Consider the following 115,343-nt stretch of genomic DNA (forward strand, 5'->3'; position numbering starts at 1 on the left):
GTGAACGTACAGTTGAGGTTTTAAAACAAGACCAAAACAATCCATTACGTGTTGAATATCAAGTTTTAATCATCTTCGCTTTAACTAAAGGTTATCTAGATGATATTCCTGTTCAAGATATTAATCGTTTTGAGGAAGAATTAAACCACTGGGCAGATACAAATGCGACTGAATTATTAAATGAAATCAGAGAAACTGGTGCATTACCAGATGCTGATAAATTTGATTCTGCTATCACTGAATTCAAAAAAGGATTTAATAAATCAGAAGAATAAATTTGATACATTGTAACTGCAAGATAGAGGGTACATTCTAAATCTTATATTAAAAATTATAATAAGATTAATACTCCAGAAGGTGGTGAGATAATGGCCTCTCTTAAAGAGATAGATAAGCGTATAAAATCTACTAAAAATATGAATCAAATCACTAAGGCGATGAACATGGTTTCAAGTTCTAAATTACGTAGAGCTGAAAAAAATACGAAACAATTCAGACCTTATATGGAAAAAATGCAAGATGCTATTACAGCTGTAGCCGGTTCAAATAGTACTTCTAATCATCCTATGTTAAAAGCAAGAGACATCAAAGGTAGCGGTTATTTAGTTATTACTAGTGATAAAGGTTTAGCCGGTGCATATAGCACTAATGTCTTAAAACGTCTAGTTAATGACATTAAAGCAAAGCATAATGATAGTAGTGAATACAGTATAATTGTTTTGGGTCAACAAGGTGTGGATTTCTTCAAAAATAGAGGTTATGAAATTGAAAGTTCTCTAGTTGAGATTCCAGATCAACCTTCATTTAAATCAGTGCAGTCAATTGCTAAACATGCTATTGATTTATTTAGTGAAGAACATGTTGATGAATTAACAATTTATTATAGTCACTACGTAAGTGTATTAGAAAATAAACCAACAACTAAACAAGTTTTACCATTATCTCAAGAAGATTCTGGTCAAGGTCATGGTCAAATGTCGTCATATGAATTTGAGCCTGACAAGGAATCTATTTTAAGTGTTATTTTACCGCAATATGTAGAAAGCTTAATCTATGGTACAATCTTAGATGCCAAAGCTAGTGAACATGCTTCACGTATGACTGCGATGAAAAATGCTTCTGATAATGCGACTGAACTTATCGACGATTTATCATTAGAATACAATAGAGCGAGACAAGCAGCAATCACTCAACAAATTACTGAAATTGTTGGTGGTTCAGCAGCTCTTGAATAACATTAAAAGGAGGAAATCAACATGGGAATTGGCCGTGTAACTCAAGTTATGGGTCCAGTAATCGATGTTCGTTTTGAACATAATGAAGTACCTGAGATTAATAATGCATTACACATTGAAGTTCCTAAAGAAGACGACACACTTCATTTAACTTTGGAAGTTGCACTTCAATTGGGTGACGATGTCGTACGTACAATTGCAATGGACTCAACTGACGGCGTCCAAAGAGGTATGGAAGTTAAAGATACAGGGAAAGATATTAGTGTACCTGTAGGTGATGTAACTTTAGGAAGAGTATTTAATGTATTAGGAGAAACAATTGATTTAGAAGAAAAAATTGATGACTCAGTACGTCGTGACCCAATCCATAGACAAGCACCAGGTTTCGATGAGTTATCTACAAATGTAGAAATTTTAGAAACTGGGATTAAAGTTGTAGATTTATTAGCACCTTATATTAAAGGTGGTAAAATCGGATTATTCGGTGGTGCCGGTGTAGGTAAAACTGTATTAATTCAAGAATTAATTAACAACATCGCTCAGGAACACGGTGGTATTTCAGTATTCGCTGGTGTAGGTGAACGTACACGTGAAGGTAATGACCTTTACTATGAAATGAGCGATAGTGGTGTAATTAAGAAAACTGCAATGGTATTTGGTCAAATGAATGAGCCACCTGGTGCGCGTATGCGTGTTGCTTTATCAGGTTTAACTATGGCTGAGTACTTCCGTGATGAAGAGGGACAAGATGTGTTATTATTCATTGACAACATCTTCAGATTCACTCAAGCAGGTTCAGAAGTTTCAGCATTATTAGGTCGTATGCCATCAGCTGTTGGTTATCAACCTACACTTGCTACTGAAATGGGACAATTACAAGAACGTATTAGTTCTACTAATAAAGGTTCAGTAACATCTATCCAAGCTGTATTCGTTCCAGCTGATGACTATACTGACCCTGCGCCAGCAACTACGTTCGCGCACTTAGACTCAACAACTAACTTAGAACGTAAATTAACAGAAATGGGTATTTATCCAGCTGTGGATCCACTCGCTTCTACTTCAAGAGCTTTAGAACCATCAATTGTTGGTCAAGAGCATTATGATGTAGCTCGTGAGGTGCAATCTACTTTACAAAAATATAGAGAATTACAAGATATCATTGCAATTCTTGGTATGGATGAATTGTCTGATGAAGATAAACAAACTGTAGAGCGTGCACGTCGAATTCAATTCTTCTTATCACAAAACTTCCATGTTGCTGAACAGTTTACTGGTCAAAAAGGTTCGTATGTACCTGTTAAAACAACTGTTGCAGACTTCAGAGATATTTTAGATGGTAAATATGATCATATTCCTGAAGATGCTTTCCGTTTAGTAGGTAGTATGCAAGATGTAATTGAAAAAGCAAAAGATATGGGTGTTGAAGTCTAATAATTAGGAGGTATGGATAATGAATACACTTAACCTAAATATTGTCACTCCTAATGGTTCTGTCTATGAACGTGAAGACGTACAGCTAGCTGTATTACAAACTACAGCTGGTGAAATGGGTATCATGAGCGGACACATTCCAACAGTTGCTGCACTGAAAACAGGTCATGTTAAAATAAATTATCATAATGGCAATGAATATGTAGCAGTTAGTGATGGATTTGTTGAAGCAAGACAACATCAATTATCAATTATTGTCCAAACAGCAGAAACTGCTAGAGAAATCGATGTTGAGCGAGCTAAATTAGCGAAGTCGAGAGCAGAATCACATTTAGAAGATGATGATGTTAACATTGACATAAATAGAGCTAAAAGAGCACTTGAACGAGCAAATAATCGTTTACGTGTGGCAAAATTAAAATAACTATTAAAAGGTTTGATGGTGTTTATTAACGCTATCGAACCTTTTTTATTTTAAAAAATTACTTATTCATGAATAAATTTTTGTAAGTATCTTTATAGCGTTATTTCATGTACAATGTTATACAGTAATCTTAAAAAGGAGTTAAATATGGATTATCTTGGTCAATTTGCAATTGTTCATTTAATCTTACATGTAATATGTATATGTATAGTTTATTTGGCTTTAAATTCAGTTAGGTTAGATCAATTTTTTAAAAAAGGATACGCCTTACAAGTACAAATATGTATGATATTTCTAGCAATTTTATTAGGAACTTCAGTAAGCAATTTTATTGTTGATTTATTACAATATTCAACTCAAGTAAAATATATATTTAAATAATTTAAAAACTGTTATTTAACTCAAAAACTGGATATAATGACGTAATGAATATTAACTTATAGAGTTGGGAAATGAAGAAGTAATAGGAGTTATAAATGGAGGATTTAAGATGGATAAAATAGTAATTAATGGTGGAAATCGATTAACAGGTGAAGTAAAAGTAGAAGGTGCTAAGAATGCAGTATTACCAGTACTAACAGCATCGCTACTTGCTTCTGAAGGGAAGAGTAAACTTGTTAACGTCCCCGAATTGAGTGATGTAGACACAATCAATAACGTGCTATCTACGTTGAATGCTGAAGTTTCATATGATAAAGAGAATAATGCAGTCATAGTTGACGCAACTCAAACTTTAAATGAAGAGGCACCATATGAATATGTGAGTAAGATGCGAGCAAGTATTTTAGTTATGGGTCCACTTTTAGCTAGACTAGGACATGCTATTGTGGCACTACCGGGAGGATGTGCAATTGGTACAAGACCGATTGAACAACATATTAAAGGATTTGAAGCTTTAGGTGCTGAAATTCATCTAGAAAACGGTAATATTTATGCGAATGCTAAAGATGGCTTAAAAGGTACGCATATACATTTAGACTTTCCTAGTGTTGGTGCAACTCAAAATATAATTATGGCCGCTTCGCTTGCTTCAGGTAAGTCAATCATTGAAAATGCTGCTAAAGAACCAGAAATTGTAGATTTAGCAAATTATATTAATGAAATGGGGGGTAAAATTACTGGTGCTGGTACTGACACAATTACAATACATGGTGTAAAAAAATTAACTGGTGTTGTGCACTCAATCATTCCTGATAGAATTGAAGCAGGTACGCTATTGATTGCAGGTGCGATTACGCGCGGTGATGTGTTTGTTCGTGGTGCAATTAAAGAACATATGGCTAGTTTAGTATATAAGCTTGAAGAAATGGGTGTTAATATAGAATACAATGAAGATGGTATTCGAGTTTCAGCTGAAGGAGATTTGAACCCTGTGGATGTCAAAACTCTACCTCACCCCGGATTCCCAACTGACATGCAATCACAAATAATGGCTTTATTGCTGACAGCCAAGGGACATAAAGTTATAACGGAAACAGTGTTTGAAAATAGATTTATGCATGTAGCTGAATTTAGAAGAATGAATGCTAACATAAGTGTAGAGGGAAGAAGTGCTAAAATAGAAGGTAAGAGTCAATTACAAGGTGCTCAAGTTAAAGCTACAGATTTAAGAGCTGCAGCAGCTTTAATTTTAGCAGGTTTAGTTGCAGATGGTATAACCCAAGTGACTGAATTAAAACATCTTGATAGAGGATATGTTAATTTGCACGGAAAATTAAAACATCTTGGTGCAGATATTCAACGTGTAAATGATTAAATTTTAATCATTATAGCTTTAAATATTGGAGGTTTAACAAGAATGGAAACAATTTTTGACTACAATCAGATTAAACAAATTATCCCTCATAGACAACCTTTTTTATTGATTGATAAAATAGTGGAATACGAAGAAGGAAAGCGCTGTGTTGGATTAAAACAAGTTTCAGGTAATGAACCATTCTTTCAAGGTCATTTTCCTGATTATGCAGTTATGCCAGGTGTCTTAATTACAGAAGCCTTAGCTCAAACTGGCGCTGTGGCAATGTTAAATAATGAAGAGAATAAAGATAAAATTGCATTGTTTGCTGGGATTGACAAATGTCGTTTTAAAAAACAAGTCACACCTGGAGACACTTTAATGCTTGAGGTCGAAATCACTAAGATAAAAGGACCAATTGGTAAAGGAACAGCCAAAGCAACCATTGATGGTCAAATAGCTTGTAGTTGTGAGCTTACTTTTGCAATTCAAGATGCGTAGTTTTAGATATTTAAAATAAAGAGCCTGGGACATCAACCATTGTCCTAGGTATTTTTACATATTGACAGTCTATGATTGAATTAAAAATGCGCTTATATCAAGCTTTATCCAACTATAGTCCGGTACTCCAACATAGAGAATTTCATACAGAAATCCTACAGACAAAGCAAGTTGGGGTTACATTATGGGGGACAACGAAGTCAATACGAATTCTGTTCCGCTCTCTCATTATTGTTATCTTTCAAATTGTTCATCTTTCAAATTGTTCATCTTTCAATTTTGGTTTCGATTGCATCATTCGATTAAACGTTTTTTTAAGTTCATCTCCAGTTAATCCATCATCTACTAACTCTTCTAATAAGATTTCCGCATAAACTTGTCTAAGGGTATAAATATGGCATTCAAAGACGACTGACATAGTATATTTAAATGTATTAACGTTTTTAACAGTTGCATCAAATAAAGCAGGATCATTTGCAGTTCTTGTAATAACTACTCTAATATCTAAAAGCTTTTCTTGGTCCATATAATTTTTAAATGTTTCATAATGTTCATTTGAAATGACTATTTCCAACAGCCAGCCAGTGCCACTGCTTTCTTTATTTATGATAACACCATCCTCGATTGCATATTCAGACACACCACCATGGTCATTTACAATCTGAAATCGTACCGCTTTGAACGTTTTCATCTTTTCACATCCCAAATGTTTTTTTATATACAATAAATCAAATGATTAGCACATATTAGTTCAGTAATTAACTTTTTTCTTTAAATATATCAAAAATTAACTATAAATAGCTATCTATTTTAAAACAATTGTCACTTTGACCAAACTATATATGCTTGCTTATGATGTATTACAAGAAGGAGGTGACATATGCTAAATAAAATCGTAATAGTTGGTAGACTAACTAAAGATGCACAAATTTATGAGAAGGAGGAAAGTAAAGTAGCGACATTTTGCGTCGCCACTGAAAGAAATTATAAAGATGAAAATAATGAAATATCAAGTGATTATTTAATATGTAAAGCTTTTGGTAAAACTGCCACTAACATTGAAAAGTACACATCTCAAGGCACACTCGTAGGTATAACTGGTCAAATGCGTTCTAGAAAATATGAAAAAGAAGGACAGACGCATTTTGTAACTGAATTATACGTGGAAACTATAAAATTTATGTCCCCTAAAATGAAAAACAACGACAACCCCCTTGATAATCAATTTAACGAAAACGCTTATCAGTCAGTCGAATTAGAAATTATGAATATTTAAATGAATTAACTCTTCCTTAAACTCCATCCTATTTTTAATAAATTAATTTATCCTTTTCTTTCAATTATACTCATGCGACCAGCTTTAATAAGTATTTATTAAAGAAATGGTCGCTTAAATTTTAAAAAAGCTAATGTCTGTATAATTATCTGACAAATTTCATTTACATTACAATTGTGTTTAATAATTAAGACAGAAAAAAACTATTATGACAGTTTTGAGGTTGGTTTTATACTAATTTTATACAATTTTTTAATGTAATTCGAGTGTAAAAAAGTGATGGTTTTTTTTATTTCTCTGTAACCTACACTGATTTTTCAGATGTTACAGTAGTATTTGTAAATTAGTTAAGAAAACAAATCACTTTTAGGAGGATTTTTAATAATGAAAAAGACAATTATTGCATCATCACTAGCAGTAGGATTAGGCGTTGTAGCAGGAAACGCTGGTCACGACGCACACGCAAGTGAAGCAACAAATGTAGATAAAGCAGAATTAGCTCAAAAAGCACAAACAAATGATCAATCATTAAATGAAAGCCCTATTCAACAAGGTGCTTATAATATCAATTTTGACTATAACGGTTACACATACCACTTTGAATCAGATGGTTCAAACTGGAGTTGGAGTTATGAAGGTTCTGGTCAATCAACTCCAGCACATGAAGATGTAAGTGAACAACCAACACCTTCAAATAATCAAGCATCAGTGCAAGAAGTTAGTTCACAACAACCATCAACTCAAGTATCTGCTCCACAAACTGAGCAAACTCAACAACCCCAAACTCAATCAACTACTGCATCAAGCAAAGCTTCAAGTGGTTCATCTGTAAATGTTAACTCACATTTACAACAAATTGCTCAACGTGAATCAGGTGGCGACATTCATGCAATTAATCCATCTTCAGGTGCAGCAGGTAAATATCAATTCTTACAATCTACATGGGATTCAGTAGCTCCAAGTGAATATAAAGGTCAATCACCAGCTAACGCTCCAGAAAGCGTTCAAGATGCTGCTGCAGTTAAGTTATATAACTCAGCGGGTGCTAACCAATGGGTTACTGCTTAATTTAGAATCTTAATTTTAACCATCTTCTCAATAGAGGAAGATGGTTTTTTATTGCTTAGTTTTACTATACGTTTCATTTGATTGATTTATATGTAATCGTTTGCTATTGTGGTAAGTGAAATAAATAATCCATATAACTACTAGGGGAGCCATATGGCTGAGATGTTGATATTCAGACCCTTATAAACCTGATTTGGTTAGTACCAACGTAGGAAAGTAGTCATAATCAAATATGCATCTTTATGCCTTGATCGCGCTACTTTTCATTGTTGGAAAGTAGTTTTTTTATTATCCAAGGAGGCTTTTTATGACATTTTCAAAAGAATTAAGGGATGCAGCACAACCAATTATTGAAGATATTTATAATGATGGATTTATCCAGGATTTGTTAGTTGGGAAGCTATCTAAGCAGGCTGTTAGACAATACCTAAGAGCAGATGCGTCTTATTTAAAAGAGTTTACAAACTTATATGCATTACTTATACCTAAAGTTCATACTATGAAAGATGTAAAATTCTTAGTTGAACAAATTGAATTTATGTTAGAAGGTGAAGTTGAAGCGCATGAATTTTTAGCTGATTACATTAAAGAGTCATATAATGAAATTGTTAAGAAAAAAGTTTGGCCACCAAGTGGAGATCATTATATTAAACATATGTATTATAATGCCTTTGTTCATGAAAATGCTGCATATACTATTGCAGCAATGGCTTCATGTCCATATGTTTATGCGGTAATTGGTAAACGTGCGATTAAGGACTCTAGACTTAATAAAGAATCGGTGACTTCAAACTGGTTTAAATTTTACAGCACTGAGATGGATGAGTTAGTAGAGGTTTTCAATCAGTTAATGGACAGATTAACTGTAAATTGTACTGAAAAACAAAAAGCTGAAATTAAAGAAAACTTTTTACAAAGTACAATTCATGAACGTCATTTCTTTAATATGGCTTATATAGATGAAAAGTGGCAATATGAAGGCGATAAAAATGAATAAACCTAAAATTGCTTTAACTATAGCAGGTACTGATCCAACTGGTGGAGCTGGTGTAACGGCAGATTTAAAATCATTTCACTCTTGTGGAGTATATGGAATGGCAACGATAACGAGTATTGTAGCTCAAAATACGTTAGGTGTACAACATATTCATAATTTAGAGACATCTTGGGTTAAAGAACAGCTGGATAGTATATTTAGTGATGAATTGCCACAAGCAATTAAAACAGGAATGATTGCTACAAAAGAAACGATGGAACTTATCCGAGATTACTTATCCACTCATGCAGATATTCCATATGTGTTAGATCCCGTGATGCTAGCTAAAAGTGGAGATTCACTTATGGATGATGACACTAAAGATCATTTACAATCTACATTATTACCATTAGCAGATGTTGTTACACCAAATATTCCTGAAGCTGAAGAAATAACTGGTTTAACGATTAATGATGAAGACAGTATGCGTCAGGTTGGTTCTATTTTTATAAATGAAATCGGCAGCAAAGGTGTTGTGATCAAAGGTGGACATTCAGCTGATTTAAATAAAGCAAAAGATTTCTTATTTACTGCAGATGATGTTTTTATATTTGAAAATAAACGCTTTGATACAAGACATACACATGGTACTGGTTGTACATTTTCTGCAGTTATAGCGGCAGAGCTTGCTAAAGGACGTTCAATATACCAAGCGGTTAAAAAAGCCAAAGAATTCATTTCACTTAGTATCGAATATACACCAGAAATTGGTAATGGTAGAGGTCCAGTAAATCATTTTGCATATATGAAAAAGGAAGGGTTAGATGATGAATAAATTAGAACAAATACGTATAGACAATCCACTTATTATTTGTTACACCAATGACGTGGTAAAGAACTTTACAGCAAATGGCTTGCTAAGTTTGGGGGCTAGTCCAGCAATGAGTGAGGCTCCTGAAGAAGCTGAAGAGTTTACAAAAGTTGCTAACGCGTTATTAATTAATATAGGCACTCTTACTCATGAAAATGAAGAGGATATTTTAAAAATTGTTAAAATAGCCAATCAACAAAGGACGCCTATTGTTTTTGATCCGGTAGCAGTTGGTGCTTCAACATATCGTAAAAAGTTTTGCCAAAAATTTTTAGCCGAAGTAGATGTTACAGTAATTAAGGGTAACGCTTCTGAGATACTAACATTAGTGGATTCGCAAACAACTATGAAAGGAACGGATAGTGATAATTCTTTAGATTCAGTTGAAATTGCCAAAAAGGCTTCAGACATTCTAAATACAGCAGTCGTTATTACTGGCAAAGATGATGTCATAGCTCAAAATCATCAAATGATTAAATTATCAAATGGCTCTCCACTTTTGGCTAAGATAACTGGTGCAGGATGTTTATTAGGAGGTATCGTTGCAAGTTTTCTATTTAAAAATACGAATCCTTCGATAGATGATTTAATTGAAGCTGTAAGTGTATATAATATCGCAGCAGAACTGGCTGAAAAGGCATCGTATGTACATGGCCCAGGTTCATTTTTACCAGAATTATTAGATCAACTTTACCAATTAGAAGACGTAACTTATGAAAAATATTTAAAAAAAGAAGAGGTTTAATTAATGGCTTTTAATCCTGAACAATTAGCGGTGTATTTTATTTGTGGAACACAAGATATTCCGGAAAACAAGTGTATAGAACAAGTCTTAAAAGAAGCATTAGAAGCTGGCATCACATTGTATCAATTTCGAGAGAAGGGACCATCTTCATTAAAAGGTAAAGCGAAAAAAGAACTTGCGTTAAAATTAAAGCAACTATGTAAAGGTTATCATGTCCCTATGATTGTTAATGATGATGTTGCATTGGCTAAAGAGATTAATGCAGATGGCATACATGTTGGCCAAGATGATGAAGAAGTGAAGCAATTTGCAAGTCAGTTTGAAAATAAAATTATTGGCTTAAGTGTAAGTAACATAGAAGAATATTTAAATTCAGATTTATCACAAGTTACTTATATAGGTGTGGGACCAATGTATGTTACAGCTTCAAAAGAGGACGCAAGTGCACCTGTAGGTCTGTCAATGATTACCCAATTAAGAGAGCGGGTTAAAGACTTTCCGATTGTAGCAATAGGAGGTATTAATGAATCTAATGTTGCTACTATAGCTAAAGCAAATACAGATGGAGTTGCAATCATTTCAGCAATTACACGAAGTAGTAATATTGACAAGACTGTTAAGCTTTTTCTTAGTTATTTTAATTAAATTATTATTTTTTCCGCTTTTTGTTTTCTACTAGAGTATGAGTATGATAAAATGAAAACTATGTGAATATTACAATAGAGGTGGAAAAATGAAGAAAAAAGCGTTACTACCTTTGTTTTTGGGGATAATGGTTTTTCTAGCAGGGTGTGACTACTCTAAACCTGAAAAGCAGGACGGATTCTTCTTTAATACATTCGTTCAGCCAATGAAACATCTCTTACAATGGTTAGGAAATGATGTCTTTCATAAAGACTATGGACTAGCAATTATTGTCTTAGTTATAGTTATTCGTTTAATTTTATTACCATTTATGTTATCTAACTATAAAAATAGTCATATGATGCGAGAAAAAATGAAAGTCGCTAAACCAGAAGTAGATGGTATTCAAGAAAAAGTTAAACGTGCGCGTACACAAGAAGAAAAAATGGCAGCAAACCAAGAGTTAATGGAAGTTTATAAAAAATATGATATGAATCCTATGAAGAGTATGTTAGGATGTTTACCAATACTTATCCAAATGCCAATCATCATGGGACTTTACTTCGTATTAAAGGATAAACTTGTTCACGGACTTTCTGCACATCCTCACTTTTTATGGTTTAATTTAACTAAACCAGACATTTGGATTACTATTATTGCAGGTGTTCTTTACTTTATTCAAGCTTTTGTATCTAGTAAAACAATGCCTCAAGAACAGCGCCAAATGGGTTATATGATGATGGTTGTCTCACCAATTATGATTATTTGGATTTCATTACAAGCGTCATCAGCACTAGGTTTATATTGGTCTGTCAGTGCTTTATTCTTAGTAATTCAAACGCATTTTGCAAATATGTATTACTCTAAACTTGCTGAAAAAGAAGTTCAACCTTTTATTGAAAAATATGAAAGAGAACATAACTCATCTTCAAAGAAAAAAGGTAAAAATACTCAAGTAGTATCAAAAAAGAATAAAAAATAGTCAATAAAAACCAGCAAATCTATTATAAATTGATTTGCTGGTTTTTTTAATGTTTGATTGCTTAAAATTCCATTCCTTTAAAAACTGTTTTAAAAATAATAGCATAAATTGATGTCTTTCCTCTGCAAGTTTTCTTCCTGTAGGGGTATGCATCAAGTCTTTTAATTTAAGTAACTTTTCATAAAAATGTTTGATTACTGAATTATCGAAATGCTCTATTTGTTCTATTTTGAGATCTTTAAATGAAATCTCATGTTCTGTCCACATTGGTTCGCCATAGTGACTAGCAAACTGAAAAGTTCTAGCTATGCCAATTGCACCAATAGCATCTAAACGATCAGCATCTCTCACTATTTGTCCCTCTGCAGATAGCTTTATGCTATTATTCTTACCACCACGATAATTCATATTTTCGATAATATATAATATTTGTTTAAGTTCTTCATCGCTTAATTTTAAAGTAGTGAAAAATGTTTAAATTTTTTTAAAACTAATTGAGAATCAGTTAATTTATAATCAACAGTATCATGGAGCAATGCAACAAGTTCGATAACTAAAGTATTATCAATTCCTTCTTGTTGGGCAATGTATAAGGCACAGTTATATACGCGTTCAATGTGTGCAACATCATGACCTGTAGGTTCGTTTTGATGTACATTTAACATATACTCATAAGCACGTTTAATTTTTAATTCATTATCCATTTTGAATCTCTCCTTAGTATAAAAAGGCCTAGGTAATCCTAGACATATCTGCCAATCTTTTAAAACCCTTAATTCATTAACATCCAAAATGAATTATAAAATTGGAGAAAGTAATTGAGATATACCTTCTTTAAACTTGACCCAGTTACTACGTTTAGCATAACTTTCAGGGGTTAATTTAGTTGAAAGTTTCATATCATTTATAAATGCTTGTTTTAAAGAGAGTGCGACACCTTCATCATATATAAATGCATTTACTTCAAAGTTTAATGTAAAGCTACGATTATCCATATTAGCTGTACCTACACTTGCAAGTTCATCATCGATAACTAATGTCTTTGAATGAAGAAAACCGTTATCATAGTGATAAACGTTAACTCCAGCTTCAAGTAAAGAAGCAACATTCTTTAAGGTAGCCCAATAAACAAATGGATGATCAGGTAAATTTGGTACCATCACATTCACTTCTACACCACCTAGAGCAGCAATTTTGATTGAATCAAGAAATGCTTGGTCAGGAATAAAGTAGGGTGATTGAATATAGATAGACTCCTTAGCGGAGGAAATCATTTTTAAGTAGCCATATTTAATTTGTTCCCAGTCTTCATCAGGACCGCTTGATGCAATTTGAATACCTATTGTTCCACCTGAATTGACATCAGGGAAATAACGTTCATCATAAGATAAGTTATCACGTGTAGATTGTGAATTCCAATCAAGTATAAATCTTAATTGTAAAGCATTGACAGCGTCACCTTCAATACGTAAATGAGTATCACGCCAATAACCAAATTTCTTTGATTTTCCTATATACTCGTCTCCAACATTAAAACCACCTACATAGCCAATCGTACCATCAATAATGACAATCTTTCTATGGTTTCTATTATTCATTCTTAAATTAATAAGTGGTAACTTTGATGGAAAGAATGATTCAGCATGTCCGCCGCTTGCACGAAATTGCTTTAAATCCTTCTTTCTCAAATCTCTTGACCCCATGTCGTCATATAGCATTTTCACTTCAATACCTGCTTCAGCTTTCTTCTCCAATTCTGTTAGTAGCTGCTTACCAAGATCATCACTATGAAAAATATAATATTGAATATGTATGTAGTCTTTAGCATTATGTATATCTTGAATTAAATCATCAAATTTTTGTTGACCATCTGTATAAATGGTTAACTCATTATCGGTAGTTAAGAAAGCAGCATTGTTATAAAGTAACATCTGAACCATCTCTTTAAATTTGACAATTTGATGATTACCTTTTGAGAAATCTTGTTTTTTTAAAGCCTCTAATTGTTCATCAACAATCATTTCAAGACCTACTTTATCTTCTCGATCTAATTTAAAGATATGCTCTCTTTGTATTTGACGTCCTAACAATAAATACAAAATAAATCCTACTAAGGGTAGAAACACAAGTACTAATAGCCATGCCCATATGGAATTTGCTGTTCGTCTTTCCATGAAAATAATAATAAATGCAAAAACTAAATTAAGTAAAAACGCACCAATTAATATCAAATTAATAATAATATTTGAATGATGGAGCGCCATAGTAAAGACTTCTAGCATAGGGAACCCTCCTTTGTAGTTGTTCAATTTCATATTATTCTCATTTAAATCAATTTTAAATAATATTATAGCATGAAGAATGTTGAATATCATTGTCGGATTTTATTTTCTAATAAGGAATTAATTCGTTGACTTCATGGTTCGGGGATAATACGATGATGAGGAACAAAGAATAGAGGTGATTTGATGACTGAAAATGATACAGCACATCATTCAGAGCAAACTAAGGCAAATCTAAAATCACGTTTAAATCGAATTGAAGGACAAGTTCGTGCGATTAATAGAATGATTGAAGATGATGTGTATTGTGATGACGTTTTAACTCAAATAAAAGCGACACGTTCGGCTTTAAATAGCGTGGCTACAAAGTTATTAGATCATCATATGAAAAGTTGTATTATGGATAAAGTGAATAATGGAGCACAAGAAGAAGCAATGGAAGAATTATTAGTAACTTTCCAGAAATTAATCAAAGATTAAAGAAGGGGAAATAATTAAAAAAAGAAATTATTCATGTTTCAGGTATAGAAACAGGTGAACAAGAAGCACAATTGACAAAATTATTGTCTAAAATGATTGGAGTTCAATCGGTAACTGCCAATCGTAAAAGTGGAATTCGAAACTCCAACAAATTTAAATAGTATTGAAAAAGAAATTTATGATTTCGGGTATCATGTTGTTAATTAAAAAGATTAATCACAATTTATTCGGGGTATGTTTATTTGTACTTTATAAAATGTCACAGAAAAATTTACAATATTATGTAGTAAAGTAGTGCTATTTAGGGTATGATAATTTTGAAGCTACTCCAAACGAGGTGATTATAGTGAAGAGTCCGGATAAGATTCAAAACGTAGTCAAATTATTATCATCATTAGGTGTGAATATTAAAAAAACTAAATCTCGTTTAGATATTATTCAAACATTACCAACATCTAATCAAGTAAGTCACGAATTAAAATAATTTGCTAAAAAGAGAATGAGACAGAATTCGTTTCCCATCATAGTAACGAACGCTAGAATTGAAAAAGCTTGATATAATCGCATTTTCAATTCAGTCATCGTCTGCCAATATGTAAAAATACCTGAGACATTGATTGATGTCCCAGGTATTTTTTTATGTCTTAATGTCATTACTAGTTTATGTGACCATTTAATTATTTTACGATATTTTAGTTGCTTCAAGAGTTACAGGCTCTCTGTACCTCTTAGGTTCATGATAATAAATCGAAAGAATAACACCAATACCAGTCATTAAACTCCATAAAGAACTTCCTCCATAACTAATAAATGGGAGTGGAATACCAGTGATTGGTAGTAATTGAACTGTCATACCTATATTTTGTAAAACATGAAAAACTATCAACGATACATAACCGATAATAAAGACTTTGTTATATTGGCTTTCAATGATACTCGCTAAACGAATCAAATGGAAGATTAAAAATAAAAAGATGAGTATTAACACAACTGAGCCTATAAAGCCCATTTCTTCGCCAATTACAGAAAAGATAAAATCTGTATGATTCTCAGGAATATATACTTCACCATGATTATAACCTTTGCCAATTAATTGACCTGAGCCAATTGCCTTGAGTGACTCTGTAAGGTGATAACCATCACCGCTACTATATGAATAAGGATCTAACCAAGAATTAATACGTCCCATTTGATACATTTTAATGTTAAGTAAACTTTCTATAAGTGTTGGTTTGAAAATAATAGCTAGAATCACACTTGCTCCACCCACCATTGCAGCAATAAATATTGGTGCAAGAATTCGCCAAGTAATACCACTTACCAACATGATACCAGCTATAATAGCACAAATAACCAGTGTTGTACCTAAGTCATTTTGAAGTAGTATTAATGCCATTGGGATAATAGACACACCAATTATTTTGAAAAACAGCGTTAAATCAGAATGAAAAGACTTATTAAAAGTAAATTGGTTATGCTTTGATATTGTTTTTGCTAGGGCTAAAATGAGAATAATTTTCATGAATTCAGAAGGTTGAATACTAATTGAGCCGAAACTATACCAACTTTTAGCACCATTGATTACCGGTGTGATTGTTGTCTCAGGTAAAATTAGTAATCCGATAAGCAACACACAAAAGATGACATATAGCAAATATGTATTATTTTTAATCTTTTTTGGAGAAATTAACATAATTACAAATGCCACAATTGCTCCAAAAATATAATAAACAATCTGTCTGATACCAAAGTTTGCACTGTATTGTCCGCCACCCATTGCAGAACTAATCAATATCACACTGATAACTGCTAAAAGTGTAATAACCAGTACGAGTATCCAGTCGATCTTACGAAACCAATTTTTTTTTGGTTGTTGACGAGAAGAATAATTCATTCCTTACTCCTTTATATATTTTACGTAATTTTAGTTATTTTTTTAATTCATTCATAATCGCTACATTTAACGAATTAAACTTACACGAAATATCTAAGTCAATTCTACATGACTTTTTTAAAATTTGCTAGAATATCAAAATAGGATTCACTGAGTGTTATCAATTACAATTGACATTGTTATTCTGCAAATCATTATTACTAAAGTAAAAATGTCATTAAAATTTAGTTTTATACATGGATTATCGAATGCAATTGATTTTGAAAATATGATAACATTAAGTTTCAGAAGTCGTTATGTACAATTAATGGATACATAAATAGATTAATCAAACAATTATAATAAAGATAAATGGTTATAAGCCTAGTAATTGTAATGGAGGAAAACGAAATGACAAAAGAAAATATTTGTATCGTTTTTGGAGGAAAAAGTGCTGAACATGATGTGTCAATTCTTACTGCACAGAATGTCTTAAATGCAATTAATAAAGATCAATATCAAGTTGATATAATTTACATTACCAACGATGGAGATTGGAAGAAAAAAGATAATATTACCCATGAAATTACAACAACAGATGAACTGGTATTAAATGATGTAGAAGCGGGAGAAATTTCTCAATTACTAAATAAGGGTAGTTCTGGTCAACCTTATGATGCTGTATTTCCACTATTACATGGACCTAATGGTGAAGATGGTACAATCCAAGGTTTATTTGAAGTATTGGATATTCCTTATGTAGGAAATGGTGTGTTAGCTGCTTCAAGTTCAATGGATAAATTAGTAATGAAACAATTATTTGAACATAGAGGTTTACCTCAATTACCATACATTAGTTTCTTGAGAAGTGAATATGAAAAATATGAAAATAATATCATTAAACTAGTGAATGATAAATTAACTTATCCTGTATTTGTTAAGCCAGCTAATTTAGGCTCCAGTGTAGGAATTAGTAAATGTAATAATGAAGAGGAGCTTAAATCAGGAATTAAAGAGGCATTTCAATTTGATCGTAAATTAGTTATTGAGCAAGGTATCAGTGCAAGAGAAATTGAAGTAGCCGTTTTAGGTAATGATTATCCTGAAACCACTTGGCCTGGGGAAGTTGTTAAAGATATTGCGTTTTATGATTATAAGTCTAAATATAAAGACGGTAAAGTACAGTTACAAATTCCAGCTGAATTAGATCAAGATGTTCAAATGACACTAAGAAATATGGCTTTAGAAGCATTCAAGGCAACAGATTGTTCTGGGTTAGTGCGTGCAGACTTTTTTGTAACTGAAGATAATCAAATTTTTATTAACGAAACAAATGCCATGCCTGGATTTACTGCATATAGCATGTATCCAAATTTATGGGAAAATATGGGATTATCATATGCAGACCTTATCTCAAAACTGATCGAATTAGCTAAAGAGCGTCATGAAGATAAAAAGAAAAATAAATATAAAATTGATTAATAGAGGGTTTTAAATATGATAAATGTTACATTGCAACAAATTAAAAATTGGATATCATGTGAAATTGACAATCAATATTTAAATCAGAGTATTAAAGGAGTCACAATTAATTCTCGTAAAATAACCAAAGATATGCTATTTATTCCATTCAGAGGTGAGAATGTAGATGGCCATCGTTTTATTGCTCAAGCATTCAAAGAGGGTGCTGGTGCGTCATTAGCTAAAAAAGGAACGCAATTAAACCCAGACATTCAAGGACCAATTATTTGGGTTGAAGATACATTAAAGGCATTACAGAATTTAGCCAAAGCTTATCTACAACACGTGAATCCAAAAGTAATTGCTGTAACAGGTTCAAATGGTAAAACAACAACTAAGGATATGATTGAAAGTGTTTTATCAACTGAATTTAAAGTTAAAAAAACTCAAGGTAACTACAATAATGAAATTGGTATGCCACTTACTTTATTAGAACTTGATAAAGATACTGAAATTTCAATATTAGAAATGGGGATGTCTGGTTTCCATCAAATTGAACTTTTATCTAATATTGCCGAGCCCGATATTGCAGTAATTACAAATATTGGGGAATCTCACATGCAAGACTTGGGTTCACGTGAAGGAATTGCTCAAGCAAAATCTGAAATAACTATTGGTTTAAAAGATCAGGGTATTTTTATCTATGACGGTGATGAGCCATTATTGATGCCTCATGTGAAAAAAGTTCATGATGCTAAATTAATAAGTATTGGTCTAGGTAAAGATAATACTTACGTGTGCCATATTGATGATGTTGAAACAGATGGCATTGCTTTTACACTCAATAATAATGAAAGTTATATTTTACCTATTTTAGGTACGCATAATATGAAAAATGCAGCTACTGCAATAGCAATCGGTCATGAATTAGGTTTATCTTATAATACAATTAAAAATAATATAAGAAACGTTCAGTTAACTGGTATGCGTATGGAGAGACATTTAACTACTGATAATATTACTGTGATAAATGATGCCTATAATGCAAGCCCTACAAGCATGAAAGCAGCTATTGATACACTAGATAGTATGGATGGACGCAAAATACTCATTTTAGCTGATGTTTTAGAATTAGGACAAAATAGTCAAACCATGCATGAACAAGTGGGTGAGTATCTAAAAGATAAATCCATTGATATTTTATTTACTTTTGGAGATGAAGCAGAATATATTTATAATAAGGGAAAAGCATTTGTTAAATACGCTAATCATTTTCAGGATAAATCAAATCTAATTAAAGAATTAAAATCTTTAGTAAAAGACAATGATAAGGTCTTAGCTAAAGGTTCACGTGGTATGAAACTTGAAGATATCGTTGAAGCATTAATTTAATATATAGAAATCGATTGTTTGAAGCATGTATCTTATTGAGATTATTTCCTTAAAAAGATGTCAATAAGATAACGTGCTTTTTTGCGTTATCTTTTTTCAAAGGTGTTAAACGCTTACATTAGGTGTTGTGCTATCTTTTGTGAGTGTTAATATTTTTATATTTTGACTAAAAACCATATTAAGTCCAAAATTGCTTTATTGCTATAATATTTTTAAGGTGGTACTATATAGAAGTTGATGAAACAAAAGTGAACATATATGCAAAAAAGTATATTAAGAAATAAACACGTAAAAAGGAGAATTATTTTGCAAAATTTTAAAGAACTAGGGATTTCGGATAAAACGGTTCAAACATTAGAAGCAATGGGATTTAAAGAACCAACACCTATCCAGAAAGATAGTATCCCTTATGCGTTAGAAGGAGAAGACATCCTTGGCCAAGCCCAAACAGGTACGGGGAAAACTGGGGCATTTGGCATTCCTTTAATTGAAAAAGTTGTAGGTCAACAAGGAGTGCAATCATTGATTCTAGCGCCAACAAGAGAACTTGCAATGCAAGTAGCTGAACAATTAAGAGAGTTTAGTAAAGGGCAAAAAGTGCAGGTCGTTACCGTATTTGGTGGTATGCCAATAGAACGACAAATAAAAGCACTTAAAAGAGGCCCGCAAATTGTCGTAGGTACGCCTGGTCGAGTGATAGACCATTTAAATCGTCGTACACTTAAAACACAAGGTATTCATATGTTAATTTTGGATGAAGCAGATGAAATGATGAATATGGGATTCATCGATGATATGAGATTTATAATGGATAAACTTCCAGCTGAGCAACGTCAGACAATGTTGTTTTCTGCAACAATGCCTAAAGCAATTCAAGAATTAGTACAACAGTTTATGAAATCCCCTAAAATTATCAAAACGATGAACAACGAGATGTCAGATCCACAAATTGATGAATTTTATACCATTGTCAAAGAATTAGAGAAATTTGATACGTTTACAAACTTTTTAGATGTGCATCAACCAGAATTAGCCATTGTCTTTGGCCGTACAAAACGTCGAGTTGATGAATTAACAAGTGCGCTTTTATCAAAAGGATATAAAGCAGAAGGTTTACATGGTGATATCACTCAAGCGAAACGTTTAGAGGTATTGAAAAAATTTAAAAATGATCAAATTGATATATTAGTAGCAACAGATGTAGCAGCTCGTGGTCTTGATATTTCTGGCGTTAGTCATGTTTATAACTTTGATATTCCACAAGATACTGAAAGTTATACTCACCGTATTGGTCGTACAGGTCGTGCTGGTAAAGAGGGGATTGCTGTTACTTTTGTTAATCCAATTGAAATGGATTATATAAGACAAATTGAAGATGTTAATGGTCGTCGTATGAATGCATTAAGACCTCCACATCGTAAAGAAGTGCTAAAAGCACGTGAAGATGATATTAAATATAAAGTTCAAAATTGGATGTCTAGAAGTAGCGAACCTCGTCTTCAAAGAATTTCTAGTGAACTTTTAAATGAATATGATAGTACTGAATTAGTTGCATCATTATTACAAGAGTTAGTAGAAGCGAATGATGAAGTAGAAGTTCAATTAACATTTGAAAAACCTCTTGCTCGCAAGAATCGTGGTAACAAAGGTGGTTTTAGAAGAGGCAATCATAAACGCAGTAATAGTAAATTTGATAATAAAAATAGACGTTCAAAAGGGTCTAAAGGGAATTCAAATAAAAAGAAAAACTCAAAAAAATACGATCGACGAGATAAACAAAATAAAGGATCAAAACAAACGATGAAAGGCCGTACATTTGCTGACCTTCAAAAATAATACATCAAAAGCCAGTTAAGTAGTGATGCTTAACTGGCTTTTAAAATGTAAGTATATATTAAAACATCATACAAATTTAATAACACTTAATGTCCTTCAATAAACAGTTATCTGGATTTAGACCTTAGTTGCTCTATGCTATAATGTGAGTAAATACGTCAAAGGAGTGCATATATGAATATTGATAGTACGTTTCATAAAAGTCCTAGAAATGCCCTAGAAATGCCCTAGAAATGCCCTAGAAATGCCCTGAAGTACTATTACATAACGAACAGTATTAGTTTTATTATATTATTAGCTATATTAAGTACACAATACTATTGTTGGTATACCTTTAAATGGTGGGATTGTATACCATATATTTTAATTGCACTCACAATAATAGCTTTTATTCATTGTTGTTTAGCACCTTTGGTTAGGTATAAGTTTCACTATTATAAACTAAAGGGGAATTTTATAATTTTAAAGCAAACTTTTTTCTTTAAGAAAGAAGAGCTTAGTAAAATTGAAAAATTACAATATGTAATAATTGGAACGAATCCTCTAGCTAAACTATTACGTCTAAAATCAGTTGAGTTCGTAACAGCAGGTCATGAAATGGCATTGCCTATGGTCTCTGAAAAAGAGGGTGAAATGCTTCAAAAATTAGCGTTAGAGCGATTGAGAGGTGTTACAGAAGATGTATAATCCACAAAAACTACACCCTGTTTCATATATTACTGGCTTAATTGATGTCATTAAATCTAATTTTATCGTTATCATTATATTTTTATTTAATATTAGAAATTTTAAGTTTGATGACCGTTCTTCTTATATTTGTCCTGGTGCTATGACAATAATATTTTTATTTTCATTTATTCATAATATTATTAAAGTGTATAACACACGTTACTGGATAGAAGATAATCATTTTATCCTCACAACAGGAGTATTTAACAAAGAGCGTAAAGAATTAAATATTAGCAGAATTCAATCTATTGATACGTCTGAAAATTTAGTGAATCAAATCGTGGGCGGAGTTGAACTTATTATTAAAACGCCGAGTGATGGTATAGAACTTGGTATAATTTCTAAGCAACAAAGTGAAGAGATGGAAAAAGAACTTAAAATGATACAACATCATTTAAATCTACATAGTGAAGATGAACCTATTAATGAGAAAGACATAGTTTCACCACAGTCTCAACATGATGTGCCTAAGCGTTCCATTTTCAAAATGACTTTTAAACAATTGCTTTTAATGGCAATGACAAGTGGTGCGATAGGAATAGCATTTGTCACACTTTCACCCATCATTGGCAGTTTCTCAAGTATGATTTCTTGGGAAAAATTTGGAAGAGAATTATCCTACATTTTCCAAACAGTTTATCTCATCGTCTTATTTATCATTGTTTTGATGTTGCCATTAAGTTATATAGTAGGAACGTTCTTAGTACTTATTAAATATTATGGTTATCAAATGACTCAACAAGGTCACCAACTAAAGATTCAATATGGACTTTTCACTAAAAAGAATGTCACAGTACCTACTGATAGATTGCAAGGTGTATTGGAACATCAATCGTATTTAAGAAGGTTATTTGGATATACATCAATCCATTTTTATATTACTAGTGATATAGATTCAACATCAAGTGAACCAAGTGATAAAAGAATGGTAGAATTGTGATTTTACCTTTTATCAAGCATACAGAGGCTTATAATGTCATTCAATTATTGGTTCCAGAAATGCAATTTATTTCTGTCCAACCAGGCATGCTATTAAAAGGGTTTCATCGTCATTTCTTGATACCTTCTATCATCTTAATGATTGCTGGTTTAATCGGGTGGTATTTCTGGTCAATCTGGTCATTTGTGATTGTGGGAGCAATTATAACATTATTAATTATTGCAGCTGTCCTTTATACTCGAGTCGGTGGCTATAGTGTTAATAATGAAGAGCTAGTTGTTCAGAAAGCTTCATTACTTAATATTAAAAGATATTATTTTAGAAACAACAAAGATTTAGGTATAAAAATAACTCAACATCCCTTACTAGAGAAAAATCATTTAGCAAATTTTAAATTTATCATTACTAAGGGTAATGATAATAAAGTAATTGGATTAAAATATAAACAAGCATCAAATGTTCAACAACTTAAAAAGTGGTACATGAGGAGTAATACTCTTGAAATATTATAGCTACATGAATAAAGATGGCCTAAAAGTATTGAGAATTGCAGCATTGTCTTGGATTGTGTTACTAATCGTTGCGTTGTTGATATGCATAATTTTAAACATGTTTAAATTACAATTTGTAGATAACTATTCAATAATCATTGCTAGTATTTTTATTATAGTTGTTTTATCAGTGCTACTTATATCGGTGGTTCCATTTTTTAGATTTAAACATTTTAGGTACTTTTTAGATGATAAAGAAGTGCACGTTAGAAAAGGTATTATTTTTATTAATACTCAAATTATTCCTTATTTTCGAATTCAAAATATTGATATTAACGAAGGATTCATTATGAGAAAATATCAATTGGCAGCCTTAACACTATCTACTGCTGGAGGTAATTCAGAAATTATATTAGTTAATAAAAAAGAGGCACATAAGTTGAAAACAATAATTAAGTAACGTAAAGATGTAGATATTGATGAAGGCTAAATCCGTTAGTCATATATAATTAAATTTCAGCAATCAAGCCGTTATATAGTAAAGATGAATAGATTGAAAAGGTGATTTAAGTGATATATGGAATTGGCATAGATATAATTGAGATAAAAAGAATTGAAAAAGTAAGGCATCAAACTAAATTGATTGAACGTGTACTTACTAAAGAAGAAAAGGCAACATATAATCATTTCACACACGATAAACGCAAATTAGAATTTTTAGCAGGTCGATTTACTGTCAAAGAAGCATTTAGTAAGGCTTTAGGAACTGGTCTAGGTCAATTCGTTTCATTTCATGACATTAACTGCTATAACGATAAGTTAGGAAAACCTTGTATTGATTATCCTGGGTTTAAAACTCATGTGAGTATCACTCACACTGAAAATTATGCGATGAGTCAAGTGGTTTTAGAAAAAGAAGATTTTTGTAAGTAAATGAGAAACGAAAGTTTTATACTTGAGTTAAAACATGTTGTTTCAAGGAGGACATTAATATGTCAGAGAAATTTTATAGATCAACGTATTTAAATGTGAATTTAGATGCAATTTTAGCTAATTATCAGATTTTTGATAAGTTACATCAAAATAAAACAGTAATTTCAGTTATTAAAGCTAATAGTTATGGTTTGGGGAGTATCAAAGTTGCACAACATTTAATGAAACATGGCGCAACATTTTTTGCGGTCGCAACACTTGATGAAGCAATAGAATTACGAATGCATGGGATTGATGCAAAAATTTTAATTCTAGGAGTTATTCCAACTGAAGATATTACTAAAGCTATTCAACATCGAGTGGCATTAACAGTATCTTCGAAAGCTTGGCTAAAAGAGGCAGTTAAAAGAATACCTGATGATAATGATAAAAAGCTATGGTTACATGTCAAATTAGACACAGGTATGGGCCGAATAGGTATGAAAGATGTAAAAGAATATGAAGAAGTAGTTGATATTATTCAAAAACGAAAGGATCTCGTATTTGAAGGTGTATTTACTCATTTTGCTAGTGCTGATGAACCAGGAGATTCGATGAATGAGCAATATCGTTTATTTAAAGAAATAGTTAATCAAGTTGATAAGCCTACATATATTCATGCTCAAAATTCTGCTGCATCACTACTTATGGATGGTCAATTTTGTAATGCTATAAGATTAGGCATTTCATTATATGGTTACTATCCATCTCAATTTGTAAGAGAGAATGTAAAAGTTCATTTGCGACCTAGTGCTCAACTTGTATCACAAACTGTGCAAGTTAAGACGCTGCAACCAGGAGAAACTGTGAGCTATGGGCGTACATATACTGCTAAAGATGAAATGAATATTGCTATATTACCTATAGGTTACGCAGATGGCTATCTTAGAGCTATGCAAGGTGCATATGTTAATGTTAATGGTAAACAATGTGAGGTAATTGGACGCATATGCATGGATCAAATGATTGTAAAGGTACCTAGTGATGTAATGACGGGTGAAAAGGTAATTCTTATGGATAATCATGTTGATTCACCTCAAGCTGTAGAAGCTTTAGCTGATAAACAAGATACTATTAGTTATGAGGTATTATGCAATTTATCACGACGTCTTCCAAGAATATATTATTATGATAATAATCAAGAAGTTACTAATGAATTATTAAAATAGTGTAGTCACTGTGCGCAAAATTTGTTATTATTAACTTGAATTAATGGTTAAATAACAACTTTTTGGAATCATTGGAGGTTCTTTTTATGTTATCTTTTAATCAAACTAGAACTAACAGTCTTGAACAATCGTTGAAAGAGGGCTATTCACAAATGGCCGATTTAAACCTCTCCCTAGCAACGGAAGCTTTTCCTATTGAATGTGAAGCTTGCGATTGTAATGAAACATATTTGACTTCTAATTCACAAAGTGAATGATTAGAAGAGGAGATGTTTATTTAGCGGATTTATCACCAGTCCAAGGGTCTGAACAAGGGGGAGTAAGACCTGTTGTTATCATTCAAAATGATACTGGTAATAAATATAGTCCAACAGTAATTGTTGCTGCAATTACAGGCAGGATTAATAAAGCGAAAATACCAACCCACGTAGAAATTGAAAAGAAAAAATACAAATTAGACAAGGACTCCGTTATATTGCTTGAACAGATTAGAACATTAGATAAGAAGCGTTTAAAAGAAAAGCTGACTTATTTATCTGAAAGCAAGATGAAAGAAGTTGATAACGCGCTAGACATTAGTCTAGGTCTACATAACTTTGATCACCAAAAATCATAGTGTTTTATATGTAGTAAACATAAATAAAATAATGAATTAAAAGACAATAACTTTATAATAATTATAATTCGAAATTAAATGGGGAATATTTGTTTATTTTTACATTGTAAATGTTGTGCCATTACACTTTAAGTAGGATGCATTTCAAAATAGTTATTATGTAATTGTATTTATTATAAAAGAATGTCTTGAGTTTTTTGGGCTTTAGGTATTCCATTCCTAAAGTCTTTTTTAGCTATTTACGAAGTGTAATAAGTCGTTTATTTGCTATTCATTTTAATAAATATAGAGGATTTCATGGATGTAATATTTTATATGAAGTCATGGATTGGAAGTAAGGAGGCGCCACTCGTGGAAGAATTTAAGAAAAGTTATAAAGCATTAGTTAAAGAGAGTTTAACAACTAGCAATCGAACGCAGTTAATAAAAAAATGTGAAGAATTTACTGATGAAGTTATAAAAAAAGATTTGTTACCCGAAGATATTGTTGAGATACATAAAGATTATATTAATACTTTAGACTTACAAGAAAATGACATGTTAGGAACTTTGGATGTACTTCAAGAAGTTGTCAAAGGTTTCGGTTATAGTTATAGAGATTATCAAAGATTAGTGAATAAGCTTCAAGTCCACGATAAAGAAATTGATTTAGCTTCTCGCCTTCAACAAACGATGCTTAAAACAGATATTCCTCAATTCGACAGTATTCAAATAGGCGTTATATCAGTAGCGGCTCAAAAAGTAAGTGGGGATTACTTTAACCTTATTGATCATAAAGATGGGACTATGAGCTTTGCGGTGGCAGATGTTATTGGAAAAGGTATACCTGCAGCATTAGCCATGAGTATGATTAAGTTTGGCATGGACTCATATGGTCATTCTCAGCTACCTAGTGATGGATTGAAAAGACTGAACCGTGTTGTTGAAAAAAATGTTAATCAAAATATGTTTGTCACGATGTTCTATGGTTTATACGAAGAAATGAATCATCTTCTGTATTGTAGTTCTGCAGGACATGAACCTGGATACGTTTATCGCGCAGAAACAGAAGAATTTGAAGAAATAGATGTCCGTGGTAGAGTTCTTGGTGTGAGTCAAAAAACACGTTATAATCAACAAGAAATTCCTATTTATCTTGAAGATTTAGTTATAATTTTTACAGATGGGGTTACGGAAGCACGTGATAAAAAAGGTAATTTTATTGACAAAAATAGATTGTTAAACTTAATTAGAAAATATAAACATATGCATCCTCAAGATATTGTTCAAATTATTTATGAAGCAATTTTAAAAATACAAAATCCAGCTAGAAAAGATGACATGACTATTTTAATCATCAAAAGAGTCAATTAATTTTAAAACTTAAGATTAAAGTTAATTAATATAGGGTATAGTTAATCCTGAGCGTGTATGTAGAAATTAACCAGATTTGACAAAGATTAGGAGTGTATGAAATGAATCTTGATATAGAAACAATCACTCATGATGATTTTTATGAGATAAAAGTTGGTGGAGAATTAGATGTATATACAGTACCTGAGTTAGAAGAAGTATTGATGCCAATGAGACAAGAGGGTACGCATGATATTCATGTTAATTTAGCAAATGTAAGTTACATGGATTCAACAGGTTTAGGCTTATTTGTAGGTACTTTAAAGGCTTTAAATCAAAATGGCAAAAATTTGCACATCTTAGGTGTTTCAGATCGCATTAGTAGACTATTCGATATTACCGGTTTGAAAGATTTAATGCATGTTAACGAAGGAACGGAGGTTGAATAACATGCAATCAAGACAGGATTACATAGAAATGCGGTTACCAGCTTCTGCAGAATATGTGAGTTTAATTCGTTTAACTCTTTCCGGAGTGTTTTCCAGAGCTGGTGCTTCTTATGATGATATCGAAGATGCCAAAATTGCAGTAAGTGAAGCAGTAACTAATGCTGTCAAACATGCTTACAAACAAAATGTCGAAACCGGTATGATTAATTTATGTTTTGAAATCTTTGACGATAAAATTAAAATAGTTATTTCAGATCAAGGTGAAAGCTTTGATTATGAATCAACAAAATCCAAATTAGGCCCTTATAATGATAATGAAAATATCGATTTTCTGCGGGAAGGAGGACTAGGGTTATTCTTAATTGAGTCATTAATGGACGAAGTCACTGTTTACAAAGAATCTGGTGTTACAATCAGTATGATTAAGTATATAAAAAAAGAGCAGGTGCGAAATAATGGCGAAAGAGTCGAAATCAGCTAATGAAGTATCACCTGAACAAATCAACCAATGGATTAAACAGCACCAAGAAAATGAAAATAGTCAAGCTCAAGATAAGTTAGTCAAGCATTATCGTAAACTTATAGAATCTTTAGCTTATAAATATTCTAAAGGACAATCACATCATGAAGATTTAGTCCAAGTTGGTATGATTGGTTTAATAGGTGCCATCAATAGATTTGATTTGTCATTCGATCGAAAATTTGAAGCATTTTTAGTGCCAACCGTTATTGGTGAAATTAAAAGGTATTTAAGAGATAAAACGTGGAGTGTACATGTGCCAAGGCGTATTAAAGAAATTGGCCCAAGAATTAAGAAAGTAAGTGATGAACTTACTAATGAGCTTGAACGCTCACCTTCTATCAGTGAAATTGCACAACGTTTAGAAGTGACGGATGAAGAGGTTTTAGAAGCGATGGAAATGGGTCAAAGTTATAATGCGCTTAGTGTTGACCATTCAATTGAAGCAGACAAAGATGGTTCAACTGTTACTTTATTAGATGTTATGGGTCAACAGGATGATAATTATGATCTTACAGAAAAACGTATGATTTTAGAACGCATATTACCTATTTTATCTGATAGAGAAAGACAAATTATACAGTGTACGTTTATTGAAGGTCTAAGCCAGAAGGAAACTGGAGAAAGAATAGGTCTAAGCCAAATGCATGTCTCACGTTTGCAACGTACAGCGATTAAGAAATTGCAGGAAGCTGCGAAACAGTAATTTAATTACAGGAGTTCATTTTGTAAGATGGACTTCTGTTTTTTTGTTTTTATAAGATTTAACTAATCCTATTTAAATAAGTTTATAGTTTTATATATCATGCTGTTTCAAATCGATTTAGACTATTTACCTATGTTAGAATAAAAAAGTAATTTTAAAGAAAAGCGTGGTAGAAAAACAAATGGACAATACTTTAATTCAAACAATTGTAGATAAGTATCAATTTTCAGAAAAACAAATTAAATCAGTGCTTGAATTACTAGAAAATAATAACACTGTCCCGTTTATAGCAAGATATCGTAAGGAAGCTACGGGTGGAATAGACGAAGTTGAAATAAAACAAATTGATGATGAATACCGTTATATGGAAAATCTTCAAAAGCGTAAAGAAGAGATTATTCACAGTATTAAACAACAAGGTTTATTAACGGATGAACTAAAAATGGATATTTTTAAGCAAACGAAGCTTCAAAGAGTGGAAGATATGTATCGGCCGTTCAAACAAAAAAAGAAAACGCGTGCAACAAAGGCTAAAAGAAAAGGTTTAGAATCATTAGCACAATGGTTTCTTCAGCCTAAACTTAATATGAGGGTTGAAGAAAAGGCTAAAACTTTTTTAAATGAAGAAGTAACAACAATTAATGATGCTATTAAAGGAGCAGAGGATATTATAGCTGAACAAATATCAGATAATCCTAAATACCGATCTAGAATATTAAAAGATATGTATTGTCAAGGACAGATTGTATCATCAAAAAAGAAAAAAGCTGAAGATGAGAAAAAAATATATTCAATGTATTATGATTACAGTGAGCCTATTAGATGTGTAGCTAATCATAGAATATTAGCCATGAATCGTGGTGAAAAGGAAAAAGTATTATCTGTTAAAATTGAGTTTGATACCACACGTGTACAGCAAGATATTGAAAAATATGAAATAAAAACAAAAAACGAAGCTTCAGAGTATATTAAAGAAGCTATTACTGATAGTCTTAAAAGATTGATTATGCCTTCGATTGAAAGGGAAATTCGTGGTGATTTAACTGATAAAGCTGAAACACATGCAATTGAGGTATTTAGTGAAAATCTTAGAAACATACTATTACAACCTCCAATGAAAGGTAAACAAATATTAGGAGTCGATCCTGCATTTAGAACAGGATGTAAACTTGCAGTCATTAATCCGTTTGGTACGTTTATAGCAAAAAGTGTTATCTATCCTCATCCCCCTAAAGCTAAAACTATAGAAGCTGAAAAAGAACTAGTCAATTTAATTCGTGATTATAATATTCAACTTTTAGCAATAGGAAACGGAACAGCTAGTAGAGAAACAGAACAATTTGTAGCTACCGTTATAAAGAAATATAGTTTAGATGTACAATTTATTATTGTCAATGAGGCTGGGGCATCTGTATATTCAGCATCAGAGATTGCAAGAGATGAGTTTCCTGAATTTCAAGTTGAAGAGCGTAGTGCAGTATCAATAGGAAGAAGAGTACAAGATCCATTAAGTGAGTTAGTAAAAATTGATCCTAAATCTATAGGAGTTGGTCAGTACCAACACGATGTTAATCAAAAAGATTTAAGTAATGCGTTAACTTTTGTTGTTGAAACGGCTGTTAACCAAGTGGGCGTGGATGTGAATACTGCCTCAAAATCATTATTACAATATGTATCTGGACTTTCTTCTACGATTGCGCAAAATATTATAAATTATAGAGAAGACAATGGCCCTATTAAACATAATAAAGAAATTAGTAAAATTAAAAGATTAGGTTCTAAAACGTTTGAACAAAGTATAGGATTTTTGCGTATTGTAGATGGTACTGAGCCTTTAGATAATACAGCTATTCATCCAGAAAGTTATAATGTGACATACGATATACTTAATCAATTAGGATTAAGCGACAAAGATATCGGTACTCCCAAACTTAAAGACATTTTAAATAAAGTGAATATAGATTCACTAGCATCACAAGTGGGAATAGGAGAGCCGACCTTAAAGGATATTATCCAATCATTGATTGCATCTAATAGAGACCCAAGGGATGAATTTGAAACACCGATATTGAAATCTGATGTTTTATCTATTGAAGATTTAAATAAAGGTATGAAATTAAGTGGTACAGTAAGAAATGTGGTTGACTTTGGAGCCTTTATAGATATAGGTGTTAAACAAGATGGTCTTGTACATGTGTCTCAACTTTCCAAGAAATTTGTTAAAAATCCAATGAATATTGTTAGTGTGGGGGATATAGTAGACGTTTGGATTTTAGATATTGATGAAGATAAAGGCAAAATTTCATTAACGATGATTGATCCAAATGAATAATGATGAATTGCAACAATTAACTGAGATGATAGCAATGAATTTTTTTGGAAAACATTTTAAACATCAAATATATTTTAATTCTAGATTAAGATCAACAGGTGGCAGATATCTATTAGAAACTCATAACCTTGAAATTAATCCTAAGCAATTAGAAAGTTTTGGAGAACAAGCAATTACTGATATTATTAAACATGAATTATGTCATTATTTTCTTCATCTTGAAGGTAAAGGCTATCAACATCGAAATAAAGATTTTAAAGTATTAAGTGCTAAAGTGGGGGCACCTCGATTTTGTAAGTCTACTGAAACATACCAATGTAGAGCAAATTATAAATATATATGCGCGAAGTGTAAGCAATGCTATTTAAGAATTAGAAGAGTAAATATCAAAATAATGAGATGTGGACATTGTGGTGGTAGGTTAAAACTTTTAGTAACTTATAATCACTAAAAAAATTGATAATTGAAGATTTAAAGGTTATTATGAATACATTATTTCTTTATAATAACCTTTTTAGATATTACTTGTTGATACTTGATGAACATAAGACGATATCCTTCTTCCTAGTGAAAATGGCTATTTAATAGAGAAGGTTTTTGTTTAAGTAAGAGAAAAAACAACGATTTAAGTTTTTATCTTCAAAGTTATTGACAATCATCTTCTTGTAATATATTATAGTTACCGTTGTTTTAACAAAGTAGAATATACAAATATTAAGTACAAGTTAATTTTGTTAATTTTAGATTGAATTATTGTTGACAAAACGTTACTGACGATTTACAATAATTAATGTTCTCGAAAATTAATTTGAATTTTAATTATGCGTTTTTCCAGCGGTCGTGGCGGAATGGTAGACGCGCTAGGATGAGGGTCTAGTGGGAGGTAATCCCGTGGAGGTTCAAGTCCTCTCGGCCGCACCAAATCATAAAAAATATATGCGGGTGTAGTTTAATGGCAAAACCTCAGCCTTCCAAGCTGATGTTGTGGGTTCGATTCCCATCACCCGCTCCATTTAAACAATGAACATTGAAAACTGAATGACGATATGTCAACGTTAATTCCAATAAACAGTAACGAAACGTTACAAACTATTAGTATTTATGAGCTAATCAAACATCATAATTTTTTATGGAGAGTTTGATCCTGGCTCAGGATGAACGCTGGCGGCGTGCCTAATACATGCAAGTCGAGCGAACAGACGAGGAGCTTGCTCCTCTGACGTTAGCGGCGGACGGGTGAGTAACACGTGGATAACCTACCTATAAGACTGGGATAACTTCGGGAAACCGGAGCTAATACCAGATAACATGTTGAACCGCATGGTTCAACAGTGAAAGACGGTCTTGCTGTCACTTATAGATGGATCCGCGCCGCATTAGCTAGTTGGTAAGGTAACGGCTTACCAAGGCAACGATGCGTAGCCGACCTGAGAGGGTGATCGGCCACACTGGAACTGAGACACGGTCCAGACTCCTACGGGAGGCAGCAGTAGGGAATCTTCCGCAATGGGCGAAAGCCTGACGGAGCAACGCCGCGTGAGTGATGAAGGTCTTCGGATCGTAAAACTCTGTTATTAGGGAAGAACAAATGTGTAAGTAACTATGCACGTCTTGACGGTACCTAATCAGAAAGCCACGGCTAACTACGTGCCAGCAGCCGCGGTAATACGTAGGTGGCAAGCGTTATCCGGAATTATTGGGCGTAAAGCGCGCGTAGGCGGTTTTTTAAGTCTGATGTGAAAGCCCACGGCTCAACCGTGGAGGGTCATTGGAAACTGGAAAACTTGAGTGCAGAAGAGGAAAGTGGAATTCCATGTGTAGCGGTGAAATGCGCAGAGATATGGAGGAACACCAGTGGCGAAGGCGACTTTCTGGTCTGTAACTGACGCTGATGTGCGAAAGCGTGGGGATCAAACAGGATTAGATACCCTGGTAGTCCACGCCGTAAACGATGAGTGCTAAGTGTTAGGGGGTTTCCGCCCCTTAGTGCTGCAGCTAACGCATTAAGCACTCCGCCTGGGGAGTACGACCGCAAGGTTGAAACTCAAAGGAATTGACGGGGACCCGCACAAGCGGTGGAGCATGTGGTTTAATTCGAAGCAACGCGAAGAACCTTACCAAATCTTGACATCCTCTGACCCCTCTAGAGATAGAGTTTTCCCCTTCGGGGGACAGAGTGACAGGTGGTGCATGGTTGTCGTCAGCTCGTGTCGTGAGATGTTGGGTTAAGTCCCGCAACGAGCGCAACCCTTAAGCTTAGTTGCCATCATTAAGTTGGGCACTCTAAGTTGACTGCCGGTGACAAACCGGAGGAAGGTGGGGATGACGTCAAATCATCATGCCCCTTATGATTTGGGCTACACACGTGCTACAATGGACAATACAAAGGGCAGCGAAACCGCGAGGTCAAGCAAACCCCATAAAGTTGTTCTCAGTTCGGATTGTAGTCTGCAACTCGACTATATGAAGCTGGAATCGCTAGTAATCGTAGATCAGCATGCTACGGTGAATACGTTCCCGGGTCTTGTACACACCGCCCGTCACACCACGAGAGTTTGTAACACCCGAAGCCGGTGGAGTAACCTTTTGGAGCTAGCCGTCGAAGGTGGGACAAATGATTGGGGTGAAGTCGTAACAAGGTAGCCGTATCGGAAGGTGCGGCTGGATCACCTCCTTTCTAAGGATATATTCGGAATATCTTCGTAGAAGATGAGGAATAACGTGACATATTGTATTCAGTTTTGAATGTTTATTATCATTCAAGTGAAAATAATTTCAAAATTAGGCTAATGAAAACGACAACGTTACAAATGCTTGACTTGAAATTAGACATTGTACATTGAAAACTAGATAAGTAAGTAAAGATTTTACCAAGCAAAACCGAGTGAATAGAGTTTTAAATAAGCTTGAATTCATAAATAATCGCTAGTGTTCGAAAGAACACTCACAAGATTAATAACGTGTTTTTGTTTTAAACTTTAAAAGAAATCGTTTTTCAGGTAACGAATGGAAACGAAGCCATATGAAAGCGATTGACTTAAAGTTGAGCGAAAACAGAGATTAAGTTATTAAGGGCGCACGGTGGATGCCTTGGCACTAGAAGCCGATGAAGGACGTTACTAACGACGATATGCTTTGGGTAGCTGTAAGTAAGCGTTGATCCAGAGATTTCCGAATGGGGGAACCCAACATGAGTGATGTCATGTTATTGACATGTGAATTCATAGCATGTCAGAAGGCAGACCCGGAGAACTGAAACATCTTAGTACCCGGAGGAAAAGAAAGAAAAATCGATTCCCTGAGTAGCGGCGAGCGAAACGGGAAGAGCCCAAACCAACAAGCTTGCTTGTTGGGGTTGTAGGACACTCTATACGGAGTTACAAAAGAACATGTTAGACGAATCATCTGGAAAGATGAATCAAAGAAGGTAATAATCCTGTAGTCGAAAACGTATTCTCTCTTGAGTGGATCCTGAGTACGACGGAGCACGTGAAATTCCGTCGGAATCTGGGAGGACCATCTCCTAAGGCTAAATACTCTCTAGTGACCGATAGTGAACCAGTACCGTGAGGGAAAGGTGAAAAGTACCCCGAAAGGGGAGTGAAAGAGAACTTGAAACCGTGTGCTTACAAGTAGTCAGAGCCCGTTAATGGGTGATGGCGTGCCTTTTGTAGAATGAACCGGCGAGTTACGATCTGATGCAAGGTTAAGCAGCGAATGTGGAGCCGTAGCGAAAGCGAGTCTGAATAGAGCGTTGAGTATTTGGTCGTAGACCCGAAACCAGGTGATCTACCCTTGGTCAGGTTGAAGTTCAGGTAACACTGAATGGAGGACCGAACCGACTTACGTTGAAAAGTGAGCGGATGAACTGAGGGTAGCGGAGAAATTCCAATCGAACTTGGAGATAGCTGGTTCTCTCCGAAATAGCTTTAGGGCTAGCCTCAAGTGATGATTATTGGAGGTAGAGCACTGTTTGGACGAGGGGCCTCTCTCGGGTTACCGAATTCAGACAAACTCCGAATGCCAATTAATTTAACTTGGGAGTCAGAACATGGGTGATAAGGTCCGTGTTCGAAAGGGAAACAGCCCAGACCACCAGCTAAGGTCCCCAAATATATGTTAAGTGGAAAAGGATGTGGCGTTGCCCAGACAACTAGGATGTTGGCTTAGAAGCAGCCATCATTTAAAGAGTGCGTAATAGCTCACTAGTCGAGTGACACTGCGCCGAAAATGTACCGGGGCTAAACATATTACCGAAGCTGTGGATTGTCCTTCGGACAATGGTAGGAGAGCGTTCTAAGGGCGTTGAAGCATGATCGCAAGGACATGTGGAGCGTTTAGAAGTGAGAATGCCGGTGTGAGTAGCGAAAGACGGGTGAGAATCCCGTCCACCGATTGACTAAGGTTTCCAGAGGAAGGCTCGTCCGCTCTGGGTTAGTCGGGTCCTAAGCTGAGGCCGACAGGCGTAGGCGATGGATAACAGGTTGATATTCCTGTACCACTTAGTATCGTTTTAATCGATGGGGGGACGCAGTAGGATAGGCGAAGCGTGCTGTTGGAGTGCACGTCTAAGCAGTAAGGCTGAGTGTTAGGCAAATCCGGCACTCATCAGGCTAAGCTGTGATGGGGAGAGGAAATTGTTTCCTCGAGTCGTTGATTTCACACTGCCGAGAAAAGCCTCTAGATAGATAACAGGTGCCCGTACCGCAAACCGACACAGGTAGTCAAGATGAGAATTCTAAGGTGAGCGAGCGAACTCTCGTTAAGGAACTCGGCAAAATGACCCCGTAACTTCGGGAGAAGGGGTGCTCTTTAGGGTTTACGCCCAGAAGAGCCGCAGTGAATAGGCCCAAGCGACTGTTTATCAAAAACACAGGTCTCTGCTAAACCGTAAGGTGATGTATAGGGGCTGACGCCTGCCCGGTGCTGGAAGGTTAAGAGGAGTGGTTAGCTTCTGCGAAGCCACGAATCGAAGCCCCAGTAAACGGCGGCCGTAACTATAACGGTCCTAAGGTAGCGAAATTCCTTGTCGGGTAAGTTCCGACCCGCACGAAAGGCGTAACGATTTGGGCACTGTCTCAACGAGAGACTCGGTGAAATCATAGTACCTGTGAAGATGCAGGTTACCCGCGACAGGACGGAAAGACCCCGTGGAGCTTTACTGTAGCCTGATATTGAAATTCGGCACAGCTTGTACAGGATAGGTAGGAGCCATTGAAACGTGAGCGCTAGCTTATGTGGAGGCGTTGGTGGGATACTACCCTAGCTGTGTTGGCTTTCTAACCCGCACCACTTATCGTGGTGGGAGACAGTGTCAGGTGGGCAGTTTGACTGGGGCGGTCGCCTCCTAAAAGGTAACGGAGGCGCTCAAAGGTTCCCTCAGAATGGTTGGAAATCATTCACAGAGTGTAAAGGCATAAGGGAGCTTGACTGCGAGACTTACAAGTCGAGCAGGGTCGAAAGACGGACTTAGTGATCCGGTGGTTCCATATGGAAGGGCCATCGCTCAACGGATAAAAGCTACCCCGGGGATAACAGGCTTATCTCCCCCAAGAGTTCACATCGACGGGGAGGTTTGGCACCTCGATGTCGGCTCATCGCATCCTGGGGCTGTAGTCGGTCCCAAGGGTTGGGCTGTTCGCCCATTAAAGCGGTACGCGAGCTGGGTTCAGAACGTCGTGAGACAGTTCGGTCCCTATCCGTCGTGGGCGTAGGAAATTTGAGAGGAGCTGTCCTTAGTACGAGAGGACCGGGATGGACATACCTCTGGTGTACCAGTTGTCGTGCCAACGGCATAGCTGGGTAGCTATGTATGGACGGGATAAGTGCTGAAAGCATCTAAGCATGAAGCCCTCCTCAAGATGAGATTTCCCAACTTCGGTTATAAGATCCCTCGAAGATGACGAGGTTAATAGGTTCGAGGTGGAAGCGTGGTGACACGTGGAGCTGACGAATACTAATCGATCGAAGACTTAATCAAATAAAAATGTTTTGCGACACAAAACCTTACTTACTATCTAGTTTTGAATGTATAAACATTCACTTGTCTGGTGACAATGGCAAGGAGGTCACACCTGTTCCCATGCCGAACACAGAAGTTAAGCTCCTTAGCGCCGATGGTAGTCGGACTGACGTTCCGCTAGAGTAGGACGTTGCCAGGCAATATACAAATCGTATGGATGCGATGAGCTGAATCGGGACCGTAAGGTCTCTTTTTTTATGTTTAAAAATAGAGAGTATTTGATATAGAAAAAGTAAAATTCTCAACGAAGAGAAAGTGTTTGGAGCTAATGAATTAAGAAGCGAGAGCAACGAATTTAGTCGAGCTAAATGAGTTAACAAGAGACGTAAATGAAGAAAGATACGAGCGCTTGTTTCGAGCAGAGTAAGTTTTTTAGCGCCTATGATAAAAACGAACGTCTTAAATAAGTAATGAATATAACATCTTATTTTCATTTATATAAATATTTGATGGATCAAAATTATGAACATGTTCTTTTAATTGTACTAGGTCATTATGATGCTTTAGTTGAATGCTTATAATGACGGTGCCAGTATTTTGTGATGTTTTCTTTAGGTATTCAAATTTTGTAATGTCATCTTGAGGTTCTAATACTTCGTTTACAAATTCCCTTAAAGCTCCTGGCCTTTGCGGAAAGTTTAAAATGAAATAATGTTTCATTTCTTCAAAAAGGAGAGAACGTTTTTCAATTTCTTTCATACGATTGATATCATTGTTTCCACCACTAACTATACAAACTACAGTTTTATCTTGAATTTGAGTTTTATAATTCTCCAAAGCTGCAACACTTAGCGCTCCAGCAGGTTCAGCTATGATTGCTTGTTTAGAGTACGTACATGTCTAAAATAGTTGAACATACTGCTCCTTCGTCAACTTGGATATAATCATCGACTTTATCTTTAGCAATATTAAAAGTAATATCTCCAACTCTTGCAACTGAAGTACCGTCTACAAATTTGTCAATATTATCTAAAGTGACCACTTGTTTATTTATTACAGATTGATACATGCTACTTGCTCCAGTAGGTTCAACACCAATGATTTTTGTCTTAGGTGAAAATTCTTTAAAATAGGTAATCAAATTCAACATTATCTATTTTAGCTTGATTGATCATTTCTTTAGCAAGTGTCCTTTGTCCGGAAATGGTAAAAATATTATTGAAGGGATCAATAAAGTTCATTTCATGTCGTTGAGTATAATTTAAAGCTTCTGTTAAGCAATGATCAAATGTATCCCCTATTAGCACAATTTCGACATTATCCTCTCCCAAAAAATTCACTTGATTAATTTTTTGACGTGGCGTAGTAACCGGCATAAAGATAACAGCTTTTAAATTTAATTTTTTAGCGGTATATGCTACGCCTTGTGCATGATTTACCTGCACTAGCACATGTTATACCTTTGTTTTTTTCATTATCAGACAACACTGAGATAGCATTATATACACCTCTTAATTTAAAAGAACGCACCCATTGTAAGTCTTCTCTTTTAAGATAGACAGTACAATCATATTTTTGAGATAAATTAAGGGTGTTTCTTTGACTATATCTTTGAGACGTAAAAATGCCTCATCTATATCTTTTGTTGAAACTGAATATTTTACTGTCATAGTATTCCGCACCTTTAACAAGTTTTTTCGTATTTCTCTATTAAATCTTCATATTTTAATGTAATCTCTATATTATCTAATCCATTTATGAGTTTATTTTTCCAAGTTTCATCAATATTGAAGGTAAATGATTTTTCTGGAGATGAAACAGTTTGGTTAGGTAAATCAATCGTAATTTGTTCAAATTTCGCTAAATGTTCTCTTTGCTCTTTATTTAGACAAATGGGCAACATAGCATTTTTTGTACAATTAATATAAAAAATATCGCTAAAGCTTCCAGTTATGATGATATTTAAGCCAAAGTCTTTAAGCGCCCATGCAGCATGTTCACGACTTGATCCACAATCAAAATTGTCTCCAGTAATAAGTATTGAAGCACCTTGGTATTTTGGTATGTTAGGATTAAAATCTGGATTGTCGGAGCCATCTGGTAAATATCGCCATTCATCAAAAGCAAAAGGACCAAAACCAGTTTTAGATATTCTCTTAAGATGAACTTTAGGAATAATTTGATCGGTATCTATATTGTCGTTAAAAAGTGGAACTATTTTACCTGTATAAGTTTTAATGGGTTGAATTTCCATTTAAATGACCACCTTTCTTACATCTACAAATCTACCATTTATTGCTGCAGCTGCTGCCATAGCTGGAGAAACAAGATGGGGACGGGCACCTTTACCTTTGTCGACCTTTGAAATTACGATTGCTTGTTGACGCACAATGTACACCTTCAGGAACTTGATCAGGATTCATACCTAAGCACATCGAACACCCAGGTTCTCTCCATTCAAATCCTGCTTTTTTAAATATTTTATCTAGTCCTAATGCTTCAGCTTCTTTTTTAACAGTTCTTGAACCGGGTACTACTATAGCTGTAATATTAGGGTGAACTTTTTTATCTTTAACGATGTGACTTGCTTCTAATAAATCCGAGAGTCTTGCATTAGTACAAGAACCTAAGAATACATAACCAAGATTAATATCTTCAGCTCTTCGTCCAGGTTTAAGTCCCATATATCTATAAGCACGTTCATCATTTGAATCTTTAATTTCAGGGAATGGACTACTAAAATTAACACCCATTTCAGGATTTGTTCCCCATGTTACTTGAGGTTCCAAGCTCGATACATCGAATTGAATGATTTTATCAAAATGTGCATCCTCATCAGAATATAATTGTTTCCACCAATTGATTGACTTATTAAAATTCTTTGCATATGAACGGCCTTTGACATAATTATAAGTTGTTTCATCAGGGTGCATTATGCCATACTTTGCACCAGCTTCAATAGCCATATTACAAATTGTCATTCGTGCTTCCATAGAAAGATTTTTAATTGCCTCTCCAGTAAATTCAAGAGCGTACCCAGTACCAAAATCGACACCATATCGATTAATTAAATAAAGGATGATATCTTTTGCATAAACACCTTTGGGTAACTTACCGTTGATATCAATTTTTAAATTTTTAGGTTTGGTCTGCCACAAAGTTTGTGTTGCAAATACATGTTCGATTTCACTTGTACCTATACCGAATGCAATTGCTCCAAAAGCACCATGTGTTGCAGTATGAGAATCTCCACAAACAATGGTTTTACCAGATTGAGTTAATCCCGTTTCAGGACCAACCATATGGATGATCCCTTGTTCATCAGACCCCCATATCAAAAATGTGAACACCGAAATCTTTAGCATTCTGTTGTAACGTAGTAATTTGTCTGTGAGCGATCTCATCTTTAATATTAAAAATATCTATAGTTGGCACATAATGATCTAGCGTTACAAAAGTAAGATCTGGTCTCCGAAGATGATGATGTTTAAGTCTTAATCCTTCAAAAGCTTGAGGAGAGGTAACTTCATGGATAAGATGTAAATCGATGTATAATAACTGTGGTTCACCTTTATTTCCATGTAGAACAATGTTTATGCCATACTTTATTGAATAGAGTTTGTCCCATATTCATTCTCTCCTTTAAACGTATTTCTCTTTTAATATGTCAAAAATTTCAGAAGTACTCATTTGTCCACCCAAATCCGCAGTTGTTTGTCCGTATTTAATAAGTTCATAAATATTATGTTCTAATTCGCTAGCTGCTTTTTCTTGATTTAAACTTTCTCTTAGACACAATGCGAGTGAAGGAACCATACCAAATGGATTAGTTATATTTTTATTAGCGATATCTGGTGCTGAACCATGAATAGGTCATATAAACGAGCACCTTGATTTCCAAAGCTTGCGGAAGGAGATAAACCAAGTGAACCAGGAATGACTGAAGCTTCATCGCTTAAAATATCATCAAATAAATTTTCGGTTACTATCACATCAAATTGAGTAGGTCGTGTTATTAAATGCATACTACAAGCATCCACAAGTAGGTGATTGACTTCAACATCAGGATAATTTTGTTTTAAATCTTCCACTGTCTGATGCCATAGTTTACTGGAAGATAGTATATTTTCCTTATCTACAGAAGTTAATTTTTTCTTTCTTTGTTGGGCTAATTGAAAAGCAGCTCTCACAATTTTTTCTATTTCTTTACGCGAATACATTAAGGAATCTAAAGCATTTTCTATAGTATAATGGCTAGGTTCTCTAAAATAGATACCACTCGTTAATTCTCTAACTACAACTAGGTCTGTACCTTCCACGTTATTCTGCTTTAAGGGTGATAAGTGACTCGTACCTTCAGTAACAATAGTAGGGCGTATATTAGCGTATAAGTTTAAATCTTTCCTTAGTTTTAATAAACCATGTTCAGGACGATTAAGAGGGTCTGTCCATTTAGGTCCACCAATGGTTCCTAATAAAATGGCGTCAGTACTTTTACACGATTCAAGTGTGTCATTAGTTAAAGGTGTGCCATAATGATCAATGGCGACACCTCCAAAATGATGTTTTTCAAGTTCATATTTAAATTGATATTTTCGTCTGATTAAGTCAAGAATATCTAATGTTCCACTTAATATTTCTGGGCCAATACTATCTCCAGGAAGGGCGACAATTTTATAACTTATGCTTGAATACCTTCTTTCGAATTATTTTCAGAAACATACTTAGCATGAGCTTCAATATATGCCTGACATGATGCTTGTAAGATATCGTGATCAATACCAATACCATTTATTTCTTTTCCTTCAATAATGAGCTGAACATGTACTTCTGCCTTCTGTAACAGATTCTATTCGATAATCAATGAGTTCTGTATGCTTTTTGAAAATACGGTCTACAGCGTTATAGATAGCTACAATAGAACCAGTCCCTATACTAGAGTCTTGATAGATTTGGCCTTCATTATCTTTTACAACTACAACAGCACTTTGCACGTCTTTAGACACATATTGAAGTTGCAAGTTCTCAACTTGATATATTGCACTTTGTTCATGTTCAGTACCGTGAATAATTGCGTGAATGTCTCGATCAGAAACGTCTTTTTTTTTATCTGCAACTTCTTTAAATTGTTTAAATAAAGCGACTTGGTCTTTAGTACTAATATCATAACCTAATGCTTTAAGCTTTTCTGAAAATGCATGTTTACCTGATAATTTACCAAGAGGTAATTCAGTAGTACCCACGCCTACTAATTGTGGCGTCATAATTACATATGTTTCCCGGTGTTTTAATATACTATCTTGGTGTATACCAGACTCATGGCTAAATGCATTTTGACCAACAATTGCTTTATTTCTTGGGACTCTAATTCCAGCATATCTAGATATTAAATCAGAAATTTTTTTAGTTTGTTTAAGATTTATTTTTGATTCAATGCAATAATGATCCTTTCTTACATAAAGTGCTAAAGCTACTTCTTGAAGTGCAGCATTACCAGCTCTTTCTCCAATGCCATTAACGGTACCTTCAATTCTTCTTGCACCACCTTCAATAGCAGCAAGGCTATTTGAAACTGCCATACCTAAGTCATCGTGACAGTGAGCACTAAATATAATTTGATTATCAGAATGAATAGATTCTTTAAGCTTTTTGAAAATAAGTCCATATTCTGTAGGGTAACTAAAACCTACTGTATCAGGGATGTTTATAATTGTGGCACTAGCATCGACAGCAGTCTGAACACATTTAATTAAAAAAGGAATTTCAGTTCTAGTTGCATCTTCTGGAGAGAATTGCACAACTTCAAATAACTCTTTAGCATAAGAAACATGTTCATTTATTGAAGCGATCACTTCTTCTTGAGTCATTTTTAATTTGTGTTCTAAATGAATAGGAGATGTAGCTATAAATACATGAACTTGTGGTTTAGTAGCATCTTTAGTTGCTTCATAAACAGTGTCAATATCTGTCTTCTTACATCTTGCTAAACCGCAGACTGCAGTTGTAGTCAACGCTTTTGCTATGGCTTTTACAGATTTAAAACTTCCTAAACTTGAAGCAGGAAAACCTGCTTCAATTACATCTACTCCCCAATTTTCTAATGGCTTTGCAATTTTGAGTCTTTCATCAAAAGTAAAGTTGACTCCTGGAGTTTGTTCACCATCTCTAAGTGTTGTATCGAATATTTTAATATGTTCTTCCATATTAAAACACCCCTTATTAATTATTATTTTTCAATGCTTTTAGATTTAATGAATGGCATCATTTCACGTAGTTCACGCCCAACTTTTTCAATTTGATGACCGTGTTGTTCTTTACGTAATTGATAGAATTCTTTGAAACCATTTTTATTATCTTCAACAAATTTGCGACTAAAGTTACCATTTTGAATGTCTTTAAGTACTTCTTTCATATTTTCTTTAACATCTGGAGTGATAATTCTTGGTCCAGAAACATAATCGCCAAACTCTGCTGTATTTGAAATGGAGTAACGGACATTTTCCATACCGCCTTCATACAATAAGATCGACAATTAATTTCATTTCGTGTAAAACTTTAAAATAAGCAAGTTCAGGTTGGTAACCTGCTTCAACAAGCGTTTCAAAACCACTTTGAATCAATTTTGAAACGCCACCACAAAGCACCGCTTGTTCACCAAATAAATCAGTTTCAGTTTCTTCTTTAAAAGTCGTTTCAATGACTCCTGCGCGCGAGCACCGATTCCTTTAGCGTAACTTAAAGCAATATCTCTTGCTGCCCCTGTAGCATCTTGTTGAACACCAAATAATGAAGGAGAACAGCACTACCCTTCAACAAATGTACGTCTAACTAAGTTTTAGGGTGCAACTAAAAATACATCTACATCAACAGGGGGTTCAATAACACTAAAATGGATATTAAAGCCATGCGCAAAAGCCAATGCGTTTCCTTTTTCTAAATGAGATTCAATTTCATTTTTATACACATCGCCTTGGATTTCATCAGGTAATAAAATCATTACTACATTAGCTTGTTGAGTAGCTTCACTTGCTGTATAAACATCGAATCCATCTTCTTTAGCCTTTTTAAAAGATCGTCCGTGATGCAGACCGATAACGACATCATAACCATTGTTTTTTAAATTTTGAGCATGTGCATGACCTTGAGAACCATAACCAATGATTGCAATTTTTTTACCTTGTAATGCATCTTTAGTTACTGAATTGTCATAATATACTTTTGTCATAATAAATTCCTCCAATTACCTTTATAAAAGTTCTGAATTTTCGAAATATTTAAAGTGTAAAAATTTAAAGATGTTAGTTATGTTTCAATGTTAAATTATCTAATAACTAGCGCATCAATGGTTATTTAGTTACTTCTAATACTTAAAACATTTACTTGTTGTTCTAATTTTTTTAAGACAATATTGAAAACGTCTTCATCTTTAATATTAACTTTAAGTTCCATATTAGAAATGCCTTCTTGTGCTGAATGTTGAACATGTAGTTCATCAATATTACATTGCAATCTAACGAAAGCACTTGTAATACGATTAAGAGTACTTACTTGATCTGCTACTATAAACTGAATTGTACGTTCCATTAATATCCCTCCATCTCATGGTTTGATTTACCACTAGGTACCATAGGATTTACAGCTTCGACAGGGGAGATACGTACTTCTATTAGTGCTGGCCCTTTATAGTTAAATGCAGCCTTTAATGTGGATTCTAAAAGACTTGGGGAATCAATCAAAAATCCTTTAACACCATATGCCTCTGCCATTTTCATGAAATCAGGTTGGTCATTAAAGACAGAATGAGAGAAACGTTTGTTAAAGAATTTATCTTGCCATTGTTTAACCATACCTAATGTGCCATTGTTAATAAGCACTATTTTGATGTTTAAGCCATATTCTGGTAATAAAGCTATTTCCTGATTGGTCATTTGGAAACTTCCATCTCCAACAAAGCAGACTGCTGTTTTACCAGGGGCAGCGAGTTGCGCTTCTATTGCTGCAGGTATGCCAAATCCCATAGTTCCTAAGCCACCGCTTGTGACCCATTGTCCGTAATTTATGAAAGGATAAAATTGTGCTGCCCACATTTGATGTTGACCTACATCAGTAGTAACAATAGCATTACCGTGAGTAATTTTACCTATATATTCAATGACTTTTTGTGGTTTACAAAATGTATTATCGTCATTTTCATATTTAAATGGATAACGAGCTTTATTGTTCTTACAATAATTAATCCACTTGTCATGCTCGGCTGTTATCATATTTTTTCTGATAACTGTTCTAAAACGATTTTACAATCAGCTACAATACCTAAATCTGTTTGAATCACCTTATTAATTTCTGAGGGATCGATATCAACATGTATAATTTTAGCGTTTGGTACAAATGCATCCGGATTACTTGCAAGACGATCATCGAAGCGACTGCCTAAATTAATAAGTAAATCACATTCTGTGAGTGCCATATTACTGGCATAGGGACCATGCATTCCTCCCATTCCTAGGAATAAAGGATGATTATAAGGAATTGCACCCAAGCCGAGTAATGTAGTTACTATTGGAATTTGATGATGTGTAATAAATGATTTGATTTCGAATGGTTAATTCCTGTCCCTGCTAGAACAAGTGGTTTTTTAATCATGGAAATTAATGTCTCAATGTCTTGTTTTTTAGGTTGAGTTTGAACATTGTAACCTGGTAAATGAGTGCCATTGGATAAACCAACATGAGTTGTTAAAACACCCATATCTTTAGGAAAATCTATGACTACCGGACCTTTTCTACCTGAGTTTGCCACGTGAAAGGCTTCATGCACTATCCTTGGTATATCTTCAACATTTTTAACTTGGTAATTTTGTTTAGTAATAGGTGTGGTCATTGATAATAAATCAGCTTCTTGAAAGGCATCTTTACCAATGCCTGACGTAGCAACTTGACCAGTGAATACAACTTAATGGTAGTGAGTCGCTATGTGCATCCTGTAATACCTGTAATTGCATTTGTAGCTCCTGGTCCACTAGTAACGACCACTACACCTGTTTTACCAGATACACGTATATAACCTTCAGCTGCATGTGTCGCACCTTGTTCATGTCGTGCAAGTATATGTTTAATCTTTCCATCATAAAATGTATCGTATAAGGGTAACACTACCCCACCTGGGTATCCAAAAATAAAATCTACACCTTCTGTAGTAATGCTTCTACTAGTAGTTGTGAACCAGTATGATTTTGAGTAATAGTTTCAGATTGTAGCGTTTTAGTTTGGTCATTTTGAACTTTTTTATAATGATTTGAGTTATCATGGGAAGGTTCGTTAAATGAAGTACTTTTTTGCTTAGACATTGTTATCATCTCCTAATTAAATGAGGTTTTCTGGAACTTGCATAATACCACCAGTATTTGCGCTAGTAACTAAACTTGTATATCTAGCGAGATAACCTGTTTTGACTTTTGCTTTGAATGGTTTTAATGTTTTACGTCGGTGCCCAAGTTCATCTTGGGTTAGAGCAACATCTATCTTTCTATTCATTAAATTTATAATAATTTCATCACCGTCTCTAACTAACCCAATTGGTCTTCCAGAAGCAGCTTCTGGAGAAATATGTCCAACAGCGATTCCTCGTGTTGCACCAGAGAACCTTCCATCAGTAATTAAGGCAACATCTTTACCTAATCCACGCCCCACAATTGAAGAAGTAGGTGCAAGCATTTCTGGCATCCCCGGGCCACCTTTTGGACCTTCATAACGAGTAATGACTACGTGTCCTTCACGTACGGTATGGTTATCAATAACCTCAACAGCTTCATCATGTGAATTAAAACAGATAGATTTACCTCTAAACACTTTTATAGAAGGATCAACACCACCAACTTTGATAACTGCTCCTTTTGGTGCTAAATTACCAAAGAGAACTGATAATCCACCTTCGTGGTCATATGGTTTTTCAAGGGAATGAATCACTTCATAGTTTTGAATGTTGTTCCCTTGATTGTTTTCTCTTAAAGTTTTACCAGTGACTGTCAGTCTATCTGAGTGAAGAGTACCTTCTTTTTTCATCAGTTCATTAATAATTGCTGGGACTCCACCATCTTCATGAACATCATGCATTGAATATGAAGAACTTGGTGCAATATTAGATAAATAGGGTGTTCGTTTAGCAATTTTATTAATTCGTTCTAAGCCATAGTCAATACCAGTTTCATTAGCGATAGCCAATGTATGTAAAACAGTATTTGTAGATCCACCCATTGCCATATCTAGAGCAAATGCATCATCAATAGCTTCCCTTGTGATAAATATCCCTAGGTTTTATATCATTCTTAATATTATCAATTAATTGAAAGGCTGCTTGGCGAATCATTTCTCGACGTTGATCACTTGCTGCTAAAGCGGTGCCGTTGAATGGAAGTGCAAGACCTAAAACTTCGATTAAGCAGTTCATAGAATTTGCAGTGAACATGCCGGCACATGATCCACAAGTAGGACAAGCATTTTGTTCCATATCTAAAAATTCTTCTTTGGATATAGCTCCTTCTTTAAATGCCCCCACTGCTTCAAACATAGAAGATAAAGTAAGTGCTTTACCTTGAGCTGATAACCCAGCTTTCATTGGACCACCTGAACAAAAAATAGCTGGGACATTTGTACGTACGGCTGCAAGTAACATTCCTGGGTGATTTTGTCGCAGTTAGGGATATAAAATACCCCATCGAACCAATGCGCATTAATAACAGTTTCAGCAGCATCAGCAATGATTTTTCTGGAAGGTAAAGAATATCGCATACCAATATGTCCCATAGCAATTCCGTTATCTACACCAATAGTATTAAATTTAAATGGAATTGCTCCTGCTTCTCGAATTGCGTCTTTAGCAATGTCGGCAAGTTCTCTTAAATGAACATGTCCTGGAACAATATCAATATATGAGTTACAAATCGCTACAAAAGGTTTATTCATATCTGTTGGTTTGTGAAGAGCGCCTGTTGCATGCAAAAGACTTCTTGCTGGAGCTTGTTGAGCTCCTTTTTTAATCATGTCGCTTCGCATATAATAATATTTTAGAAAATAAAAAAACGTCCCATTCAACTAGAAATAGGACTTAAACATTTAACAGTGAAACCTTACTAATGTTCGAGTCCTTACGAGTATAATAAAATGATAATAACGTTTTGAGTTGTTGGTAGGTATTGTGTCGTATGATATGTCATTTTATTATACTCCTTTCGATGAATGGTTAATTATTCTTAATAGTTCGAATTATTTTAAAATTGATAAGCTCAATTTACTACATGTATCGAAACGTGCCAATATTAAATTTAGAATTTTCTAAAAATTTAACCAAACATGTTGAATGAATTTTCACAAAGAAATTTATCATAAAATTTGTTACAATGATTAAGTTAATAGTGAACGGAATAACTGATAAATCTATAAATAAATGGATATAATAAATATAATATAAATCTTCATCATTAGGAGAATGAACAGTGCTAACTATCAATAATTTAGAAGATATGAAAAAATTTGCAAATGTACTTGTTAAAAATTTAAATGTGGGAAGTTTAATTTTACTAAATGGTGACTTAGGTGCTGGCAAGACTACTTTAACTCAATTTATAGGGAAGTCACTAGGAGTTAAAAGGACAATTAATTCACCAACGTTTAATATTATAAAATCTTATAGAGGCTCTGAATTAAAATTACATCATATGGATTGTTATCGTTTAGAAGATCAAGAAGATGATTTAGGTTTTGATGAATATTTTGAGGATAAAGCAATTATCGTGATTGAGTGGAGTGAATTTATTAAAGATTTACTTCCTAATGATTATCTATCGATTACTATCAATGTCAAAGATGAAAATAAACGTCTTATAACTATCGATGCCCATGGAGACGAATATAAAAAAATTAAGGGGGCTGTATTACATGAACTATCTTCTAATTGATACATCTAACCAACCTCTTTCAGTAGCTATAATGAAAGACGATAAAGTACTTGTAGAGAAAACTACAGATATTAAACAAAATCATTCTGTACAATTAATGCCAGAAATAAAAAGTTTATTTGAGAAGTCCTATATAGATAAATGTGATATAACGGATATTGCTGTAGCTGAAGGACCAGGATCTTACACTGGACTTAGAATAGGTGTCACAGTAGCAAAAACCTTAGCCTACGCTTTAAATTCAAATTTATATGGTGTATCTTCACTTAAGGCACTGGCAGCAACGGTTAAGGATGATACTAGGTTACTAGTTCCAATTTTTGATGCCAGAAGAGAAGCGGTGTATACAGGAGTGTATCAATACCAAAAGGGGACATTAATTACTATCATTGAAGATACGTATATACTTATAAATGAATTGCTTCATAAATTGCACCATATGAAACAGCCATACGTTTTTATAGGTCATCACACTGACAAGATTAATCATTTATTAGATAGTGAGGTTATCAAACAATTACCTAGGGCGGCAATTATGAAGCAGTTGATTCAGAACCCAGTAAATATTCACGCATTTACTCCTAAATATCATAAATTATCAGAGGCGGAAAGAAATTGGATAGACCGACAACAGAACAGTTAAATATTAGAAAGATGAGTGTTAAAGATGTACCTCAAGTTTTCGATATCGAAAGAGAGAGCTTCAATGATAGTTCATGGACAATTGATGCGTTTTATCATGAAATTGAACAAAATGAATTTGCAACGTATTTTGTGATTGAATATGATGATAAAATTATTGGTTATCTTGGATTATGGATTGTCATCGATCAAGCGCAAATTACTACTGTAGCAATTACTCATCAATTTAGGGGCTTTGGTCTCGGACAATTGTTACTTGAATATGTAAAAAATTATGCTAGTCATACTTGTGAAGTGATGAGTTTGGAAGCACGTATCGGGAATGAAATTGCACAACATGTATATAAAAATTTAGGATTTCAATATGGTGGTAAAAGAAAAAATTATTACGGTGAAGGAGAGGATGCAATAGTGATGTGGGTGAATTTGAAATGACAACAGATACTTTAATTCTAGCTATAGAAACGAGTTGTGATGAGACAAGCGTAAGTGTTATAAAAAATGGAACTAAAATTCTTTCTAATACGGTCCTTAGTCAAATTGATAGTCATAAAAGATTTGGCGGAGTAGTGCCTGAAGTGGCTAGTCGCCACCATGTAGAAGGAATAACAGCTACAATACAAGAATCTCTTGAAACCGCCAATGTGAGTATGAATGATGTCAATGCTATCGCTGTCACACAAGGTCCAGGTTTAATTGGTGCATTACTTATAGGTATTAATGCGGCTAAAGCACTAGCATTTGCCTATGATAAAACCATTATTCCAGTACACCATATTGCTGGACATATCTATGCAAATCATTTAGAACAACCTTTAACGTTTCCTCTTATGGCTCTCATAGTTTCAGGGGGGCATACTGAATTGGTTTACATGAAAGACCATCTAAATTTCGAAGTGATTGGTGAGACTAGAGATGACGCAGTAGGAGAAGCATATGATAAGGTGGCACGCACGATAAACTTACCATATCCTGGTGGTCCTCACATAGATCGTCTTGCATCTCAAGGCAAAGATACTTATGAGTTTCCTCGAGTTTGGCTTGAAAAAGATAGCTATGATTTTAGTTTTAGTGGTCTCAAAAGTGCAGTCATTAATAAATTGCATAATTTACGTCAAAAAAATGAAAATATAATTGCAGAGGATGTCGCAACAAGTTTCCAAAACAGCGTTGTTGAAGTATTAACATATAAAGCGATTCACGCTTGTCATGATTATCAGGTGAATCGTCTTATTGTTGCAGGTGGTGTAGCTAGCAATAAAGGTTTAAGAACATCTTTAACCAATTCTTGTAAGTATGAAGACATTCAGCTAACGATTCCAAGTCCAAAGTTGTGTACTGATAACGCAGCGATGATTGGTGCAGCAGGGCATTATCTGTATCAAGCAGGATTACGCGGAAATTTAGCACTTAATGGTGAAAATAATATTGATATCGAAGATTTTTCAATGTAAGAAATATATAACAAGCTCTTTTAGATGATAGACTAACATTGTACTGAATCCTAAAAATTGGATTAAACCTCTAACTTTTGGGTGACACACTAATTAGTTGATTCATCTAAAGGAGCTTTTCTTATATATAAATATTAGTCACTAACATTTTCTTTGGCACGTTTATAAATTTGATCAGGAAAGTGCGTAATTCGTAATAATTCAATTGCATTACGTGTATTAGCTTTACCGAGTTTTATTTTGTAATCAAAGAAAATTTGATTATTTTGAATAGATTCATTGAAGTAATAATTAAGATATTTCTTTTTCAAAATTGTAGATAGTTCTATATCATGTGTTGCAGCAATCACTTTATAGTTAGGGGTATGATATAGAAAACTTAACACAGATTCAGAAGCAGCAATACGTTCAGTTGTATTCGTACCTTTAAATATTTCATCGATAAAACAGTATATCATTTCTTTACTATGAATGTTAAATAGTCGCCTAATAGATTTAAGTTCGGCCATAAAATAGCTATTCCCACTTAGCACATCATCTGCATTTGCCATAGATGTTATCACATAGACACTGTGACATTTGAACGATGATGCAGTAGTAGTATGAAGGTTTTGTGACATGATTAAATTTAATGCTACAGCTTTCATAAATGTAGATTTACCTGAAGCATTGGATCCTGTAAGTAATATATTTTTTGATATATCTAGGTCATTTGCTATTGCAATATCTTCATCGATTAAAGGATGCTTTAAGTTTTGGAAATAAACGCCTTTCTTGCAATTACTTATTTCAGGCTCACAATAGGTGTCTAAAGTACTTCTATATAAGGCAAGTGAATAATGATTATCCAATGTACTGATATAGTCATAGCAAGACATTATTTCTTCTTGATATTTAAAATAGTTACGTTGAATTAAATGAAATAGTACATAGTCTACCATGAATATAAGCTTGAGTAACATAATAGTACTACTTAGCATATCTTGTGATTCTACCCGGGATAATAATCTACTAAAATGACGAGATGTCTTAAAATGATTAAAGTTTACATTTAAGTTAGGTGTACCTTCCATTTTACTTAGAGAAAGGCACTGTTTAATAACATTAGCAGTATAGAATATAGACTTTAAATCTTGATCGTATGATTTTTTAAGTTTTAAGGAAAGCACTACATTTAAAAGTATGATTCCTAGAAATATTAATAAACCGTTAGCAGGTATCGTAAAGATAAATATTAACGAAAGAAAAGGTAACAAAGGGCAGAACATTAATGAATGATTATGTTTAATCGGTTCGAGTTGATCAGGAAATAATGGATATACTGACTTACAAACTTTTGAAAGTATGTAAGATACATTTAAACGAAAATGTTGATTATTGGTAAACATTTGGATAAGTGAAGTGTTACCAATTTTAAACATACCACGCAGTGTAGCATATAGTTTTATTTCACCTATTACAGTAAAATTAAAGTTAATCTTGTAAAAAAATGTTTCTAAGTTTAAATCAGACCATGTTTTATCATCAATTAATGTATGTTCTTCATATGCTTCTTTATAAGTGCGATATTGTGCATCAAATTTCGAATTAGGTCGAATAAAATTTTCGATTTTAGACTTGCTATGCCAAAGCGTATTAATTTTAGCAACAATTTTTCGTCTTTCAACTACTGAAACTATGATATTTATAAGCGTAATCATTAGAATGAAGGTTAATGTGATTAATCCTAAGATTTAATAATGTGACATGAGTGACTCCTTAATCTATTTATTTAATTAAATTATTTCATAAATAAATTACTGATTCAAATTCACTAATAAAGTTAAATTGTCAATAGGGAACGTGCGTACTTATCAACAAAATGTGTGTAAGCTGTGGATAAACGTTGTTGAAAACTGTGAATAAAGTGGTAAATAAGTTGAATAATTTTAAAGAAAAATGTGATATTACTTGTGGACAACTAGGATAACTCTGTGGATAGCTATCATAATAACATCAATGGCTGTTAATAATAATTGTGTAATAACATACTAAAAGACACCAAAAAGTAAGAAATTCTACTTTAAGATGTCTAAGTGTATTGTAGTGAATTATAATTTTTCTTGTAATTCTTCCCATTCTTTCATGGTTTGTTCTAACTTGTGTTCGGTTTGAGTTTTTTGATCAGCATACACAGCAGCTTTAATTGGATTATTAAATACTTCAGGTTGAGTGAGTTGTTCTTCTAAGTAGGTGATATGATTTTCATATTCCTCAATTTGAGCTTCTCTTTGCTCAATTTGACGTTCTATCTTTCTTTGATCACGTTTTTGTTGTTTTTGGTTCACGTATGAAGAAGAATTAGTAGTACCTGTTTCACTATCGGTAGTATGTTGTTTTAAAGCTTGTTGTGTCTGAATTGCTTTAGCTTCTTCAGTTTTTTCAATAAAATATTGATAATCTCCAAGGTACATGTGTCCGCCATGATGATTTAAATCAAATACCTTATTAGCAAGTCGATTGATAAAGTAACGGTCATGCGAAACAAATATAATCGTACCTTTAAAATTTTGCAAAGCTTGTTCAAGTATCTCTTTAGAGTCAATATCTAAATGGTTTGTGGGTTCATCCAAAATAAGGACATTATCTCTTTGTAACATTAAAAGTGCTAATTGTAATCGTGCCTTTTCACCGCCAGATAAATCATTGATTACTTTTTTAACATCATCCTGAACAAATAAAAAACGCCCTAATACTGCACGCACATCTTTCTCATTCATAGTTGGATACTGATCCCATACGTAATCAAGTATGGTCTTGTTTGATTTAAATTCAGCTTGTTTTTGATCATAATAACCAATTTGTAAATTAGCGCCATAAGTAATCTCTCCTGCAAGTTTAGATTGCTTTTCGACAATTGTTTTAATAAGTGTTGTCTTTCCAACACCATTTGGGCCTATGATTGCAATATGATCTCCCTTTGATATCTCAATATTTATTGGGTCAGTAATAGGAACTTCATAACCAATTTCTAAATCTTTGATGTGCATGACATCGTTTCCTGTATTTCTATCAAAGTTAAATTGCATATTAGCGCTACGAGCATCAATCATAGGTTTATCTATGCGATGCATTTTTTCTAAAGTTTTACGCCGACTTTTAGCCATTCCACTTGTTGAAGCACGAGTAATATTTTTTTTGACAAATGTTTCTAAACGTTTAATTTCCTCTTGCTGATTCTCAAATTCTTGCATACGTTTTTTATAATATTGGTCACGCTGTTCGATAAATTGTTCATAATTCCCCACATAACGTTTGAAATTTCCCAAAGCCACATCATAAATTTGTGTAACAATTTTATCTAAAAAGTATCTATCATGACTAATAATAACGATTGCACCTTTAAAGAATTTCAAGTAATCTTCTAACCATTGAGTTGTTTCTAAATCAAGATGGTTAGTAGGTTCATCGAGTAGAAGTAAGTCTGGTTCTTTAAGTAGCATTTGAGCAAGTGAAAGACGTGTTTTTTGACCACCAGAGAAATCATTAATTGGCTTATTAAAATCTTTTTCAGTAAAATGAAGTCCGTGAAGTACAGTTTTTATTTTACTTTCATATTGATAGCCTTCAAGTTGTTCAAAACGATTGGTTAACGATTCATATCTTTCAATGTGTTCACGATAAGTCTCAGTTTCATATTCATGAGTATGTGTGGCGAACCAATCAGTTTCTGATTTAAACATTTCTTCTATATTTTTTATATGTTTAAACGGTTTTGACATTTCTTCAAAAACAGTGGCGTCAGAATCAAGAGTCATTTGTTGTGTTAAATAACTCATTTTTAAATTTTTAATTTTAGAAATATGACCACTATCAAAATTTTCTACGCCTGCTATAATCTTCATTAAAGTTGATTTACCAGCACCGTTACGGCCGACAACTCCAATACGTTCTCCAGTTTTAACTTCAAAATTGACGTCTGTAAAGATATCTTCACCATCGAACGATTTTGAGATGTCATTAAGTTGTAAAAGTATCATTCGATTCTCACCTTTCTAATTTGTTTATTTAGGTATAAACTATATATAAACACTTAGTTTTTTTATTAATTTTATTTTATGGGAATTATAAATTATTAACTTTTTTATTGGAAATAAAAAACTATCTACAATCAATTCGGTGGGATAAGAAAAGTTTATTATACTCAATTATCTCTATTTTACAGTATTCATTGCTTACATGAAACTGAGATATTTATTTTTAAAATTTAATAATGTATAATATTTAAGTATTCGTTGTAGGCAATTATTTGTATTTTAAAAAGAGCCTTCAACTTAATTGACTACGTGTTTGAATACTTAAAATAGCATTAATTCAAACTTCAAGGGGGACAAAATGAATGCCAGAGAACACTAAAATTCCTCGAGCTACTCTAAAACGTTTACCTTTATATTATAGATTTGTAAGTATTCTAAAATCTAAAGGGATTGACCGAGTAAATTCAAAAGCAATCAGTGAAGCTTTACAAATAGATTCAGCAACTATTCGTCGAGACTTTTCTTATTTTGGAGAATTAGGTAAAAAAGGTTATGGATATAATGTCGATAGTATGTTGGAATTTTTCAAATCAGAGCTAAGTGAAAGCGATGAAATTAAAATCGCTATTGTGGGAGTAGGGAACTTAGGACGTGCGTTACTTACATATAATTTCTCAATTCATGATGAGATGACAATTACAGAAGCGTTTGATGTTAGAGAACACATCGTTGGCGAAGAAATTGGAAATGTAGTAGTTAAACATAGCGATGAAATTAAATCGGCAGTTGAAGCGGAAGATATCGATGTCGTAATTTTAACGACACCTGAGAAAGTAGCACAACAAGTTGTTAATCAACTTGTTAAAGCTGGTATAAAAGGTATACTTAATTTTACACCAAGTCGAGTTAAAACACCTCAAGATGTACAAGTTCATCATATTGATTTTGGTATTGAATTACAATCATTGTTATTCTTTATGAAAAATTATAGTAAATAATTTTTTAAAAAAGTCAAAAAGCATTACAATGCTAATATTAGCATCCTCATTGGAGGGTGCTTTTTTATTTAAGAAAAAATGATATATTATAATTAATTATATAAAAATAGATGAGGTGTGATGTCATTATGAGTATAGAAGCCAATTGCACATTTAAGCCGCATATTCAACGTATAATGATAGTTCCAGGTAGGCTTGCAATAGATGGAAATACACTGACTTTTAAGGCTTATGGAAAAGAGCTTACCCCCTTTAGTGTTGAATTTGACACGACTAAAATTGTTAGATATAAACATGTAAAGGGATTACTAGGTCATAAATTATTTATTTATTATAGTGATCATGAATGGTATAAGTTTAGTCAATTTTCAAAAGAAGAGCTCATTAATATTTTAAAAGAATTAGCATAAACTAATATTAAAATTTTGAATATTTGCAAAAAGATTCCTTTTTTACTATAACACCTTATATTTATATCGGAAAAGTATGGTAAAAATGTTATGGATGATTATTAGTGGACTTATGGTCGGTGTATTATTAGGTTTTGTAATGCAAAGAACACGCTTTTGCCTAGCAGGTGGCTTTAGGGATATGTATGTTCAAAAAAATAATAAGATGTTTTATGCATTACTTGTTACAATTACAATACAAAGTATTGGTTTGCTTATTCTTACGGGTGTTAATGTAATTATAGTTCCTACCCATACCTTTCCAATCATAGGTACTGTTATGGGTTCTTTTATTTTTGGTATAGGAATTGTGTTAGTGGGTGGTTGTGCTACAGGTACATGGTATAGAGCAGGTGAAGGATTGATTGGCAGTTGGATAATCTTAGTACTCAATGACCTCTGCTGTAACAAAAAATGGCGTTTTATTGCCAGTGATGCGTTTTATAAATGAACCTACTCATACAAGCTCGAGTATGTCTCAAACGATAGGTGTACCCAATTGGATACTTGTTTTGATTTTGACAATAATCACTACCGTTGTAGTTGTTAAGACATTAAGTAAACCAAAGGTGATTGTTCCTACATTAAAACAAAATTATAGAGGAATGAGACATTATCTATTTGAAAAAAGATATCATCCATTTATTGCAGGAATTGTAGTGGGGTTAATCGCACTACCCGTATGGCCAATGAGTGAATCTACGGGTAGACTTCATGGTTAGGTATTACTACACCATCTGCCAATTTAATAAATTTTCTTATTACTGGGAATACTAAGTTTATTGATTGGGGAGTCTTATTGGTTTTAGGTATCTTTGTAGGTTCTTACATAACAGCACGAGGTTCTAGAGAATTTAAGTGGTGCTTACCAGATAAGACAACGATTCGAAATAGTGCAATAGGTGGCATATTTATGGGCTTTGGTACGTCAGTAGCAGGAGGTTGTTCTATTGGTAACGGATTAGTTGAAACAGCTGTTATGAGTTGGCAAGGGTGGATAGGACTTGCTTCAATGATTATTGGTGTTTGGTTTATGAGTTACTTTATTTTTGTGAGACCGATGAAAAAATTGTGTCAATCATCAACGAATGTTGCTACAGCAAGTAGCGTAAGCGATTAAATCATTTAAGGAGGTTTATATGATATGGTACATGAACTGGGTACAGTAGGAATGGTTTGTCCATTCCCATTAATATAGAAGCTCAAAAGAAAATGTTGGAATTAAAACATGGAGACGAATTAAAAATTGATTTTGATTGTACTCAAGCAACCGAATCCATACCCAATTGGGCTGCTGAAAATGGCTACCCTTTAACTAACTATGAACAACTTGATGATGCATCTTGGACAATTACAGTACAAAAAGCATAATTATTTTAAATTAGTTTGACTAGCGAATGCTAAATTCGCTAGTTTTTTATATCAATAAAAATTGAATTAATCACTTTAGTGTTATTTAAATTTACATATTGTGTAATATTACCTTACCAAATTTTGCACTTCCATAAATCACTCATTATGATGTTGATAAAGGAAGTGGTAAGAATGAATATGGATGATACAATATTTCTATTTCTATGTACATTATTAGTTTGGTTAATGACTCCAGGATTAAGTTTATTTTATGGAGGACTTGTCCAATCAAAAAATGCTTTAGATACAGTTATGCAAAGTATGACTGCTATCGTTATCGTCACTTTTGTATGGATGGTCATTGGCTTTTCAATCAGCTTCGATGAGGGAAATGATTGGTTAGGTGTTTTGAAATTTTTAGGTTTAAACCACGTAGGCTTTGCAACGTCTAAAGTGTTAAGTCCTCACGTTCCCTTAGCACAATTTATGTTATTCCAAATGATGTTCTGTACGATAGCCATCTCTATTTTATCAGGTTCTATAGCTGAAAAAATGAGATTTATACCGTATGTTATTTTTGTAGGATTATGGGTTGTGCTCATTTATAGTCCAGTTGCTCACTGGGTTTGGGGTGTGGATAGATTATTAAATTAGGTGCCATTGATTATGCTGGAGGTACAGTGATCCATATTACATCCGGTGTATCTGGATTGATTTTAGGTATAGTGATAGGGGTTGGTAAGAAACAAGAGAAATAACCTACTCATCACGCTAATAGGTGGTATTTTAGTATGGTTAGGATGGTATGGTTTCAATGTTGGTAGTGCATTCACATTCGATCAAATTGCCTTGGCATCTTTTGTCAATACTGTCATTGCTGCTAGTGCAGGCACATTTGGTTGGTTAATACTCGAATATGTACTTAAGAAAACAACAAGTCTTTTAGGGTTATTATCAGGTGCACTTTCTGGTCTCGTAGCAATTACGCCAGCTGCAGGATATGTCAGTTACCTTAGTACAACGTTGATTGCAATTATTGGTGGAATTGGTTGTTATATTGTGATTAACTTAATTAAGGTTAAATTGCAGTATAACGATGCTTTGGATGCATTTGGTATTCATGGTGTTGGTGGTGTACTTGGTGCAGTACTAACAGGAGTATTCCAATCACACCAAGTGAATGACGCTGTTGAAAATGGATTAATTTATACAGGAGACTTTAAAATTATACTTATTCAATTTACCGTTGCTATAGCAACAGTTATATTTAGCGCAATAGTTACATACATCATCGCTAGAATAATAAAAGTATTTACACCTTTAGCAACGACTAAAGAAGAAGATAAGACAGGTCTTGACGAGATTGTTCATGGCGAAAAAGCATATTTTTATGGTGAACTAAACAAGTTTAATCGCCATATGAAATTTTAAAATTTATGATTATATTAAGTGACTCATCTATCTTATCAATTTACATGTACTAAACTTATGATAATTATTTAAAGCGATTACACTTATGATAAAATAAGTATAAGTTATTGATATCATGATAGGTGAGTTTTTTATATGAAAAATATTTCCGATATTGCAAAATTAGCAGGTGTTTCAAAAAGTACTGTTTCAAGATTTTTAAACAATGGTTCAGTGAGTCATAACACAAAAGAAAAATTAACAAAAGTTATTGAGGATACTAACTATCAGCCAAATCAATTTGCGCAAAGTTTACGTGCTCGACGTACTCATTTAATAGGTGCGATTATTCCACGTATGAATTCTTATGCGGTTGATGAAACAATTAAAGGGTTAATACATCAGTGCCAACATCCATAATTATCAGTTAATGCTTAACTATACAGGTTTGGAAATGTATGCTGAAATCACTGCTTTAGAAACTTTATCACGAAGTAAAGTTGATGGTATCGTATTGATGGCTACAAATATAACTTCACAACATATTGAAGTGATTGAAAAAATAAATGTTTCTGTTATTATTGTTGGTCAAGAACATCATCAATTACATAGTATTTTTCATGATGATTATGAAGCTGGATATGAAATAGGTACACAAGTTGGAGAAAAAGGGTATCGAAATATTCAGTTCTTTAGTGTAAGTGAGAAGGATGTTGCTGTTGGTGTTCATCGTAAGCAAGGCTTTGTAGATGCACTTAAAAATTATGAAGTTCGACCACAAATTACAAAACATCTTTTAAATATGACAAGGCTATGAAACATGTTGAAAGGCAGTTAAGTAAGTTACATAAAGTTGACGCGTTAGTAGGTGCCACTGATGCAATTGCTTTTGCAATTCACAAATATTGCTCAGATCACCCACAATGCTTTAAGACTAAAGAAATTTATGGTTTTGGTGGAGATCCTATGACTCAAATTGTAACACCTGCAATTCATACGGTGCATTTTAATTACTTTGAAGCGGGTGAACAAGCATTCAAAGTAATTAACCAATTGCTTAATGATAAACAGACGGAGCTTAATATAAAAATTCCTGTCGTAACGAATTGATGTTATTAAGGAATTTTATTTTTTGAAAATTTGGAACCGATACCAATTAAAATGATAATCTAAATATAAAATAATCGCGATAGCATTTTGAAAAGTTAAATACTAAGAAGAAGTATTGGAATTTATTTTTACAAATATCAAAACTTAATTAAATTTAACTGCATATCTTTATCGAAATTGTTTGAAACATCATCATTAATCACGTGTGATATGTTAAAATGATTAAGTTCAGAATACAGAATTAGTCGAGAGCAGGAGGGAGAACATGGCAGAATGGACTCGTGAAGAGAGATATCAACGCATAGAGGACGCTGATGAAAATACTCTTGAACAACTTAAACAACAAGTTGAGGCTTCTCCATATAGACAAACATTTCATATTCAACCTGAAACAGGTTTACTCAATGATCCTAATGGACTTATATATTTTGATGGAAGTTATTATGTGTCACATCAATGGTTTCCATTAGGGGCTGTGCATGGTTTAAAATATTGGTTTAATTATAAAAGTGAGGATTTAGTACATTTTGAACCTCAAGGTCCTATTCTTGAACCAGATACAAAATATGATAGCCACGGCGTGTACAGTGGAAGTGCATTTGAATATCAAGGACATTTATATTATATGTATACAGGAAATCACCGTGACCAACATTGGCATCGTTTCTCTACTCAAATGATTGCTCGAATGAAAGACGATGGCACCATTGAAAAGTTTCCAAAACCAGTTATTCAAGCCCAGCCAGCTGGATATACCAGTCACTTTAAAGATCCTAAAGTATTTAAAAAGAATGGACAATTGTGCGCTATACTAGGTGCGCAAACAGATACTGAATTTGGTCGATTATTATTGTATAGTAGTAAAGACATTGTAAATTGGCACTTTGAAGGTGAAATAAAAACGCAACTAACAGAGTTCGGATATATGTGGGAGTGTCCAGATTACTTTGAAATTGATAGACATGATGTTATTCTATTCTGTCCTCAAGGCATTCAAGCTGAGAATGAAAGATATAGAAATATCTATCAATCTGGTTATATGATTGGACATTTGGATATTGAAAATATGATTTTTGACCATCAATCTTTTCAAGAATTAGATGATGGATTTGATTTTTACGCTCCACAAACTTTTACAGATAAAAATGGTAAACGCATACTAATTGGCTGGATGGGATTACCGGAAATGAATTATCCAACAGATTCCGAAGGTTGGGCACATTGTTTAACTATTCCACGAGAGTTAACTATAGAAAAAGATAAATTAAAGCAACGTCCGCTCAAAAATTTAGAATTATTGAGAACAAATAAAGAAACAGCTTTAGGATATGCTAATAAGTTTAATCGTAAATTACATCCATATGAAGGAAAGCAATATGAGATGATTATTGATATTTTAGACAATGATGCGACAGAAGTTTACTTTGAATTACGCAGTTCTAAAACTGAATCAACACTTGTAACTTACAATCAACGAAATAATAAAATTACATTAGACCGTTCAGATAGTGGTTTACTGCCTTCTAATTGCACAGATACTACTCGATCAACAACGTTAGATACACCTTTGAAACAATTACAGATTTTTGTTGATACATCTAGTATAGAAATTTTTTGCAATGATGGTGAACGTGTTTTAACATCACGTATTTTCCCAAGTAAAGATGCAACAGGAATCAAAGTTTCAACAGAGTCTGGTCAAGTCTATTTAAAATTTACTAAATATGATTTGAAAGTATAATGTCTGTACAGTTATTTGAGAATGAAAAATGTTAAGTATAAGGATAATTTAATTTTCAAAAACATAAAATAACCCAGTTTACACATACAATTAGGTGTAAGCTGGGTTTTGATGTGTATTAAATTTTTTTAACATTACGTACGGACGCGAAACAATGTTCTCCATTTTTAAAATAAACGATACGTTCTTTAGAATCAATAGACTCGATATTATGTCTATTAACTACAAAGCTGTTATGACATCTAAAGAAGCGATTATCAAGTTGTGCCAATTCTTTTAAATTTCCGTAAAACTCAATTTGACGATTATCAAGATGTGAAATCAGACGATGTGACTTTGTAGATGATTCAAAAAACATGATATCGTCATATTGTACATATACCGAATTGCTACCACGTTTCAACTCAATGGTGTCTATATTACTTTCTTTAGATAGTAATTTTAAACGTGTATGTGCTGTTTCAAGACAATCAATAATTCTCATTTTAAGTTCTGATGGATCATCTTTAAAAATAAAGTCCATTGCAGCGACTTTATATACAAACGTTAAATAAGTGAGTTCACTATGACTTGTCACAAATATAATATTGCCTACAGGATCATGTTTACGAATTTCGCTGGCAAGTTTAATACCATTCATATCAGCTTCTAATTGAATATCAAGGAAATAACAACCGATGTCATTCATTTCTTTGGATTGTTTTAGAACCTCATAAGGATCATTAGTTGCGAGAGTCAATTCCATAGGTTTTTCTTCAATCATAATATAGTTTTTTATAATTGAAACAATGTTCTCTCTTTGTCTTGGATCATCTTCGCAAACGAATATTTTCATCTCTATTTCCACATCCTTACGATTCTTTATTTATAATTTCTACTTTTTGAACAAAGAAACCATTTTCAATGATGGTATCTAATAAAACATTTTCGTTTTCATCAGTAAGTTCTTTTAAAGTTGATAAACCTAAACCACGGTTGTCACCTTTTGTTGAGAAACCTTGTTCAAATAATTCGTGTATCTTAGGAATATTATCGCTACATTTATTCATTACAATAAATGTAACAGATACATCATTATCAATAAAAGCAATACGGATTAGTGGGTCTTCTAGGTTTTCTGAAGCCTCTATTGCATTATCCAATATGATACCAATGATACGACTAAGTTCAATGGTGTTCATATCGATTCGATCGACTTCGTCTGGAACCTCTATACTAATCGGAATTTTCTTTTCTTGTGCTTGAAGAATCTTAGTTGTAATCAAACCTTTAATTTCTCTAACCTTGAGTTTTTCAATACCATTCATTTTAATAGAACGTGTTTTTAAATTGTCTTTCATTGGAACGATGTGTTCATTAAAGTATTCACGTAATCCAGGCATATCATCCTCGCGAATATAATCAGAAAGGGTAGTGAGGATATTCACATAGTCATGACGGAACTTACGCATCTCGTTATTAATACTTTCTATGCGAAGCGTGTATTCATAGTAAGCCTCGATTTCCTTTACGTTACGTTTATACCTCATTTCACGAAGAGTAAAATTGGACATCACGAGAATCACTACACTTAAAAAAACCATGATTGCCAACAATAAGATAGCGTATAATTTAAGTGTGTCATTACCTCGCATATCTGTTTGAGAAACCATATAAAGTAAAATAAAAGATATAAAAAGCACTATTGTTATTATTAATAAGTATCTTTTATTAAGTGACAAATATGATACTTTCAATTTATAAAATAATAGTTGAGTTAAATAAGCAATGATTAGAGCTATGACTACAAAGCAACTAAAATCTATCAACTGTAAAGCAAATTTAAAAGGAATATAATCTTGTATTGTTAAATATATGTATACAGTTATAAAATTAGTTATATATAAAATCATAGTAGTAAATAAAACAACTAATATCGAATAAAGTTTAATTTTGGTATAAAAGAAAATGGTAATAGCTATGACTAAGACGATTAATGCTTTACTTTGCCAAAGATAATACATGATAGCAGAAGGGATTACAATCGTCAAAACGATTAAGTAATCCCTAAAATTAAATTTCATATTAATAATAACTTTAGTAACCCAAATCATTAAAAAAGTTTGTAGGGCTGCAAACGGAAATAAATTAATATCATCCATATTTTACACACTTTCTGACAATAAGTTTACTCGTAAAGTTTAGACAGTTCCTCTGGCACTTCTGGTTCGTCGAAGTAAGAAGAGCATACACTATCTCCAGCTACAGTGCCAATAAACTCCAAGATAGTAGTGAAAATTTTTAAAAATAAATTAAAAATGTTTTCCATAATCAATATCCTCCTTAGGGAAAAAAATGGGTAGTAATGTTAAAGATTCTAAAATTCCACCGAATAAAATAAGTTTATTCACTGGTTCTTTTGTTATAAAAGAAATAACTAAGATAGCACAATATAAATTAATGGAGAGTATTTTTTTTTGCTTTACAAGTCGCTTAGGTATAGGTTGTTTCTTTGTTGCTGCAGGTGCGTATACAATGATAATAATTAGACCGACTAATGCCAAAGACAACAGTAAGAAATAGTTAATATCTAACTTTATTATTAAATATGGGAATATAATAAAGAGAATTATACTCTGAATATGACATAATAGTGATGATTTAGCGTGTGTACCGTGTGCATGTCTTCTAATTAAAAAATAACTTAAATGAGTTAAAAGAGTGTAAAAAAAAGTATGGAAGATTGTTGCTAGTCCATACACAACAATAGACTTTTCAATATTTATTGCTAGTACCTGCATTCCCAAACGAATTTTTAAAAACTGTATGCGATCTAAGTTGTTTTTACGTTGTAAAAATTGAGCAAATTGTTCAATTTTATTATCGATTAATTTCACTTGTTTACTACTCTCCTCACAGCCATTATACAATTTTGTGCAACATATATCAGAAGATATGCCTAACTGTTAAGAATCTATACCTAAGTGTTTAAATTTAGTTCTATTAGATATTTTAACATATTTAGTTATACAGTTACGTATAAATTTTTGCGAGTTAAGAAAAAATCGCATGATTATGTAAGAAGCATGTTTTAATGGAATCATGTCACAGAGATGTGATGGAAAGATAGTTGAGAATTTGCTTAATCTAGCAGAATGATTTTTACATCATTCAAATCATTATCTAAATTCGAAAGGAGTGAAGTAACAATGGCAGCTGATATCATTTCAACAATCGGTGATTTAATCAAATGGATTATCGATACAGTAAAAAAATTCAAAAAAAATTAATTTTGAATTAAGTCTATTGTAACTTTGTTTTCTTCGTATAATTTAATTGATTAGTGAGTTTTTAAGCCATCCCAACTTAATTATTTACTAAATCTTTATTAGCAAGTGAGAAGCATTTGCTAAAGCTGTAGTTTCCTTGGACTCAGTGTTACGTATTATTCTTAGCTACCTTTAATTAGGTAATTATTTCTAGCATGTAAGCTATCGTAAACAACATTCAATTTATCATTAATAAATAGATAAATTCACTAAAATTTTTTCATAATTAATAACATCCCCAAAAAATAGATTGAAAAAATAACTGTAAAAACATTCCCTTAATAATAAGTTATCAAGCCGTGAGTCCCTCCCAAGCTCACGGCTTTATTTTATGGCTATTTGTATAAATGAGGTTTTAGATTTTTGAATACGGGAATGGCTTCTCTTTGTTTATTCACTAAAGCTAAATCTATATTAACTGTTAGTACTTCTTCATTATTTCCCAATTGTTTAACAATTTCTCCATTAGGATTAATAACGATTGAGTGACTAGCATACTCAGTATTTCCGTCATTTCCACAACTATTAGTACCAACAACAAAAATATCATTTTTTATTGCTCTTGCTTTAAGTAAGGATATCCAATGATTGACTCTTGCACTTGGCCATTGAGCAACGTAAAAAACAATTTTAGCACCAGTTTTAGCTGGATATCTTAATAGTTCAGGAAATCTTAAATCGTAACAAATAATTTGAGTAGCTAAAGTACCATCAGATAATGTGAAAGGCTTAGGCACCTCATTACCATCTTCTAAAAACTCATACTCTCTTAACATTGGAACGAGATGAACTTTATCATACTCATTGATTAATTCGCCATATTTATTTACTGAAAATGCAGTATTGTAGACTTTATCATTTTTTTATTAGACACTGAACCTTCAATAATGTCTACATCATATTATTTCGCGAGATGAGATATAAACGGAAAACTTCTCTCTAAATGATTATCAGATTTGTAATCTAATTCTTCTAAAGCATAACCATTATTCCACATTTCAGGGAGAACAACTACATTTGTATCAATATCTACATGATTTTTAAACCAAGTGTTAATTTTTTTCTCATTTACTTCACTATTACCATATTGTATATCCATCTGAAAAAGTTGAATTTTCATTCTTACCACTCCTCATCTCAGTTTAGTTATAAGATACTAAAGTTAATTATTTAACGCAAAAGGTTATCGTAATCTTAAATGATATTTTTAATAATAAAACGAAGCATTTGTAGTCTAATTACTTCATTATATGTAGTTTCTTTGTTATGTTTAGTTAAAATAGAGATATTTAATACTTTTCAAAATAGACAAAAGATTACTATATAGTTTCAACTATATTAATATTCATTTTCAAAAAACTTATTTAAATGCAAAAGTCTGCTATTTTATATATACTTAAGATGATGAAAGATTATACAAGGGAGGTGTTGACTTATGAAAAAAAATAACATAAAACATTCATTTGTGTCGACAGGATTCGCATTTATGTTAAGTACTTCTGTGTTTAGTCATCATGTTGCGCACGCTGAAAGTAGTGAGAATGTAAATCAGTATGATTTAGACAAAGAATTGGATAGTGTCCGGACGACCAATAACAGTACATACAGTCAACAACCTCAAGTCGACTCAAATCATTTAAATGCTGATGCAGATAATAATGGTAATGTAAATAGAAACTCTGATAATAATTCTGAGTCAAATGGTGATTCAACTTCTGACAACAATTCAACGTCTGAGAGTGACGCAGATGCAGATAGTGATTCAGACAGTAATTCTGATTCAGACAGTAATTCTGATTCAGACAGTGATTCTGATTCAGACAGTGATTCTGATTCAGACAGTGATTCTGATTCAGACAGTGATTCTGATTCAGACAGTGATTCTGATTCAGACAGTGATTCTGATTCAGATAGTAATTCTGATTCAGATAGTAATTCTGATGGTGGATCTCACTCAGATGGTCATTCTGGTTCCGGACATGGGGGCGCATCACATACACATCCATCTGATGGAAAGAATCATAATACAACTGGTAATTCAAATCATAGTGGTTCAACTAATCATACAGGAAATCACCAACCTAATGGCCATGGTTCGAATCAATCTGGAAATAACCATAATCAGGGAAATTATGGTACTTCAACGCCAGGTGATTTTGATAATGGAGGTCATCTAGACAATAGTAGAGCACCATATAAAAAGGATAAAAACGATAGTATTAATTCAGCGTCTAGCTTTTCACCAATTCAGCGTCACTCAGCCCATTATGACCATAGTCAATTTATTTGGAATAGAAGTGGTTCAGCTGTGACCCATTATTCTAATAAAAATATAGGGGATGACTCTGTCACTAATACATTGTTAAATAGATTTAAAGCACTCGCAAATGGTGCTTATAAATATAATCCATTTTTGATTAATCAAGTTAAAAACTTAACTACTGAAAATGGAGAAATTACTGATAGTGATTTATATAGTCTATTTAGAAAGCAAAATTTTAGTGGTAATGAATATTTAAATTCGTTACAAAAAGGTACAAATTATTTTAGATTTCAATACTTTAATCCGTTAAATGCCAGTAAATACTATGAAAATCTTGATGAACAAGTACTTGCTTTAATTACTGGTGAAATAGGATCAATGCCAGATCTTAAAAAAACTACAGATAAAGAAGATAACAATCATAGTGCATTTAAAAATCACTGCGCAGATGAAATTACAACTAATAATAATCAACAATCTAAGGATTATGGAAAAGGTAAAACATATAATCACTCATTGATTTCATTAATTAGTGCAATTATAATTATATTTGCAGGCGTAGTAGGAATGTTTATTTATAAAAGAAATAAAGATAAACAATAGCTAATAAAGCATCTAACCATGTACGTTTTACAATATTATACACGGTTAGATGCTTTTTAATTGAAAATTAAATGTAGAATAAAGTTAGCATGTTCTTGAATCTTTTTAATAGCGTCTTCGCCTAATACTTGTATCAAAACAACCAAACCATTTTGTAACATGTGTATACCAATTGGAACAGCAATTCTTTTAGTAAATACATAAGCTAATGAGAATACCATACCCATACCAAAATAAATAGGTATAAATTTAAAATCATTGTGAGCTAAAGCAAACACAAGTGAGCTAACAATTGACGCAATTAGGAAGCTTACTACACGAGGACCTTTAATCACATTATATAACTCACCAAAGAACACTTTACGGAATACATATTCTTCTAAGATTGGACCAACAATTGAAATTAATATAATAAATACTGGCATTTGTTTAGCTATTGCCATCAAACGTTCTGTATTAGGACTATTTTGAGGTGCACCAGTAGTTAAATTGTAAATAATGCTTACGATTGCTTGATAAACCATGACAATACAAAATCCTAGTAACGCCCAAGTTATGATGTATCTCTTGGGTTCTTTATGACCTGATTCTAATTTAGTAGGATTTTTAATCTTTAAATTAATTAATATAATCAAAAAAGCTGCTAAGATAAATAAGAAAACTTGCATGTATATAAATATTTTAGCAGTTTCCATCTTAGACATATCACCAAGTATGTGACTACGGATAATAAAACCTGGTAACATTTGTGCTAAGCCGTATAAAAGTACGGTTAATAGGGATGCCCATAACCTCTTCATAACTTACCTCCATCTATTTCTAAGTATAGTTTATTTTATCGTAAATTTTTAAGATGTACAAAATAAATTTAACGACGTTTTTACTTGAAAAATTGACCAACTTTGAGTAATATAAAAAACAGGTTAGCACTCTTTTATGTAAAGTGCTAAATTACATGTGAATGAAGGAGGAACAATCATGCTTAAACCATTAGGAAATCGTGTGATTATTGAAAAGAAAGAGCAGGAACAAACAACTAAAAGCGGTATCGTTTTAACAGATAGTGCTAAAGAAAAATCAAATGAAGGTGTAATCGTTGCAATAGGGCAAGGTCGCTTACTAGACAATGGTTCACGAGTTGCTCCTGAAGTTAGTGAAGGTGACACAGTTGTATTCCAACAATACGCGGGTACAGAAGTTAAACGTGGAGACGACACTTACTTAATTTTAAATGAAGACGATATACTAGCAATTATTGAATGATTCAAAATAAATTTTAACAATAAAACTAAAAATAATTTTACAATTGGAGGCATTTCAAACTATGGCAAAAGATCTTAAATTTTCAGAAGATGCGCGTCAAGCAATGTTACGTGGAGTTGATAAATTAGCTAATGCAGTTAAAGTAACTATTGGCCCTAAAGGACGTAATGTAGTGTTAGATAAAGACTATACGACACCTTTAATTACAAATGATGGTGTGACAATTGCTAAAGAGATTGAATTAGAAGATCCATACGAAAATATGGGCGCTAAACTTGTTCAAGAAGTAGCAAATAAAACAAATGAAATTGCTGGGGACGGAACTACAACAGCTACTGTATTAGCACAATCTATGATACAAGAAGGCTTAAAAAATGTCACAAGTGGTGCCAATCCTGTTGGCTTAAGACAAGGTATTGATCAGGCAGTTAAAGTTGCTGTCGAGGCGCTTCATGACATCTCTCAAAAAGTTGAAAATAAGAATGAAATCGCTCAAGTCGGTGCTATTTCTGCTGCAGACGAAGAAATTGGTCGCTACATTTCTGAAGCAATGGATAAAGTAGGTAATGATGGTGTGATTACAATTGAAGAATCAAATGGCTTCAATACTGAATTAGAAGTTGTTGAAGGTATGCAATTCGATCGTGGTTACCAATCTCCATATATGGTAACAGATTCAGATAAAATGATTGCCGAATTAGAACGCCCATACATTTTAGTGACTGATAAGAAAATTTCATCATTCCAAGACATTCTTCCTTTATTGGAGCAAGTGATACAATCTAGTCGACCAATTTTGATTGTCGCAGATGAGGTTGAAGGTGATGCATTAACTAATATTGTGTTGAACCGTATGCGTGGAACATTTACTGCTGTTGCAGTTAAAGCCCCTGGATTTGGTGATCGTCGTAAAGCGATGTTAGAAGATTTAGCTATTTTAACAGGTGCACAAGTAATTACTGATGATTTAGGTTTAGAGCTTAAAGATGCTTCGCTCGATATGTTAGGTTCAGCTAACAAAGTTGAAGTCACAAAAGATAACACAACAGTTGTTGATGGCGACGGTGATGAAAATAATATCGATGCTCGCGTAAGTCAAATTAAAGCTCAAATCGAAGAAACAGACTCTGATTTCGATAAAGAAAAATTACAAGAGCGTCTAGCTAAATTAGCCGGCGGTGTCGCTGTAATCAAAGTAGGTGCAGCAAGCGAAACAGAACTTAAAGATCGTAAATTACGTATTGAAGATGCACTTAACTCAACACGTGCAGCAGTTGAAGAAGGTATTGTTGCCGGTGGGGGTACAGCCTTAGTTAACATTTACAAAAAAGTTAGCGAAATTGAAGCTGAAGGTGATGTTGAAACAGGCGTTAATATCTTGTTACAAGCTTTACAAGCCCCTGTACGTCAAATCGCAGAAAATGCTGGATTAGAAGGATCAGTTATCGTAGAACGTTTAAAACATGCTGAAGCAGGTGTAGGATTTAATGCAGCTGCAAACGAGTGGGTAAATATGCTTGAAGCCGGTATTGTTGACCCAACAAAGGTAACTCGTTCAGCATTACAACATGCCGCAAGTGTAGCAGCCATGTTCTTAACTACTGAAGCTGTGGTTGCTAAAATTCCAGAACCTGATAACAACGATCAAGCAGGTATGGGTGGAATGCCAGGTATGATGTAATTAAGATAATATAGAAAATGATATAAAGGTAATATTTACTCCCCCTAAAGTTGAAAAAAGCTTTAGAGGGAGTTTTTATGTTCATTTATTTTTGAAAATAAAAATAAATTGTACAATTTAAGTAAAAATAATATATTATAAATAAATTTCCTGAAAAGGATATTGAAAGTAAATCAATTGGTTCGATTTATCAAAAGTGTTTTGAAAATTTTAAACTTATTTGAGAAGCATTTACTGAAGAAAACAAAGTGACTCAACCAGCTTCAACGCAAACATCACCTCAAAGTACTAATAAGAATAGTACACAGAATGAGCCAGTTGCTACAAGTACTGTTGTTGAAGCAGACAATGAAGAAGAGGAATATGATAGTTCTTTTGAAATACCTATTTTATATGTAACGGTATGGCTAGATGATCAAGGGAATATTATCAAAGATGCAGTAGAAGATGCTAAAACACCGGCATCAGGACGACAACCTGTTAAAATACCTGGTTATAGACATTACAGAACGTCAATTAGTGATGGTATAACAAAATTTTTGTATAAAAAAGTAGGAACATCAACAAATTCTACTGATGATGCAAACATAACTCATGTAACCGAAACCAAATGTTGACACTCAATCTAATAATCAACCTAATAAAGAAGAAGCAAAACAAGATACGATGAAAGTAGAGCCATCAAAACAACCGGAAACAAAAAAGAAGAAACGAAACAAAAAACGACAAAAGTAGAACCAACAAAACAACCGAAAGTAAATACAAATATTGATAAGAATGTAAATCAAGGAATGACTTTAAAAAAGCCTATATTAAAAATAACTATTTGGGTCGATGAAAAAGGGAACATTATTAAAAATGAAGTAGAAGATTCAAAAACGCCTGAATCAGAAAGAAAACCAATTCAAATTAAAGGGTATCAATTTGTTAAGACTGTCATTGAAAATGGAATAACTAAACATATATACAAAAAAGAAGAGCTTTTAAGAGAACCATGTGAACCAAGCAAACATTGTAAATCAAAAGAAAAAGAAGAAACAGAAAATAAGTACAATAAAGATTGTTCTAAATCTGAATATAAAGATGAAAATCAAAAATTGGAAAAGAAAAACGAACATAAAAGTGAATTACCAGAAACTGGTAATTCACAAATCAATCAAAAGCCTGCATTAATGATGTTATTAGCTGGTTTAGGATTATTAGGTTTATATAGAAAGAAAATTAAAGATTAATTTTTATTAGAGTGTGAATATAAAGTTTGCATTCTTATTTTATATAAAAAATTGCGCGATTTATAGTATGGTGGTATATTTTAAGGAAACATTAATGAAAAAATATATTCTTTATAAAAAAAGATTGTATGAATACAAAATGAATCTACGTAGAATTATTACATCAAGGAGCTATAATAATGAAGGAAAACAAAAGAATACACAACTTAGATAAAAAAATCACACGTTTTTCTATAAGAAAGTATCAAGGTTATGGCGCAGCAAGTGTAGCGATTATAGGCTTTATTTTAATGTCGCACATGCAGATAGTGTTAATCTTAATCAAAACAATAGTTCGGATGCTCACTCAGTAATTAATAATGTAACATCTTCAAATCATTTAGAGGGAGATGCATCAAAAAATAATAAGCAAATTGAGAATGACATTACACCTATAACAACACAACCTTCAATTAAGACTAGTGACTAATTTATTAAATCAGTACAAAGCAATAGATTTAAGTAAAAAGACAGAGGATTCGATAAGTATATTTAAAGTAGATATACAAGAAGCTGAATCCATTTTGAACCGACCTCAAAGTCAACAACAAGTGGACCAATTTTATCGTAAGTTTATAATAGTGCTGGTAAATTAAGAAATAAAAAATCTTCACTTACAACTAGTGAAATAAATACAACTTGAACACAACATCTTAACAATAATAAAATTCAAAACACACCACGTATTAGACATAAAAGAAATGCACCATCATTTAGAAACACTGGTGAAAATGTAGTAGCTAGTGATCCACTACAAACAAATGAAGTTAATCCTGAAATCCAAAATGGTAATTTTAGTCAAGTTTCTGGTGGACAATTACCAACAAGTTCAAATAGGTTAACTGTAGTTACAAATGTAGACAACTGGCACAGTTATTCAACAGATACAAATCCAGAGTACCCTATGATTTATACAACTAGTGTTGTAAACTATGCAAATTTTATGAGTAACGGAAACGCTCCATATGGCGTAATACTGGGAAGAACGACTGATGGTTGGGATAGAAACGTTAATGATCCGAAAGTAGCAGGTATTTATCAAGATATCGATGTGACACCAGGTTCTGAACTAATTGTTAATATTATTTCAACAAGTCCTGTGTTTTCTGACGGTGCTGCAGGGGCAAGATTAAAAATTAGTAATGAGAATCAAGATCGAGTGTTATTCGATAGTCGTTTGAATGGAATGGGACCACCTTATCCAACAGGTAAGTTTAATGTAATGGTTAATATACCTAACGATATGAATAGGGTTAGAATTTTTTTACCAGTATCTTCGACTGGACGTATTAGTGTCCAACGTTCTTCGAGAGAGCATGGTTTTGGTGATAATTCGTCTTATTATCATGGTGGTTCTGTAAGTGACGTAAGAATCAATAAGTGATTCATATGTAGCCTCTAAAGTGACACAAGTCGAATACACAACTAAACCTACAAAATCATGATTGAATATCAAGCAGTACAAGCAAGTAGTGAAGTTAGTGCGACTGAAACAAAAGGCAATAGTGGTGTAAGTACTGAAAATAAAACTTACATGTCCATTAAAGAGCGGGCACCGGAAGCCCCTATTGTTGAAGCAGATGAAACAAATGCGAGCGTAGATGTAACGCCAAATGGAGAATCAACGAAACTAGTACAAAATACACAGCTACAGATGGTCAATCAGCATCAGTCATTGCAAGTAAAAATGGAGGAACGTGGACATTAAATAATCAAGTTCCGCATATCACATTAAATGATAATACAGGCAAGATTACGATTGGATATCAAGCAGTACAAGCCGGAAGTGAAATTGTAGCAACGGGAACTAAAGGTAATAGTGATGCAAGTACTGAAGCAAAAGTCAATATGTCACGCAAAGAAACAACGCCATAATCACCTGCATTAGAAGCAAATGAGATAGACGCAAGCGTTAGTGTTAGACCAAACGGGGATTCAACAAAAGTTGTTATTAAATATTTAGATTTAAATGATGAAATTAGTACTATCATAGCTAGTAAAAATAACCAAGAGTGGTCATTAAATAAAAATGTTTTTGGTATAAATATTAGTTCTCTAACAGGACAAGTTTTGATTAGTTATATAGCTGTACAACCACAAAGTGACGTTATTGAAACAGAATTTAAAGGAAATAGCGATGAAAGTGCTAAAAGACAAATAGAAATGCAAGCTAAAGAATTGACGCTTGAAGCACCTGATGTAAGCGCTAATGAAGAGAATGCAACAGTAGTTGTAATGCCGAAAGATGAGTCTACAAAACTAGAACTTCAATATACAGATGCTAAAGGGCAATTAAAAATTATTATTGCAACTAAGAACGGAGAAACTTGGACTTTAAACAAAGATGTAACTGGAATTACGATAGATTCGCAAACAGGACAAGTGACGATAAGTTATGTCGCAGTACAACCAGAGAGTGAAATTGTAGCAACAGAAGTCAAAGGAAATAGTGATATCAGTTTAGCAAGTAAAGTTATGATGCCTAGAAAAGAAATTACACCTCAATCTCCATCTCTAAATATAGATAATAAGAAAGGTATAGTTATTATTAAATCAAATAATGGTTCAACAGAATTAAAAATAAAATATACGAATCAACAAGGACGAATAATAACTATCTCAGCAAACAAAATCAATCAACTTTGGCGTTTGAATCAAAGAATAAAAGGAATAAAAATTGATCCTCTAACAGGAGAAGTTATCATCAGTGAACTAGCAGTTCTGAAAGAGAGTATTATCTCGGTTAAAGCTATTAAAGGAAATAGTGATGAAAGCAAAGAGGCAAGAATTAAAATGCCAATTAAGCCAATTAGAAAAGAGCAACCTGATTGCGACCTAAAGGCAAACAATTTAATAAATAATAAGAACGATAATTGTATAGATGATATAATTGAATTTAAAAATAAAAAATTAAAATTAAATTCTAACAAGCAATTACCTGAAACAGGAGAAATAGATAACTCACGTAATACAATATTATTTAGTATTATAACTTTAGGATTGGCATTCATTCAAAAGTCTCGTAAAAAAGAAAGTAAATCATAATTAAAAAAAGGAATCACTCTCATTAAGATTAATAAATGAGAATGACTCCTTAATATTTTATTTTAGATCATCAATCGCTTTGGCAATAGACTCAAATACATGTGGAATGTCTTCTTTTTCTACACAACTAAATGCGATACGAATGTCATTATCATTTAATGCGATGATGCCGATTGAGTATTTTTCAATTAAATGCTTGCGTAATGCCTCAGGATTGACGTTGTTAACTTTCAAAGCCATAAAGTAACCGGAGTTGAAATCATAAGCTTGCCAATAATTGCTATATTGAAGATGATCAACTACCTCTTTAGTCACTTCATATCGTGCTTTTAAAGTTTCAATGTTTTGTGCAATCTCTTTATCGAATTGATCATGGTATTTTAAAACATGTTTAATGGCACTTTGTGATGGTAGAGGACCACTTGAAATATTGCTTCTAATTAGTCCTTTAACCTTAGCTTCAATAGCGTCTTTGGTTGATTGATTTCTTATGCCGAATGTCATAAATCCTACACGGAATCCCCATGAAAAGAATTCTTTTGTAGCACCGTCTAAGCGAACCGGTAAGATATGAGGTGAATCAATTTGAGTTAATGCTGTAAAGATAGATTGTGTATAAACATCTTCATAGAATAAGCCATAATAAGCATCATCTACTACAGCAATTACGTTCGTTCCTCTACTTGCAAGTTCTTTTATTGCTTGAACAATAGTTTTAACCTCTTCAGTTGTTGGAGTATAACCAGTAGGGTTATTTGGATAGTTTAAAATCATAATTACTTTGTCTTTATCATAATTTTGTAAGGTCTTTAAAAGTTCATCTGTTGTAAAATGTCCCTCATCATCAAAAATTGGATAAGTTTCAATCTTACTGTTATGACGTGTATTAAAGACGAGTTTATAGTTACCCCAGTTATGATTTGGTAATAGAATCGTATCATTTGGATTTACAAATAAATCAGCAACAAGTGATAAACCATGTGTGAGTGCATTAGTTACGATAGGGCGAGAAATAGCATCTTGACTTAAGTCTGGATTTTCCTTGAGCATTTTTTCTTGCCATAAGGTACGTAATTCCTCAGCCCCTTGAGGTGGCGTATATGGGAAAATTTCATCAGGTGTCAGTTCGTCAAATATTTGATTAAGTGATTGAGCATACATCTTACCTTCATTATTTGTAGCCATACCAATTGTAGCATTGTATTTAGTACTTTTAGCTTCTGAAGATTGTGAAAGAATACCTCTTGGATAAAACATGTCTTTACCCAATTGAGATAACATATTGAGTACTTCGGGGCTTGATTGTTGGATATCTTTGTTTAAATTTTGGGCTAAAGGATTCATCATTGTCTTAACCTCTCTTTAATATAGTGTTTATGTATATATTATCTTTTATTGAGCTAAAGATAAAGCATTGTATTTAATATACTATTGTAAAAATTTTGTGCTAAAACAACGAACATGTGTTCTGTTTTTTGTTAAACTATTCTTAGGCCATCATCATATATGACACTAATCTTTTTAGGAGGTGTAGTATAATGACGTGGTGGCAAGATGGTATTATAACTTTAATTACAGGTGGCATACTCATTGTCTTTCGAATTTGGTTAGAAATTAAATGGAAAGGCAAGTAGATGACCGAACACAAACAACCCCAAGTCTGCTGGTACCAGACTTGGGGTTGTGTAGTATAATCCGTGGTTACAACTATATTGTAACATTGTACTAAATATACCGCAATTAATATTTTATAGTGTGAATCAACTTTGTTTTACTAAAGTAAACCAATATCTTTCTTATATTAAGGATCAATTATTTTTTAGAAAGTTCATAGTTTAAAAAAGATTTGATATACTTTTAACTGTATTGAGGTGAAATGAATGAAGCACTTAACTAAAATATTTGTAGGTTTAGCAATAGTACTTTTTGTTGTAGGTTATTACTTACAAGCTACAGGACATGAATCACAGGGAATTAAATTATTACTTGCTGCAATTATGTTTATGATTTGTGCATTTATAGATAGAAATAATAAGCGGCGAAAGAAAAGGTAAAGCAAATTAAATTGATTAAGCTTGAGAATATCCATGTTTCTCAAGTTTTTTGTATATATTGTTTATATACAATATATTTCAAGAATCCTTTATTTTAAAATAATTCTCTATATACACTTTACAAAACTGTGTATATTGTATATATTATATATATACATAAGAAAAGGGGGACATCAATGAAATTAATTTTGAAAAACAACAGTGAAAATCCCATTTATGAACAAATCAAACAACAAATTAAAGAAAATATTCTAAAGGGTTATGTTGCTCCTGGAGAACACTTGCCATCAATGCGTGAGTTAGCAAAAGATTTACAAGTGAGTTTAATAACTACAAAACGTGCGTATGAAGATTTAGAAAAAGATGGATTTGTGAAAACTATAAGAGGCAAGGGGACCTTCGTAAAAGAACAGGATAATTCAATTCTGAAGGAGAAACAATTTTTCGTTATTGAAAATTTAGCGAAAACAATGTCCAAAGAAGCCAAAACAATTGGCATGCCTTTGGAGGAATTAATTGAAATATTATCTTTAATATATGAGGAGGAAGACTAATGAACGCGATCGAGCTTAAAGATGTAAGCTATCAAACTGGCGCATTTCAATTAAAAGATGTCTCCTTCAATGTTCCAAAAGGATTTGTTACAGGTTTTATAGGTGGGAATGGAGCAGGTAAGACTACAATCATTCGTTTGATTATGGATTTAATTCAATCTAAAAATGGACAAATTTCTGTATTTGGGAAAAGCATGAAAAGTAATCCAGTAGAGTTGAAAAGTAAAATAGGCTTTGTTTATTCAGAGATTTATTTTAATCAAAAATGGAGTGTAAAAAAATTAGAAAATATCATTGCTCCCTTTTATGATAATTGGGATCATGAGTTGTTTATCAACTATCTAAGTTTTTTTCAACTTCCGTATAAGAATAAAATAAAAACTTTTTCAACTGGTATGAAAATGAAATTATCATTAGCCATTGCATTCAGTCATCATGCAGAATTATTTATATTAGATGAACCAACTTCTGGATTGGACCCTTTAGTCAGAAATGAATTGTTAGAAATTATTCAACAAGAACTTATAGATGAGGAGAAAACAGTATTCTTTTCTACCCATATCATATCTGACTTAGAAAAAGTTGCAGATTATATTGTTTACCTAAGCGATGGTGAAATTGTTTTTTACGAATCTAGAGATAAGCTATCTCAGAAATACAAAATAGTTAGTGGTTCCAATGAAGATTTAGATAAAGAGTTGGAGGAGCTATTAATCTATAGCGAAAAGAAAAAAACTGGCTACATAGGGTTAACGGAATACTATCAAACTTTTAACGAATTATTTGGTGATGAAGTAGAAGTTAAAGACGCTACGATTGAACAGCTAATGATTTATTTAGAAAAAAGTAAAAAACAACAAGAATTAAAAAATTTAACTATAAGAGAGAATAATCATGAAACGACTATTAATTAGAAATTTTAAACTACGTCGTTGGACGTTATTGATTTATGTGTTATTACTTCTATTCTTTCCAATATTCAATTTGTTAAATAAGTATGAATTACCACATTCAATTATATCAGGATCAATTGGTCTGATTCTTACAATCATTTGTCTTGTAGATGCTGGTCATCTATTCAGAGTTAACCGAAGACTTGGGGGTACAAATTCCTATTATTTCTTTGGTAGTTTGCCAGTTTCCAAAAAAGACTTGCTTAATGCCAATTATATTACATGTGTCGTTTTAACGCTTCTAGGTGCATTAATTATTAGTTTATATGGTTATGAAACAAATCAAATTAAGACAGATTCTATATATTTTTCAACAACATATTCTTTTATAGTGGCAAATTTCTTTTCAATACCTATAGCTTTTAACAAGAGTACTGAACAAAAAAATAAAGATGTACCTTATATAGCTTATGTTTTTGTTGTAATAGTCGTCTTACCATTTATCTTATCTGTCTTATTTATTTTAATTAATTATCTAACTCAAAATGATAGTCATATACCGACTGCATATTCGTACTTTTTAAATTATGGTTTATTAATCATTAGTATAATTAGTTTAGTCATTAATTATTTGATTCAAATTAAAAAAATAAAAAATTAAATCTTTGAGGGAGGTCTATTATGAAATTAGAACATATTACTAAAAGATATGGTCAAAATACGGTTATTGATGATATCAATTTTGATTTTGGAAATAGTCAAATCGTTGGACTCATTGGTAAAAATGGGGTTGGTAAAACAACGCTAATGAAAGTTATGAATAACAATATTATTAACTATCAGGGTAAAGTAGATTTACCAAAGAATGAAAATGTTGGATATTTAATTGAACATCCAAAACTTTATGATAATAAAACAGGATTATATAATTTGAAATTGTTTGCACAAGTTTTAGGTAAAGGTTTCGACAAAGAATACGCTGATAATATTATTGACGCGTTTGGAATGAGATCATATGTTAAGAAAAAGGTGAAAAAATATTCAATGGGTATGAAACAAAAATTAGCAATTGCAGTTTCATTAATGAATAAACCTAAATATCTAATACTTGATGAACCTACAAATGGTATGGATCCAGACGGATCAATTGATGTCTTAAAGACAATTCAATCTTTAGTACAACAATTAGACATGAAAATTTTAATCTCAAGTCATAAATTAGAAGATATAGAACTTATTTGTGACAGAGCAGTATTTTTAAGAGATGGAAATTTTGTTCAAGATGTCAATATGAAAGATGGTGGACCTGAAGATAGCACTATCCTAACTTTAGAACAGGATGATTATAATAAAGCCTTAGAATATCTCACTGAACATTATAAGGTTCAACAATCTCAAAAAGATGCTGGTGAGATTATGATTAAAGCTCAAAGAGATTATCGAGAGCTACTCAAAGCACTTTCAAAACAAGATATTTTTCCTAAATACATTGAAACACGCAAAAGTTCTCTTCGAGATACTTACTTTAATATTAATCAAAGAGGTGATAAATAATGAGAAGCCTACAATTAGTTAAATATGACTTAATTAGTATTTTGAAAAGTCCATTTACTTATATCGCATTCATACTAACGATTGGTTTGATAGTATTCCAAGCGAGTATGATGGCTAATTTTAATGGTAATCATAAAGTAGATACTGAAACGGTATTTATCCTGGCAAACTGGTTATTCTTATTTGTTGGATTACTATTTGTTATTAAAACAATTACGAGAGATTATTCTCAAGGTACTATTCAATTGTATATGAGTAAGGTAAGCAGTAGAATTGGCTACATTATAGCGAAGACAATATCAATTATTCTAATTTCATTCTTATTTACTCTTGTTCAATATTTAGTGATTATTATTATTCAAGCAACGACTAAAGGCTCAAATGTTGATGGAGATAAATTTTTAAATAATATATGGTTTTATCTTATCTTCTTCCTATTCTTTGGTTTATTCTTATTCTTAATTACTTTAATTGTTGAAAAACCAGCAGTCATTTTCACATTAGGTATTTTTCTAATACTCATTGTTCCATTTATTCAACCATTTATACCATTAATACCTAATATTGGTGACGATATTCAAAAGTCATTTAAATATATACCATTTACTTATTTAACAAATAAAATGACAAGTGAAATTACATTTTCACATTGGCAATGGTTTATTTCAGTTGCTTCAATTATTATTTTATTTGTTGTAGATGTTTTATATGCTATTAAAAGAGATATTTAATTATGAAGGTACTGAGGCTTGAGCCTCAGTATTTTTTATTTGTATAAAAGTTGATTAACTATAGAATGATAAACAGATTTCCAAAAAGAGGAGTCAGTTTTAAATCTATTAGAGATAATAATGTGAGTTTCATTAACTTTGTCTTTATAAGTAGGGTGATTTTTACTTGGTAACATATCATGGTTTATATCGGTTACAAATCGTTGTACTTCTTTGGCTCTAGGGCCCAAACAGTTAATTGCTCAAAAGCGTCATTCATAAAAATGAAAATAGGTATAGATCTTGATTTGCCCATTGTTAAATAATGATCTATTAAGTGAGTTCGTCATCTCTATGAAACGCTCTGGCTTCTATATTTAATTTTTCACTAATATGTTTTAATATAGGAATGTTCATCATGGCATCTCCACACCAATCTTCGGTGATAACCAGTACCTTTGAATAGGCGGAGTCTTTGAGTTTCTCTAGACGCTCGTCATTTTTAGGTAATTGAAATGATTTATAAATTGATTGTAAGTTTTCTTGATTGTTTTTCATCTTAATAAATATACTCGTCCAACGGCTGACTTTTATTAAAATATGTTTCTAAACTTCTCATATACAAACCTTCTATAAATAATTTAAAATATTATAACAATTTTTAGACTTTAAAGATATTAAAATAACTTAATCGAAAAGGAATTAATAATGTGACTAACTTGTTAGATGAAACTCATATATCCTTATGCTATATTTAAAAGAACAAGAGTGAAAGTGGTGACTCATGTGCGTATACAAAATCGTTGGGTAATTTCAACCCTTTTTTTGATTGCAGCCATTGTTCTGTTAGTAGGAATTATATACTATAAAAGTATTAAGACGGTAGATTTATCGAATTATACCGTGAACAACATTGGTTTGAATGATCAATTTAAGGAAAAAGGATACATAGTTAATAAAAGGATTAAAATTGATAGATTTAAATTTTACAATGATAAAAATCATAAGGATTTAACAATAAAGGTAAGAAATAAAAATCAAGTTGTTAAAGGTATAGTTTTAGTTAAAGATAAACAAGTGAAAACTAACTTTGGTGTTAAGATAGGGTCTTCTGTAGACGATGTTATAGATGAATTAGGTGATAATTACAAAAAAAATAATGTCGGTAAGCACTATAAGTCAGTCACGTATGTCGATCGTGAACATAAAATGAAACTTAATATCTTATATAGAAATGACGAAATCAAACGTATTGAATTTTTTAGTCGATAAATTAACGTGAAATATTAATATAGTAAATATTTGTAATTCAAATTCAGAAAGAGTGACAAGAGATGGATAAGATTACTTTTTTAAATGAATTAGAGTTAGCTTTAGATGATTTACCTAGACAAGAAAAAGATAATAAAATGTATGAATATGAAAACTTGTTTTATGAAGAAGAATTAAAAGGCGTTAGTGAAGAACAAATTATTAAGAAATTAAAAGATCCTTATGATATTGCAAAAGAAATTAAAGCTCGAAGTGCGATTAATTATGCTTCATACAAGCCTACGATTCAAAATATAGCTAAAGCAGTTTTTGCATCATTAAGTTTAGGCATTTTATCTATTTTTATTATATTGATACCGGTAATCATTATTGGTTTATTAATTATGTTATTATTTCTCTTATCTATTTGTTTTGTTTTCTCTCCGTTATTGTTATTAGGCTATTCAATAATAAATGGATTTCATAATTCAATTAGTAATATATTTTTTTCAATATCGCTGACTGGTTTAGGTATCACTTTTGTTGTCATAACTATTAAAATTGGCGAACTTGTACATAATTTGATTTTAAAATACTTACTTTGGTATATAAAAACAGTTAAAGGAAGCGTTAGAGAATGAAGAAGCTTTTCATTAGCGGTTTAGTAATATTTATTAGTTTTTTTATTGGAGGTACAATCACTTGGTTTACTTTTGATAAACATAAGTATGAAAATCAAAGTTATCATAAAACATTTAATTCTAGATTTGAACATGTTTCTATTAACACTGTAACATCAAATATAAGGTTTATACCTGGAAAAAAATTTGCAGTTCATTTTAGAGGAGATAATGATGTTTATGTATCAAATAAAGGGAAGACTTTAAAAGTTACAGAAAAGCGTGCTACTGACAGAGGATACGGCTTAAACTTTAATCCATTTCATAAAAATAAAAAAAGTTTAACAATTGTCTTGCCTGACAATAAAATTAAATATCTAACTGCAGAATCAGTCATTGGAACTATTCATTTCAACAATATAAAATCACAAAACACTTCTATTTTAAGTAATAGTATGTTTCAGGTGAAAAATTCCCATTTTGATAATTTAAATTATGAATCATCGAATGGAACTGCTAATATTCAGGATTCTGTGATTAAAAAAGGAAACTTGAAGCTTGATAATGGCGATATTACGGTGAAAAATAGTAAGTGTAACAACTCTACATTCTTAATTGATAAAGGGAATATATTAATGAAAAACATGAAATCTTCTAATGATATTAAGGCTTCCATCAAAAAAGGTGATGTTGACTATCATTTTGATGAAAAGCCGAGAAACACTTTACTAAAATTACATCCAGGACATGGCAGTAAATCAATTAAAAATAAAAACTTTAAGAATGGTAAAGTTGGTAATAGCAAAAACATTTTAGAATTCTATACAGTAGATGGGGACATAACAGTGAGTTAACGTTACTCATCTTCTAATTCAAAATAAATCACTTTATTGTTACAAGTTTTAATTATACAACTCTTAAATGATGAGCCAGTCGTTGTTTAAGGGTTGTTTGCTATTAATTGTAATTATTTTATAAGAAGATATCGTACCATTGATAGAAATTCACAGTATATAACCATATTCTCTAATAAGTGGCGAAGGTTAGGTTAGTATCAATTTCACCATAGAAATGTTTTAATGATAAATTTTCACCATTCAACCAAGTTGAGAAGTCGATTTGTGTTGGTGTTTTATTTTCTCCTAATGCCATCCAAGCAATTAATGAGCGTGGTTCATATAAGGAAGTGTGAATTGTTCCAGACCAGCTATTGAACAGCTTACTATAAATTTCGTAATAATGAGGATTATTAAATAAAGAAAAAGCTTCTTCTTTACTTAGAGAAGTAGATTGTATGATTGATGACCTTGTTTAAACGTTCTTTCGACTCTTTAGTGTAGTTTCTATTTTCGTGTGTAAATAATTCGAAATGATTTGTACAAATGCTTTCATGCCTAAAGTCTATAGAACGAGGAGTTACTTCTACAATGGCATAATTCATGTTTTTATCTAACAATATATAGCTAAAAGAACTACGGTGAGGCATTTCGGTTAAAAACTTTATTGCTTCATTAACATTTTACAATTTTCCAGTATAAGTCAACCTATCATATAACAGACAAAGCCATTCTCTGGCTTTTTACGGTGCATAAAGTTGTACGCCATAACTAGTCCACTTTCATTCATACCATCCATCCTACCTGTTAGAAGTAGGACCAATTTGTGATAAACCACTATTCTTTAAGTCAGTAAAACGATAATGACCAAAATTTAATATCATTTGATTAGTAGGTAAATTGAGAACATCTTGCATTTCTAAAAGTTCTTCCCATATTTTTGGGGCATATACTTGGAAAATGTTATATGTTTCATTCACATCTATATCAAAGCGAGGGTTTCTCTTTTGCCATTCCTTATTTCGATTTTTTAATAATGGCGTTGTTTGAAGCCATTTGGCTGTTTTTACTCCCAAATCATAGTGGGAACCTCGGTGACACATTATATCAGATTGGACTTTTTGCATTTATTTAAACTTCCATCCTTTCTATTTACTATCATTTGAATGTAATATGAAAGTAACTTTCCCTTAATTGAATTATATTCTGATAAATCATACAATCGTATTGTATTTAGAGAATGTTTAAAATCAATGGGAGTGATTACTTTGATGCCATATAGTTATAAAGATCTTTCAGAAAAGTTAAAGTCATGGTGGCTCGGATAATTAGTATTTATTGATGATAAAAATAATTGTAATACTTTGAATAATATATAATTAGCCTCTATCTTTTGTTGTCATATTATCATAATTTCTAATTAAGTTAAGAATAATCAGTGCCAAAATGGGTATATATTTATAGATAAAGATAAGTATGCTATTATTGTGAATTGTAGATATGCATATTAATTTCAGAGGTGAAGAGTAATGTGGAACTTTATTAAAGGTTTATTTAAATTTGTATTTAGTTTATTAGCTATCACTACTGTAGTAGTTGGTATAGGGGTAGTTGCTTTTTCTTATATTTTCAAAAAAGACTTTGAAGATATCGAAAGAAAAACAAAAGAATTTGTTTCCGATATTGAAAATGACAATTAATTAGTGTTTAAATGCTAGTTTGAAATAAAGGTTGGCAATGGCTTGATATTAGTTATTGCCATCTTTTTTATGCAAAAGTAATATCAATAATATCTAAAATTGAAACCTTTTGACGATAAGTTGTATTAGGTTTTATTCCTTCAATTTCGAAGTTCAATGAATCGATGCGATGTATGTTAAGATGAATAAAATTGATATAGCCCTCTTCATAATATTTGATATTAACTGGACGTGATTTCTGAAGAGCTTCATGTAGGTGTATGTTCAATTGAGCAAGTTGGTCATCTGAAAGTACGGGTCTATCAACTTTATTTTGATCCATCATATATTGATGAATTGTTTCAAATTGTTCTGGCAAAGTAGCAAAAAAAACCCATTTAACCATACCACGACCAGTAGGGATGTTCTTATCTAACATTTCGCGTGGAATATTTCGATAATCAGTTTCTTTATTTATTTCCATCATTTTTTAATCACCTCATTTGATATAATTTCATTATACGAACGTTTGTTCTTTTTTTCAATATAAAATTGCTGCCTATATTTTAGATATTGGATTAAGATGTTGTATCAATATTTTTGGGAAGTTATTAGAGTGATTCATCTTTGAGTTTCTTTAAAAAATACATGTTAATCATCGGCAATTATTTTGATTGTCAATAAATAGTACTTAAAGTTAAAATTAAATCTACAAACATGCATAACATGGAGGTTTTAAAATGACAATTGGATACATAGGGTCATATACGAAGAAAAATGGAAAGGGCATCTATCGCTTTGATTTAAATGATGAATTAGGAAAAATTGAAAAAGTTGATATTGGGTATGAAATAGAAGCTTCAACTTACCTTACACGTAATGACAAATTTTTATATGCCATTACTAAGGAAGGGGAAGATTGTGGTGTTGCAAGTTTTAAATTTCAAGGGGAAGGTAAATTAGAATTAATCAATAAATGTTTATCTTCCAAAAACGGCACAGGCTGTTATATTCAAGTGTCTAGTGATGGTAACTATTTATTTGAAGCTGTTTACGGAGCTGGGATTGTACGAATTTATAAATTAAATAAGCATACAGGGGAAATAGAAAAACTTATCGAAGAATTAGCACATAATTATCCTACAGGCCCTCACGAACGCCAAAAATCATCTCATGTTCATTTCTTAAATGAAACACCAGATCAAAAATATATTGTAGCAACTGATTTAGGCACAGATAGAGTTGTAGCATATTCATATGGTGAGGATGGACTTGAAGAATATGCTGTTTCTCAGTTTGAAGAAGCGGATGGACCAAGACATATTACATTTAGTAGCGATGGAAAGCATGCATATATTGTTCATGAATTATCCAATTATGTAAGTGTCACAGAATATAATGATGGGAAGTTTACTGAAATTGAACGTCATTTGACGATTCCACATGATTTTAAAAAAGATTCTAAACTAGCAGCTGTAAGGTTATCACATAATGAAAAACATTTATATGTTAGTAATAGAGGACATGACAGTATTGCGATTTTTGAAGTAATCAACAATGGTAAATCACTTGAACTTGTAGATATTCAGCCAACACAAGATGAATTTCCAAGAGATTTTAATATTACACTGTCTGATCGTTATATTATTTGTGCACATCAAGAGGGAGATTCAAAAGTTTCAGTTTTTCAACGTGACGATGGTACAGGAAAGCTTAAACTTATAGATAATCAGGAAACAGCACCTGAAGGAGTATGTGTAATATTCTAAAATTTGAATCATAAAATATGAAATATTAAATTAAACAGACCCTTAAATAATTAGTATTCTAATTATTTAAGGGTCGTTTTATTAACAACTACTGTAAACGCCGAGAAGGATTTAATTCTTAAAGAAAGCTTTGATATATTTTAATTTGCCTTTGTAAGGTGGGAAGAAGATACTAGATTCTAAACGTATAGATTTAAAGGTATAAGATTTCATATGGCTAAAGGTATCAAATGAATACTTGCCATGATATTGCTCCATTCCTGACGCTCCGACACCACCAAATGGTAAATTAGGATTAGCTAAATGCATTAATGTATCATTAATTGCACCTCCACCAAATGATAACTCTTCTAATACTCTATGTGTCGTGTTTTCATCTTCACTAAAAAGATATAAACTTAAAGGCTTGGGTTTGCTTTGAATCATTTCAAGTGCTTCGTCGAAATGATCATAGGTAACAATCGGCAAAATAGGTCCAAATATTTCATCTTCCATAATCTTATCTTCAAAAATAATTCCATCTAATAAAGTGGGTTCTTATACAAATCTTCTTTAGAGCTTTTACCACCGAATACAACTTTATCTTTATGAATGTATAATAATTTATTGAGTCGAGAGAAACATTTCTCATTAACTATCCTACCAAAATCAGGACTCTCCTTAATATTTTGTCCATAAAATTCAGTTATAGTACTCTTTAAAGCTTCAACTAAATCATTTTTAACTCTACGGTTAACTAAAATATAATCAGGTGCCACGCAAGTTTGTCCTGCATTAGTAAACTTACCGAAACTAATACGCTCACTAGCTATTTTGATATTTGCAGTGTTATCAACAATAACAGGGGATTTACCACCTAATTCTAATGTTACTGGAATTAATTTTTTAGCTGCAGCCTCGTAAACAACTTTGCCAACTTTTTCACTTCCAGTAAAGAACATATAATCAAATGGTAAACTCAATAATTCTTGGGTTTTTTTGATACCACCTTCAACCACAGAAACATAATTTGAATCAAAGGCATCTTCAATAATATTTCTAATTACTTTAGCAACATTCGGTGTAAGTTCTGAGGGTTTAACTATAGCGGTGTTACCTGCTGCAATTGCACCAATTAAAGGTTCAAATACCAATTGGACTGTGTAGTTAAATGGTCCAATAATAAGTACAGTACCCATAAGGTTCTTTCTTAATATAACTTTTAGTAGGTAATAAATAGAGAGATGTATCTACTTGTTTCGTTTTAGCCCAATTCTTTAATTCTTTGCGAGTAAACTTAATGTTTTTTAGTAACATACCAATTTCTATAACATAAGCTTCTACTTTGCTTTTACCTAAATCTTTGTCAAGCGTGGTAAGAAGTTCGCTTTCATGATTCTTAATACTTTTACTAAGATATTTTAATTGTTGTTTGCGAAATTTAAGGTTTTTAGTTATGTGAGAATTAAAGAAACCTTTACTATTGTTAAATTTACTTTCAATCACAGTCATTGTATAAATACCTCCATAGTTTATATATTCAAGAGGTTTATGTTGTCGCTTATTAAATTAGTTGAAAACATAAAAACACTTAATAAATACTTACCCTAAAAAGAAATTTCTAAAATAAAAAATTTCTTTTAAAGAATTGATTAATGAAAAAAGGAGCATAACAATGCTCCTAAAAAATATATGTTGAATACTAATTAAATTATTTTGTTAATATTTCAGTGATTTGCGGTACAACTTGTTTTTTACGTGATACGACACCAGATAAGAATGCCATGCCATCATCTAATTCAACATTAAATGCTTGTCCAACTTTATCTTTTTCGGCACCAACAACAAGAATTTTAGAATCACTATTAATAATATCAGTAACTACAAGCACAAATAAGTCATATTTCTCATTTGCACTTATTTCTAACATTACTTTTTCTAATTCAGTTTTACGGTTTAATACTTCATCAATGTCTACAGTATTTACTTGTGCAATACGTGTTACATAGTCACCCATGTTGAACGATTTCGCATCCATATTAAGTAAAGTTTCAGCAGATTTATCAATCGTTGAAGCACCTGCTTTTAACATTTCTAGACCGTATTTATCTAAATCAATATTCGCAATATCTTTTAACGCTTGTGCTGCATTGATGTCTTCTTGGGTACATGTAGGTGATTTAAATAATAAACTATCTGAAATGATTGCTGACACCATTAATCCAGCAATTTCCGGTTTAATTTCAAAGCCACGTTCTTTATACATTTTATATAAAATTGTAGCACTACATCCCACAGGTTCAGCTCTATAGTATAATGGACCAGCTGTTTCAAAGTTTGAAATTCTATGGTGGTCAATGACGTGTTTAATAGTTGCATTAGCTATAGAATCCGCACTTTGCTGAAGTTCATTATGGTCGACTAAAATAACATCTTGACCATTTAAATCTTCAGTTAATAATTCTGGTGCACTTACATTGAAGTGATCTAGTGCATATTGTGTTTCTGTACTGACGTCGCCCAAACGGTAAGCTTTTGCTTCTGAGTTACCAGTTTGTTGTTCAAAATCAGCCATGATAATCGCTGAAGAAATTGCGTCAGTATCTGGATTTTTATGCCCGAAAATAAAAGTTTTTGTCATTTTCAATATCTCCTTATTCTTAAATAGTTATACACATTTTAGCATGTTTTAAGCTTATTCTTCTACCGTAGCACCGAGTGAGTTTTGAAAATGGGAAAGCGCCCACTTATGTCCTTCGGGGTTAAATGAGGCTACTCCTTTACTAGGAATAGTGATGTTATAACCTAGATTGTAAGCTGAGATAGCGGTGTGTAGTACACAGATATCTGTACATACACCCACAATTTCTATATCTTGAATACTTCTTTCCCTTAACAAGCTATCCAAAGGTGTACCATAAAATGAATCATATCTTGTTTTATCTAAATAGTGCACATGATGTTTTTCTTTTATATCTTCATATAACTGTCCAACCTTGCCATATAAATCACGTCCCTGAGTGTTATAGATATTATGAGCGGGAAATAATTTCGTTTCAGGATGAAATACGTCATTATTGTAATGTAAATCTATCATAAAAAATATTTCTTCTTGTACATCTGCATAGGTTTGAAGACGTTGAGTAATAAAATCCTCTATATCTTGGCCGGGTTTGCCACAAGTTAATTTACCATTATCGGCAATAAAATCGATTGAATAATCTACGATGATTAAAGCTTTGTTACTCATTAAAGCATCCTCCCAAAGTGTGTTTAAAAAAGCATTAGATTGGTATATTTATATAAAGCTACGACTTTTTATATGCCTATTAATTTTAAATGATTAAAAATTGAATACCATTTCATAAAGGAAATGTAATTATAGTATATAGAGTTTACTTTAAGCATACAATCTTTATTTTAAAAAATAAGTAAGGAGTTACTAATATGATAATTAATGCTAGTGGTTTTGGATTAAAAGGAGAAAGTAAATATAAAGATACTAGAGCAATACAAAAGGCGTTAAATTATGCGAAAAAAGATGGCGCACATACAGTTTTTATTCCTAACGGGACTTACTATATAAGAAAAGCTTTAGTCATTTATGACTCTACAACTTTATTGCTTGATGAAGGAGCAAAACTTGTAAGAAAAGGTAAAGATGCTTTATTAAAGAATGGACGACGTTTTGGTCTTTATCACGGATACCAAGGAAACAGTCATATTTATATTAAAGGTGGAATATTTGATATGAATGGTGGCGAATGTCCACATAATAATACGGCTATGAGTATTGGGCATGCTGAGGACATACAAATAATTGGAGTCACTTTCAAAAATATTGTGGGAGGGCACGGACTAGATGCATGTGGATTAAATGGTCTACATGTTGCCAATTGTTCATTTGAAGGATTCTTAGATGTAGATGGAGATCGATCATTTTCAGAAGCCATTCAATTGGATATTCAAGTGCCTGGCGCATTTCCAAAATTTGGAGCAATTGATGGTACGATTACAAAGAATGTTGTAATTGAAAATTGTTATTTTGGTGATTCAGATAATCCAAAAATGAAAGCATGGAATCGAGCTATTGGTTCTCATGCGAGTAGGTATAACCGTTTTTACGACAATATCCACATTAGAAATAACGAGTTTGATAGCTTAAATGAATATGCTTTAACACCTTTAAAATCTAAAAACACTTTTATTTCGAATAATCAATTTAGAAATTGTAATGGTGGAATACGTTTTCTTGGAGTTAAGGACGGGAAAAATGCTGCTGATCCATTAACTGGAGAAGTAAAAGGTACGCAAGCCGGTTGTAATTTCAATGTTATAGGCAATACTTTTAGTGGGATTATGAAAAGAGATGCGATTCACATAAGAAGTTATAACCATGTTCAACATCAAAACGTCTTTATTGCAGGAAACCACTTTGATGATGCGTCACAGACTATTCATTTAGAAGGTATTATAGATCTTACACTAAATCAGGAAGAGTCGGAAATTAAAATAAAAAAAGTAAATGTTAATTAACGTTAATGTGTAAATTCTTACAAAATAACAGTCGACGTTTAAAGATGCGTCGACTGCTATTCTAGTATTTAATGAGTTTTAGTAAAAGCACCTATTAATTTTACTTTAAAATCCAGTGTTTCTAGTATAGAAATTACTTTTTCAATATTGCCATTAATAGGTGTGTCAGCTTGTACAAAGAAGTGGTACATGCCAAGCTTTGTTTTTAATGGTCTAGATTCAATCCAAGATAAATTAATATTAAATAGTGCAAAAGTATTCAAAACACTAGCAAGTAAACCCGGTTTATCAAAAGTAGGGCTGATTAAAAACATTGTAGTGTTAGCATCCTTGCTAAAGTGTGTATCATTTTTAATGACTAAAAATCGAGTGACATTATGTGGATAATCTTGTATATGACTATCTAATGGGAAGTAACCGTATGCTTCTCCACTTCCAACTGGTGCAATTGCACCGATACCATCTCTAATTTTTTCAAGACTTTGAATGGTACTATCGACGTAATCATATTTAAAATTGTGCTCGTAAATATAATTAGAAGTTTGACTAATAGCTGGCGCAATAGAGTACACTTTATGAATATTCTCAATATGATTAGAATGATTACCATATATTGCAAAATCAATATCTAAGTGAATTTCACCATGTGCAAAGATGTCTTGTTTGGCGAGCGAATCCGCTACAATATTAATCGTTCCTTCAATAGGAACAATACCTACAGATTGATTGTCACTTGAAACGGCTTGAATCACTTTATGTAAATTTGCTTTATCTATAAATTTATTTTCTTTTTCAATTGAATACTTTTAGGTCCAAGATAATATAAATGCATGGTGCCACCTCGTTTTAATTAATGGAAAGGGCACTTCATAGGTTCGTCTTTTTTATAGAAGAAATTCGTATGATGCATTGTATTATCATATCCATGATGATAGTTAGAAGTTAAAGTTGATGTTCATTTCGTTCAAACATTTCAAATTGTTTTGAAGCGGTCAAATGATCCACAATTGAAACACCTTCAGATTTAAATGAATAATACACAGCATGGTTGAGTTCTACGAGTGCTCGATCTTTATTAAATGAATTATTCTTTAGTGTATCAAATTCGAAAGCTTCTGCAACTTTTTCTAATAGATTATATCGATAGTTATCAGTGAAATTACGGACTGCTATTTCAGTTACCATATACCATCCGTTAAATGGCGCGGTTGGATAGGTAATTCCTCCGATTTTTAAATCCATATTTGAAATGATTGGAACGGCATACCATTTTAGATTTAATTGCGCTAACTTAGGATAATCCTCGTGACATATAGGGACCTCTTTAACAATAGAGCTAGGGAATTCGTGCCATTTTATAGTGTCCTTAGGCATTTGATAAATAAGTGGTAAAACATCAAAATCAGTACCTTTGCTTTGCCTTGCCAACCCAAGTGTTCAGCTAAACGTGTGATTTCTTTCTCAGAAGGGTCATCGGCATGCTCATAGCCAGCATAACGAATGATTTGATTATTATAAATTTTAGGCGCATGTGTTGGACTAAAGATTGTAATATAGGGTTTAATCTTATCTCCATTAGTAGCTTCAGTGATATGTTGATGTAAAGTATCAATAAAATCATTCACATTTTCAATATTTCTAGCATCTTTAACATTTAAAGAATCCCAAAATAATCTGCCAATACAACGATTAGAATTTCGCCATGCCATTTTAGCTCCATATGACAATTCTTCGTAAGTGTGTGTGTAACTACCTGTTAAATTTATTTCATTTTCAATTTCACTTAATCTTTTCTCTATAATACTCTTATCATAATTAAGTTCGGTATACATGGTTTTTATAAATGATGTTGCTTTTTCTAATAACATTTAAAACACCTCATTCGTATTATAATCGAGCATATAATAATACTCAGTTAAAATGTTTAATTGTCATTAATTTGTCGTTTAGCTTATAAGTAAAATGAATCAGCAATTAACATTGATTAAATGTAAGTTATGTCTTATAGCAGACTATATTTTACAGAAGGTACTAATATAATTAAAACAAGAACAATTGGAATCAATTCACTTAATTCACATTAAATTATTATAAAATTCTGATTAAAACAGTAACTCATTACCTACTAAATATGAATTATGATAAACTAATTGTAAATATTACGGTCGATTGGAGAGATAAGTGTGTACCAATTTAGTGATGACAGCTTGATGTTGCATAATGATTTATATCAAATTAATATGGCTGAAAGTTATTGGAGTGATGGAATTCATGAAAGAATATCTGTTTTTGACTTATATTTTAGAAGTATGCCGTTTAATAGTGGCTACGCTGTATTCAATGGATTGAAAAGAGTCATCGATTTCATAGAAAAATTTGGATTTATAGATGAAGATATACAATATTTAAAATCGATTGGTTATAAAGATGACTTTTTAAATTACTTAAAGGATTTAAAATTTACAGGGAATATTAAATCAATGCAAGAAGGAGAATTATGTTTTGGTAATGAGCCGTTATTAAGAGTAGAAGCGCCGCTTATTCAAGCTCAGCTTATTGAAACGATTTTATTAAATATCATTAATTTTCACACTTTAATTGCTACTAAAGCGAGTAGAATACGTCAAATAGCACTTAATGATACTTTGATGGAGTTCGGCACAAGAAGAGGCCAAGAAATCGATGCAGCTTTATGGGGGGCTAGAGCAACATTTATCGGGGGGTTTGATTCAACAAGTAATGTTCGCGCGGGTAAATTGTTTGATATCCCAGTATCAGGAACACACGCACATGCGTTAGTTCAAACATATGGTGACGAATATACTGCGTTTAAAAAATATGCTGAACGACATACCAATTGTGTGTTTTTAGTAGACACATTCCACACACTAAAATCAGGTGTGCCAACAGCAATTAAAGTAGCTAAAGAACTTGGTGATACAATCAATTTCATTGGTATAAGACTAGACTCTGGAGATATTGCTTATCTTTCTAAAGAAGCACGACGTATGTTAGATGAGGCAGGTTTTACTGATGCTAAAATCATTGCTTCTAATGATTTAGATGAACAAACAATTACTAGTTTAAAAGCTCAAGGCGCTAAAGTTGATGCATGGGGTGTAGGCACAAAACTTATAACAGGTTTTGATCAACCTGCATTAGGTGCTGTGTATAAATTAGTATCAATTGAAACTGAAGACGGAGTAATGAGTGACCGTATTAAATTATCAAATAATGCAGAAAAAGTAACGACACCAGGTAAGAAAAAAGTGTATCGAATTATTAATAAAAAGACTGGAAAAGCTGAAGGAGACTATATCACTTTAGAAGGAGAAGACCCTAATGATGAGAAGCCATTAAAATTATTCCACCCGGTTCATACTTACAAGATGAAATTTATTAAATCGTTTGATGCAATCGATTTACACCATTCAATTTTTGAAAAAGGCGAACTTGTATATAAGCTTCCAACTGAACGTGAAGCACAAGCCTATTTAACACAAAGCTTAGATACGTTATGGGAAGAGAACAAGCGTTATCTTAATCCTCAAGAGTATCCTGTAGACTTAAGTACTAAATGTTGGGAGAATAAACATAGACGTATTTTCGAAGTTGCAGAACGTGTGAAAAAGATGGAGGATGAAAATGAGTAAGTTACAAGATATTATTGTTAAAGAAATGAAAGTGAAACAACATATAGACAGTAATGAAGAAATAAAAGAAATTAAACAATTTATTAAAGCCTATGTACAATCACATTCATTTATCAAAACGTTAGTACTTGGCATCTCTGGAGGTCAAGACTCCACTTTAGTAGGTAAATTAGTACAATTAGCTGTTATTGAATTGCGTTCAGAAGGTCGCGATTGTAAATTTATCGCAGTAAAACTCCCTTATGGTGTTCAAAGGGATGCAGATGAGGTTGAAGATGCATTAAAATTTATCAAACCTGATTCAACTCTTACAGTAAACATCAAACCAGCTGTTGATCAGAGTGTACAATCATTACAAGAAGCTGGAATAACTTTAACAGATTTTCAAAAAGGAAATGAAAAAGCACGAGAACGTATGAAAGTTCAGTTTTCAATTGCTTCCAGTACAAGTGGCATTGTTATAGGTACTGATCATTCAGCAGAAAACATTACTGGTTTTTATACCAAATATGGTGATGGGGCAGCTGACATTGCTCCTATCTTTGGTTTAAATAAAAGACAAGGCAAACAATTATTAAAATTTTTAGGCGCACCAGCACATCTTTATGAGAAAGTGCCAACAGCAGATTTAGAAGATAATCAACCTCAATTACCTGATGAAGAAGCGCTTGGGGTGACATATGATTTAATAGATGATTATTTAGAAGGTAAGGAAATACCTGTAAAAGCTCGAGAAACAATTGAAAAACATTATGTTAGAAATGCTCATAAACGTGAGCTTGCTTATACTAGATATACCTGGCCTAAAAACGAATAATTTTAAGTGACAAATCTTTTAATGACTGATAAAATAATCTGGATTTAAAAGTATGAAATGGGGAATTATATGTCAGCGATTACTCAAAATCCATGGCTAATGGTCTTGGCTATATTTGTTATTAATGTGTGTTATGTCGCTTTTTTAACAATGAGAACCATTTTAACATTAAAAGGTTATCGTTATGTTTCAGCAATAGTAAGTTTTCTAGAAGTGCTAGTTTATGTTGTTGGATTAGGCCTGGTTATGTCTAGTCTTGATCAAATACAAAATATTTTTGCCTATGCGTTAGGTTTTTCAGTGGGAATTATTGTTGGTATGAAAATAGAGGAAAAACTTGCACTAGGCTATACGGTTGTTAATGTTACGTCTTCGGAATATGAACTTGATTTACCTAATGAGTTACGAAATCTTGGTTATGGCGTAACGCATTATGAGGCTTTCGGACGTGATGGTAGTCGTATGGTCATGCAAATCTTGACACCTAGAAAGTATGAATTGAAACTGATGGATACAATAAAAAGTCTAGACCCTAAAGCATTTATTATTGCTTATGAACCAAGAAATATTCATGGTGGATTCTGGGTTAAAGGTGTGCGGAGACGTAAACTTAGAGCCTATGAACCAGAACAATTAGATGTTGTTGTAGAACACGATAAATAGAGAGTGTTATATCAAATGAGCAAAAAGTTTAAAGTTAAAGACAATGAAACCGTAGCAGATTGCCTTGCAAGGATGCGTAACAAAGGTTATATGCCTACCCATAGAATGGAAAAACCTGTTTATAAAGAAAACAAAGATGGAAGCATTGAAGTTTTTAAACAAGATATTATTTTTGTAGGTAAATCAATTGAACAATAATTATATTAATAAGGATGCTTAAAAAATGAGAGTAGGACCAATCGTTAAGTGATGATTGTAATTGTGTCCTACTCTTTTTATTACTTAATTGAGTTTCTAAAACGATTCAAATAAAATAATAATAACTAGTAAAAATATTTATACATTTTTATCAAGTTTTGTTAAACTAAAAGCGTAAGACTAAACACGAACTTTTAAGATGAAAACAATTTTAATGTACAGTTTTTAATAGCACAATAATAATACATATGATTGGAGTTTTAAAAAGAATGATTGAACGCTATTCAAGAGATGAAATGTCCAATATTTGGACAGATCAAAACCGTTATGAAGCATGGCTAGAAGTAGAAATATTAGCTTGCGAAGCATGGAGTGAATTAGGTTATATTCCTAAAGAAGATGTCCAGAAAATTCGTGAAAATGCAAAAGTGGATGTTAATCGTGCTAAAGAAATTGAATTAGAAACACGTCATGACGTAGTGGCATTTACGCGACAAGTTTCTGAAACATTAGGAGAAGAAAGAAAATGGGTGCATTATGGTTTAACGTCAACTGACGTTGTAGATACTGCACTTAGTTTTGTCATCAAACAAGCCAATGAAATCATCGAAAAAAATTTAGAAAGATTCATAGATGTTTTAGCTGAGAAAGCTAAAAAATATAAATATACGCTTATGATGGGACGTACGCATGGTGTTCATGCTGAACCTACAACTTTTGGAGTGAAAATGGCGATTTGGTATACTGAAATGAAACGTAATCTTAAACGTTTTAAAGAAGTACGTAAGGAAATTGAAGTTGGGAAAATGAGCGGAGCTGTAGGCACATTCGCTAATATCCCACCAGAAATAGAAGCATATGTATGCAAACATTTAGGAATTGATACGGCTCCAGTTTCTACACAAACATTGCAAAGAGATCGTCATGCATATTATATTGCGACATTAGCTCTTATAGCGACATCAATGGAAAAATTTGCAGTGGAAATTCGTAATTTACAAAAAACTGAAACTCGGGAAGTTGAAGAAGCATTTGCTAAGGGACAAAAAGGTTCTTCTGCTATGCCACATAAGAGAAACCCAATTGGATCAGAGAATATTACAGGTATCTCACGTGTCATCCGAGGCTATATTACTACTGCATATGAAAATGTTCCGTTATGGCATGAAAGAGATATTTCTCATTCTTCAGCTGAACGTATTATGCTTCCAGATGTAACGATTGCACTTGATTATGCACTGAATCGTTTTACTAATATTGTTGACCGCTTAACTATTTTTGAAGATAATATGAAAAATAATATTAATAAAACATTTGGTTTAATATTCTCTCAGCGTGTGTTGCTTGCTTTAATTAATAAAGGTATGGTTCGTGAAGAAGCTTATGATAAAGTTCAACCTAAAGCAATGGAATCATGGGAGACGAAAACGCCGCTTAGAGAATTGATTGAACAAGACGATTCTATAACGTCTGTGTTATCTAGCGAAGAATTAGATGATTGTTTCGATCCTAAACATCATTTAAATCAAGTTGATACAATATTTGAACGCGCAGGTCTGTAATTAAAGAAGCAAATGTTTAATTCGTTAGAAACATTTAAAATCCTATACATTTTTCATTGAAACTACTACACTTTAACTAATTAATAAGTTAAAATAATGTAAGAATAATTGTATAGGGGTTGTTCGAGATGCAAATTGAAAAATTAAGAGGTCAGTCATTAGATGAATTATTTGATGCGATCTTAGCGCTAGAAAATAGAGAAGAATGTTATCAGTTTTTCGATGATTTATGCACTGTTAATGAAATACAGTCATTATCTCAGAGACTTCAAGTTGCTAAAATGATTAAGCTAGGATATACATATGCAACTATTGAGGATGAATCTGGTGCGTCAACTGCGACAATTTCTAGAGTGAAACGTTCATTACAATGGGGTAATGATGCTTACACAATGATTTTAGACAGATTGAACATTGAAACAAAAGCATAAGTCAAATGACTTATAGCTTGTTATAAAGTGATTCTAGAGCTTTAAAAGGTAAAATATATTTCCTTTTAAAGCTCTTTTAAATTTTTAAGAACATTTAATTAAGGACTAAGTTAAATGATATCTAAATACAGTTTCAAACACCTAAGAGATTTGATAATTTTTTTATTTTAATGGTATAGTTTTTTCGTATTTACTCTTTAGAACTTAAGACGTAAAAATGCTATAATTTAGGGTATGTTAAATAAAGGAGTTTCAAAAATGTATGACATAACAATGTGGAGACATATTTTTAAATTAGATCCAGCTAAATTTATTTCTGATGATGATTTAGAGGCATTATGTATGTCTAATACAGATGCAATTATAATTGGTGGCACAGATTATGTTACTGAAGATAATGTCATTCATTTAATGAGTAGGGTGAGACGTTATCCTTTACCACTAGCTTTAGAGGTTTCCAACGTAGAGAGTGTTATGCCAGGATTTGATTATTATTTTATACCTACAGTTATGAACAGTGAGGATACTTTATATCATAATGGTATGTTGCTTAAAGTACTCAAACAATATGGTCATGTAATTGACTTTAGTGAAGTCATTTTTGAGGGATATCTGGTATTAAATTCTGAAAGTAAAGTGGCTAAAAGAACATACTCAAATACTCAACTCGATTTAGAAGATGTAGAGGCATATGCACAAATGACCAATGAACTTTATCATTTTCCAGTTATGTACATAGAATATAGTGGTAAGTACGGTGAAATCGAGAAGGTTAAAGCTATATCTCAGATGCTTACTCAAACACAACTATTTTATGGTGGCGGTATTACAAATTTAAGTGAAGCCAGAGAAATGTCTAGTATTGCAGATACAATTATTGTAGGCGACGCGGTCTACTCAGATATAAAAAATGCTTTAAAAACAGTAAAAATAAAGGAGTCTAATAAATGAATTCGCTAGTTAAGAATATGAATAAAGAACAAAGTGAAGCTGTAAGAACGACTGAAGGCCCATTACTTATCATGGCAGGTGCAGGATCAGGTAAAACACGTGTGTTAACGCATCGAATTGCATATTTATTAGATGAAAAGGATGTCTCTCCTTACAATATTTTAGCAATTACTTTTACAAACAAAGCAGCTAAAGAAATGAAAGAACGTGTTGAACAACTTGTAGGCGAAGAAGCTCAAGTCATTTGGATGTCTACATTCCATTCAATGTGTGTGAGAATTCTAAGACGTGATGCTGATAGAATTGGCATTGAGAGAAACTTCACAATTATTGATCCAACAGACCAGAAATCAGTAATAAAAGATGTTTTGAAAAATGAAAACATTGATAGCAAACGTTTCGAACCAAGAATGTTTATTGGTGCAATTAGTAATTTGAAAAATGAATTAAAAACACCTGATGATGCACAAAAAGAAGCAAATGATTTTCATTCACAAATGGTAGCTACAGTATATAAAGGCTATCAAAGACAATTGTCTAGAAATGAAGCTTTAGACTTTGACGATTTAATTATGACTACAATTCATTTGTTTGAACGGGTGCCAGACGCATTAGAATGTTACCAAAATAAATTTCAATATATTCATGTAGATGAATATCAAGATACAAACAAAGCACAATACACGCTTATTAAATTACTAGCAAAGAAATTTAAAAATCTTTGTGTTGTCGGCGATTCAGATCAATCAATTTATGGTTGGCGTGGTGCTGATATTCAAAATATTTTATCTTTTGAAGAGGACTATCCTGAAGCGAAAACTATTTTTTTAGAACAGAATTATCGTTCTACTAAAAACATACTTAATGCAGCAAATGAAGTAATTAAAAACAATTCTGAGCGTAAACCTAAGGGATTATGGACTGCGAACACAGGCGGGGATAAGATTCAATACTATGAAGCGATGACTGAACGCGACGAGGCTGAGTATGTAGTAAAAGAAATCATGAAACATCAACGTAATGGTAAAAAATATAGCGATATGACCATTCTATATAGAACAAATGCACAATCTCGTGTACTTGAGGAGACGTTTATGAAGTCGAATATTCCTTACACTATGGTTGGAGGTCAAAAGTTCTATGATCGTAAAGAAATTAAAGATTTACTAAGCTATTTACGCGTTATTGCTAATAGTAATGATGACATCAGTTTACAACGTATTATTAATGTTCCAAAAAGAGGAATTGGTCCATCTTCAGTAGAAAAAATTCAAACCTATGCGGTTCAAAATAATATTAGTATGTTCGATGCATTAGCAGAAGTTGATTTTATTGGACTTTCGAAAAAGGTTACTGAAGAATGTATGAGTTTTTATGAAATGATTCAAAATCTAATCAAAGAGCAAGAGTTTCTAGAAGTGAGTGAAATTGTTGAAGAGGTGTTACAAAAATCTGGCTATCGTGAAATGCTAGATAGAGAACAAAGTATAGAATCACGAAGTCGATTGGAAAACTTAGATGAATTTATGTCAGTGCCTAAAGACTATGAAGAAAACACACCTCTAGAGGAGCAATCTTTAGTTAACTTTTTAACTGATTTATCATTAGTTGCTGATATAGATGAAGCAGACACACAAAGTGGTGTAACAATGATGACAATGCACTCTGCGAAAGGCTTAGAATTTTCAATTGTGTTTATAATGGGAATGGAAGAATCTTTATTTCCACATATTCGTGCGATTAAGAGTGATGATGATCATGAAATGGAAGAAGAACGTCGTATATGTTATGTAGCTATAACTAGAGCTGAAGAACTATTATATATTACCAATGCGACAACTCGGATGCTTTTTGGACGTTCTCAATCTAATATGCCATCTCGCTTCTTAAAGGAAATACCTGAAGACCTATTAGAAAGTCATACTGGAAGCCAAAGACAATCCATTCTTCAGCCTAAAGCTAAACCTCATCAAAAGCGAGGCTTTAGTAAACGTACAACTTCTTCTGAGAAACAAGTTGTTTCATCTGATTGGAAAGTGGGAGATAAAGTCATTCATAAAGCATGGGGTGAAGGAATGGTTAGCAATGTAAATGCCAAAAATGGATCACTAGAGTTAGATATTATTTTTAAATCAGAAGGTCCAAAACGATTGTTAGCTCAATTTGCACCTATTGAGAAGAAGGAGGATTAATCGGGGATGCTAGATTTACAAAAACGTGTTAATGAATTACATGATTTATTAAATCAATATAGTTATGAATATTACGTGCAAGATAATCCTTCTGTTCCGGATAGTGAATACGATAAATTATTACACGAACTTATTGATATCGAAGCTCAACATCCAGAATATAAAACATCAGATTCACCCACAGTAAGAGTAGGTGGTGAAGCTCAGTCTTCATTTGAAAAAGTGAATCACGATACACCTATGTTAAGCCTTGGAAATGCGTTTGATGAGGATGACTTGAGAAAGTTCGATCAACGCGTTCGAGATAATATCGGTGAAGTTGAATACATGTGTGAGCTTAAAATTGATGGTTTAGCTGTTTCGTTAAAATATGAAAATGGTCGATTTGTTCAAGGTTTAACGCGTGGTGATGGAACAACAGGGGAAGATATTACTGAAAATTTAAGAACAATTTATGCAATACCGTTAAAAATTAAGGCACCTTTAAATTTCGAAGTTCGAGGAGAAGCATATATGCCTCGTCGTTCATTTATTAATTTAAACGAAGAAAAAGTATTAAATGAAGAACAACCATTTGCAAACCCTAGAAATGCAGCGGCAGGCTCTTTAAGACAGTTGGATTCTAAATTAGCAGCCAAACGAAAATTAAGTGTGTTCTTATATAGTGTAAATGATTTCACTGATTTTGACGCAACAACTCAAAGTGATGCGCTAAATGAACTCGATAAATTAGGCTTTAAAACAAACCAAGAACGTAAACGTGTTTCGAATATTGACGGTGTAATCCAGTACATCAAAAAATGGACTGATAAAAGAGAATCTTTATCATATGATATCGATGGTATCGTGATTAAAGTCAATGATTTATCTCAACAAGAAGAGATGGGATATACTCAAAAATCACCTAGATGGGCCATCGCTTATAAATTTCCAGCAGAAGAAGTTGTTTCTAAGTTATTAAATATTGAATTAAGTATTGGTCGTACAGGTGTGGTAACCCCAACTGCGATTTTAGAACCTGTGAAAGTTGCTGGCACAACTGTTTCAAGAGCTTCGTTGCATAATGAAGATTTAATTCATGAAAGAGATATACGTATAGGTGATAGTGTAGTTGTTAAAAAAGCTGGGGATATTATACCTGAAGTAGTCAAAAGTATTCCAGATAGACGACCTCAAAATGCTGAAATATACCATATGCCAACACATTGTCCAAGATGTGGTCATGAACTTGTACGGATTGAAGGTGAAGTAGCATTACGTTGTATCAATCCTAAATGTCAAGCTCAACTTATAGAAGGGTTAATCCACTTTGTATCTAGGCAAGCCATGAATATAGATGGACTAGGTACAAAAATTATTCAACAACTCTATGAAAATAAATTAATCAAAGATGTAGCAGATATTTTTTATCTTAAAGAAGAAGATTTATTACCACTTGACAGAATGGGGCAAAAGAAAGTTAAAAATTTATTAACAGCTATAGAAAAAGCTAAAGATAATTCATTAGAGCATTTGTTATTTGGTTTAGGAATCAGGCATTTAGGTGTTAAAGCTAGTCAAGTTTTAGCTGAAAAGTATGAGATAATGGATCATTTATTAGAAGTGACTGAAGCGGAATTAGTTGCTATACATGATATTGGAGACAAGCTTGCTCAATCAGTTGTAATTTATTTAGAAAATGATGACATTCGTGCTTTAATACAAAAATTGAAAGATAAAAATGTTAATATGAATTATAAAGGCATAAAAAAGGCTGAAATCGAAGGTCACCCTGATTTTAGTGGCAAAACGATAGTATTAACAGGTAAACTTGAGAAGATGACAAGAAATGAAGCAACTCAATGGTTAGAATTACAAGGTGCAAAAGTTACTAATAGTGTAACTAAGAGTACAGATATACTCATTATTGGTGCTGATGCTGGATCAAAATTGACTAAAGCGGAAAAACTAGGTACTGATATTTGGACAGAAGAAGAATTTGCTAACAAACAAAATGAATTTAATGATTAGAGGAGTACGTGAATGAAGCGAACAATAATTTTACTCATTTCGATACTGTTTTTATTAACTGCTTGTAATAATGGACAAAAAGATAATCAATCTGGTAAAAATCAAAGCGAAAGTAAGGATAATAATAACACTAATCAAGTTAAACAAATTGCAACGGATAAGAATGTTCAAGGAGATAACTACAGAACAATTTTACCTTTTAAAGAAAGCCAAGCCCGTGGTTTATTACAAGACAATATGTCTAATAGTTATAATGGTGAGGACTTTGAAAGTGGCTTATTGGAATTAAGTAAAGAAGTATTTCCAACAGATAAATATCTTTATCAAGATGGACAATATTTAGACAAAAAAACAATCAATGCGTATTTAGATTCTAAATATACTAAAAAAGAAATTGATAAGATGAGTGAAAAAGAGAAGAAAAGTAAAAATGCAAATGAAAATTTAGGTTTGAATCCTTCTCATAATGGTGAAACTGACGAAGAGAAAATAGCAGATCATTCACCAGCGTATCTTTCAAATATTCTTGAACAAGATTTCTATGGTAGCAGTGATTCTAAAGGGAAAAATATTAAAGGTATGACGATTGGTTTAGCTATGAATAGTGCCTATTACTATAAAAAAGAAAAAAATGGTGAAACTTACAGTAAAGATTTAGATGATAAAGACATTGAAAAGCAAGGTAAACAAATGGCTAGTGAAATGTTATCTCGTTTACGCGAAAATAGCAATTTAAAAGATATACCTATTCACTTTGCGATTTATAAACAATCGAGTCAAGATTCAATAACACCAGGAGAATTTATTGCTGGTACTACTGTAGAGGATGGTAAAACTAAAATTAATGAATGGGATACCATCAAAGAAAAATCTGCCTTACTTCCTTCTTCGACAACGGCAGACTATAACGAAACGTTGAATAATAATTTTAAACAGTTTAACGATAATTTACAATCGTATTTCTCTAACTTTACACAGGCTGTTGGCAAAGTTAAATTTGTAAATAAAAAAGCCAAACAGTTAACTGTAGACTTGCCAATTGATTATTATGGTCAAGCAGAAACTATTGGAATTACTCAATATGTTACTGAACAAGCAGAAAAGTATTTTGATAACATCGATGAGTATGAAATTCGCATTAAAGATGGTAATACACCACGCGCTCTTATTAGTAAATCTAAAGAGGACAAAGAACCACAAGTTCATATATATCACAATTAATAAACAAAGGTGTTTTCGACTAATTACTATGTCGTAGACGCTTTTGTTGAATGCTATTATTTAATATTATTCTTTAATCATTTGCTTTACAATTTGTAAATCATTGTTTACAAATGATCCAGGCTTTTTGGTTGCTCTACTCACAACATAAGTGATTAAGACGCTTATAATAAAACCTGGGATGATTTCATATAAATCAAAGAATTCATTAATCGTAGCAAGGGGCTTAATCCAAACTATCCAAATAATAACGACTAAGGCACCAGCAACTATTCCACTGATTGCGCCAGCTCGTGCGTGTAAGGTTTTTCCAATATAATGAAAAAAGAACGAGAGGGCTAAATGCTGCTCCGAAACTTGCCCATGCGTTACCTACTAAATTTAAAATAGTATCATTAGGATGCCAAGCAAGAGCGATTGCAACAATTAGAACTGATAAACGTCCTACCATCACAAATTCTTTTTGATGTGTTGAGGCTTTTTTGGTTCCTCTAATTAATTTGTAAAAGTCTTCTGTTAATGAACTTGACTTTACAAGTAACTGTGAAGAAATGATACTCATAATTGCAGCAAGAATTGTGGCTATTAAAAATCCGCCAACTAAAGGGTGAAATAAGATTTGACTCATAACTATAAATAACGTTTCAGGATCTTTTAATTGAATGTGGTTGTCTGAGATAAATGCTATTCCAGTTAAGCCAACACCAATTGTGACTAGTAAACCAATTGCCATCCAACTGATTCCTAGACGACGTGTTTTAGGTAATAGTTTGTGTGATTTAATGGACATGAAACGAACGATAATATGTGGCTGACCAAAATAACCTAATCCCCACGAGAATAAAGAAATAATTCCTAGTACAATAGTTCCTCTAAATAAATCTAAGTTTGTTGGTTTCATCTCTGCTACATCTTGAAATGTATCCCATCCATTTAATTTCATCATTGCTACAATTGGAACCATGGCCATAGCGATAAGCATAATCACACCTTGGAAAAAATCAGTGATGGATACGGCAAGGTATCCCCCAAAGAAAGTATAAAAAATGACGATAATAGCGACTAAAATAAGTCCAAAATGATAATTCAATCCAAACGCATTTTCGAATAATTTCCCTCCTGAAACGAAGCCAGAATGAGTATATAAAGTGAAAAATATAACGATGATGAGTCCAGAAATGATTTTTATTATGTTTTGCCTATCGTCTAATCTGTTTTTAAAAAAGTCTGGCAAAGTAATTGCGTCACCGGCAACTTCAGTGTAAACACGTAATCTAGGGGCTACTACAAAGTAGTTAATATAAGCGCCTAAAGTCAAGCCAATCGTAATCCATACAGCAGAAAGTCCGGTACTATATACTGAGCCTGGAAGTCCTATTATCATCCAACCACTCATGTCTGATGCACCTGCTGATAAAGCTGTTATATATGGGCCTACGTTTCGACCACCAAGCATGAATTCACTTAGGTTACCTGTCGCTTGTTTATAGCCGTAAAATCCTATAACCAGTAGAATAATAAAATACACAATAATCATAATATAGATCTGCCAATTGGCATCAATTTGATCACTGAGTGCAGTGCCTAATGTAAACATAATCAACACTCCCTTAGTTATTTTTTAAATTAGTTACATGTAATATTATACAATACAGTTAAATGTTCAGAAAAGTAAAAATTTTGGTTTATTATTAAATATAACCTATATATACGTCTAGTAAGCGTTATCTTTATGCTAGAATTATCCTATACAAATGTATGAATATCTATTTAATATCTAATGTAACCTCTGTAATTTTGTTTTTTTAGCAATAAGCATAAAAATTATATGAATAAGTAACATATGAAGTGAAAGTCAATAAAAGCTGACATATCAGGTGTTCATTTTATACATATTCATTAGAAAAACTTAGATTTTTGTAGCGAAATTTGATACAATTTGGTGATGAATGAGTATTAAGGAGGCTTTTATTTAATGACTAAAGTTACACGTGAAGAAGTTGAACATATTGCTAATTTAGCTAGACTTCAAATTTCTACTGAAGAAACAGAAGAAATGGCTAATACTTTAGAAAGTATATTAGATTTTGCGAAACAAAATGACAGTGCTAATACTGAAGGTATTGAGCCAACTTATCACGTATTAGATTTACAAAATGTGTTACGTGACGATAAAGCTATCGAGGGCATCCCTCAAGAGTTAGCATTAAAAAATGCAAAAGAAACAGAAGATGGACAGTTTAAAGTACCATCCATCATGAATGGGGAGGACGCTTAAGATGAGTATTCGTTATGAATCAGTTGAGAATTTAACAGAAATGATCAAAAACAAAGAAATTAAACCTTCTGATGTAGTTAAAGATATTTATACAGCAATTGAAGAGACTGACCCAACGATTAAATCTTTCTTGGCCTTAGATAGAGAAAATGCAATTAAGAACGCAGAAGAACTAGATGAATTACAAGCTAAAGATCAAATGGAAGGCAAGTTATTTGGTATTCCAATGGGAATTAAAGATAATATTACCACTAAAGATGTAGAAACAACTTGTGCTAGTAAGATACTAGAAGGATTTGTTCCAATTTACGAATCTACAGTAATGCGTAAATTACATGATGAAAATGCTATACTCATTGGTAAATTAAATATGGATGAATTTGCAATGGGCGGATCAACTGAAACATCATATTTCAAAAAAACTTTAAATCCATTCGATCATACAGCAGTACCAGGTGGGTCTTCTGGTGGCTCAGCAGCAGCTGTTGCAGCAGGACTTGTACCTTTTAGTTTAGGTTCTGATACAGGTGGTTCAATTAGACAACCAGCTGCATATTGTGGTGTTGTAGGTATGAAACCTACATATGGTCGTGTATCACGTTTTGGCTTAGTAGCATTCGCATCATCATTAGATCAAATTGGACCAATCACTCGTAATGTAAAAGATAATGCATTAGTTCTTGAAACGATTTCCGGCGTTGATGTGAATGATTCGACAAGTGCTCCAGTTGAAGATGTTGATTTTACTTCCGATATTGGAAAAGACATTAAAGGACTTAAAGTAGCTTTACCTAAAGAATATCTTGGAGAAGGGGTAAGTGAAGAAGTCAAAAATGCTGTTAAAGAAGCTGTAGAAACTTTAAAATCTTTAGGAGCCGAAGTAGATGAAGTTTCATTACCGAATACTAAATATGGTATCCCATCATACTATGTTATTGCTTCATCTGAAGCTTCAGCGAACTTAGCTCGCTTCGACGGTATACGATATGGTTATCACTCAAAAGAAGCTCAATCACTAGAAGAATTATATAAAATGTCAAGATCTGAAGGTTTTGGTGCCGAAGTGAAGAGACGTATTTTCTTAGGTACATTTGCACTAAGTTCAGGTTATTATGATGCGTACTATAAAAAGTCTCAAAAAGTTAGAACTTTAATTAAAAATGATTTCGATAAAGTGTTTGAATCCTACGATGTTGTAGTGGGTCCTACAGCTCCTACAACAGCATTTAATATAGGCGAAGAAATCGATGATCCATTGACTATGTATGCCAATGATTTATTAACTACGCCAGTTAACTTAGCTGGTTTACCTGGTATTTCTGTTCCTTGTGGACAATCAAATGGGAATGGGCGACCAATCGGTTTACAATTTATTGGTAAACCATTCGATGAAAAGACATTATATCGTGTAGCTTATCAATATGAAACACAATACAATTTACATGACGCATACGAAAATTTATAAGGAGTGGAAAACATGCATTTTGAAACAATAATCGGACTTGAAGTTCATGTTGAGTTAAAAACAGACTCAAAAATGTTCTCTCCATCACCAGCACATTTTGGAGCAGAACCTAACTCAAATACAAATGTTATCGACTTAGCATATCCAGGTGTACTACCAGTAGTGAATAGACGTGCAGTAGACTGGGCTATGAGAGCATCAATGGCATTAAATATGGATGTTGCTACTCATTCAAAATTTGACCGTAAAAACTATTTCTATCCAGATAACCCGAAAGCTTATCAAATTTCACAATTTGATCAACCTATTGGGGAAAATGGATATATCGATATTGAAGTAGATGGTGAAACTAAACGTATCGGTATTACACGTCTTCATATGGAAGAAGATGCCGGTAAATCTACACATAAAGAAGGTTATTCTTTAGTGGACTTAAACCGTCAAGGAACCCCTTTAATTGAAATTGTTTCTGAACCAGATATTCGCTCACCCAAAGAAGCATATGCTTACCTTGAAAAGTTACGTTCAATTATTCAATATACAGGCGTATCAGATTGTAAAATGGAAGAAGGCTCATTGCGTTGTGATGCTAACATTTCATTACGACCATACGGTCAAAAAGAATTTGGTACAAAAACTGAATTGAAAAACCTAAACTCATTTAACTATGTAAGAAAAGGCTTAGAATACGAGGAAAAACGTCAAGAAGAAGAACTACTTAATGGTGGCGAAATTGGACAAGAGACACGTCGTTTTGACGAATCTACTGGCAAAACAATTTTAATGCGTGTGAAAGAAGGTTCTGATGATTATCGTTATTTCCCTGAACCAGATATCGTACCTTTATATGTTGATGAAGATTGGAAAGCACGCGTACGTAAAACAATTCCAGAATTACCGGATGAACGTAAAGCCAAATATGTAAATGAACTGGGTCTTCCACAGTATGACGCGCACGTATTGACACTAACTAAAGAAATGTCAGATTTCTTTGAAGGTGCAATTGATCATGGCGCTGACGTTAAACTCACTTCTAACTGGTTAATGGGTGGCGTCAATGAGTATCTCAATAAAAATCAAGTTGAATTGCAAGATACACAACTTACACCTGAAAACTTAGCAGGTATGATTAAATTAATTGAAGATGGTACAATGAGTAGTAAAATCGCTAAAAAAGTCTTCCCAGAACTTGCAGAAAATGGTGGAGATGCAAAACAAATCATGGAGGATAAAGGTTTAGTACAAATTTCTGATGAAGTAACATTATTAAAATTTGTAAATAAAGCTTTAGATAATAATCGGCAATCTGTTGAAGACTACAAAAATGGTAAAGGTAAAGCGATGGGCTACTTAGTGGGTCAAATCATGAAAGCTTCTAAAGGACAAGCAAATCCTCAAAAAGTCAATGGTTTATTAAAACAAGAATTAGATAAACGTTAATTCAATAAGTTTAATTAATCGTTCTTTAATGCTTCTATCGTGTGTTGTTTAAACATGTGGTAGAAGTTTTTAATTTTATGGAACTCGAAAATTAAAAGGGATACATAAATTTTACACTTTTAAATTCAGATAAGTTAAGAGAAATAACAATAAATACTTTTAACTGATGTTTAAATCATATAATATAAAGAATGAGTATATGAAGTCGAGGGATTAACTATGAGAAAACGTGCAAGAATTATATATAATCCGACATCAGGAAAAGAACTGTTTAAACGTGTATTACCAGACGTGCTAATCAAACTAGAGAAGGCTGGCTATGAAACCAGTGCATTTGCAACTGAGAAAATTGGAGATGCGACAATTGAAGCTGAAAGAGCATTAAAAAGCAATTATGATTTATTAATTGCTGCTGGTGGAGATGGAACTTTAAATGAAGTTGTTAATGGTATTGCAGAACAACCGAACCGTCCAAAACTTGGGGTGATACCCATGGGGACAGTCAATGATTTTGGTCGAGCACTTCATTTGCCTAGTGATATTATGGGGGCTCTTGATGTCATCATTGATGGGCACACAACAAAAGTTGATATTGGTAAAATGAATAATCGCTATTTTATTAATCTAGCAGCTGGTGGTAAGCTTACTCAAGTGTCTTATGAGACACCTAGTAAACTTAAATCTATCGTTGGACCATTTGCGTATTATATTAAAGGTTTTGAAATGTTGCCACAAATGAAGGCAGTGGATATACGCATAGAGTATGATGATAATGTATTTCAAGGAGAAGCACTTTTATTTCTTCTTGGGTTAACGAATTCAATGGCTGGTTTTGAAAAACTAGTACCGGATGCTAAATTGGATGATGGTTATTTTACATTAATCATCGTTGAGAAAGCAAATTTGGCTGAGTTAGGTCACATTATGACTTTAGCTTCACGTGGTGAACATACTAAACATCCAAAAGTTATTTATGCTAAAGCAAAATCTATAAATATTTCGTCATTTACTGAAATGCAACTCAATGTTGATGGAGAATATGGAGGGAAATTACCTGCTAACTTCCTTAATTTAGAAAGACACATTGAATTATTTACGCCAAAAGATGTATTTAACGAAGAGTTAATAGATAATGGAACTATACCTGATATTACTTCGGATAAACAATTATTTTAGAATTAAAAATATCAATAATAAGGTTAGGAAAATCAATCGAAAGATTCCTAACCTTTTTGTATGTGGGGGAAATTCAATTGGAATCTTTAAAAAAGAATGATATACGACTAGGACGAGTGATTGACTTAACACATGAAGGACATGGTGTTGTAAAAATTAATCGTTATCCTGTATTTATTCCCAATGCTTTAATAAATGAAGACATAAAATTTAAATTAATTAAAGTGAAAAAGAACTTTGCTATAGGTAAATTATTAGAAATTAAAAAAGAAAGTAAAGATAGAGTGACTCCTCCATGCATATACTATGATAAATGTGGTGGTTGTCAGTTACAGCATATGACATATGAAGCCCAATTAGCTATGAAAAAAGAACAAGTTGTGAATCTATTTTATAGAAAAGGGTCATTTAAAGATACACCTATAAATGATGTAATTGGCATGGAAAGTCCATTGAGATATAGAAATAAATCTCAAATTCCGGTGGGTAAAAATAATAGTAACGACATTATTATGGGTTTCTATCGACAACGTAGTCATGACATTATTGATATGGAAAGTTGTTTAATACAAAACGAAGAGCATCAAAAAGTAATGAAGTATGTTAAGCAATGGTTTAAAGAATTGAACATTTCAATTTATGATGGGCAATCCAAAAAAGGGCTTATGCGTCATCTAGTTGTAAGAACAGGTTATCACACAAATGAGATGATGGTTATATTTGTAACAAATGGAAAGTCGTTTAAACTTGCTGATAGATTAGTTGAAAATCTTAAAACCACTTTTTCAAAAATTACAAGTATTAAACAAAATATAAATAATAGCCACTCTAACGTAATCATGGGAAAAGAATCTATAACGTTATATGGAAAAGAAAAAATTGAAGATCATCTAAGTGAAGTAACATATAACATTTCAGATTTATCGTTCTATCAAATTAATTCTTCTCAAACTGAAAAGCTTTATCAACAAGCACTTAACTATGCACAGTTAACAGGTAATGAAATTGTTTTAGATACATATTGTGGAATTGGGACGATTGGACTTTATATGGCAAAAGGAGCTAAACATGTATACGGAGTTGAAATTGTGCCTCAGGCTATTATAGACGCACAAGAAAATGCGACTAAAAACCAATTAAATAATACGACTTTTGTATGTGGTAAGGCGGAAGACATTATCTTAGAATGGAAAAGACAAGGAATCAAACCAGATGTTGTCATGGTTGATCCACCAAGAAAAGGTTGCGATGAAACATTTTTAACGACATTACTTCAATTAGAGCCAAAAAGAATTGTATATATTTCATGTAATCCATCTACTCAACAAAGAGATGCTCAAATCTTAGCAGAAAGCTACGGTTTAGTAGAAATAACACCTGTTGACATGTTCCCACATACGACACATATTGAAACAGTTGCATTATTTGAACGTCAAGATGTCTAAAAATTATAAGAATAGAACTCAATTAATTGCAAATGTATATTGAGTGTTAAGATTATATTACAAGCAACTTACTTTCTTGAAAAGAGTCTTTTTTAACCTAAGTAAAAATGTATACTATGGGTGAAAATAAAGAGATAGAGGGTTGGTTATGCATAAAATTGATTTATCAGAAAGTAAATTTCAAATACAGCGTTTTGTTCTTTTTCAAATCGTATTAGCTCTATTTGCCATCTTATTTACATATAAATGGGCTTATACAACAACACATGTTATTGAACAAAATCTCATGATGAATCTCATATACGGCTTTATTGGTTTTGTAATTTTATTAATCATTCATGAATTCATTCACAGAATATTATTTATCGCTTTCTCTAAAGGTGAAAAGTCAACATTAAAATATAAAAAAAGTTCAATTATTGTACAATTTTCGAATACATGTTTTAATCGTTGGCAATTTTCAATTATTATGCTAGCACCACTAGTTATAATAAGTTTGTCACTGTTGTTAGTATTACAAGCATATTCTTATTCTTCATTAATCTTTATGTTTAGTATGCATATGAGTTACTGTATGATTGATGTTTTCTTAGTCGCCCTTGCATTACAAAGTAAATTTAAGTACATTCAAAAGTATGATGAAGGCTTATATTTGTACCAACAAAAACCAACCCAATCAAATATTGAGTAATAAAGTACCGCTTGTCCTCAACATAGGATAAGTGGTTTTTTGCGTCTTAATTTAGAAGTGACTCGGGTATAATTTTTTAGTGTGCACAATACATGTAAAATTTTTGATTAAAGTGTATAATAATATAATGCTATTTTTTATGAATGAAAAAAGTGGGGTGAGACCATGGCAGAGAGAAGAATAATTCATATCGACATGGATTATTTCTTTGCTCAAGTAGAAATACGTGATAATCCTAAGTTGAAAGGAAAGCCAGTCATTGTTGGTGGTAAAGCTAGTCATCGTGGTGTTGTGTCTACAGCATCATATGAGGCTAGAAAATATGGCGTGCATTCAGCTATGCCAATGTATCAAGCTCATAAGTTATGTCCTGACAGTTATTATGTTACAAGTCGTTTCGAAGCGTATAGGGAAGTATCTCAACAAATTATGGAGATATTTCGAAGTTATACTGAAATTGTTGAACCCATGTCTCTTGACGAAGCCTATTTGGATATCACACATTTGGTCAGACCTGACCTACCAGCATCTACTATCGCTAATTATATTCGACGTGATATATATGAAACAACACAATTAACAGCCTCAGCTGGTGTATCATATAATAAATTTTTAGCTAAACTAGCTAGTGGAATGAATAAACCGAATGGAATAACCGTGATCGACTATAACAATGTACATGATATTCTGATGAATTTAGACATCGGAGATTTTCCCGGTGTTGGTAAAGCTTCTAAAAAGG

General features: G+C 32.6%; 93 protein-coding genes, 2 tRNA genes, 3 rRNA genes, 23 pseudogenes and 1 riboswitch (2 of these 122 running past the window's edge). Of the genes and pseudogenes, 89 read left to right on the top strand and 32 right to left on the bottom strand.

Translation table 11 applies throughout. The features are described 5' to 3' along the window. The 7 genes from atpA to fabZ form a co-directional block, all read left to right on the top strand. On the top strand, nt 1-275 hold the end of the coding sequence (gene atpA / locus DYE57_RS03820; RefSeq protein ID WP_115312933.1) for a F0F1 ATP synthase subunit alpha. Its footprint begins 1,237 nt before the window's first position; only the last 275 of its 1,512 coding nucleotides appear in the window; its start codon lies off the left edge, out of view; it ends in the stop codon at nt 273-275. A gap of 93 nt (nt 276-368) precedes the next feature. Further along, a complete protein-coding gene (gene atpG / locus DYE57_RS03825; RefSeq protein ID WP_115312934.1) occupies nt 369-1,235 on the top strand; it encodes an ATP synthase F1 subunit gamma in 867 nt (288 codons plus the stop codon). A 21-nt stretch (nt 1,236-1,256) separates the two neighbouring features. Continuing rightward, nucleotides 1,257-2,669, top strand: coding sequence for a F0F1 ATP synthase subunit beta (atpD, locus tag DYE57_RS03830; RefSeq protein ID WP_115312935.1), 1,413 nt, complete (start codon nt 1,257-1,259; stop codon nt 2,667-2,669). A gap of 19 nt (nt 2,670-2,688) precedes the next feature. Next, entirely contained in the window at nt 2,689-3,093 is a 405-nt protein-coding gene (locus DYE57_RS03835; protein WP_115312936.1) for a F0F1 ATP synthase subunit epsilon, read from the top strand. A gap of 147 nt (nt 3,094-3,240) precedes the next feature. Continuing rightward, a complete protein-coding gene (locus tag DYE57_RS03840; protein WP_115312937.1) occupies nt 3,241-3,474 on the top strand; it encodes a DUF1146 family protein in 234 nt (77 codons plus the stop codon). Nucleotides 3,475-3,583: 109 nt separating this feature from the next. Continuing rightward, nucleotides 3,584-4,849, top strand: a complete 1,266-nt coding sequence (gene murA, locus DYE57_RS03845; protein ID WP_115312938.1) for a UDP-N-acetylglucosamine 1-carboxyvinyltransferase — start codon at nt 3,584-3,586, stop codon at nt 4,847-4,849. 42 nt (nt 4,850-4,891) lie between these two features. Continuing rightward, nucleotides 4,892-5,329: a 3-hydroxyacyl-ACP dehydratase FabZ gene (gene fabZ / locus DYE57_RS03850; protein ID WP_115312939.1), complete on the top strand. Its 438-nt coding sequence runs from the start codon at nt 4,892-4,894 to the stop codon at nt 5,327-5,329. Nucleotides 5,330-5,579: 250 nt separating this feature from the next. Here fabZ and DYE57_RS03855 read toward each other — a convergent pair whose 3' ends face one another. Then, the gene (locus tag DYE57_RS03855) at nt 5,580-6,020 is read right to left on the bottom strand and encodes a YwpF-like family protein (protein ID WP_115312940.1); all 441 of its coding nucleotides are present in this window, start codon (nt 6,018-6,020) and stop codon (nt 5,580-5,582) included. Nucleotides 6,021-6,209: 189 nt separating this feature from the next. On the opposite strand from DYE57_RS03855, the gene DYE57_RS03860 reads away from it, so the two are divergent. The 7 genes from DYE57_RS03860 to yidC all read left to right on the top strand — a co-directional run bounded on the left by DYE57_RS03860 (nt 6,210) and on the right by yidC (nt 11,871). Beyond that, nucleotides 6,210-6,605, top strand: a complete 396-nt coding sequence (locus DYE57_RS03860) for a single-stranded DNA-binding protein (RefSeq protein WP_115312941.1) — start codon at nt 6,210-6,212, stop codon at nt 6,603-6,605. Nucleotides 6,606-6,989: 384 nt separating this feature from the next. Then, nucleotides 6,990-7,673 (top strand): transglycosylase family protein, encoded by a 684-nt coding sequence (locus tag DYE57_RS03865; RefSeq protein ID WP_115312942.1) that lies wholly within the window; start codon nt 6,990-6,992, stop codon nt 7,671-7,673. A 132-nt stretch (nt 7,674-7,805) separates the two neighbouring features. After that, nucleotides 7,806-7,905, top strand: a riboswitch (TPP riboswitch). Nucleotides 7,906-7,980: 75 nt separating this feature from the next. After that, nucleotides 7,981-8,670, top strand: coding sequence for a thiaminase II (gene tenA / locus DYE57_RS03870; RefSeq protein WP_115312943.1), 690 nt, complete (start codon nt 7,981-7,983; stop codon nt 8,668-8,670). Then, nucleotides 8,663-9,484: a bifunctional hydroxymethylpyrimidine kinase/phosphomethylpyrimidine kinase gene (gene thiD, locus DYE57_RS03875; RefSeq protein WP_115312944.1), complete on the top strand. Its 822-nt coding sequence runs from the start codon at nt 8,663-8,665 to the stop codon at nt 9,482-9,484. The genes tenA and thiD overlap by 8 nt, the downstream gene beginning before the upstream one ends. Beyond that, nucleotides 9,477-10,265 carry a hydroxyethylthiazole kinase gene (gene thiM / locus DYE57_RS03880; protein ID WP_115314118.1) on the top strand — a complete coding sequence of 263 codons (789 nt, stop codon included), beginning with the start codon at nt 9,477-9,479 and terminating at the stop codon, nt 10,263-10,265. The genes thiD and thiM overlap by 8 nt, the downstream gene beginning before the upstream one ends. Nucleotides 10,266-10,268: 3 nt before the next feature. Beyond that, the gene (gene thiE, locus DYE57_RS03885; RefSeq protein WP_115312945.1) at nt 10,269-10,910 is read left to right on the top strand and encodes a thiamine phosphate synthase; all 642 of its coding nucleotides are present in this window, start codon (nt 10,269-10,271) and stop codon (nt 10,908-10,910) included. Nucleotides 10,911-10,998: 88 nt separating this feature from the next. Continuing rightward, nucleotides 10,999-11,871, top strand: coding sequence for a membrane protein insertase YidC (gene yidC / locus DYE57_RS03890; RefSeq protein ID WP_115312946.1), 873 nt, complete (start codon nt 10,999-11,001; stop codon nt 11,869-11,871). On the opposite strand, the pseudogene DYE57_RS03895 reads toward yidC, so the two are convergent. After that, nucleotides 11,872-12,575: pseudogene (locus DYE57_RS03895) on the bottom strand (HD domain-containing protein). Nucleotides 12,576-12,668: 93 nt separating this feature from the next. Beyond that, on the bottom strand, nt 12,669-14,153 hold the full coding sequence (cls, locus tag DYE57_RS03900) for a cardiolipin synthase (RefSeq protein ID WP_115312947.1): 1,485 nt from the start codon (nt 14,151-14,153) through the stop codon (nt 12,669-12,671). A 186-nt stretch (nt 14,154-14,339) separates the two neighbouring features. Between cls and csoR the strand changes: the two genes are divergently transcribed. The 3 genes and pseudogenes from csoR to DYE57_RS03915 all read left to right on the top strand — a co-directional run bounded on the left by csoR (nt 14,340) and on the right by DYE57_RS03915 (nt 15,117). After that, nucleotides 14,340-14,633, top strand: coding sequence for a copper-sensing transcriptional repressor CsoR (csoR, locus tag DYE57_RS03905; protein WP_115312948.1), 294 nt, complete (start codon nt 14,340-14,342; stop codon nt 14,631-14,633). 26 nt (nt 14,634-14,659) lie between these two features. Beyond that, nucleotides 14,660-14,840 (top strand): annotated as a pseudogene (gene csoZ / locus DYE57_RS12240) (putative copper chaperone CsoZ). Between the two features lie 139 nt (nt 14,841-14,979). After that, a complete protein-coding gene (locus DYE57_RS03915) occupies nt 14,980-15,117 on the top strand; it encodes an Lmo0850 family protein (protein WP_115312949.1) in 138 nt (45 codons plus the stop codon). A 198-nt stretch (nt 15,118-15,315) separates the two neighbouring features. Here DYE57_RS03915 and DYE57_RS03925 read toward each other — a convergent pair whose 3' ends face one another. After that, nucleotides 15,316-16,527, bottom strand: coding sequence for an FtsW/RodA/SpoVE family cell cycle protein (locus DYE57_RS03925; protein WP_115312951.1), 1,212 nt, complete (start codon nt 16,525-16,527; stop codon nt 15,316-15,318). 154 nt (nt 16,528-16,681) lie between these two features. Here DYE57_RS03925 and DYE57_RS11810 point away from each other — a divergent pair, with 154 nt between their 5' ends. From DYE57_RS11810 to rrf, 22 genes and pseudogenes are all read left to right on the top strand, one after another. Continuing rightward, nucleotides 16,682-16,846 carry a hypothetical protein gene (locus DYE57_RS11810; RefSeq protein WP_165417916.1) on the top strand — a complete coding sequence of 55 codons (165 nt, stop codon included), beginning with the start codon at nt 16,682-16,684 and terminating at the stop codon, nt 16,844-16,846. Nucleotides 16,847-16,917: 71 nt separating this feature from the next. Beyond that, nucleotides 16,918-17,988, top strand: a complete 1,071-nt coding sequence (locus DYE57_RS03930; RefSeq protein ID WP_115312952.1) for a D-alanine--D-alanine ligase — start codon at nt 16,918-16,920, stop codon at nt 17,986-17,988. Nucleotides 17,989-18,003: 15 nt separating this feature from the next. After that, on the top strand, nt 18,004-19,359 hold the full coding sequence (locus DYE57_RS03935) for a UDP-N-acetylmuramoyl-tripeptide--D-alanyl-D-alanine ligase (protein WP_115312953.1): 1,356 nt from the start codon (nt 18,004-18,006) through the stop codon (nt 19,357-19,359). A gap of 306 nt (nt 19,360-19,665) precedes the next feature. Further along, complete coding sequence (gene cshA / locus DYE57_RS03940; RefSeq protein ID WP_115312954.1) at nt 19,666-21,195, top strand: degradosome RNA helicase CshA; 1,530 nt, start codon at nt 19,666-19,668, stop codon at nt 21,193-21,195. Between the two features lie 411 nt (nt 21,196-21,606). After that, complete coding sequence (locus DYE57_RS12245) at nt 21,607-21,882, top strand: PH domain-containing protein (RefSeq protein ID WP_232619677.1); 276 nt, start codon at nt 21,607-21,609, stop codon at nt 21,880-21,882. Further along, a pseudogene (locus DYE57_RS03950) lies at nt 21,875-23,376 on the top strand (PH domain-containing protein). Before DYE57_RS12245 ends, DYE57_RS03950 begins: the two are co-directional and overlap by 8 nt. Then, the gene (locus DYE57_RS03955) at nt 23,363-23,815 is read left to right on the top strand and encodes a PH domain-containing protein (protein WP_115312955.1); all 453 of its coding nucleotides are present in this window, start codon (nt 23,363-23,365) and stop codon (nt 23,813-23,815) included. Before DYE57_RS03950 ends, DYE57_RS03955 begins: the two are co-directional and overlap by 14 nt. A 110-nt stretch (nt 23,816-23,925) precedes the next feature. After that, a complete protein-coding gene (gene acpS / locus DYE57_RS03960; RefSeq protein WP_115312956.1) occupies nt 23,926-24,288 on the top strand; it encodes a holo-ACP synthase in 363 nt (120 codons plus the stop codon). Nucleotides 24,289-24,347: 59 nt separating this feature from the next. After that, a complete protein-coding gene (gene alr, locus DYE57_RS03965; RefSeq protein WP_115312957.1) occupies nt 24,348-25,496 on the top strand; it encodes an alanine racemase in 1,149 nt (382 codons plus the stop codon). Nucleotides 25,497-25,582: 86 nt separating this feature from the next. Next, nucleotides 25,583-25,753 (top strand): type II toxin-antitoxin system antitoxin MazE, encoded by a 171-nt coding sequence (gene mazE, locus DYE57_RS03970; protein ID WP_115312958.1) that lies wholly within the window; start codon nt 25,583-25,585, stop codon nt 25,751-25,753. Beyond that, nucleotides 25,750-26,112 carry a type II toxin-antitoxin system PemK/MazF family toxin gene (locus tag DYE57_RS03975; protein WP_115312959.1) on the top strand — a complete coding sequence of 121 codons (363 nt, stop codon included), beginning with the start codon at nt 25,750-25,752 and terminating at the stop codon, nt 26,110-26,112. The genes mazE and DYE57_RS03975 overlap by 4 nt, the downstream gene beginning before the upstream one ends. Nucleotides 26,113-26,463: 351 nt before the next feature. After that, nucleotides 26,464-27,465, top strand: coding sequence for a SpoIIE family protein phosphatase (locus DYE57_RS03985; protein ID WP_115312960.1), 1,002 nt, complete (start codon nt 26,464-26,466; stop codon nt 27,463-27,465). Between the two features lie 101 nt (nt 27,466-27,566). Next, nucleotides 27,567-27,893, top strand: a complete 327-nt coding sequence (locus DYE57_RS03990) for an anti-sigma factor antagonist (RefSeq protein ID WP_115312961.1) — start codon at nt 27,567-27,569, stop codon at nt 27,891-27,893. 1 nt (nt 27,894) lies between these two features. After that, nucleotides 27,895-28,374, top strand: coding sequence for an anti-sigma B factor RsbW (gene rsbW / locus DYE57_RS03995; protein ID WP_115312962.1), 480 nt, complete (start codon nt 27,895-27,897; stop codon nt 28,372-28,374). Continuing rightward, nucleotides 28,349-29,119, top strand: coding sequence for an RNA polymerase sigma factor SigB (sigB, locus tag DYE57_RS04000; RefSeq protein WP_115312963.1), 771 nt, complete (start codon nt 28,349-28,351; stop codon nt 29,117-29,119). The genes rsbW and sigB overlap by 26 nt, the downstream gene beginning before the upstream one ends. A gap of 181 nt (nt 29,120-29,300) precedes the next feature. After that, nucleotides 29,301-31,451: a Tex family protein gene (locus DYE57_RS04005; protein ID WP_115312964.1), complete on the top strand. Its 2,151-nt coding sequence runs from the start codon at nt 29,301-29,303 to the stop codon at nt 31,449-31,451. After that, nucleotides 31,444-31,902 carry a SprT family protein gene (locus DYE57_RS04010; protein ID WP_115312965.1) on the top strand — a complete coding sequence of 153 codons (459 nt, stop codon included), beginning with the start codon at nt 31,444-31,446 and terminating at the stop codon, nt 31,900-31,902. Before DYE57_RS04005 ends, DYE57_RS04010 begins: the two co-directional genes overlap by 8 nt. A 383-nt stretch (nt 31,903-32,285) precedes the next feature. Beyond that, nucleotides 32,286-32,372, top strand: a tRNA-Leu gene (locus DYE57_RS04015). Nucleotides 32,373-32,389: 17 nt separating this feature from the next. After that, nucleotides 32,390-32,463, top strand: a tRNA-Gly gene (locus tag DYE57_RS04020). 114 nt (nt 32,464-32,577) lie between these two features. Continuing rightward, nucleotides 32,578-34,128: ribosomal RNA gene (locus tag DYE57_RS04025) — 16S ribosomal RNA — on the top strand. 381 nt (nt 34,129-34,509) lie between these two features. Next, a 23S ribosomal RNA gene (locus DYE57_RS04030) occupies nt 34,510-37,431 on the top strand. Between the two features lie 66 nt (nt 37,432-37,497). After that, a 5S ribosomal RNA gene (gene rrf, locus DYE57_RS04035) occupies nt 37,498-37,612 on the top strand. The 16S, 23S and 5S rRNA genes sit together here with 2 tRNA genes alongside, the layout of an rRNA operon. Before the next feature lie 260 nt (nt 37,613-37,872). Here the strand turns inward: rrf and ilvA are convergent. From ilvA to ilvD, 9 genes and pseudogenes are all read right to left on the bottom strand, one after another. Next, nucleotides 37,873-39,083, bottom strand: a pseudogene (gene ilvA / locus DYE57_RS04040) (threonine ammonia-lyase IlvA). Between the two features lie 14 nt (nt 39,084-39,097). Further along, the gene (leuD, locus tag DYE57_RS04045; protein ID WP_115312966.1) at nt 39,098-39,667 is read right to left on the bottom strand and encodes a 3-isopropylmalate dehydratase small subunit; all 570 of its coding nucleotides are present in this window, start codon (nt 39,665-39,667) and stop codon (nt 39,098-39,100) included. Continuing rightward, nucleotides 39,668-41,041: pseudogene (gene leuC / locus DYE57_RS04050) on the bottom strand (3-isopropylmalate dehydratase large subunit). It abuts the gene before it with no gap. A gap of 14 nt (nt 41,042-41,055) precedes the next feature. Further along, a pseudogene (gene leuB, locus DYE57_RS04055) lies at nt 41,056-42,098 on the bottom strand (3-isopropylmalate dehydrogenase). Beyond that, a pseudogene (locus DYE57_RS04060) lies at nt 42,095-43,616 on the bottom strand (2-isopropylmalate synthase). The pseudogenes leuB and DYE57_RS04060 overlap by 4 nt, the downstream one beginning before the upstream one ends. A gap of 23 nt (nt 43,617-43,639) precedes the next feature. Next, nucleotides 43,640-44,638: pseudogene (gene ilvC, locus DYE57_RS04065) on the bottom strand (ketol-acid reductoisomerase). 125 nt (nt 44,639-44,763) lie between these two features. Further along, nucleotides 44,764-44,997, bottom strand: coding sequence for an ACT domain-containing protein (locus DYE57_RS04070; protein WP_115312967.1), 234 nt, complete (start codon nt 44,995-44,997; stop codon nt 44,764-44,766). Then, nucleotides 44,997-46,759: pseudogene (gene ilvB / locus DYE57_RS04075) on the bottom strand (biosynthetic-type acetolactate synthase large subunit). The gene DYE57_RS04070 and the pseudogene ilvB overlap by 1 nt, the downstream one beginning before the upstream one ends. A gap of 16 nt (nt 46,760-46,775) precedes the next feature. Beyond that, nucleotides 46,776-48,464: pseudogene (gene ilvD, locus DYE57_RS04080) on the bottom strand (dihydroxy-acid dehydratase). 440 nt (nt 48,465-48,904) lie between these two features. Here ilvD and tsaE point away from each other — a divergent pair. Genes tsaE through tsaD form a run of 4 tightly spaced genes read left to right on the top strand, consistent with a single transcriptional unit; the run spans nt 48,905 to nt 51,462 of the window. Continuing rightward, nucleotides 48,905-49,366: a tRNA (adenosine(37)-N6)-threonylcarbamoyltransferase complex ATPase subunit type 1 TsaE gene (gene tsaE, locus DYE57_RS04085; protein WP_115312968.1), complete on the top strand. Its 462-nt coding sequence runs from the start codon at nt 48,905-48,907 to the stop codon at nt 49,364-49,366. Beyond that, nucleotides 49,347-50,009 (top strand): tRNA (adenosine(37)-N6)-threonylcarbamoyltransferase complex dimerization subunit type 1 TsaB, encoded by a 663-nt coding sequence (tsaB, locus tag DYE57_RS04090; RefSeq protein ID WP_115312969.1) that lies wholly within the window; start codon nt 49,347-49,349, stop codon nt 50,007-50,009. The genes tsaE and tsaB overlap by 20 nt, the downstream gene beginning before the upstream one ends. Further along, nucleotides 49,982-50,443, top strand: coding sequence for a ribosomal protein S18-alanine N-acetyltransferase (gene rimI, locus DYE57_RS04095; RefSeq protein ID WP_115312970.1), 462 nt, complete (start codon nt 49,982-49,984; stop codon nt 50,441-50,443). The genes tsaB and rimI overlap by 28 nt, the downstream gene beginning before the upstream one ends. Beyond that, nucleotides 50,440-51,462 (top strand): tRNA (adenosine(37)-N6)-threonylcarbamoyltransferase complex transferase subunit TsaD, encoded by a 1,023-nt coding sequence (gene tsaD / locus DYE57_RS04100; protein WP_115314119.1) that lies wholly within the window; start codon nt 50,440-50,442, stop codon nt 51,460-51,462. The genes rimI and tsaD overlap by 4 nt, the downstream gene beginning before the upstream one ends. Before the next feature lie 134 nt (nt 51,463-51,596). Here the strand turns inward: tsaD and DYE57_RS04105 are convergent, their stop codons facing one another. Continuing rightward, entirely contained in the window at nt 51,597-53,162 is a 1,566-nt protein-coding gene (locus tag DYE57_RS04105) for a MutS-related protein (RefSeq protein ID WP_165417915.1), read from the bottom strand. 390 nt (nt 53,163-53,552) lie between these two features. After that, on the bottom strand, nt 53,553-55,481 hold the full coding sequence (gene abc-f, locus DYE57_RS04110) for a ribosomal protection-like ABC-F family protein (protein ID WP_115312971.1): 1,929 nt from the start codon (nt 55,479-55,481) through the stop codon (nt 53,553-53,555). A 359-nt stretch (nt 55,482-55,840) separates the two neighbouring features. Between abc-f and DYE57_RS04115 the strand changes: the two genes are divergently transcribed. From DYE57_RS04115 to DYE57_RS04150, 7 genes and pseudogenes are all read left to right on the top strand, one after another. Then, nucleotides 55,841-56,476, top strand: coding sequence for a redox-sensing transcriptional repressor Rex (locus DYE57_RS04115; protein WP_115312972.1), 636 nt, complete (start codon nt 55,841-55,843; stop codon nt 56,474-56,476). A 128-nt stretch (nt 56,477-56,604) separates the two neighbouring features. Next, entirely contained in the window at nt 56,605-56,886 is a 282-nt protein-coding gene (locus DYE57_RS04120; protein ID WP_115312973.1) for a hypothetical protein, read from the top strand. Between the two features lie 85 nt (nt 56,887-56,971). Beyond that, nucleotides 56,972-58,045 (top strand): annotated as a pseudogene (locus tag DYE57_RS04125) (YeeE/YedE family protein). 24 nt (nt 58,046-58,069) lie between these two features. Beyond that, nucleotides 58,070-58,296 (top strand): annotated as a pseudogene (locus DYE57_RS04130) (sulfurtransferase TusA family protein). 174 nt (nt 58,297-58,470) lie between these two features. Then, nucleotides 58,471-59,709 (top strand): annotated as a pseudogene (locus tag DYE57_RS04135) (ammonium transporter). Nucleotides 59,710-59,844: 135 nt separating this feature from the next. Further along, nucleotides 59,845-60,798, top strand: a pseudogene (locus tag DYE57_RS11815) (LacI family DNA-binding transcriptional regulator). A gap of 265 nt (nt 60,799-61,063) precedes the next feature. Continuing rightward, a complete protein-coding gene (locus DYE57_RS04150) occupies nt 61,064-62,539 on the top strand; it encodes a sucrose-6-phosphate hydrolase (RefSeq protein ID WP_115312975.1) in 1,476 nt (491 codons plus the stop codon). 118 nt (nt 62,540-62,657) lie between these two features. On the opposite strand, the gene agrA is transcribed toward DYE57_RS04150, so the two are convergent. From agrA to DYE57_RS04170, 4 genes are read right to left on the bottom strand one after another with little or no spacing between them, the layout of a single operon-like run. Further along, complete coding sequence (agrA, locus tag DYE57_RS04155; RefSeq protein ID WP_115312976.1) at nt 62,658-63,374, bottom strand: quorum-sensing response regulator AgrA; 717 nt, start codon at nt 63,372-63,374, stop codon at nt 62,658-62,660. Nucleotides 63,375-63,390: 16 nt separating this feature from the next. After that, nucleotides 63,391-64,680 carry a quorum-sensing sensor histidine kinase AgrC gene (agrC, locus tag DYE57_RS04160; RefSeq protein WP_115312977.1) on the bottom strand — a complete coding sequence of 430 codons (1,290 nt, stop codon included), beginning with the start codon at nt 64,678-64,680 and terminating at the stop codon, nt 63,391-63,393. A 26-nt stretch (nt 64,681-64,706) separates the two neighbouring features. Next, nucleotides 64,707-64,847 (bottom strand): cyclic lactone autoinducer peptide AgrD, encoded by a 141-nt coding sequence (gene agrD / locus DYE57_RS04165; RefSeq protein WP_115312978.1) that lies wholly within the window; start codon nt 64,845-64,847, stop codon nt 64,707-64,709. Next, nucleotides 64,831-65,415, bottom strand: coding sequence for an accessory gene regulator AgrB (locus DYE57_RS04170; protein ID WP_115312979.1), 585 nt, complete (start codon nt 65,413-65,415; stop codon nt 64,831-64,833). The genes agrD and DYE57_RS04170 overlap by 17 nt, the downstream gene beginning before the upstream one ends. A 312-nt stretch (nt 65,416-65,727) precedes the next feature. Between DYE57_RS04170 and hld the strand changes: the two genes are divergently transcribed. Then, on the top strand, nt 65,728-65,808 hold the full coding sequence (gene hld / locus DYE57_RS04175) for a delta-hemolysin (RefSeq protein ID WP_115312980.1): 81 nt from the start codon (nt 65,728-65,730) through the stop codon (nt 65,806-65,808). Between the two features lie 374 nt (nt 65,809-66,182). Here hld and DYE57_RS04180 read toward each other — a convergent pair. Further along, nucleotides 66,183-66,967 (bottom strand): annotated as a pseudogene (locus DYE57_RS04180) (carbon-nitrogen family hydrolase). A 315-nt stretch (nt 66,968-67,282) separates the two neighbouring features. Here DYE57_RS04180 and DYE57_RS04185 point away from each other — a divergent pair. After that, on the top strand, nt 67,283-68,713 hold the full coding sequence (locus DYE57_RS04185) for an SdrH family protein (RefSeq protein ID WP_115312981.1): 1,431 nt from the start codon (nt 67,283-67,285) through the stop codon (nt 68,711-68,713). A gap of 56 nt (nt 68,714-68,769) precedes the next feature. On the opposite strand, the gene mroQ is transcribed toward DYE57_RS04185, so the two are convergent. Further along, nucleotides 68,770-69,513 carry an intramembrane glutamic endopeptidase MroQ gene (mroQ, locus tag DYE57_RS04190; protein ID WP_115312982.1) on the bottom strand — a complete coding sequence of 248 codons (744 nt, stop codon included), beginning with the start codon at nt 69,511-69,513 and terminating at the stop codon, nt 68,770-68,772. A gap of 178 nt (nt 69,514-69,691) precedes the next feature. Here mroQ and groES point away from each other — a divergent pair, with 178 nt between their 5' ends. The 6 genes and pseudogenes from groES to DYE57_RS04220 all read left to right on the top strand — a co-directional run bounded on the left by groES (nt 69,692) and on the right by DYE57_RS04220 (nt 74,636). After that, nucleotides 69,692-69,976, top strand: a complete 285-nt coding sequence (groES, locus tag DYE57_RS04195) for a co-chaperone GroES (RefSeq protein WP_115312983.1) — start codon at nt 69,692-69,694, stop codon at nt 69,974-69,976. A 61-nt stretch (nt 69,977-70,037) separates the two neighbouring features. After that, a complete protein-coding gene (gene groL / locus DYE57_RS04200) occupies nt 70,038-71,657 on the top strand; it encodes a chaperonin GroEL (protein ID WP_115312984.1) in 1,620 nt (539 codons plus the stop codon). A 224-nt stretch (nt 71,658-71,881) separates the two neighbouring features. Further along, nucleotides 71,882-72,265 (top strand): annotated as a pseudogene (locus DYE57_RS04205) (hypothetical protein); the annotation flags it as partial. Between the two features lie 183 nt (nt 72,266-72,448). Next, nucleotides 72,449-72,889: an LPXTG cell wall anchor domain-containing protein gene (locus tag DYE57_RS04210; protein WP_115312986.1), complete on the top strand. Its 441-nt coding sequence runs from the start codon at nt 72,449-72,451 to the stop codon at nt 72,887-72,889. Nucleotides 72,890-73,107: 218 nt separating this feature from the next. Further along, nucleotides 73,108-74,361 (top strand): annotated as a pseudogene (locus DYE57_RS12800) (SasC/FmtB family protein); the annotation flags it as partial. An 8-nt stretch (nt 74,362-74,369) separates the two neighbouring features. Then, nucleotides 74,370-74,636, top strand: coding sequence for a hypothetical protein (locus DYE57_RS04220; protein ID WP_115312988.1), 267 nt, complete (start codon nt 74,370-74,372; stop codon nt 74,634-74,636). A 58-nt stretch (nt 74,637-74,694) separates the two neighbouring features. On the opposite strand, the gene DYE57_RS04225 is transcribed toward DYE57_RS04220, so the two are convergent. Continuing rightward, a complete protein-coding gene (locus DYE57_RS04225) occupies nt 74,695-74,919 on the bottom strand; it encodes a hypothetical protein (protein WP_115312989.1) in 225 nt (74 codons plus the stop codon). Between the two features lie 79 nt (nt 74,920-74,998). On the opposite strand from DYE57_RS04225, the gene DYE57_RS04230 reads away from it, so the two are divergent. Beyond that, nucleotides 74,999-75,973, top strand: coding sequence for an LPXTG cell wall anchor domain-containing protein (locus DYE57_RS04230; protein WP_115312990.1), 975 nt, complete (start codon nt 74,999-75,001; stop codon nt 75,971-75,973). A gap of 57 nt (nt 75,974-76,030) precedes the next feature. On the opposite strand, the gene DYE57_RS04235 is transcribed toward DYE57_RS04230, so the two are convergent. Next, on the bottom strand, nt 76,031-77,317 hold the full coding sequence (locus DYE57_RS04235; RefSeq protein ID WP_115314120.1) for an aminotransferase class I/II-fold pyridoxal phosphate-dependent enzyme: 1,287 nt from the start codon (nt 77,315-77,317) through the stop codon (nt 76,031-76,033). 194 nt (nt 77,318-77,511) lie between these two features. Here DYE57_RS04235 and DYE57_RS12250 point away from each other — a divergent pair, with 194 nt between their 5' ends. The 7 genes from DYE57_RS12250 (at nt 77,512) to pmtD (ending at nt 81,759) form a co-directional block, all read left to right on the top strand. After that, nucleotides 77,512-77,607, top strand: coding sequence for a Trp-rich small protein (locus DYE57_RS12250; RefSeq protein WP_002440392.1), 96 nt, complete (start codon nt 77,512-77,514; stop codon nt 77,605-77,607). Between the two features lie 246 nt (nt 77,608-77,853). Then, entirely contained in the window at nt 77,854-78,027 is a 174-nt protein-coding gene (locus DYE57_RS04240; RefSeq protein WP_115312991.1) for an SE1626 family protein, read from the top strand. Nucleotides 78,028-78,203: 176 nt separating this feature from the next. Then, on the top strand, nt 78,204-78,581 hold the full coding sequence (gene pmtR, locus DYE57_RS04245; RefSeq protein ID WP_115312992.1) for a PSM export ABC transporter transcriptional regulator PmtR: 378 nt from the start codon (nt 78,204-78,206) through the stop codon (nt 78,579-78,581). Next, nucleotides 78,581-79,495 (top strand): phenol-soluble modulin export ABC transporter ATP-binding protein PmtA, encoded by a 915-nt coding sequence (pmtA, locus tag DYE57_RS04250; protein WP_115312993.1) that lies wholly within the window; start codon nt 78,581-78,583, stop codon nt 79,493-79,495. Before pmtR ends, pmtA begins: the two co-directional genes overlap by 1 nt. Further along, nucleotides 79,476-80,135 (top strand): phenol-soluble modulin export ABC transporter permease subunit PmtB, encoded by a 660-nt coding sequence (gene pmtB / locus DYE57_RS04255; protein WP_115312994.1) that lies wholly within the window; start codon nt 79,476-79,478, stop codon nt 80,133-80,135. The genes pmtA and pmtB overlap by 20 nt, the downstream gene beginning before the upstream one ends. Nucleotides 80,136-80,155: 20 nt before the next feature. Then, nucleotides 80,156-81,028, top strand: coding sequence for a phenol-soluble modulin export ABC transporter ATP-binding protein PmtC (gene pmtC / locus DYE57_RS04260; protein ID WP_115312995.1), 873 nt, complete (start codon nt 80,156-80,158; stop codon nt 81,026-81,028). Continuing rightward, entirely contained in the window at nt 81,028-81,759 is a 732-nt protein-coding gene (pmtD, locus tag DYE57_RS04265) for a phenol-soluble modulin export ABC transporter permease subunit PmtD (protein WP_115312996.1), read from the top strand. The genes pmtC and pmtD overlap by 1 nt, the downstream gene beginning before the upstream one ends. 35 nt (nt 81,760-81,794) lie before the next feature. On the opposite strand, the pseudogene DYE57_RS04270 reads toward pmtD, so the two are convergent. Continuing rightward, nucleotides 81,795-82,357, bottom strand: a pseudogene (locus DYE57_RS04270) (thioredoxin family protein). Nucleotides 82,358-82,524: 167 nt separating this feature from the next. Here DYE57_RS04270 and DYE57_RS04275 point away from each other — a divergent pair. From DYE57_RS04275 to DYE57_RS04285, 3 genes are all read left to right on the top strand, one after another. Next, nucleotides 82,525-83,010 carry a hypothetical protein gene (locus DYE57_RS04275; protein WP_115314121.1) on the top strand — a complete coding sequence of 162 codons (486 nt, stop codon included), beginning with the start codon at nt 82,525-82,527 and terminating at the stop codon, nt 83,008-83,010. Between the two features lie 62 nt (nt 83,011-83,072). Continuing rightward, nucleotides 83,073-83,630, top strand: coding sequence for an HAAS signaling domain-containing protein (locus DYE57_RS04280; protein WP_115312997.1), 558 nt, complete (start codon nt 83,073-83,075; stop codon nt 83,628-83,630). Further along, nucleotides 83,627-84,463, top strand: coding sequence for a DUF4097 family beta strand repeat-containing protein (locus DYE57_RS04285; protein ID WP_115312998.1), 837 nt, complete (start codon nt 83,627-83,629; stop codon nt 84,461-84,463). Before DYE57_RS04280 ends, DYE57_RS04285 begins: the two co-directional genes overlap by 4 nt. 172 nt (nt 84,464-84,635) lie before the next feature. On the opposite strand, the pseudogene DYE57_RS04290 reads toward DYE57_RS04285, so the two are convergent. Further along, nucleotides 84,636-85,572, bottom strand: a pseudogene (locus DYE57_RS04290) (C45 family autoproteolytic acyltransferase/hydolase). A gap of 402 nt (nt 85,573-85,974) precedes the next feature. On the opposite strand from DYE57_RS04290, the gene DYE57_RS04295 reads away from it, so the two are divergent. Further along, nucleotides 85,975-86,145, top strand: a complete 171-nt coding sequence (locus tag DYE57_RS04295) for a hypothetical protein (protein ID WP_115312999.1) — start codon at nt 85,975-85,977, stop codon at nt 86,143-86,145. Between the two features lie 67 nt (nt 86,146-86,212). Here the strand turns inward: DYE57_RS04295 and DYE57_RS04300 are convergent, their stop codons facing one another. After that, nucleotides 86,213-86,611, bottom strand: a complete 399-nt coding sequence (locus tag DYE57_RS04300) for a YolD-like family protein (protein WP_115313000.1) — start codon at nt 86,609-86,611, stop codon at nt 86,213-86,215. 253 nt (nt 86,612-86,864) lie between these two features. On the opposite strand from DYE57_RS04300, the gene pglS reads away from it, so the two are divergent. Then, the gene (pglS, locus tag DYE57_RS04305; protein WP_115313001.1) at nt 86,865-87,893 is read left to right on the top strand and encodes a 6-phosphogluconolactonase; all 1,029 of its coding nucleotides are present in this window, start codon (nt 86,865-86,867) and stop codon (nt 87,891-87,893) included. A gap of 111 nt (nt 87,894-88,004) precedes the next feature. On the opposite strand, the pseudogene DYE57_RS04310 reads toward pglS, so the two are convergent. The 3 genes and pseudogenes from DYE57_RS04310 to DYE57_RS04320 form a co-directional block, all read right to left on the bottom strand. Continuing rightward, nucleotides 88,005-89,384: pseudogene (locus DYE57_RS04310) on the bottom strand (aldehyde dehydrogenase). A 199-nt stretch (nt 89,385-89,583) separates the two neighbouring features. Beyond that, on the bottom strand, nt 89,584-90,513 hold the full coding sequence (locus DYE57_RS04315) for a manganese-dependent inorganic pyrophosphatase (protein WP_115313002.1): 930 nt from the start codon (nt 90,511-90,513) through the stop codon (nt 89,584-89,586). Nucleotides 90,514-90,567: 54 nt separating this feature from the next. After that, nucleotides 90,568-91,122, bottom strand: a complete 555-nt coding sequence (locus DYE57_RS04320; RefSeq protein ID WP_115313003.1) for a cysteine hydrolase family protein — start codon at nt 91,120-91,122, stop codon at nt 90,568-90,570. Nucleotides 91,123-91,319: 197 nt separating this feature from the next. Between DYE57_RS04320 and DYE57_RS04325 the strand changes: the two genes are divergently transcribed. Beyond that, nucleotides 91,320-92,408, top strand: coding sequence for a glycosyl hydrolase family 28-related protein (locus DYE57_RS04325; protein WP_115313004.1), 1,089 nt, complete (start codon nt 91,320-91,322; stop codon nt 92,406-92,408). A gap of 68 nt (nt 92,409-92,476) precedes the next feature. On the opposite strand, the pseudogene DYE57_RS04330 reads toward DYE57_RS04325, so the two are convergent. After that, nucleotides 92,477-93,240, bottom strand: a pseudogene (locus DYE57_RS04330) (prephenate dehydratase). Between the two features lie 18 nt (nt 93,241-93,258). Continuing rightward, nucleotides 93,259-94,276: pseudogene (locus DYE57_RS04335) on the bottom strand (nitric oxide synthase oxygenase). Between the two features lie 315 nt (nt 94,277-94,591). On the opposite strand from DYE57_RS04335, the gene DYE57_RS04340 reads away from it, so the two are divergent. The 10 genes from DYE57_RS04340 to DYE57_RS04385 all read left to right on the top strand — a co-directional run bounded on the left by DYE57_RS04340 (nt 94,592) and on the right by DYE57_RS04385 (nt 106,106). Next, entirely contained in the window at nt 94,592-96,061 is a 1,470-nt protein-coding gene (locus tag DYE57_RS04340) for a nicotinate phosphoribosyltransferase (protein WP_115313006.1), read from the top strand. Further along, nucleotides 96,054-96,878, top strand: a complete 825-nt coding sequence (gene nadE, locus DYE57_RS04345) for an ammonia-dependent NAD(+) synthetase (RefSeq protein ID WP_115313007.1) — start codon at nt 96,054-96,056, stop codon at nt 96,876-96,878. The genes DYE57_RS04340 and nadE overlap by 8 nt, the downstream gene beginning before the upstream one ends. Nucleotides 96,879-96,947: 69 nt before the next feature. Further along, nucleotides 96,948-97,541 carry a DUF2179 domain-containing protein gene (locus tag DYE57_RS04350; RefSeq protein ID WP_115313008.1) on the top strand — a complete coding sequence of 198 codons (594 nt, stop codon included), beginning with the start codon at nt 96,948-96,950 and terminating at the stop codon, nt 97,539-97,541. A gap of 15 nt (nt 97,542-97,556) precedes the next feature. Next, nucleotides 97,557-97,739, top strand: coding sequence for an NETI motif-containing protein (locus tag DYE57_RS04355; RefSeq protein ID WP_115313009.1), 183 nt, complete (start codon nt 97,557-97,559; stop codon nt 97,737-97,739). A gap of 269 nt (nt 97,740-98,008) precedes the next feature. After that, entirely contained in the window at nt 98,009-99,301 is a 1,293-nt protein-coding gene (gene purB / locus DYE57_RS04360) for an adenylosuccinate lyase (RefSeq protein ID WP_115313010.1), read from the top strand. Nucleotides 99,302-99,429: 128 nt separating this feature from the next. Continuing rightward, on the top strand, nt 99,430-99,732 hold the full coding sequence (locus DYE57_RS04365; RefSeq protein WP_115313011.1) for a YerC/YecD family TrpR-related protein: 303 nt from the start codon (nt 99,430-99,432) through the stop codon (nt 99,730-99,732). 258 nt (nt 99,733-99,990) lie between these two features. Continuing rightward, on the top strand, nt 99,991-100,683 hold the full coding sequence (gene pcrB / locus DYE57_RS04370; protein WP_115313012.1) for a heptaprenylglyceryl phosphate synthase: 693 nt from the start codon (nt 99,991-99,993) through the stop codon (nt 100,681-100,683). After that, a complete protein-coding gene (gene pcrA / locus DYE57_RS04375) occupies nt 100,680-102,875 on the top strand; it encodes a DNA helicase PcrA (protein ID WP_115313013.1) in 2,196 nt (731 codons plus the stop codon). Before pcrB ends, pcrA begins: the two co-directional genes overlap by 4 nt. 6 nt (nt 102,876-102,881) lie before the next feature. Beyond that, a complete protein-coding gene (gene ligA, locus DYE57_RS04380) occupies nt 102,882-104,885 on the top strand; it encodes an NAD-dependent DNA ligase LigA (RefSeq protein ID WP_115313014.1) in 2,004 nt (667 codons plus the stop codon). Between the two features lie 12 nt (nt 104,886-104,897). Beyond that, nucleotides 104,898-106,106 carry a CamS family sex pheromone protein gene (locus DYE57_RS04385; protein ID WP_115313015.1) on the top strand — a complete coding sequence of 403 codons (1,209 nt, stop codon included), beginning with the start codon at nt 104,898-104,900 and terminating at the stop codon, nt 106,104-106,106. A 66-nt stretch (nt 106,107-106,172) separates the two neighbouring features. Here DYE57_RS04385 and putP read toward each other — a convergent pair. Beyond that, nucleotides 106,173-107,703 (bottom strand): annotated as a pseudogene (gene putP, locus DYE57_RS04390) (sodium/proline symporter PutP). Nucleotides 107,704-108,081: 378 nt separating this feature from the next. Here putP and gatC point away from each other — a divergent pair. The 7 genes from gatC to dinB all read left to right on the top strand — a co-directional run. After that, on the top strand, nt 108,082-108,384 hold the full coding sequence (gatC, locus tag DYE57_RS04395) for an Asp-tRNA(Asn)/Glu-tRNA(Gln) amidotransferase subunit GatC (RefSeq protein WP_115313016.1): 303 nt from the start codon (nt 108,082-108,084) through the stop codon (nt 108,382-108,384). A 1-nt stretch (nt 108,385) separates the two neighbouring features. Next, nucleotides 108,386-109,849, top strand: coding sequence for an Asp-tRNA(Asn)/Glu-tRNA(Gln) amidotransferase subunit GatA (gatA, locus tag DYE57_RS04400; RefSeq protein WP_115313017.1), 1,464 nt, complete (start codon nt 108,386-108,388; stop codon nt 109,847-109,849). A 12-nt stretch (nt 109,850-109,861) separates the two neighbouring features. Further along, nucleotides 109,862-111,289 (top strand): Asp-tRNA(Asn)/Glu-tRNA(Gln) amidotransferase subunit GatB, encoded by a 1,428-nt coding sequence (gene gatB / locus DYE57_RS04405; RefSeq protein WP_115313018.1) that lies wholly within the window; start codon nt 109,862-109,864, stop codon nt 111,287-111,289. A gap of 219 nt (nt 111,290-111,508) precedes the next feature. Further along, nucleotides 111,509-112,465, top strand: coding sequence for a diacylglycerol kinase (locus DYE57_RS04410; protein WP_115313019.1), 957 nt, complete (start codon nt 111,509-111,511; stop codon nt 112,463-112,465). A gap of 77 nt (nt 112,466-112,542) precedes the next feature. Next, the gene (gene rlmD / locus DYE57_RS04415) at nt 112,543-113,910 is read left to right on the top strand and encodes a 23S rRNA (uracil(1939)-C(5))-methyltransferase RlmD (protein ID WP_115313020.1); all 1,368 of its coding nucleotides are present in this window, start codon (nt 112,543-112,545) and stop codon (nt 113,908-113,910) included. Between the two features lie 148 nt (nt 113,911-114,058). Continuing rightward, nucleotides 114,059-114,601: a DUF3267 domain-containing protein gene (locus tag DYE57_RS04420; RefSeq protein ID WP_165417912.1), complete on the top strand. Its 543-nt coding sequence runs from the start codon at nt 114,059-114,061 to the stop codon at nt 114,599-114,601. Between the two features lie 165 nt (nt 114,602-114,766). Continuing rightward, nucleotides 114,767-115,343, top strand: partial view of a DNA polymerase IV gene (gene dinB, locus DYE57_RS04425; RefSeq protein ID WP_115313022.1) — the 5' portion only. 494 nt of this gene lie beyond the right edge of the window; only the first 577 of its 1,071 coding nucleotides appear in the window; its start codon is at nt 114,767-114,769; its stop codon lies off the right edge, out of view.

Origin of the sequence: Staphylococcus saccharolyticus, assembly GCF_900458815.1 — a bacterium.
In the GTDB taxonomy this organism is placed as follows: domain Bacteria; phylum Bacillota; class Bacilli; order Staphylococcales; family Staphylococcaceae; genus Staphylococcus; species Staphylococcus saccharolyticus.

Bases quoted from the DNA above. Each gene is read 5' to 3' on its own strand.
- atpG (WP_115312934.1), top strand. From the start codon at position 369: ATGGCCTCTCTTAAAGAGATAGATAAGCGTATAAAATCTACTAAAAAT.
- atpD (WP_115312935.1), top strand. From the start codon at position 1,257: ATGGGAATTGGCCGTGTAACTCAAGTTATGGGTCCAGTAATCGATGTT.
- DYE57_RS03835 (WP_115312936.1), top strand. From the start codon at position 2,689: ATGAATACACTTAACCTAAATATTGTCACTCCTAATGGTTCTGTCTAT.
- DYE57_RS03840 (WP_115312937.1), top strand. From the start codon at position 3,241: ATGGATTATCTTGGTCAATTTGCAATTGTTCATTTAATCTTACATGTA.
- murA (WP_115312938.1), top strand. From the start codon at position 3,584: ATGGATAAAATAGTAATTAATGGTGGAAATCGATTAACAGGTGAAGTA.
- fabZ (WP_115312939.1), top strand. From the start codon at position 4,892: ATGGAAACAATTTTTGACTACAATCAGATTAAACAAATTATCCCTCAT.
- DYE57_RS03855 (WP_115312940.1), bottom strand. From the start codon at position 6,020: ATGAAAACGTTCAAAGCGGTACGATTTCAGATTGTAAATGACCATGGT.
- DYE57_RS03860 (WP_115312941.1), top strand. From the start codon at position 6,210: ATGCTAAATAAAATCGTAATAGTTGGTAGACTAACTAAAGATGCACAA.
- DYE57_RS03865 (WP_115312942.1), top strand. From the start codon at position 6,990: ATGAAAAAGACAATTATTGCATCATCACTAGCAGTAGGATTAGGCGTT.
- tenA (WP_115312943.1), top strand. From the start codon at position 7,981: ATGACATTTTCAAAAGAATTAAGGGATGCAGCACAACCAATTATTGAA.
- thiD (WP_115312944.1), top strand. From the start codon at position 8,663: ATGAATAAACCTAAAATTGCTTTAACTATAGCAGGTACTGATCCAACT.
- thiM (WP_115314118.1), top strand. From the start codon at position 9,477: ATGAATAAATTAGAACAAATACGTATAGACAATCCACTTATTATTTGT.
- thiE (WP_115312945.1), top strand. From the start codon at position 10,269: ATGGCTTTTAATCCTGAACAATTAGCGGTGTATTTTATTTGTGGAACA.
- yidC (WP_115312946.1), top strand. From the start codon at position 10,999: ATGAAGAAAAAAGCGTTACTACCTTTGTTTTTGGGGATAATGGTTTTT.
- cls (WP_115312947.1), bottom strand. From the start codon at position 14,153: ATGCTAGAAGTCTTTACTATGGCGCTCCATCATTCAAATATTATTATT.
- csoR (WP_115312948.1), top strand. From the start codon at position 14,340: ATGACTGAAAATGATACAGCACATCATTCAGAGCAAACTAAGGCAAAT.
- DYE57_RS03925 (WP_115312951.1), bottom strand. From the start codon at position 16,527: ATGAATTATTCTTCTCGTCAACAACCAAAAAAAAATTGGTTTCGTAAG.
- DYE57_RS03930 (WP_115312952.1), top strand. From the start codon at position 16,918: ATGACAAAAGAAAATATTTGTATCGTTTTTGGAGGAAAAAGTGCTGAA.
- DYE57_RS03935 (WP_115312953.1), top strand. From the start codon at position 18,004: ATGATAAATGTTACATTGCAACAAATTAAAAATTGGATATCATGTGAA.
- alr (WP_115312957.1), top strand. From the start codon at position 24,348: ATGTCAGAGAAATTTTATAGATCAACGTATTTAAATGTGAATTTAGAT.
- mazE (WP_115312958.1), top strand. From the start codon at position 25,583: ATGTTATCTTTTAATCAAACTAGAACTAACAGTCTTGAACAATCGTTG.
- DYE57_RS03975 (WP_115312959.1), top strand. From the start codon at position 25,750: ATGATTAGAAGAGGAGATGTTTATTTAGCGGATTTATCACCAGTCCAA.
- DYE57_RS03990 (WP_115312961.1), top strand. From the start codon at position 27,567: ATGAATCTTGATATAGAAACAATCACTCATGATGATTTTTATGAGATA.
- rsbW (WP_115312962.1), top strand. From the start codon at position 27,895: ATGCAATCAAGACAGGATTACATAGAAATGCGGTTACCAGCTTCTGCA.
- sigB (WP_115312963.1), top strand. From the start codon at position 28,349: ATGGCGAAAGAGTCGAAATCAGCTAATGAAGTATCACCTGAACAAATC.
- DYE57_RS04005 (WP_115312964.1), top strand. From the start codon at position 29,301: ATGGACAATACTTTAATTCAAACAATTGTAGATAAGTATCAATTTTCA.
- DYE57_RS04010 (WP_115312965.1), top strand. From the start codon at position 31,444: ATGAATAATGATGAATTGCAACAATTAACTGAGATGATAGCAATGAAT.
- leuD (WP_115312966.1), bottom strand. From the start codon at position 39,667: ATGGAAATTCAACCCATTAAAACTTATACAGGTAAAATAGTTCCACTT.
- DYE57_RS04070 (WP_115312967.1), bottom strand. From the start codon at position 44,997: ATGGAACGTACAATTCAGTTTATAGTAGCAGATCAAGTAAGTACTCTT.
- tsaB (WP_115312969.1), top strand. From the start codon at position 49,347: ATGAACTATCTTCTAATTGATACATCTAACCAACCTCTTTCAGTAGCT.
- tsaD (WP_115314119.1), top strand. From the start codon at position 50,440: ATGACAACAGATACTTTAATTCTAGCTATAGAAACGAGTTGTGATGAG.
- DYE57_RS04105 (WP_165417915.1), bottom strand. From the start codon at position 53,162: ATGATTACGCTTATAAATATCATAGTTTCAGTAGTTGAAAGACGAAAA.
- abc-f (WP_115312971.1), bottom strand. From the start codon at position 55,481: ATGATACTTTTACAACTTAATGACATCTCAAAATCGTTCGATGGTGAA.
- DYE57_RS04115 (WP_115312972.1), top strand. From the start codon at position 55,841: ATGCCAGAGAACACTAAAATTCCTCGAGCTACTCTAAAACGTTTACCT.
- DYE57_RS04120 (WP_115312973.1), top strand. From the start codon at position 56,605: ATGAGTATAGAAGCCAATTGCACATTTAAGCCGCATATTCAACGTATA.
- DYE57_RS04150 (WP_115312975.1), top strand. From the start codon at position 61,064: ATGGCAGAATGGACTCGTGAAGAGAGATATCAACGCATAGAGGACGCT.
- agrA (WP_115312976.1), bottom strand. From the start codon at position 63,374: ATGAAAATATTCGTTTGCGAAGATGATCCAAGACAAAGAGAGAACATT.
- agrC (WP_115312977.1), bottom strand. From the start codon at position 64,680: ATGGATGATATTAATTTATTTCCGTTTGCAGCCCTACAAACTTTTTTA.
- agrD (WP_115312978.1), bottom strand. From the start codon at position 64,847: ATGGAAAACATTTTTAATTTATTTTTAAAAATTTTCACTACTATCTTG.
- hld (WP_115312980.1), top strand. From the start codon at position 65,728: ATGGCAGCTGATATCATTTCAACAATCGGTGATTTAATCAAATGGATT.
- DYE57_RS04185 (WP_115312981.1), top strand. From the start codon at position 67,283: ATGAAAAAAAATAACATAAAACATTCATTTGTGTCGACAGGATTCGCA.
- mroQ (WP_115312982.1), bottom strand. From the start codon at position 69,513: ATGAAGAGGTTATGGGCATCCCTATTAACCGTACTTTTATACGGCTTA.
- groES (WP_115312983.1), top strand. From the start codon at position 69,692: ATGCTTAAACCATTAGGAAATCGTGTGATTATTGAAAAGAAAGAGCAG.
- groL (WP_115312984.1), top strand. From the start codon at position 70,038: ATGGCAAAAGATCTTAAATTTTCAGAAGATGCGCGTCAAGCAATGTTA.
- DYE57_RS04210 (WP_115312986.1), top strand. From the start codon at position 72,449: ATGACTTTAAAAAAGCCTATATTAAAAATAACTATTTGGGTCGATGAA.
- DYE57_RS04220 (WP_115312988.1), top strand. From the start codon at position 74,370: ATGATTGAATATCAAGCAGTACAAGCAAGTAGTGAAGTTAGTGCGACT.
- DYE57_RS04225 (WP_115312989.1), bottom strand. From the start codon at position 74,919: ATGATAGTACTAATTTCATCATTTAAATCTAAATATTTAATAACAACT.
- DYE57_RS04235 (WP_115314120.1), bottom strand. From the start codon at position 77,317: ATGAATCCTTTAGCCCAAAATTTAAACAAAGATATCCAACAATCAAGC.
- DYE57_RS12250 (WP_002440392.1), top strand. From the start codon at position 77,512: ATGACGTGGTGGCAAGATGGTATTATAACTTTAATTACAGGTGGCATA.
- DYE57_RS04240 (WP_115312991.1), top strand. From the start codon at position 77,854: ATGAAGCACTTAACTAAAATATTTGTAGGTTTAGCAATAGTACTTTTT.
- pmtR (WP_115312992.1), top strand. From the start codon at position 78,204: ATGAAATTAATTTTGAAAAACAACAGTGAAAATCCCATTTATGAACAA.
- pmtA (WP_115312993.1), top strand. From the start codon at position 78,581: ATGAACGCGATCGAGCTTAAAGATGTAAGCTATCAAACTGGCGCATTT.
- pmtB (WP_115312994.1), top strand. From the start codon at position 79,476: ATGAAACGACTATTAATTAGAAATTTTAAACTACGTCGTTGGACGTTA.
- pmtC (WP_115312995.1), top strand. From the start codon at position 80,156: ATGAAATTAGAACATATTACTAAAAGATATGGTCAAAATACGGTTATT.
- pmtD (WP_115312996.1), top strand. From the start codon at position 81,028: ATGAGAAGCCTACAATTAGTTAAATATGACTTAATTAGTATTTTGAAA.
- DYE57_RS04280 (WP_115312997.1), top strand. From the start codon at position 83,073: ATGGATAAGATTACTTTTTTAAATGAATTAGAGTTAGCTTTAGATGAT.
- DYE57_RS04285 (WP_115312998.1), top strand. From the start codon at position 83,627: ATGAAGAAGCTTTTCATTAGCGGTTTAGTAATATTTATTAGTTTTTTT.
- DYE57_RS04295 (WP_115312999.1), top strand. From the start codon at position 85,975: ATGTGGAACTTTATTAAAGGTTTATTTAAATTTGTATTTAGTTTATTA.
- DYE57_RS04300 (WP_115313000.1), bottom strand. From the start codon at position 86,611: ATGATGGAAATAAATAAAGAAACTGATTATCGAAATATTCCACGCGAA.
- pglS (WP_115313001.1), top strand. From the start codon at position 86,865: ATGACAATTGGATACATAGGGTCATATACGAAGAAAAATGGAAAGGGC.
- DYE57_RS04315 (WP_115313002.1), bottom strand. From the start codon at position 90,513: ATGACAAAAACTTTTATTTTCGGGCATAAAAATCCAGATACTGACGCA.
- DYE57_RS04320 (WP_115313003.1), bottom strand. From the start codon at position 91,122: ATGAGTAACAAAGCTTTAATCATCGTAGATTATTCAATCGATTTTATT.
- DYE57_RS04325 (WP_115313004.1), top strand. From the start codon at position 91,320: ATGATAATTAATGCTAGTGGTTTTGGATTAAAAGGAGAAAGTAAATAT.
- nadE (WP_115313007.1), top strand. From the start codon at position 96,054: ATGAGTAAGTTACAAGATATTATTGTTAAAGAAATGAAAGTGAAACAA.
- DYE57_RS04350 (WP_115313008.1), top strand. From the start codon at position 96,948: ATGTCAGCGATTACTCAAAATCCATGGCTAATGGTCTTGGCTATATTT.
- DYE57_RS04355 (WP_115313009.1), top strand. From the start codon at position 97,557: ATGAGCAAAAAGTTTAAAGTTAAAGACAATGAAACCGTAGCAGATTGC.
- purB (WP_115313010.1), top strand. From the start codon at position 98,009: ATGATTGAACGCTATTCAAGAGATGAAATGTCCAATATTTGGACAGAT.
- DYE57_RS04365 (WP_115313011.1), top strand. From the start codon at position 99,430: ATGCAAATTGAAAAATTAAGAGGTCAGTCATTAGATGAATTATTTGAT.
- pcrB (WP_115313012.1), top strand. From the start codon at position 99,991: ATGTATGACATAACAATGTGGAGACATATTTTTAAATTAGATCCAGCT.
- pcrA (WP_115313013.1), top strand. From the start codon at position 100,680: ATGAATTCGCTAGTTAAGAATATGAATAAAGAACAAAGTGAAGCTGTA.
- ligA (WP_115313014.1), top strand. From the start codon at position 102,882: ATGCTAGATTTACAAAAACGTGTTAATGAATTACATGATTTATTAAAT.
- DYE57_RS04385 (WP_115313015.1), top strand. From the start codon at position 104,898: ATGAAGCGAACAATAATTTTACTCATTTCGATACTGTTTTTATTAACT.
- gatC (WP_115313016.1), top strand. From the start codon at position 108,082: ATGACTAAAGTTACACGTGAAGAAGTTGAACATATTGCTAATTTAGCT.
- gatA (WP_115313017.1), top strand. From the start codon at position 108,386: ATGAGTATTCGTTATGAATCAGTTGAGAATTTAACAGAAATGATCAAA.
- gatB (WP_115313018.1), top strand. From the start codon at position 109,862: ATGCATTTTGAAACAATAATCGGACTTGAAGTTCATGTTGAGTTAAAA.
- DYE57_RS04410 (WP_115313019.1), top strand. From the start codon at position 111,509: ATGAGAAAACGTGCAAGAATTATATATAATCCGACATCAGGAAAAGAA.
- DYE57_RS04420 (WP_165417912.1), top strand. From the start codon at position 114,059: ATGCATAAAATTGATTTATCAGAAAGTAAATTTCAAATACAGCGTTTT.